Source organism: Plantactinospora sp. DSM 117369 (assembly GCF_053764795.1).
Genome location: NZ_CM132446.1, coordinates 169,546 through 267,500 on the forward strand (window position 1 = coordinate 169,546; position 97,955 = coordinate 267,500).

Sequence of the window (97,955 nt, forward strand, 5' to 3'; positions counted from 1 at the left end):
ATAGTGGCCGTCGGCGAATTTCGGGGCTTCCTACGCGCCGGTAGCCGGCCCACAATGCTGCGAGCGCCACTCGCGTGGAGGCCGCTCGTTCCGCCCCGGGACGGCAGGCTTCCGGCTGCGGCTGGCGCGCCCGGAACAGAACCCCCGCCCCCACGGTGCCGGGTGGGCCGTCCGCACCTTACCCCCCGACGTGGACGGTCCACCCGGCGCCACTTTTCCGGGCCGGCGCGGGCGAACACGTCCCACCAGCGGCGCCGCCAGGGGTGATCCGCGACATGTCCGGCGCCGAGTGCCGGCGGCGTACGCTGCAACCCGCGACCGAACGGGCCGAAAGGGGGCGGTGGCGATGCCGGATCAAACCGATTCCGATCGAGTGGCGGTCAGTGGGAACAGCCGGCCGAGACCCCGGGCCTGGACGGCACCGGTGCGGGCGGTGACCCGGATGCTCAGCACCGAGGTCGGTCAGCAGCGGACCCCGGAGAACTCCCGGCCGGACGGGCAGGGCGTGGTCGACTGCGGGCTCTACGTCGATGGCGTACGCCAGCCGGGACAGCTCGGTTACGCCGAGGCGCTGGACGCCGCGCGGCAGCAGCCCGGCGCCTTCGTGTGGCTGGGCGTGCACGAACCGAGCCAGGCGGAGATGGCCGGCATCGCGGCGGCGTACGGGTTGCACGAGCTGGCCGTCGAGGACGCCGTCAAGGCGGAGCAGCGCCCCAAGCTGGAGCGCTTCGGCGAGGTCAGCTTCCTGGTGCTGCGTACCGTCCGGTACGTCCGGCACGGCGAGCTGACCGAGAACTCCGAAGTGATCGAGACCGGCCAGGTGATGCTCTTCATCGGGCCGAACTTCGTGCTCACCGTCCGGCACGGGGACGCCTGCCGGCTGGCGCCGGTCCGCTCCGACCTGGAGGCCCGGCAGGAGATCCTCCGCCAGGGGCCGTGGGCGGTGGCGTACGCCGTGATGGACCGGGTGGTGGACATCTACCTGGAGGTGACCGACCGGGTCGGTGATGACCTGGACGTGCTGGAGGGCGAGGTCTTCGCCCGGCAGGCGCACGGCCGGATCCAGCGGATCTACCAGATGAAGCGGGAGCTGGTCGAGTTCAAGCGGGCGGTCGTCCCGCTGCAACGCCCGATGATGACGCTGACCGCGCAGGTCAACCGGGAGGTGCCGAAGGAGATCCGGCGGTACTTCCGGGACGTGCAGGACCACCTGACCCGCACGGTGGAGCAGGTCAACTCCTACGACGATCTGCTCAACTCGATCCTCCAGGCCCGGCTGGCCCAGGTCACGGTCGACCAGAACAACGACATGCGCAAGATCGCCGCCTGGGCCGCCATCGCCGCGGTCTGGACCGCGATCGCCGGCATCTACGGGATGAACTTCGACTTCATGCCGGAGACCGGCTGGAAGTACGGCTATCCGGTCGTACTCGCGCTGATGCTGCTGATCTCGCTCGGCCTCTACCGCTGGTTCCGGCGCAACCGCTGGCTCTGATCCGCACCGGCGGTGCGTACGGTCGCGGCGTGGGGCATGCCTGCCCCACGCCGCCGTGACCGTCCCCGGACGACGCCACCTGCCCGGAACCGCTCCGGGTGGTGCGTCCGTACCGCCGGGGCGCTCAGTTGCCGCTGTTGCGCGACGCGGCCGTACCGAGCAGCCCGTCGGACTTGTCGCCGCTCTTCGTCGCCACCTTCTTGGCCCCCTCGGTGATCGGCCCGGTCGAGATCTTCTCGCCGGCCGTCGCCGTACGGTCCTTCGCCTTCTCCATCGGCGCGGACTTCGGCCCGGTGGGTTCCCGGGTCATGCCGCCCGCCGAGTTGCCCATGATCGTGGCGGCGTCGTCGCGTACGGCGTCCAGCGTGGCCGCCGGGTCGTACTCGTCCCACGGGCGCTGCCCGCGCCGCCGCATCGCGACCGCGCCCATGGCGCCGGCCACCGCCCCCGCGACCAACAGCCCGGTCAGGACCGGCCAGCGTCGACGCATCATCGAGTTCTTCTTCCGCATCGCTCTCATCTTCTTCGACCTCGCCTTACGGGCGACCGAGCCGGCCTGGCGGGCGCCGTCCGTGGCGGCCGTGGCCAACGGTGCGAACCTGGTCATCGCCGACTCCCAGCCGTCCGACGCCGTCGCCCGCACCCTGGTCGCCGTCGGCGCGAGATAGGCCCGGGCGGCGTCCGCCCGCGGCCCCACCGTTGCCCCGACCCCGGACGCCGCGTGGGTGGCCGCGCGCATCAGGTGATCGAGGCTCTCGCCCAGTTCGGCCTTGACGAGCTTCCTGCGGGATCTGCGCCCCCCGAATCCAAACACCGGTCCCCACCTCCTTGGGTGTTGTTCCCCCGTCATCCTGCACCCTCGGATGCGCCCGCACTGCCAGAACGGGCACATGGGAGGATCCGCATAGAAACACCTACCAGCGCCGGCCTGCGCCTCCTGGCCGGCGGACCGTCCCGCCGGCCGGCACCTCGCGGCCGGCGGCATGTCGATCGAGGAGTACTCGTGGCCGAGGCCGCCTACGCAACCCTGCACACCAACGCCGGTCCGATCCGGCTGGAGCTGTTTCCGAACCACGCCCCGAAGACCGTGCGGAACTTCGTGGAACTCGCCGAGGGGACCCGGCAGTACACCGACCCGCGCACCGGCCAGCCGGGCAGCGGACCGTACTACGACGGCACCATCTCGCACCGAGTGATCAGCGGATTCATGATCCAGATGGGTGACCCGACCGGCACCGGCCGGGGTGGCCCGGGTTACAACTTCGCCGACGAGTTCCACCCGGACCTGCGGTTCGACCGGCCGTACCTGCTCGCGATGGCGAACGCCGGTCCGGGCACCAACGGCTCGCAGTTCTTCATCACCGTCGCGCCGACCCCGCACCTGAACAACCGGCACACCATCTTCGGCCAGGTCGCGGACGAGGAGTCGGCGAAGGTCGTCGACGCGATCGCCAACACCCCGACCGGCGCACAGGACCGGCCGCTCCAGGATGTGGTCATCGAGCGCGTCGAGATCGCGCGTAAGGACGGCTGACGTCGATCCCGGGTACCTTTGCCTGCATGAGTCGTAGCGGGCGGAGGTCGGGCATGAGCGGAGCAGCGGCATGAGCGAGTCGCCGCCGACCACACCGGTCTGCTACCGCCACCCGTCCCGGGAGACCTATGTCCGGTGCACCCGGTGCGACCGGCCGATCTGTCCCGACTGCATGCGGGAGGCATCGGTCGGGCACCAGTGCCCGGAGTGCGTGGCGGAGGGCCGCCGCGGCCAGCGGCCGGCGCGGACCGTCTTCGGTGGCGGTGCCGCCGGCCGCCGGGGCTACGTCACCAAGGTGCTGATCGGGATCAACATCGCGTTGATCCTGCTCTCCATCTACACCGCCCGGGGCGGCGACGCGGTGGCCGGGGCCGGCTTCGGTGGCCTGCTCGGCGGGGCGACCCCGCTGACTGACTGGGGCGCCGTGCTCGGCCTGGACCGGGTCGGGCCGTTCGGCGTCGAGGAGGGCATCGCGGCCGGTGAATACTACCGGCTCTTCACCGCGATGTTCCTGCACTACGGGCTGCTGCACCTGTTGATGAACATGTGGGCGCTCTGGGTGCTGGGCCGCTCGCTGGAGGCCACTCTCGGCCCGCTCCGGTTCCTGGCGCTCTACCTCGTCGCGGGGGTGGGCGGCAACGTCGCGGCCTACCTGTTCAGCCCGGCGAACGCCCGGACAGTCGGCGCGTCGACCGCGATCTTCGGGCTCTTCGCCGCGCTCTTTGTGATCATGCGTCGACTGGGTCGGGACACCTCGTCGGTGATCCCGATCCTCGTGGTCAACCTGGTCTTCACCTTCGCCGTACCCGGGATCTCCATCGCCGGTCACCTCGGCGGGCTGACCGCCGGCGCGGCGATGGCCCTGGTGCTGGCCTACGCGCCCCGGTCCCGCCGCACGCTCTTCCAGGTCGGTGGCGGTGCGGTGATCGGACTGGTACTGACCGGCCTGACCCTGATGCAGTCCGCCGCCCTGCTCGCCTGAAGCTCGGCGGGGCACCGGACGCGACGACCGACCGCCGGATCCGGCGGCCCGGCGGCTCAGTACGCCGGGCCGCCGCCGGCCGGGCCGCCGGCGCGTACGGCGTGCAGCACCTCGGCGACCTCGCGCGGCGCGACCCCGAGGTCGTACCGGCTGAACAGGTGCAGCGAGGCGCCCCGGTCGATCTCCAGCGTCTCGGTCGCCAGCCCGAGGCGGGGCCGGGTGTCCACGGTGATCCGTTCGATCTCCGACCACGGGATGTGCCGCCGTCCGGCGAAGCCCTGGATCACGGTGACCCCGTCGGGGTCCACCGCGAGCCGGACCGGCGCCACCAGGTCCCGTACGCCCCAGCCGAGCAGGACGGCTCCGACCAGCAGTCCGATGCCGAGTCGTACCGGGTCGCCGTCGGCGAAGAGGGCGCCGAGCGCGACGAAGAGGGCCGCGCCGCCGAGCTTGCACACCGGCAGCGCGGTCTCGACGCGCCAGCGCCGTGCGGGAGTGTCCGGTTCGGAGTGCACGGGTCCAGGATGCCATCACCATCCCGGGCGGCCGTCCGGGCGCGGTCACGGGTCGCCGCCGCCGGGCGGACCGGTGCGGCGGGACCTCTTCCGGTCACCACCCACCGACGGCGTAGGATCGGAGTAGCCAAGTTACTGGGGAGTAGACATGGCGGACGCGGTCATCGTCGGTGCGGTACGAACCCCGGTCGGGCGGCGCGGTGGAGCACTCGGCACCGTGCATCCGGTCGACCTCTCGGCGCGGGTGCTCACGGCGCTCGCCGAACGCGCCGGGCTTGACCCGGCCGAGGTGGACGACGTGATCTGGGGCTGCGTCTCCCAGGTCGGCGAGCAGGCCTGGAACGTCGGCCGCAACGCCGTACTCGCCGCGGGCTGGCCGGAGTCGGTGCCCGGCACCACGCTCGACCGGCAGTGCGGGTCGAGCCAGCAGGCGCTGCACTTCGCGGCGGCGGCGGTCGCCTCCGGCCAGGCCGACCTGGTGGTCGCCGGTGGCGTGGAGTCGATGACCCGGGTGCCGATGGGCAGCAGCATCTCGCCCGGACCGGCCGACACCGGCCTGCCCTACGGCGACCTGGTCCGGGACCGCTACCGGGGTACGCCCGGCTTCGCCGCCGACGAACCGGTGCCGTTCAACCAGGGCGTCGGCGCGGAGCTGATCGCCGCCCGCTGGGGGCTGACCCGGCGACAGCTCGACGAGTACGCGCTGGCCAGTCACCAGAAGGCCGCCGCCGCCCAGGATGCCGGTGCCTTCGAGGCGGAGATCGTCCCGGTGGTCGTACCGGACGGCGCGAAGGTGGTCGCCGACGAGGGAATCCGCCGGGAGACCAGCCTGGAGCGGCTGGCCGAGCTGAAGACCCCGTTCCGGGCCGACGGGGTGGTCACCGCCGGCTCCGCCTCGCAGATCTCCGACGGTGCCGCCGCGCTCGCGGTGACCACCTCCGAGTGGGCCCGGCAGCGCGGCCTGCGACCGCTGGCCCGGATCCACACCGCCGTGGTCACCGCCGACGATCCGGTGCTGATGCTCACCGCACCAATCCCGGCCACCGCCAGGGCGCTGCGCCGAGCCGGGCTCGGTATCGAGGAGATCGGGGTGTACGAGGTGAACGAGGCGTTCGCCCCGGTGCCGCTCGCCTGGCTGGCCGAGACCGAGGCCGATCCCGCGCGGCTCAACCCCCGGGGCGGGGCGATCGCCCTCGGCCATCCGCTCGGTGGCTCCGGCGCCCGGATCATGACCACGATGCTCCAGTACATGCGGGACCACGGCGTCCGGTACGGCCTCCAGACCATGTGCGAGGGCGGCGGGATGGCCAACGCCACCATCGTGGAACTTCTATAATTTCATTCTCATCCATGCCTCGGCCGCGTCATCCCTGGCCGGATCTCGTTGGGAAAGGCGTGGATGTGTTCTGTCGAACGTTCCTGCCGGCCGCCGCCGAGACCGGGGTGGCCAGCCCGACCGTGAGTCGGCACCTGCCGGTCCTGCGCAACTGCGTACCGGCCGGCGAGGTCACCGTGCTGGTGACCCGGTGCACCCGCCCGGAACAGCCCGTGCACGGCTGCCTGCTGCTGCTCACCACCCGCCGGCTGGTGGTCACTGAGCAGACCCGGCTGCTGCATCGGCTGCGGCTGCACCTCAACACCGAGCTGCGGCACCTCAACAACGTCGCGTGGAACCCCGACCCCCGAGCCTCGATGGTCGAGCTGGCCGCGACCGCCGTGGACGGCGTACGCGAGCGGTTTCTGATCCGGGCCGACCGGCCCAGCCAGATGTGGCAGCTCGACGCCCTGTTCAGCCAGGTCTTCCGGCCGAAGATGGCGGCCCGGTGCGGGGTGGCGAACTCCGCCGCGCCGGTCGACCGCCCGGCCGTGCTCGGCACCGGGCACCGCCCGCTGCCGACGGCGGCGGCTCCGCCGGCCCGACTGACCGCACCGGCCCGCGCACCGCGACTCAGCCCCGCCGTAGCCGTCTGAGCCGCCGGTCAGCAGCGGGGCCACCGGCCGAGCCGACGTCGGGCGGCCACGAGTATCCCCCCGGAAACCGGTGGTACGCCCCCGGAAGGTGGCGCGGGTTTCACCGTCTGGTTACTGGCCGGAGGGTAGAACGGTCACCTCCGAGGGGGTGGCCGCTCCTTACCCCGACCCCGCCGCCGGCCCGCTCCGACCCCGCCGCCGGCCCGCTCCGACCCTGCCGAACGGAGGTGATCCGGGAGGCCGGGTGCGGATGCCAGGCATGGCGGAGGCCGGTAATCAGGCTAGGCTAGGGCCGATTTGTTGTCGGCACCGTGGAGATCCCCGTGAAGCTCTCGATCCTCATGCCGGTCTACAACGAGGAAGAACGCATCGCGGACGCCCTCAAGCAAGCCCTCGCGGTCGACTATCCATGCGACATCGAACTCGTCGTGGTCGATGACGGCAGCCGTGATGGTACCGGAGAGATCCTCGGCCGGGCCGACGACACCCGGCTCCGGGTGATCACCCATCCCCGCAACGCCGGCAAGGGTGCGGCGATCCGGACCGCGGTGGACAACGCCGAGGGCGAATACATGGTGATCCTCGACGCAGACCTGGAGTACGACCCGCAGGACATCCCGAAGCTGCTCGCCCCGGTACTGGACGGCCGGGCCACGGTGGTCTACGGAAATCGGACATTTGGCAGCCACAGCGCCTACAGCTTCTGGTACGTGATGGGCAACAAGGCTGTCACCACCGCCGCCAACGTGCTGTTCAACTCGTACATCGGGGATCTGGAGACCTGCTTCAAGCTGATGCCGGTCGGGCTCTACCGTTCGCTGGACGTCCGCTCCCGGGGCTTCGGGATGGAGGCGGAGGTGACCGGCAAGCTGCTGCGCCGCCGGATCCGCCCGTACGAGGTGCCGATCAGCTACCGGGCCCGCAACCGGGAAGAGGGCAAGAAGATCACCTGGAAGGACGGCGTCGAGGCGCTGCTGATCCTCAGCCGGGAGCGTACCCGCCGTCGGGAGACCCCCGGCCAGCGCTGAGACGGCCGGCTGGCCACCCCCGACCCGGCTACGGGCCAGGGGTGCGGTCGCAGCGGTGGTCAGCCGAGAAATTCGGTGATCGACCGGCGCAGGCCCGCCGGGTCGAGGCCGTGCCACCGGGCGTGGTCGGCCGGCTCGCCGTACCGGCGCAGGTCGGTGCGGCCCACGCCGAGCGAGAGCGACCGGTGTGGTACCCCGCCCAGCGCCGTGCCGAGCAGCGCGCTGGACGTACCGGCCAGGTACGGCTCCACCAGCACCACCGCCGGGGCGGTACCGGCCGAGGTGGCCGCGCCGACCAGTTCCCGCAGTCCGACGACGTCGAACGGGCGCGGCGTGTGGGTGTACGCGACCGTCACGTCCAGCCCGGCGACCGCTGCCAGCACCGGGTGGAGCATCGGGCCGACCGCCACCACCAGGGCCGCGCCGGCCGAGCCCCGGCGCAGTACCGCCAGCCGCCCGGCGCCGGGCAGTGGCACCTCGTTGACCTGGGTGGAGAGCCGCAGGTAGACCCGGTCGTCGTGCCGGACGGCGGCCCGGAGCAGCCCGGGCACCTCGGCCGGATGCCCGGGCACGTGCACCGTCCAGTCGGTGAGGGTGTCCAGCAGGGCCACGTCGCCCGGGGACATGTGCGTGCGGCCCATGCTCGCCCCGTCGTACGACGCGCCGACGCTGACCACCACCGCACCCACCCCCTGGTGGTCGAGGTCGAGCTTGAGCTGCTCGTACGCCCGGTCGACGGCGAACGTGGCGTACGAGTGCACGATCGGGCGCAGCCCGGTCAGGGCGAGCCCGCCGGCCACCCCGACCATCAACTGCTCCCGGATCCCGACGTTGAGCACCCGGTCCGGGTGCTGCCGGGCGGCGGGCGCGAAACTCGACGCCGAGATGTCGGCGAGCACGACCGCGGTACGCGGATCGTCGGCCAGCAGTGCGGTGGCGGTGTTGACGAAGGTGTCGCGCATCGTCGGTCACTCCTTCGGTTCGACGACCGCGACGACCACGTGCGGCCGCTCCGGTCGGTAGGCGGCGAGTGCTGTCTCGATCGCGTCGTGGTCCCGGCCGTCGACCGTGCTGGCGGACCAGCCGTGCACGGTGAACCGGCTGGCTATCCCACCCGGCCACCCGTGGCTGGCGGACTGGTTGTCGATCACGATCGCGGTGAGCGTGCCCAGCCCGGTCGCGCCGGCGTACGCCATCGCCTCGTGGTTCGATCCCTCGTCGAGTTCGGCGTCGCCGAGTAGGACGTAGACCCGGGGCTGGTCCAAGCCCTGGGCGCGGAGCCCGAGCGCGGTGCCGACGCCCAGCCCGAGGCCGTGGCCGAGCGAGCCGGTGCCGATCTCGACCCCGGGGATCAGCACCCGGTCCGGGTGGTGACCGAGCCGGCTCTCCGGGCCGGCCAGGTCGTCGAGCCAGTGCTCCGGGATGAACCCCTTGGCGGCGAGCACCGCGTAGTAGGCGGCCGGTCCGTGCCCCTTGGAGAGCAGGAAGCGGTCCCGGTCGGGGTCGTCGGCGGTCGCCGGGGAGACCCGGAGGATACGGTCGTAGAGCACCCAGAGCACGTCGAGGGTCGAGTGTGCGCTGGGCGCGTGTTTCTCGTCACCGGTCAGCCGGCGTAGCAGCGGACCGAGTGCGGCCGGGAGGCCGGAGCGCCGGACGTGCGGTGCGGACGGGCGGGTACGCCCTGGCGTGGTGGCTGTCGTGGTCATGCCTCTACCCTGCAAGTTGAAGCTCGCTTCAACTCAAGGCTTTTCCGGGACAGCTATCGATCCGGTCCGACCGTCTGTGAGGGGGATCGCCGTGCGGCAGGAGACCCTGACCATCGGGGAGCTGGCCGCCCGCTCCGGCGTGGCGACCTCGGCACTGCGCTACTACGAGCGGCTCGGGCTGATCCGGGCCGGGCGTACCGGAGGCAACCAGCGGCGCTTCGACCGGGTCGAGCTGCGCCGGGTGGCGTTCATCCGGATCTCCCAGCAGCTCGGAGTGTCACTGGAGGAGATCCGGGGGGCGCTCGCCGAGCTGCCGGACGGGCGTACCCCGACCAAGGCCGACTGGGCGCGGCTCTCCGCGAGGTGGCGTCGCCGGCTGGACGAGAAGATCGACCTGATGACCCGGCTGCGCGACGACCTCACCAACTGCATCGGCTGCGGTTGCCTGTCGCTGCGCAGTTGCAACCTCTACAACCCGGACGACGAGCTGGCCGCGCAGGGCCCTGGCCCACGCCGGATGCTGCCCGCCCCGCCCGCCGGGTCGGAGCGGCCGGCCGATCCGGTGAAGAGCCGGGCTGATCCGGTCGATCAGTCCCGCTGATCCGGTTGACTAGTCGGTTGAGCCGGTGCTCGACCGGCTGATCGGCCGACGGGGCCGTCCCGGTCCTCGCTCGACGGTCCGGGCGGTTCACTCGACCGTGAGCAGCACCTTGCCGAGGTGGTCGCTGGAGTCCACGATCCGGTGCGCCTCGGCCGCCTCCGACATCGGCAGCCGACGGTAGATCACCGGGCGGATCGCGCCCGACTCGACCAGCGGCCACACCTCCTCGCGTACGCCCCGGACGATCGCGGCCTTCTCCACGGCGGGTCGGGAGCGCAGCGCGGTCGCGGCCACCGAGCCCCGCTTGGCCAGCAGCGCGGCCAGGTCCAGTTCGCCCTTGCGGCCACCCTGGAGGCCGATCACCACGATCCGACCGCCGGTGGCCAGCGCCTTGACGTTGCGACCCAGGTAGGACGCGCCCATGATGTCCAGGATCACGTCGGCGCCCCGGCCGTCGGTGAGCCGCTTCGTCGCCTCGACGAAGTCCTCCTCGGCGTAGTCGATGACCCCGCTGGCGCCCAACTCGCGAAGCCGGTCGTGCTTGTTGCCCCGGGCGGTGGCCAGTACGGTGGCGCCGAGGGCCGTGCCGAGCTGGATAGCGAAGGTGCCGATGCCGCTGCCGCCGCCGTGTACGAGCAGCGTCTCCCCGATGCCGAGCCGGGCCAGTTGGACCACGTTGGACCAGACCGTGCAGGCAACCTCGGGCAGCGCCGCCGCGTCGACCAGGTCGACCCCCTCCGGCACCGGCAGGAGCTGCCCGGCCGGCACTGCCACCCGTTCGGCGTAGCCGCCGCCGCTGAGCAGCGCGCAGGCCGGATCGCCGACACTCCAGCCGGTCACCTCCGCACCGACCGCGCTGACCACGCCCGCACACTCCAGGCCCGGGTACGGCGGAGCACCCGGCGGAGGCGGATAGTGCCCCTGGCGTTGCAGCAGGTCGGCCCGGTTGACCGCACTCGCCCGGACGTCGAGCGTCACCTCGTCCGGTCCGGGGGTCGGCTCGGGCACGTCGGCCCAGACCAACGCCTCGGGCCCGCCCGGCTCGGGAATCGTGATCGCCTTCATCGGTCCAGTCTTACCCCATCCTGTTTCCGCCCCACGCCTCGGCCCGGAGTCCGGTCCGGTTGGTCAAACCCGACGACGGTCGGCGGTGCCCGCCGGTACGCCCGTCACCCCCCCCGCGCCGTCGATCCTGCCGGGTACGCCTGTCGATCCGGCCGGTAGCCTCCCGGCCGGGTACGCCCGGCCGGCCGCCGGCCATGGCACACTAGGCACGGCCGTGGACCGCCGTTCCATCGACGACCACGGCCCCGGGAGGGCTCGCCTAGTGGCCGATGGCGCTGGTCTTGAAAACCGGTAGGGCGGCAACGTCCTCGTGGGTTCGAATCCCACGCCCTCCGCTCACCGAACAGCCAGAACGTCCCCTGAGCAGCGCGAACCCCGATCAGGGGGCGCGTGGTGTCGGACGTGAGTGGGCCTCACTTCGTCTCGGTCGAGGCCGCGCGTCGCACCGGTCGTGTCGTTTACACGTCGGCATTCCCCGGCTCTCCCTCGGTCGAGACGAGGGAGGCGTCGACAACCCGGCCCGCGCCGTTGGGTGGCGGTAGGGGTGATCGGCGCGGCATCCGGATGTACCCATCTGCGGATGTCTCGGGCGGGCCGGTCCGAGGCCAACTGCGCTGGTCGATCATGCGATAGCAGCGGGGCGCCAACGGGCCGGCGGCTGACGACACGGGCGCCGATCCAACCTGAAGCTGATCTGAAGCAGCGTCATGATTGCCTCCGTACCGGAGATCACGCCGGGCATACCCGCGCGGAAACTGGATTGGATCGAACACGAGAGGTTGGCTTGGCTGCATCAGTGCTCGACATGTCGGTGCCGCTCGACGGTTGCAGGTGATCGGCGCACACACAGCGCAGTGGGCGATCGAGGCCGGGGTTCTGGATGAGGCACAGCTTCATCTGATTCCGCCGGTCAAGCCCGACTGCATCTGGTGTGCCGCCACGCACCGTGGTGCCTTCTTTCCCCGCCGTGTCGCTGACCACGCTGACCCTTCGCCACCGTCTTGGCCGTGGCCAAGTCCTGGGGCCGCATCGGGGGCGGCCGGCTTCCAGGAGGCCAGCGGCGATGAATATTCGCCGTGGTCGACCGTCGGTATCCCCAACACCTGATCAACCGCTATTCGAGGAGAGCACCGTGACCGCCACGTACACCTTCGACGTCTTCTCCAGCCTCGACGGCTACGGCGCCGCCAGCGGCGACTGGACCGGCTACTGGGGCAAGCAGGGCCCCGAGCTGCTCGACCACCGCCTCGCCGTGTACAGCGAGGCGCAGCGGATGGTCTTCGGGGCCAACACGTACCGGGCGTTCGCGCGGATGCTGGCATCGAGCACCGAGGAGTCCGAGGTGCGTGACCCATGGGTCACCCGGATGAGGAACCTGCCGGCGACGGTGGTGTCGAGCACGCTGGACGGATCCCTCGACTGGCCGGACGCGACAGTGGTCCGCGGGGACGCCATCGACGTCGTCGCTCGGCTTAAGGAGGAGTCCGAGGTGCCGTTGCGCTCGCACGGCAGCCTGTCGTTGAACCGGGCGCTGATGGCCGCCGGTCTGGTCGACCGCGTCCAGGTGACGCTCTTCCCCGTGATCACCGGTCAGACCGGGCTGGGCCCGATCTTCCAGGGTGCGGCCGACTTCGACCTCGAACTGATCGAGAGCCGGACGCTCGACGGTCACATCCAAGAGCTCATCTACCGGCCCACCCTGCATGTCTGAGTCCATTCATGCCCGTCAACCAGCCGAATCTGACCCGGAAGTATCCTGTGCCCGACATACCGACCGGCCTCTCGGTCACCTTGGTCACTCGGCTTGCTGATCGTGCAACAGAAACCAGTGCTCGGCGGGGTGGTCGTAGGACGGCTGCAGCTCGCTCGCCCGGCCGGGTCTGCGCCGCCGGTAGCCCCGCACCCACGCCAGCCAACGTACCTGGAAGGGCTTGATGGATCTCTGCTCGTTCTGCGAGATCGTCGCTGGCCGGGCGCCGGCAACGGTTGTCCGTCGGTGGCCGGACGCTCTCGCGATCGTCCCCCGGAGCCCGGTGGTGGACGGCCACGTGATCGTCATCCCGACGAGCCATGTTCGGGATGCGTTAGAGGACACGGAGGTGACCGCCGCGACGATGCGGGCCGCGGCCGGGATAGCGCCGCATCCCTGCAACCTGATCACCTCTGCCGGCCGGGAGGCGACGCAGAGCGTCTTTCACCTGCACATCCACATCGTCCCCCGCCGGGAGAACGATGGCGTGGCACTGCCCTGGCACCCCGGCCGGCGCCGCCCCTGATCGCCGGACCCGGAGCCCTGGTCCCTCCCCAGGACCTCTGGGGAGGGATCCCATGTTCGTCCGTCGGCAGCGTGACGAGCGAGCGTCAGGACTGCGACTGTGGATAACGAGCCCATCTGTGGATAACGGCCTGATCATGTGTCGGATGTGGTACGGGGGTCTTCGATACGCGGGTCTGTTCCGGTACCTGGGAGATGTCCCACACTCGGTTGACGGCTACGCGGTGCGTTCCCCTACGCTCTACGCGTAGTAATCACGCGGTGATTCTGTGTGTAAATCTTCTGCGGAAATCGGCGGTACGGGGCCGCTGGCGACGGTCACGCCCGGGTGGGCGTACGGAGTGAAGCGAGGGCGCCATGGAGCTGCGGCTCACCCCGGTGCAGGTGCGGAACCGACTCATCCTGGTGGCCCGGCGGATCGTCGCCGACCACGCTCCGGACGCCGAGGGGATCTGCCGCACCTGCGGAGTCCTGCACTGCGAGGCGCTGGCGGCGGCCCGCGGCTATCTGGCCCGGGTCGAGGAGCCGCGCCGCCCGCTGGTGGTCGAGATCCACCGCCGCGCGGCCGTACCGCCGCCCGGCGTCACCGCCGCCGAGCTGCGGATCGCCGCCGACGCGGTACCGAAGGACGCCGAACCCTGACCCGCCGTCCGGAGGGACGGGTGGCGGCCGTACGGAGCAGACCGCGAGGTCCGCGCGGGTGGTTATCCGTCGAACGGGTAGAAAGGGCACAGCGCCGGTTCTCCGGCCCGAGCCACCCGCTGTGCGGAAAGGACTTCGCGATGACTCTCGACCGACCCGTTCCACCCGACCCGTACGAGCTGCTGCCGACCGTTCCGACATTCACGCTGACCAGCAACGACGTCCAGAACGGCGAGCCGATGGCCGCCGAGTTCGCCCACCCGAGTGTCGGTGGCGCGAACCTCTCGCCGCAGCTCGCCTGGACGGGCTTCCCGGCCGAGACCAAGAGCTTCACGGTCACCTGCTACGACCCCGACGCGCCCACCGGCAGCGGGTTCTGGCACTGGGTGCTGGTCAACGTACCCGTCGAGGTGACCGAGCTGCCCCAGGGGGCCGGGCAGACGTCATCGGCCGGTGTCCCGGGCGCGTTCAGCGTGCGCAACGACTACGGCGAGCAGACGTACGGCGGCTCCGCGCCGCCGGCCGGGGACCGCCCGCACCGGTACGTCTTCGCCGTGCACGCCCTCGACGTGGAGAAGCTCGACCTCGCGCCGGAGGCGAGCCCGGCGTACGTCGGGTTCAACCTGACCTTCCACACCCTGGCCCGGGCGGTGATCCGGCCGACGTACGAGGTCAAGGGCTGAGGCTGGCGGCGGGGCCGGCATCCGGCGGTAGATGGTGCAGCCGATGCCGGCCCGTGGCCCGTGGTGGCTTCAGGCGGGCACTCGGGCGACCGCGAAGACGGACTGACCGAACGGCGGGCGGACCACCCGCTCCGCGGCCTTGGTCACCGGCAGTACGAGGGTGTCGTACAGCTTGACCATCGGCCCTTCCTTGGGCATCAGCCGGAACACGCTGGTCGCCATGTAGTAGCCGAGCAGCCCCAGCGCGTTGGCGTAGTGCAGCGTCTCGACCTCCAGGCCCGCCTCTTCGAGCGCGGCCCGCATGGTCTTCTTCGTGTAGCGCCGGACGTGCCCGGTGGCGATGTCGGCCGGGCTCATCGCGAACTCGAAGGCCGGCACGATCAGCACGATCGCCCCGCCGGGCCGGACCAGGTTGCGCATGCTGCGCAGCGCCCCGACGTGGTCCTCGATGTGCTCCAACACGTTGTAGGAGACGGCGGCACTGTAGTCGCCCTGCTCCGTGTTGGGCAGCAGCATCTGCCGCACCTCGATGGTCGGCTCGCTGGCGAGGCGCTCCTTGAGCGCGACCAGCCGGTCCGGGTCAGCCTCGGTCGCGGTGAACCGCTCCAGGAACGGTGCCCACTCGATGGCGTAGTCCCCCAGGCCACTACCGATCTCGATCGGATTGTTGCCAAGGTAGGGGAGGGCCAGCTCGACGAACCAGCGTCGGTGGTTGACGGCTGTGGCCAGGCCCTCGAGCACCTCTTCCTGAATACGCTGATCTCCAGTTATTTCTGCCATGCGTAGATCCCTCACGCTCTGACTCGACCTGCACTGGACCGACAGAGTGAACCATCTACGACGACCGTAGGAAAATTGGGGCACTCGTGCGAGCCGAACTCGTGACTTCAGGCATCGGTTGTGACCAGTTCGGGGGCGTTTCGTTACAGACCTCTCGAACATAGCCCGAGGAGGTACGCCCGGCATGTCGGGGCGATAACAGTCCAGTGTCGATCCCTTGGTCGGCTCGCCACGCTCCGCCAGCCGACGGTGACGCCCCGGGGTCGCCGCGCTGGCGGAGCCGGTTCGACCGCGGACGGAGGCTCAGGAGGTGCGGATGCAGCAGCCGGCGCAGACCTTGGGTTGCGGCAGGGTGAAGGCCAGGCAACAGGTCTTGCGCTGGACGGTCAGTTCGCCGGTCGGGCCGGGCACCAGGTCGACCAGGTCCGCCACGCCCAGGGTGTCGAGCAGTGCACCGATCGCCTCGGCGGAGCCGCCGGGCAACGCGTCGGCGGCCCGCAGCACCCCGTGCGCGACGCCAGAGGCGACCGAGCCGAGCAGCGTACGGGCGCCGACCCGGACCTGCTGGTGCAGCGAGTCGAGCATCGGGGTCAGGTGCGCGTCGAGCAGCGACGCGCGCAGCGCGGCGAGCAGCTCGGCGTCGCCCAGTACGACCCGCACCTCGGGCAGGCCGGAGAGGGCCAGTGGGTCCGAGGGAAGTACGGCGATCTCGGTGGAGCGGCGCATGCCGAGCGTGAGCAGCGGCCGGTGGTCCTCGAACCTGACCAGTACGTCGTCCGGGCGCAGTAGCGGCACCCGGCGCGCGGAGGCCCAGCCGAGCACCACGGGCAGCAGCAGCCAGTAGGTGTAGGACTTCCAGGCCAGTGCGGCGGCGGCGTGTGAGGTGGCGCCCCAGCGGTGCCGGGTGACGGCCAGCAGTTCGGGCAGCCGGGTCCCGTCGACCAGCTCGGTGGCCGGGGCCCAGCCGGTCTCGTCCGAGACCAGCAGGCCGGTCGCGAGGCCGGGCAGCTCGTCGGTGCCGAAGGCGGCGCGCAGCGTGGCGGTCACCGGGGCCAGTGGTGCGGCGGCCCGGTCGCCGATCAGGATGGTCACGCTGGGTCGCCGTTTCGCGGCGCTCCGGTGGACGGGCAGACGCCCGGCACGACGGCCGCAGCCGGACTGGTCTGCCTCGATGCCACCTGGATCAACCCCCCACGTCTGACAACCGAACGTCACCCTAGCCTACTAAGGCAAGGCTAACCAGAGTTGGGGGTATCGGGGTGTCTTCCCGTGATGTTTCCCCCGACACGTCGCGGATCTGACTGGGGATGCGAGGTTGGGCGGTGGAGGATCATCCACGGAGGCCGAAATGTCAAGCCATTGTCGTTAACGCGCCAGTTCTGTCAGACTGGCCGGCTCGGCCAGCAAACTGAGATTCCCGGCCAGAGGAACCTGATGACCACGCCAATCGAGCGGGCTGCCGACTCGTTCGCGGCCGAGCTTTCCCGCCGGCGGGTCGAGCGGGGCATGACCAAGAAACAGCTCGCGGCCCGGATGGGGTTCGACCCTTCCTACGTCAGCCATGTCGAGGGCCGGCGGCACCGGCCGACCGAGGACTTCGCCCGGCGCGCGGAGGCCGTACTCGGCGCCGCCGGAGCGATCTGGCAGCGCTTCCAGGAGTACGACGAACTGCGGCAGGCCCGCTCCAGTGCCGTCGCGCACCGCGATCCACCCGTACCCGAGCAGTGGATGCCGCCCGGCACCGGACTGATCGTGGAGCAGGAGACCGCCACGCTCGCCTACCACGAGGGCGCGTACCGCTGCGTGATCCGGCGGGCGCTCTACAACGCCGGAACGGAGCCGGTCACCCGCTACCTGGTGCGGATCGCCGTCGACCGCTATCCCAACGATCCGGCCCGGTCCAACCGGCACCACCGGGAGAACCCGCTGACCTTCGCCGAGCTGGACCTCCAGGCGTTCTGCGACGACCAGGGCAACCGCGAGCCGATGGAGTGGCGCAAGAAGCACGACCGGGACGCCTTCAAGGAGGTGTGGCTGCTCTTCGAGAACGGCGACGGCCGGTTCCCGCTGTATCCGGGCGAGCGAATCACCACCGAATACTCCTACCGGGTCAACCAGGACAAGTGGGGCCAGTGGTTCCAGCGCGCCGTACGGCTGCCCACCCGCCGGCTCGCGCTCCGGCTCGACCTGCCGCTTGACCTCGAGCCGCAGGTCTGGGGCGTGGAGACGTCGCTGTCGGCCGAGGAGGGGCCGCTGCGTACGCCACTGGTCCGGCACGACGAGGGCGGCCGGGCGCTCTTCGAGTGGTCGACCGACGACCCGCCGCTGAACGCCCGGTACCGGCTGGAGTGGCGCTACCGGGCCCAGCCGGCCGCACCCGCCGCCGCCGCGCCGCCGGAATCGGCGGAGGGCCGGGCCAGTGACCGGATGCGGGCCGCCGGCATCGTGCAGCTCGGCGCGGACCTGCTCCGCCAGCCGGCCCGGCACTTCGACCTGCCCCGGGACGACGCCAACGCCCGGGACGTGGTGGCCCGGCTCCGGGCCGCACTGGAACGTCTCGACGAGCTGCACCCGTTCAGCAAGGGGGTCGGGCTCGCCGCGCCGCAGATCGGGCTGCCCTGGGCCGCCGCCGTGGTACGCCCGCCGGACCGGGACGCCGAACCGGTCGTACTGCTCAACCCCCGGGTGGTCGACGCCGCCCTGGAGACCGACGAGCAGTACGAGGGTTGCCTCTCCCTGTTCGACCTCCGTGGCCTGGTCGCCCGGCCGCTGCGGCTCGACGTCGAGCACGCGCGTTGGGACGGCAAGCGCATGATCACGTCGTTCGAACTCGCCATGGCCCGACTGGTCGCGCACGAGATCGACCACCTGGAGGGCCGGCTCTACGTCGACCGGATGGACCCGGAGGTCCCACTGGTGCCGATCGAGGAGTACCGGGACACCGGCAACCCCTGGCGCTACTGAGCGCGGGCGGCCGACCCCCGAGACGGGAGCCGGGTCTCCGTGCCCTACGGGTAGGACACGGAGACCCGGCTTTGGGGGAGAGGGAGGGTGTCTAGAGTTCGCCGAAGGCGTCGTACCGGATGTTCTCCGGGGGCACGTCGTCGGCGGCGAGCGTGCGGAGCGCGGAGCGGACCAGGGCGGCGGATCCGGAGACGTAGCAGTCGTGGGTGGTCCACGGGCCGTACCGGGCGAAGACGTCGGTGATCTCGCCACGCTCGCCGTCGAAGCCGGGATCCGCGCTGCACACCGGGATGACCGACAGCCACGGGTGCCGGCCGGCGAGGGCCTGGAGCTCGGTCAGCCCGTACAGGTCGTCGCGCCCGGACGCGCCGACGAAGACGTGCATCCAGCGGGTGCGGTTGTATCCGGCCAGTTCCTCGGCGAGCGCCTTGATCGGGGCGAGCCCGACGCCGCCGGCCACGCAGAGCACGTCCCGGGTGGAGGACCGGTCCAGCGTCATCGCGCCCATCGGGGCGGCCACCCGCAGCAGGTCACCGACCTTGACCCGGCGGACGAGGGCGCTGGAGACCCATCCGGCACCGACCGCCCGGACGTGGAAGTCGAGCGTGTTGTCCGCGCGCGGGGCGTTGGCGATCGAGTACGTCCGCCAGAGGCGGGGCTGGTAGCGCGGCACCTCGACGCTGACGTACTGGCCGGCCCGGTAGGGCAGGTGGTGCTGGAGGGGACGGCAGGTCAGTACGGCGATGTCGCTGCCCCGGCGTTCGTGGCCGATCACCTCCGCGTGCCAGAACGGCGGGTTCGGATCGTCGGCCGCGCCGGCCTGCATGCGCTCGGCGATTACCCGGTACGCGTCCCGCCACGCCTGGTCGTACTCGAGGGTCCAGTGCTCGCCCGCGACCTCGGGCAGCGCGGCCAGCAGCGCGGTGCCCATGAGGTCGTAGTGCTCCGGCCTGACGTGGTATTTGCGGTGGTCGCGGCCGAGCGAGCGGAGGTACTCGTCGAAGTTCTCGGGGTCGTCGATGGTCTGGACGGCGGTCACGATCGCCTCCAGCAGCCGGTCCCGCTGGCTGTCCATCTGCACCGGAAACAATGTGCGCAGTGCGGGATCGGACAGGAACATCCGGGCGTAGAAGTATCCCGCGACCTTGTCCCGCCGATCTTCGACGAGGGTCCAGCTCTCCTTCAACAGCTGTGCGAGGTTGTCCATGACACCTTCTCGGTCGGGGCCACTGCGCGGATAAGAATGAATACCGTGAGTCAGTCCTGGTCGCACAGAATGTGCGATTGAAGGTCAATCGCCCCTTGTCGGAGAACCGACTTCCGCCGGAGCCGGAACGGCTGCACACCAGCCCGAAGTGTGCTGCCGCCCGGACGTGTACGGCCGGGACGAGGGCGGTGGCGAGGTGCCGGCCGCCGCGACGCGGGCGGGGCGACACGGGCCGGGGCGCTCGACTCCGCCGGGCGGTCGGGTCAGGGACACCGTGCGGACGCCCCCGCCGGGCGGCGCGATCGGGCACAGTTGTCGGGTGACGGTTGATCTCGCCCGCCCGCTGTCCCGCCGTGTGTTGGGCACCGAGGTGCTCCTGGTACTCGGGTTGTCCCTGGGACAGTCCGCGGTCTACTCGGCGGTCACCATCATCGCCCGGCTCACCGCCGATCGGCCGCTGTCCCAGCAGACCGCCACGCTGAACGCCTCACAGTCGGCGCGGCCCTGGCTCGACCTCACGTACCAACTCCTCGGGATCTTCTTCGCCCTCGTGCCGGTGCTGCTCGCCGTACACCTGATGAACCGGGACCGGACCCTGGACCGCGACGGGCTGCTCGCCCGGGACGCCCTGCCCGACCAGGGTCGGGGCGGTGCCCGGGAGGTGCTCGGCCTGGACGGCCGGCGGCCCGGCCGGGACCTGGCCTGGGGCGCGGCGCTGGCCGCCGCGATCGGTCTGCCCGGGCTCGGCCTCTTCTGGATCGCCGCGCACCTCGGCATCAACGCCAACGTCGTCCCGGCGAGCCTGCCCGACCTGTGGTGGGCGGTCCCGGTGCTGGTCCTATCGGCCGCCCAGAACGCGATCCTCGAAGAGGTCGTCGTGGTCGGCTACCTGATGACCCGGCTGCGGGAGCTGGGGTGGCGGATTGGCGCCGTCATCGCCGCCAGTGCTCTGCTGCGCGGCTCGTACCACCTCTACCAGGGTTTTGGCGCGTTCGTCGGCAACGCGGTCATGGGCGTGGTGTTCGCGCTGTTCTTCCTGCGTACCAGGCGGGTGCTGCCGCTGGTGGTGGCGCACACCCTGCTGGACGTGGTCGCCTTCGTCGGCTACGCGCTGCTGCCCCCGGAATGGTTCGACTGGTTGTAGCCGGGTGACTCGCCGGCGACGGTCACCGCCGGACGTCCGGCAGTGTTCGGCCAGCCGGCTCCCGAGCGGTAGTACCCCACCGTCCGGGCGGCGAGCCGTTCGGTGTTGGCGGAACTCAGCATCGCGGCGGCCAGCGTCATCGCGCCAGGCAGTCGCCGTACGGCCAGCCGCAGGGCCAGCCAGTTCGCGGTCCGGGCGACGATCGGCGCACCCAGCCGCCAGCCCGCCTCGGCCAGCCGGCCCGGTTCCGCGTCGACGTCGTCGACGTCCTCCGTCGAACCGTCGTCGGCGGCCGGTCCCGGGTCTCCCCGCCGGCCGGCGATCGCCGCCTCGGCGGCGGCCAGCGCGGCCCGGGCACTTGCCACGTCCGGGTGGACCCGGGTCAGCACCAGCAGGTCGGCGGCCCGCTCCGGCCGGGTCGGATCATGGTCGTACGCGGCCGCCAGGTGCAGCACCAGGCCGGCCTGCGCCCAGGCGACGGCGGCGAACTCGGTGAGCGGGGCGAGCATCCCGGTCGCCGTGGCCAGGGCCCCACCGGCAGCGGCGAGCCGGACGTACCGCCGGGTGGCCAACCGGACCAGACCCTCGGCGCTGGCACCGGGGTAGGCGGCCCGGACCCAGGCCGCCCAGGCTCCAGCCTCCGGGCCGAGCCCGCGTACCGCAGCCAGGGCGAGCAGTTCGGGTGTGTAGCCGGGGTGGTCGAGAATCTGCCGGACCGTCGATAGTTGCGCCTGCGGTCCAGGAGTACGCCCCGAAGCCGCTCGATCCGCCGGGCCACCGCCGTTGGGCGTGCCGACCGGGTACGACGTACCGATGCCGGTGGGTCCGCTCGGCGTGCCGCTCGCCGCAGCATCGGCTCCGGCTTCCTGAGCGCCGGACTCGTCGGCGTGGGTCTCCTCCTGGGCTGGGCGGGTCGGCCCTGCCGGGGTGGTCGGTTCGGCGGTGCCGGTATCGGCGGGTGCCGTGATCTCACTCACGGCACTGTCGGTGAAGCCGGTGGCGCCGAGGCCGGTGCGGGGAGACGGTGTCGGTGCTTCCGGGGCAGCGGCGGACGGTACCGCCGTCTCTTCGCCGGAGTCCGTCCTGGCCGGCTCGGCCGCCGTAGCCCCAGCCACCTTCTTCGCGGTGCTCCTCTTGGCGGTGGCCTTCTTGGTGGCGGTGGTTTTCTTCGCGGTGGTGGTTTTCTTCGCGGTGGTCGCTTTCTTCGCGGTGGTCGCTTTCTTGGCGGTGGTCGCTTTCTTGGCGGCGGCTGTCTTCTTCGCCGGTCCGGCCTTCTTGGCGGTGACCTTGGACCCGGCCCCCTTCCCGGTCACGCTCTGCGTGGCGGTGTCGGCGCTCGGCTCCCCGCCAGTGGCGCTGGCCGGATCGACTGCCGGGACGGCCGTTCCATCTGTGGTCACCTCGTCGGATCCTCCTGCCGGAGCCGGAGCCGGAGCCGGAGCCGGAGCCGGAGCGTCGGCCGAGGGGGCGGTGTCGGCGGTCTGTGGGCGGGTCGGCGTCGCCATGGTCGGCGGAACCCGGTCGGCCCGCCCCGTGGCCGACGGTGGCGTGGCGGGATCCGGTCGGGTGACTGCTCCGGACGACTGCGCGGTGCGGGCGGGAGGCCGCCCGGGTGGCAGTGGCTCCGGTTCGGTCGGTGGCTGGAAGAGCACTGTCGGAGGGGTCTTACGGGCGCGCGGGCGGGGCGGAGCCGGGGACTGGTCGGCCGTCTCCGTCTCAGGGTCCGGGGCGGAGGCGAAGGCGGCCTTGGTCGGGCCGGAGCGGCGCGTCGACTTCGGCGCCGGGCGGCGGCGGGGCGGCTCGGTGGGCGACTGCTCCTCCATATCACGTGAGCCTAGTCTCGGTGGCGGATCGGCACCGAACAGGAATCGGCGGAGGTCGTGCCGCCGGCCGCGCGCGGCCTGGCGGGGCTGGCCCGGGCGGGTCAGGGTCTGCCCGGGAAGTCGCTTTGCCCCGTCGGGTCGCTGCCCTGTATCCTCGACCGACGTGGTCTGGTGGGACCACAGGGAGACTTCGCCTAGTCTGGTCTATGGCGCCGCACTGCTAATGCGGTTGGGGTCTTAAAGCCCCTCCCGGGTTCGAATCCCGGAGTCTCCGCGCTGAGGTTGGTGTGTAGACTGGCCCGGCAACTGCGCCCGTAGCTCAACGGATAGAGCATCTGACTACGGATCAGAAGGTTAGGGGTTCGAATCCCTTCGGGCGCGCAAGATCATAAGGCGTCTGGCCTGCGGAAACGCGGTCAGGCGTTTTTTGTTGATCGTCCCAAGTCGACGGTGGGTGTCGTCTGGGTGCCATGTGGGTGCCGTCACTCTCTGTAATAACCGTTTGGATGTATGTGGGCTGACCTGCTGTTTTGTAGTGGCGTTACCGCTTCTTGGCGGGGTGTCGCTTGTTGTTTGGGCGCTGTTGGGGGTGGTTGTGGCGGGCCCGCTTCCTGATCTTCTCGCGTGTGCGTCGGGCTGCGGCGAGGACGAGTCGGGCGGTGGCGTCAGCGCATCTACGCTGGGCGAACGGTAGGACGCTGACGTAGGTGTCGGCGGTGGTGATGATGCTGGCGTGACCGAGTAGATCTTGCACGGTCTTCAGATCGGCACCGGCTTCGTGGGCGAGCGAGGCGGCGCCGTGGCGGAGGTCGTGCAGCCGGATCGGCGGCAGGTCGGCTCGTTTGACCAGGCGGGGTGAAGTGCAGGGTGGCGTAGCCGGGGTGCAGCGGTCGGCAGTCGGGGCGGATGAACACGTAGCCGCTGTCGAACCAGGTTTTGCCCGCCGCCTGGCGGGCGGCCTGTTCCTGTCGCTGGCGGCGTTGGTGCTCGCGGAGCACGGCGACGGTGTGCTCGTCCAGTGCGACGGCGCGGATCCCGGCGGCGGTCTTCGGTTCTCCCTCGACGACCTGGTAGCCGACCGTGGTCCGGTTGCGGAATATGAACAGGACGCCGTGGTCGAGGTCGATGTCGGTCCAGCGGAGTCCGCATGCCTCGCCGCGGCGCAGGCCGCGTAGGGCGATGAGCCACCAGAGGGCGAAGAATCGGTCGAAGGTGACCGCGTCGAGGAACGCGGCGAGGTGCACCACGGTCCACACGGCCACCTTGGGGCGTTGGCCGGTGGCCCGCCACTCCGCCACTCGCGCGGGTGTCCAGACCTGGGCGTGGGGCTTGCGGTAGGACGGGAGTTCGAGGTGCCGGATCGGATTGGCGTCGAGGAGGCCTTCCCGGACGGCGAGGTTGAGCGCCGCGCGGAGGGTGGTCCGGAGGTGTTGCAGGCACGACGGTGTCTGTGGCTGGCCGCGACGGTTGGTGGTCTTGGCGATCTCGTCGAACTCGGCGCGGATGCGTCGGATGTCGAGGTCGGCCAGGGTGATCCGGCCCATGTGCGGGATGAGGAACTGCTCGACGTCGCGGGTGTAGGCGGCCTTGGTGGTGTCCCGGATCTTGGTGCGGGTGGACAGCCAGTACCGCAGCCACCGTTCGAGGGTCTACCCCTGCGCGGTGCGTTCCTCACCGGTCCGGTTCAGCCACTCGTCCCGCGCCTGCCTGGCGGCGGCCTTGGACGGGAAACCGCCTCGGCGTGCCCGGGCGGGCTTGCCGAACGCGTCGGTCGCGGAGCAGTCGAAGTACCAGCTGCCGTGCCCGCGTTCGGGCAGGCGGGGACAGTCCTTCTCCAGTCGCTTCTTGGTGCTGTTGTCACGGCAGCCGCACCGCTTGTGGACCTTTCCCGGACCGGCCATGACGTCCCCCTATCTTGCGTGCTATCCGAGGGAATGTGAGAGTTCGTCATATTCTCGACCGGGCTTTCGGGAGGTAGGCGGACTGCCGGTCCGTCGCGGAGCTGGGTCTCGCTGCTCGGTACGGCCTGTTTGTCGCTGACCTTGTTGTCGGGTACGACGGTTCGCGGGGGATCTTGTAGTTGGCCTGTCCGATCGGGTGGCAAGGAGGTAAGACCGCCACGACGGCACGACGGGTTCGGGTAGAACGGAATCCGGCGGTAAGGAGGCGCCGTGGTGACCCGTATCCTTGTTGTCGAGGGCGAACCACATCTCCTGCACGTCCTGCGTATCAACCTGCGGGCTCGCGGATATGCGGTCAACACGGCTGGCGACGCCCGTAGCGCGCTGCGAATCGCCCGAAGGGCTCGACCTGATCTCATCGTGATCGACCTCCCGCCGGGTCACATGGCTGGCGTCCGGGTAATTGGTGACTTGCGTCGCTGGTACGACGTACCGATCCTGGTGATCTCCACGATGACTGCTACCAGCACCAAGATCGACGCGCTTGACGCCGGTGCGGACGATTACGTGGTCAAGCCGTTCGATATGCGCGAGCTGCTGGCCAGGATCCGGGCCTTGGCGCGCCGTGGCGCCGGCGCGAGCGCCGATGCGGAAGTCCTGCGGTTCGGGCGTTGCACCGTCGAGCTAGATCAGCTCAGGGTCCTGGTCGATGGCGGGGGTCTCATCATGCTGCCCGCATGGAGTGGGGTGTTCTGCGGTCACTGGCCCGCCGTTCCGGGCAGCTTGTCCCTCAGTAGCAGGTGATCGCGCGACGGCAGCCGTCACGGTGAACGTCATGGTCCATTCGCTCGTGCTGCACTCGTCGACTTGTTCGAGTGCGGCGATGGTGTCGTGGGCGATCTTGTCGATGTCCGCCCGCGCGTTCACCCAGAGTTCCCGCTCCGCCTCCAGCGCCGACTTCAGCATGCTGGTGAGGATGAACTGGTTGGCCACCACCGACGGGAACGGATCGACGAAGTTCGTCTTGAACGCCGCCGCGGCCTCGCCCGTCCACCGGGCGAGCCAAGGGTCCGTGGCCGACAATTCGTCCAGGGTGGGGTTGGCGAAGCAGGGCGTGCCGTTGATCGGATCCTTGGGGCTGTCGCCCCTGGCGAGCCTGTTGAGGGCCACGGCCAGTTGCTCGATCATCGGGTCGAACGCCGAGGGATCCGGCATCTCGGCGAACGGCTGGTAGAGGCCTGGCACGTGGCCGTAGTAGGCCTCCTGATCCACGTACGGGGATTCCGTCCACGCCTTAAACTTGATCTCGTGAGCATGCTCCATTAGTTGCCCGAAGCTCATTCTTTGCCTCTCCCATGTCGAGTACAGTCCGCACGATTCTCCACTCTGGACCTATTGCAATCCGTCCACACCGGGTTCACCATTGTCCTGCCGCAGTCGATTGAACTCGGCACGGGCTGTCTCGTCGGACGCGGAATATTCGGTGGCGGCCAGGCAGAGCGCCTCGCCGGTGTCCCTCAGATTGTCAGCGGTTTCGTTCAGGATTGCTTCGAGATCGAATCGCAGGTTCTGCCAGGACTCGAACGTCGGCCCGTAGAACCCGCCGAATCGCGCCGGACGCGCGAAAGCTCGGGTCATCCCGGATGCCGCGTTCCCCACAGCGTCGGCGGCCGTGGCGTACTCGCCTGCCACCGAGGGCAGGTTGTCCTTGCCCGCCCTCCACAGGTCGTACAGATCCGCGCCGAGATCAGCTCCACTGTTCGGCATATCGTCCCTCCCAATACGGCCCCGATGCGGCCACCGCGAACAAAAGCCAGGTGCCAACCAGGCACAGCACGGTCTGTGGCCGGACATCTACCCGGTCATCTGGCGGACAGCCGCTGGGTCAGCCCCGAGCCACACGGTCCTCGTCACTCACCAGCAGCGGAGGCAAACGCATGAGGCCATCCAACTACGTCACTGTCACTTACGCGATGATCTACTAGTTGTCACCGATCGGGATCATCGACGTTGTTGTCACCGGCTCGGGGCGTCGCGACGTGAAAGACGGGACCTGTCGGCCCGGCTGAACCAGCCGGCGTAGGTGAGCACCAGGCCGGCGACGGCTAGGGCGCCGAAGAAAAGCCGGAAGAGCAACGTCGCGGTCGGCGACCGCAGAGTGGTGTCCGCACTGGACTGGACCGTCGAAGGAACAGCGATCAGCAGGAAGCCCCGGATGGCCGCATCCGGTTCGCCACGACGGCATGTCACTGCACTACGGCATCAATGGTGCCTGGATGGCCGAGTAGCGGGCTGTCTTCGTTTTTGTCCTCGCTTGACGGGCTGACGCCAGGTGTGCTCCGTCAATCGTGGGCATAATCATTGCGGGCTTGATTGTGGTATCACGCTGGATCGCTGAGGTCAGCCAGCCGTTCGTGGTCCTCGTCGCCACCGACACCGGCCTTCGTCAGGTCCGATTCCCATCCGACATGATCGTCCTCGCGGTCCGCTGGTATCAACGGTCTGGCTGGCTACGGTCGGACCGTGGTCGGCTTGCGGAACTGCTCGATCATGGCCGCGTAGCTGTCGCCGCCGCGGCCCTCGGCCACCGCCCGGTCAGTCAGCGTCTTCACGAACTTGGGTAGTTCCACATTGCTACCGAGGGACTCGCTCTCCTGGATGAGGTGCTCCATCCCGGCCAGGTGGGTGTCGAGGGTGGAATCGACGGCCGGGTATTTACCGGCGTCGATTTGGTCCGCATAGGCGGAAACCCATTCGGTCAAGGCCCCGATCCCCTGCTTCATGAACGAGGCGAGCGTCGCGGCCTCCACTCCTGCCGTCCCGAGCAGGGCGGCGCCGTGCAGGAACCCGTTCAGAACGCTCCACATCACGGTCAGCATCGCCATGTCGTACAGCGCGGGCAGACCATGATCGACGCCTAGGTAGGTGGTGCCTGCGCCGAGGCTCCGCAGGGTCGACTCGTGCATGTCGAAGGCCGGCCGCGCCCCACTGTAGAGGAGTACGGCGTCGGCGGTGCCGATGGTCTGGGGAAAGGCCAGGATCACGCCGTCGAGGTAGGTGGCACCCTGCAGTGTCGCCCATTCGGCGGTCTCGCGGGCCTGCTTCGAGGTGCCCGTGGTCAGGTTCACCCAGGACCCGGCCCGCGAGCACGTCCCCCAGCGGGTCGAGGAGCTCACGCGCAGCCTGGTAGTCGGCTACGCAGACGACCACCAGCGGGCTCGCCGCGACGGCGTCGCGGGCCGAGGCCGCGAGGGTCGCGCCGCGGGCGACGAGCTGTTCGGCCTTGGCTGCCGAGCGGTTCCACACGGTTGTGGGGTGTCCGTCTGCCAGGAACGCTCCGGCCAGCGTCTGGCCCATCAGTCCCAGGCCGATGACCGTCACCGGAGCGTGGCTGGCGTCGGAGTAGGTCATTAGTTGCTCCCGTTCAGTTCGCTCTGCGGTTCATGACCGAACGGCTCGGTCATGCGTATTCCTCGGCGTGCCAGGCCATGGCGGGCTTGGGGTGGGGCGTTGGCGCCCGCCTTCGGGTTCGCCGTGGCCCGTGAGCATGCGTTACCCCGGTGGTGGCGGGCGCCGGGGATGTGGTGGTTGGGGGTGTGGGGTCAGCTCCGGGCGCCGAGGTAGAGGCCGCCACTAGCGTCGAGGACCTGGCCGGTGATCCAGCGGCCGTCGTCGGAGGCGAGGAAGGCGACGGCGTCGGCGACGTCTTCGGCCCGGCCGAGGCGGTTGAGGGCGGTCTGGCCGGTGAGGAGTTCCTCGACGCCCGGGGCCTCGAAGACGGGCACGTTCACGTCGGTTTTGGTGGCGCCCGGGGCGACGGCGTTGACCGTGATCCCGCGGACACCTAGCGCGCTGGCCAGGGTCAGGGTCATCGTCTCGAGGGCGCCTTTGCCCATGGCGAAGGAGGTCTGACCAGGGAGCGCCAGCCGGGCGGCGACCGAGGTCAGGGTAATGATCCGGCCGCCGTCGCGCAGCAGCGGGAGCGCCCGCTGGATGATGAAGTACGGCGCCTTGACGTTCACCGCGAAGAGATGGTCGAACCGCTCCGGGGTGTCCGTCTCGATGGGGCCGCCCGGGAGGGCCGCGGCGTTGTTGACCAGGATGTCCAGCGGTCGCCCGGCCAGCCCGCGCTCCAGGCCGGTGAACAAGGTGTCGACATCCCCCGCCGTTCCCAGCTCGGCCTGGACGGCGAAGGCGCGCCCGCCGGCCTTCTCGATCATCTCGACCGTCTCGTACGCCGCGGACTCGCTGCCGCCGTAGTGCACGGCGACGTCCGCGCCGTCAGCGGCGAGACGCTGGGCGATGGCCCGTCCGATGCCGCGCGAGGCTCCGGTCACCAGTGCGGTCCTGCCAGCCAGTCGGCCCATTCCACTCACCTCGATGTGTTAGTGACTCTCGATCTGTTAGCAACTACCAGTAAGGTACGGTATCACTCATGAGTGGTGGAAGGCCAAATCTGCGTGAACGCCGGCGGACGGAGACCCAGCGCATGATTCAGTCGCACGCGATGCGGCTGTTCATCGAGCACGGCTACGACGCGACCACCGTCAACCACGTCGCACGGGCATCCGGGGTCTCGACGATGACCGTCTACCGACACTTCCCCACCAAGGAAGACCTGGTGCTCTACGACCGGTACGACCCCCTCATCGCGGCCCGGGTCGCCGCCCGCCCGGCCGACGAGCCCTTGGTGCGCCGGATCGGGCGGACCCTGGTCGAAACGACCCGTACCCTCGTCGGACCCGCCGACGACACACCTGGAGCGCTCTCGTCGTCCGAGAAGGACCTGCTGCTCGCCCGCCTTCGGTTGATGATCGATACGCCGGCCCTGCGCGCCCGCCACCTGGACAGGCAGTTCGCCACCCAGAAGGCCATCGTCGACGCCGTGCTCGGCGACGCACCGGACCCCGAGGCGGAGTTCCGTACCTGGGTCGTGGCCAGCACCTGCCTGGCCGCGATGCTCGTCGCCCTGATGCGTTGGGCCCAGGAGGACGGGCGTCCGGACCTGCCCGGCCTGATCGCCGCCGCTCTCGGCGCCGCCTTCGACGACGACTTCACCTGATTCCCTATCGAGGATCGGTTGTCAAGAGGCCGTGTCGCTTGACGGTCCGTGACGGTGTCGGCGAGGATTTGCGTGGGGAAGGTCGCCTCGTTGCTACGCCTTGAGCGTCTTTGTGATCATGTCCCGTGAGGACTTGGTGAGGGGCCTTGCCCGCCCTGCGTTTGCTGCTGCGCGGCCTGCGGCGGATCTCCTCGGTCACGGTCCGGCGTTCGGCGATGATCTGTTTCGCCTGCTCGGGGTGACCGGGGTGCCATCGGTGTCGCAGATGACGTATGGCATGCGGCGGCGCATCACGGTCCAGAGCCGTTCGGCGAGGCGGGCCGCGACGACGCAGTTGGCCTTGAGGTGTTCGGCGCCGCGTTCGACCATCTGCTGGTGGTAGACGCGGGCGGGTTGGGGGTCCTGTTTGCGGGCGGTGTCCGCGGCGCGGATCAGGGTGGCCCGGGCGAGGCGGGAGCCGGCCTTGGACATCGGTTGGCCCTTGCGGTCGGTGTCACCGGTCTCCAAGGCGCGCGGCGCCAGGCCGAGGTAGGACTTGAAGTGCGCCGCTGTCGGGAACCGGGCCGGGTCGCCGATGACCGTGGTCATCGCCGGCCCGCCGACGTCGGCCAGGCCGGGCAGGCTGCGGGCCAGCTGCATCGGGTCCACCCACCGGTAGCAGGACTCCCGCTCGGTGGCGTGCGTGGCGAGTTCGGCGTCGATGGCGCGCAGCAGCCGTACTTCGGTGGCGATCTCGGCGGCCAGGTCGGCGAACGCGACGGCCGGGTGCTCACCGTAGAGGTCGACCGCTGCCCGGGCGACGGTCAGCCACTGCTCGGCGCGTGCCCGGCCCTGGTCGTTGTTCGACGCCTTCACGATCAGCGCGATCAGCCGGGCCTGTCCGAGCCGCAGCAGGGCACGCCGGTTGGCGTAGCCTTCCAGCACCGCCAGGTCGGCCTTGCCCAGATCCCCGGTCAGCGGGGTGACGGCATCACCTGCCGGACCAGCTGTCCCTGACACACTCGCCCATTCGTACCGCGTCTTGGGCGGTCATCTCGGTGAAGCTCCACCGGCCTGCATAGCCAGGTACGGTGCCAGCCTCGTTCTGGCCAACCGGCAAAGGACGATCATCCGTCTATCACCGCCGTTTGGCCACCAGCGTTGTAGAGCGCTTCGGCCGGGTCGTTGGAGCTGTAGCGGATCGCTTGGCTGGCGTGTTCCAGGCGGTCGTCCGAGGGCGTCTTGTTGGCCTCTGCCGTTCGGCGCAGGAAGTCCGCGACGATCCAAACCTTGATCATCGATTCGGTGGAGTTGGTCAACGTGGCACTGTTGGCCGAACCGGCGATCCGCCCGCTCTCGGGTCCAGCAATGCCCACGCGACGAAGGCGTCCACCGGCACCGATACCGGTGCGGCGGCCAGGGTCGGCGGCGGTGGCGGGGTCAGCGCGGGGCGCTGGGTGGCGGGGGTGGCGGATGCGGAGTCGGTCGGTCCGGGGGTGGTGGCGAGTTTGGCGTACGTGGCGGGGACCAGCAGGACACCGCCGGAAATGATCGCCGCGACAGCGAGCACCATGATCAGGCGAGGGCGCATTGGGGGCGGATTCTCCAAGGGGAGGCGTTGCAGATGGGTACGGGGCAGGGCTTGTTCAAGTTCCCGATGGGTCCGGTAGGTGCTCGATTCCGGTTCGGTGAGTGCTGACATGTCCGCCGCCTGATCAGTCGTCGGAGGTGTTGTCCTCGGTGGTCGTTGCGGGTTTGGTGTGGAGGAGCTCGCGGACCTGTTCTGCGGCGAGGTCGATCATGGTTAGAAGGTGATCTTCGCGGCGCTGCTCGCCAGGCCGGCGGAGGAGCCGATGAAGAGGTGCTCGGCGTGCTCGGCCGGTAGGTGCATCGAGTGGGTCACCCGGCCGGTCAGGTCGACCACGAGCAGTCGGTCGTACTCGTCGTCGCCTGGTCCGCGGACTGGGGCGGGCTGGTCCGATGCCGGTATCCCGCCCTGGTCGTGGAAGACGCGGATCAACAGGTGTTGGTGGTCCCTCCAGCCGATCAGGTCGCCGGAAAGGGGCACCGTGAAGCTGTGCTTCATCGCCCCGGTGATCGGATCGATCACCGTGACGGAGGTCTGTCGGACCCCGTCGGGGTCCGACGCGAGCGCCAGTTGCCTGCCGTCGGGGAAGAAGCTGCCCTCATCCAGCGGGCCGCCGCCGGCGGGAACGGTACGCACGACCCTGCCGGCCAGGTCATAGAAGCGGATCCCGGTCACCGTGGGATCATCGACAGACGTGGAGAGGGTCAGCGCGAGCCCGTTACTGTCCGGGGTCCAGAGCAGGCCGGTGACCTGGTCGTTCTGCGCGGCCAGGTCGGGCAACGGGACGAACGTCGTCGTGAGCGTCTCCGAATCCACCAGCAGGAAGCCGGGCGTGCCCGTGCGCGGCATGTGGGTGAAGAGGATGCGCTGCCCGTCCGGGGACCAGCGCCCGTCGCTTGAATAGCCCGGGAAGCGGGCGTCGCTGGTGCCGCTGGAATCGGTGATCCACCGTACGTTTCCGGTAGCCCGGTCCAGTACGCCTACCCGGGTGGGATAGCGCAGACTGTTGTCACCCGTCGTGACCAACACCTGGCCGCCGTCCGGGGACGGCATGGCATACCGGTACGGCACCCGGTCGTACCGGCCGGTCTTCACGTTCAACAGGAGCGAGTACTGGAAGTTTCGGCTCGGATCATCGACTTTCGGATCGCGGATTCCGCTGTACGCGGTCACCACGAGTGGCCTCAGCCCGCTATCGGCGAACTGGTCGCCGGCCGTACCGGTGACCGGAGCGATGACGGCGACCACCCCGATCAGCGCGACGCAGATCGCGGCGGCGAAGCCCCCGCCGACGGCCAGCCGGGCGACCCGTTGCCGGCGGGCGGTGACCAGCGCGGCCTGGGCCAGCCCGACCGGCGCGGGCGCGGTCTCGGCCAGTTCTTCGAATGCGATCCGGAGCGCTCCGGCGAGGTGCGGGGTCATCGGTCAGCCGTCTCCTTCGTAGCGAGGATGTCGAGCCTCGGGCAGAGTTCACGCAGCCGGGCGAGAGCACGTGCGGCGGGGCTACGTACCGTGGATTGGGTGCAGTCCAGAATCTCGGCGATCTCGCTGTCCGGCCGGTCTTCGAAGTAGCGCAGCACAAGCACCGCCCGGTGTTTGGGCGCGAGCTGCGTCAACGCCTGTCTGAGCGCCAGATTGAGGTCAACGGTGGCGGTGGCGTCGGCCGTCGCCGCCTCCGGCAGGAGTTCAGCGCTCATCTCGCGCCCCCGCCGGAGGCTGCGCCACCAACTCGTCTGCTGGCGGTACAGCGCGGTGCGCAGGTACGCCTCGGGGTTTCCGGTCCGGATCCGCCCCCAGTGTCGAGCGCCCTTGGCCAGTACCGTCTGGAGTAGATCCTCGGCCTGCTGACGGTGTCCGGTCAGGGCGAGCGCGGTGCGGAACAGTGCGTGCGAGCGGGCCGCGATGAAATCGCTGAACTCCCGTTCGAGGTCAGCGTCCACGTGCGTACCTATCCTTCATACCTACAGACAACGCCAGGCCCGGGGTGACAGCTGCTTTGCCGGCCAACACAACTGCCGCCCAACCCCACCTCGCCTCGGACGAGCACCAACCCAGATCCGAACCCGCGGGTAGTTGACGCGACACGGTGGGGACAGCCGAGCGGATCCCTTGGTACACCTGGATGACCCTTCCTCGAGGCACACGCGCCTGCGGCAACTCCTTGCCGTGACACAGGGACGCGGTGGGCGGAGTACTCGGCCCCGCCCACCGCGTATCGGGATCGTCAGCGGGCCGGTGCGGCCTCCGATACCGGCGCGCTGGTCGAGGTCGGCTTCGCCGACGAGTCTGATCGGGTGGCGTCGCCGTGTCCCGGCCACCAGGCGGTGTGGCCGAGTAGCGCGGTGACTGCGGGGACGAGGAAGAGGGACATGACGAACGCCGAGAGCACGATTCCCACCGAGACCGCGAAGCCCATTTCGGTCAGGAACGACACCCCGGCGAAGAGCATCGACGTGAAGGTGCCGGCGAGGATCAGCCCGGCGGCGGCGACCGAGGGTCCGCCGTGTTGCACCGCGAGCGCAGCGGCGGTGCGGGGATTGTTGCCGGCCCGCGCCTCCTCGCGCAGCCGGGCGATCATGAGGATGTTGTAGTCGGTGCCGATCGCGACCACGAACAGGTACAGGATGATCGGCAGGGAGAACGACAGGCCGGATCGGTCACCGGCGCCCTGGAAGGCCAGGACCGTGGCGCCGAGCGTCGCCATGAAGCCGAGGCCGACTGCGATCATGAGGTAGACCGGGGCGACGAGGCTGCGCAGGAGCAGGCCCAGGATCACGGCGATCAGCACTCCGGCCACGGGGAAGATGACCCACAGGTCGCGGGTGTTCGCGTCGCGGATGTCGGCGAAGACCGAGCTGACTCCGCCGACCAGCGCGGTCGTCCCGGCCGGGGCCTGGTCGTGGGCTACCTGCCGCAGGTCGTCACCGGCCAGGTCGAGTGCCGCTGTCGAGTACGGACTGGTGTTCAGCAGCAGGTTGATCTGGGCGGTCGTGCCGTCCGCGCTCATGGTGGCTGGGCGGCCGTCGGGTCCGGGCATCAGGTTCCCGACCCCGGGCACCTGGGCCAATGATCGTGCGTAGTCGCTGAGTGTCGCCGGGTCGAGGCGTTGGCCGTTGTTCGCGCGGACGTAGACGGTGGTCGGGTTGAGGGCGCCAGCGGGGAACCCGGCTTGCAGGTCGTCCAGGCCGCGTGCCGACTCCGTGTCGGCCGGGAGCTGTCCGACCTGGTCGTAGTCGACCTTGAGGCCGAACACACCCAGCGCCAGTACCACCATGATTCCGCCCGAGGCGAGCGCGACCACGACCGGCCGACGACCGGTGAACCGGCCGAGGCGTTGGAAGATGCTGCCCTGAGGCGTGCGCTGCCAGGATTTCGACGGCCAGAACACCTTGGTGCCGATGAGCGAGACGATGGCGGGGACCAGCGTGACCGCGGCGATCGCCATGACGACCACTCCGATGGCAAGGCCGGGGCCGAGACTCCGGAAGCCGCCGAACACCGCGAGCAGGAGGGCCCCGAACGCGATCACGATCGCCGCGGCAGCCGATGCGATGACCTCACCGACCCGGCTGACCGCCATGGCGAGCGCGTCCTTCGAGGCATCACCGGCGCGTAGCCGTTCGCGGTAACGGAACAGCAGGAAGACGATGTAGTCGGTGCCGACGCCGTACAGCACCACGGTGAGAATGGTCAACAGTGACTGGTCCACCTGCATGTCGAACGCTTTGACGAACAACGTGATGACCGCGCTCGACACGGCCGACACCACGCCGACGACCACGACCGGCAGGAACGCCGCGACCGGACTGCGATAGATGATCAGGAGAAGGCCCACGACGAGGGCCAGCGTCACGATGCTGACGACGAGCAGCGCGGTGTCGAACGCGTCCTGGTTGTCGACAAGGAGGGCGACATCCCCGGTTACCGCGTACGACAATCCAGTGCCATCCAGATCGGACTGCGCCCGTTCGCGGATCGACACGACGGCGTCACCGAGCACCGGATCGGCGGGCGAACCGGTGAGCGAGATGCTGACCAGCTGCACCTGCTTGTTCGGAGAGACTGCCTGCGGCCCGGTGACAGCGCTACCGACCCGGTCGATGCCGGCACTCCGCAGTGTCTCGGCGAGTCGGCCGACCCGGTCGGTGTCGGCAGCGTCGAGGGGTCGGCCGTCGACGCGTTTCACGACGACGGTGGCACTCGCCCCGTCGCCCTGACCGAACGCGCGCTCTGCCAACTGCTGCGCCTGCGCGGACTCGTAGCTGGAGGGCAGGAAGCTGGCCTGATCGGTGCTGACCTGGTCAGCCAAGGAAGGTGCGAAGAACGAGCCGACGAGCAGCACGAGCCACACCGCGATGACCTTCCATGGATTGAGGACGATGGCTCGTCCGAATCTCGTGAACATGTGGAAAACTCCTGTCAATGATGTCTAACCGCCGCGACGTCTACCTGTCGCGGACAGCCAATAAAGTCGGCGCGTCACCGCGAAATGCGATCGAATTTCTACGCGTGCTACTGCAGGCACACGGACGTCAAGCACACTTCGCGCCACTCCCGTGGAGGTCCAGCCGACCAGGAAGGCTTAGTGCTTCGCCTTTTGGCCCTGCGCACGGGGTGTTACCGATCGGGTCGATGACGTTGTCGTCGTAGCGCGCTTCGTTGCGCTCTTCCCCGGCCGGCCGCCGCTCCGGCGATCGGAGCGGCGTTACCGGTGGTCTGTGCGAACGATGGTGCCGGGTTTCACGGCCCGCTGGCGGGCCTCCCAGGCCAGGAACCGCTCGGTCTCGGCCAGCACGGTGCCGGCCAGCCAGGCGATCATGAGTGCGTCGTCGGCGAGGCCGAACACGGCCAGGAACAGTTCCGGCATGAGGTCGACCGGTGAGGCGATGAATACGGTCGCTGCGGCCATCATCGCCAGACGCACCCCACCGTCGTACTGGCCCCGCGCCGTGGCCGTAATCATGCGAGGTAGCGCCACCAGGCGTTTGCCCAACCCCGGCCCGCCGCGTAGGCCGGCGGTGAGCCCTCGGCCGAGGGCGATGAACGCGCTGGTGCGCTTCATGGTCTTCGCCATCCGGTTTCCCTCTCTTGTTGAGTGCTGGTAGGGGCTCGTGTCATCAACTGCAAACGAGGAGTTCCAGTCGCCGGGGGATAGTGGCGATCGGACAGCGATGACGGCGGTCCGGTCCTGCCCTGACCTGATTAGTGCGGCGGCTTCGGGGAGCGACAGGATGGGTGTCCGAGCGGTTCGTCCCGACGGATTCGGCGGCGCGATGCCTCGACCTCGATCTGTCCGTCCTCGGTGCGCCCACCACGGCGCCGGGGACACCGTCTCGGTCTGCCCGTTCCCGCAGCGTCTCCTGGTGTTCCGTCACACGAGCTTCCCGTCATCCGAGGCAGGATCGGACGGCCTTGGCCAGGCTCGACGTCTGCGGGTCGTCGGACCGGAAGGACCAGAGGTTCGTGACGTAGCCGAAGCCGACGCCAGCGTCGGGGTCTGCGAAAGCGAGCGATTCACCGGAGCCCGGGTGGCCGAGTGGCCGGCGCCCGACCAGCGGCATCGGCGGACAGGCCGAACGTGGCAGTGGACGCGATCGAGGAGGTTCGTTTCTTGCCGGCCGTGCGTTCGTCCACCGATAGAAGAGCCCTTGCGCTGCGCGTTTCGGTCTGAGGATGTTGGCATCGTGACCTGCCCGGCTGGACAGGTCACGGTGGTGTCAGGAGGTTTTGCGGCGGTAGATGGCGGTGGCGCAGATGTAGGTGACGATGAGGATGCCGACGCACCAGGCGAGGGCGATCCAGATGTCGGTGCCGACGGGCTGCTGTGTGAACAGGTCGCGGATCGTGTTGACGATGGCGGTGACTGGTTGGTGTTCGGCGAAGGCGCGTACCGGGCCGGGCATGGTGTCGGTGGGTACGAAGGCCGAGCTGATGAACGGCAGGAAGATGAGCGGGTAGGAGAAGCCGCTCGCGCCGTCGACGGACTTCGCGGTGAGGCCGGGGATGACGGCGAGCCAGGTCAGCGCCAGGGTGAACAGGATGAGGATGCCGGCGACCGCGAGCCAGGCGAGTGGTCCCGCTCCGGAGCGGAAGCCCATGAGCAGGGCGACGCCCACGACGACCGTGAGTGAGACGAGGTTGGCGACCAGTGAGGTCAGTACGTGTGCCCAGAGTACGGATGACCGGGCGATCGGCATGGATTGGAATCGTTCGAAGATGCCGCCTTTCATGTCGAGGAAGAGTCTGAATGCGGTGTAGGCGATGCCGGAGGCGACTGTGATGAGCAGGATGCCGGGCAGTAGATAGTTCACGTATGAGCCTGTGCCGGTGTTGATCGCGCCGCCGAACACGTAGACGAACAGCAGCATGAAGGCGATCGGTGTGATCGCGGTGGTGATGATGGTGTCCACGCTGCGGGTGACGTGTGTCAGGGATCGTCCGAGGAGGACGGTGGTGTCGCCGAGGAAGTGCTTGGTCATCGTTGTTCCCTTTTACTTGTTCGCGCCGACGTTGCGATCGTTGGTGGTGTCGTCTTTGCCGGGGCTACCGACGAGCGTGAGGAAGACGTCTTCGAGGGTCGGCTGCTTCTCGACGTATTCGACCTTGGCGGGCGGGAGTAGCTGTTTGAGTTCGGTGAGGGTGCCGTTGACGATGATCCGGCCCTGGTGGAGGATCGCGATCCGGTCGGCGAGTTGTTCGGCCTCGTCCAGGTACTGCGTCGTGAGCAGTACCGTGGTGCCCTGGTCGGCGAGCTGTTTGACGGCCTGCCAGACCTCGATGCGCGCCTGGGGGTCGAGGCCGGTCGTCGGCTCGTCGAGGAAGATCACCGGCGGGTTGCCGATGAGGCTCATCGCGATGTCGAGGCGGCGGCGCATGCCTCCGGAGTACGTCGACACCTTCCGGGCGCCGGCGTCGGTCAGGGAGAACCGGGCGAGGAGGTCGTCGGCGATGATGCCGGGATTCTTGAGGTGCCGTAGTCGGGCGACCAGTACGAGGTTTTCCCGCCCGGTGAGGATCTCGTCGACGGCGGCGAACTGTCCGGTGAGGCTGATCGACTCCCGCACGTTCGCCGCCTGCGTGGCGACGTCGAAGCCGTTGACGGTGGCCGTCCCGGCGTCCGCCTTGAGCAGGGTGGCCAGGATCTTCACCATCGTGGTCTTGCCCGCTCCGTTCGAGCCGAGCAGGGCGAAGATGCTGCCCCGCGCCACCTCGAAATCCACGCCACGCAGCACATGCAGTTCCTTGTACGACTTCTCCAGGCCCCGCACCTGGATCGCAGGCGCCTTTCCCTGATTGGCTGTCATCTGGATATCCGTTCTCTCTGTCGGAGCGTGTTGCGCGAACCTCGGCACATTTCCACTGGGTTCCGAGGAGTTTCAGCCGGGTACGACCGCGGCGATCGCCGGCCGGTATTGCTTGATGGTCAGGTTCCCGTTCCTGGGCGCAGGAGTGGGTCAGGAGCGGTGGATGGTGATGTCGCCGTAGGAGGTGCGGCCGCGTACCTCGACGGTTTCGTCGGCCTTCTCGGGTGGGGTGGTGTTCTCCAGTTGGTTGCGTACGTGCCCGAATCCGGTGTTGACCTCGAGCCAGGCGGCGGTACCGTCGGCGATACCGATGTCCAGGTCGCCCATGGCGGTCCCGAGCGCGACCGAACCGCGGGCGACCTCGCCGAGGTGGATGTTGCCGTTGGACGTCTTCGCGTCGACGCCGGCGCCGGCTCGCTCGATGTGGATGTTGCCGTTGGCAGCGCGTACCCGCACCTCGCCGGTGACCGCGTCGATCGTGGTGTCGCCGTTGGAGTTCTTGACCACCGCGGTGCCGTCGATCTCGCCGATCTGGATCTTGCCGGAGCCGGTGGAAATCTCGGCATTGCCGCTGATACCGCCGGCGGTCACGTGACCGGCCGAGGTGTCCAGGCGCAGCGGGCCGGTTCGTTCGAGCCCGACGTTCCCGGCGGAGGTCTTGAGCCTGCACTGCCCGAGCCGGCCGGCGCAGCGGATGTCGCCCAGCTGTAGCTGGGCGGACACCTGGGAGTCGCTGGGCAGTCCGATGGTCACCTCGACCGACCTGGTCTTACGGGAGAAGTCGAAAACGCCTGCCTTCGGGCCGATGATCCGCAGCGTGCCGTTGGTGTAGTCGACCCGGACCTGCTGGGCGGCCTTCACGTCGGACTCGTCGGCCTCGTCGCTCGGGCGCACCTCGACGAGGGTGTCGGTCCGGTCGCTCGCGGTGATCCGCACCTCGCCGACGCCGAGTTCGAGCGTGACGGAGATCGGTTCGGGTGTCTCGAAATTTGGCATGGTTGTCCCCGCATCATGGGTAGGTGAGTCGTCCCCGCAGGTCGGGGACGTGAGGTGAGGGAGGCGTGCGGTGCGGTCAGCGCACCCAGCCGGTGAAGTGCTGCTTGGTGCGTTTCCCGCCGCGTGGCTCGGGTCGCTGTTGGTGGTCGGAGCGCTGCAAGGTGGTGGCGGCCGCCCGGACGAGCCAGGCGTTGACCGAGCGCCCTTCCTTGGCCGCGGCTTCCTCGATCGCGGCCTTGAGTTGCTCGGGCAGGCGTACGTTGATCCGTGCGGCGGGGCCGTCCTCGGCGGTCAGCAGGTCGCTGTCCGGCGCCCTGTCGAGCGTCGCAGCGTGCTCGGCCGTGAGTTCGATCGACTCGGTCGGTGGCGGCGTCACCACGAAGCTCGGGTCACGGCCGCGTAGGCGCAGCTCCACCGAACCCGGAGCCAGGTCCCGGGTGATCTCGTCGGCGGCGGCAGACAGCGCATCCAGCAGCGTCATCCGGATCGCCGACTCGAGCGACCCGGTCAGGCGCTCGACCAGCGCACGCGCCTCCTCACCGCCGGCTTCGGCGAGCGTGGCGAACTCCCGTCCCAGGTTGCCCACATACGAGGTCAGGTCCATGGTGCCATCATGGCACACATATGGCACACAGACAAGCCTCACTGGCCTAGATTGAGCCATGTTGGCGCAGGCGTTGGTGCCGCTATGACATTGCGACGGCGTCGTCGCCGAAGGCGGCGGCGAGTGCCTTCGCGATCAGGTCGGGTAGCTGCTGTAGTGGGGTGTCCCGGCCAGGTGAGGATGACGCCATGCCGGAGCGCTGAGCTGGTGTCCGTGATGTCGAGGTAGACGGCTCGCTCGCTGGTTGTCCAGCTTTAAGGCGGTGAGCTGGACCTGGACGCCCCGGTCGTCGAGTACTGGCCGGAGTTCGGCGCTGCCGGCAAGGACCGGATCCCGGTGCGCTGGCTGCTGTCCCACCAGGCCGGCCTGCCGGTCGTCGACGGACCGCTGACGTTCGCGCAGGCGTGCGCCTGGGACCCGGTCATCCGCGCACTCGAGGCGCAAAAGCCGCTGTGGCGGCCCGGCACCGAGCACGTCTACCACAGCATGACCTACGGATATCTGGTCGGGGAGGTCGTGCGTCGAGTCTCCGGCAAGTCCCTCGGCACGTTCTTCGCCGACGAGATTGCCGCCCCTCTCGGACTGAGCGCGTGGATCGGCCTGCCCGAGGAACACGAGGAACGGGTGGCCAGAATTGAGTACGCCGCTCCGTTCACCATGGAGGAGTTCGTCGCCGGGATGATCGAGACGACCGGGCTCGATCCGGACACGGTCACCGCATGGATGACCGCCGTATGGGGTCCGGACTCGGTGCAGGCCCGGGGCCGCCTCCCCGCTTCCCGCCGGTCCGGGAGCCGGGATCGCAGGGCTACTGCTGCTCGCAATATTTTCTGCCGTTGGTGGTCAGAACCCAGGTTGCGTTCGCGGACGCCGTCCGCCCGGGAAAGGCCAAGCGGACAATCCTCACCTCTGGGCACACAGATCACCGGAACGCGGCGGGGCCCCAGATCCCGGCATCGCCTTCGGCGAGCATGTGCCGCCCGACGACATCCCCGCCGACGATGTGCCGCCCGACGACGTGCCGGCCGACCACATCCCGGCCGCCGACACCTTCGCCGGCACCGCCACCGGGTGACCCCGACCCGCGCCGAATAATCGGCATCGGTTGGGTGGCGGCCTTGGCTCTCACAGCGCGCGACGAACGGGCGGAGCGGTCCCCGCCCGTTCGTCACGTCACCCTTACGACGGGGTGGCGCCGGTGATGGTGAGCTGATACGGGAACGGATCGCCGACCCCGACCTGCCACATCGTGTAGTTGCGGTGCTGCGACGGTGTGGCAGCGACGACGAGCATCAGGTGCGTCTCACCGCTCTGGAGGCTGAAGTTGGCAGTCTGCCCCGGAGCGAACAGACCGCTGTAGCGTACCGAGAAGTCGCTGCGGACGGCGACCAGCTGGAAGCGCCAGTCCGCGCCCGACAAGGTGGACTGGCCTTGCAACTGGACGCTCACCTGTCCGCCGGCCGGGTTGAGCCGGAAGATGTTGTGCCCGTACTGGTGCGGTGCGTCGCTGCTCGCGATCCGGTACAGGCCGCCACCCTGGCTCTGGAGGGGGTCGGTGTGCAGCGGTCGGTATGCTCCGCCACCGCGCCACAGGTCGCTGCGGATGGCCTGCCCGTCCGAGAAGTCGTACACGACCTGGCGCGACGCGTAGTCGCCGATGAGCTCCGCGAACTCCTGGTGGTCCAGGCCGAGGACGCGTTTGATGGTGTCGATCGGATGCTCGCCCCGCCGCGCCTCGTACCAGAACTGGTTGATGACCTGTGGCCCGTACGTGTCACGGATCGTGTTGAACAGCATCCAGTCGCCGTAGTACGTCTCCTGGGCGAGCCAGCGGAAATGTTGGCGGTCGACGTAGTAGCCCGAGCCGACGACGACCTCGGGGCGCTTCATACGGGCCATGTAGTTGGCGTGCGCCTCCCATACCGGCCCGGCCACCGGGTTGCCGTGACCCCAGCCACCGCCGTTACCGTTTGCGGCGTTGATGTCACTGGCGTAGGACTGGAGGATGTGGTTGAACTCGTGGGATTCGACCCAGTTGTCCCAGGTCTTGTCGTAGGGCAGGCACATGTGTCCGGCCCCGATCTCGTCCTGTCCGGCCCAGTTGGCCCTGGGTAGGAAATTGCCGGACCAGGACCCGCACAGGTACAGGTTGATGCGGTAGTTCGCACCCTGAGTGTGGTCGGCCGGGTCGACCCAGCCGATGTCGTTCACGTAGTAGTCCCAGATCTCCTCCATGTGGTTAGCGACCCACTGGGGGTAGTTGTCGTACCCGCGCTGCCGCCCCCAGGCGACGACGTCGACGGCGTTGCCCCAGCGGACCGTGAAGTTTTCGGACTCGACAGCGTTTCCGGTGTAGGCACCCGCGTCGGTGATGAACCGTGGGACGCGGGACTGCTTGGCCTGCTGGGGTGCACATTCGGCCGTGACTGCGTAGTCGACCGAGTTGCATGCGGCGGCGTGTGCCGGGGCCGCTGCGACGGCCGCCAGCGAGCCGGCGACGAGTGCTGCGCACGCGGCGCCGACGGCTCCGAGCCGGCGGACGCGTCTTCGCGCTTGCGTGGCTACCATGTCGTGAGGCTCCCTTCTCTAGGTGATCATTTTGGCTTCAACAGTTGGATAATCATCGACGCCGGGTGCGGCGTCATCGGCGGGCGCACCAGGGCTTTCGTCGGCACAGGCCCGGCCGCCGAGGAGGCTGACCGCAAGCACCAGGACGCAGACCCCGGCGGTCAGCGCCATCGGTCGGCCCGGCTGCGTGTGGGGAGATTGCGCGTCGCGGCTCCCTTCGGGACACCCCGCCTGACGGTGCCGGGGGCAGAGTCGACTGAGACGGCCCGATGCATGCAGTGCTCGCCCCACACGGCCCTGCGGCTGACCGAAAACCTTTTCGGAGGAATCGTACATCAGCGCATGTCGATGTCAAGGGGTGGCAGGCCTCGCTCCTCCCGTCGGACACGGAGCCGAATGGTATGGGCAGGGCCGACAGATCGAGATCGAAAGCTTTTCGGGGCGAAAAATCGATGCCCATCACCGTCAAGGGCGGGGCGGGTGCAGCTCAGCCCGACCACCCGGGTCAGTGGCCCGCAAGCACGTGTCCGGCGACGGGCTCGGCCCAGCGACAAGCGGTCGCTTGACCAGCCTGATCTTCGGCACAACCCTGACCGCAGCACGTCGCTTGACTCGCGGATCGTCGGAGCCGCTCATGGCCAGCGACCCCCAGGTTGCCGAAATCCTCCACGCCGGGTTCGGTGCCGAAATCGTTTTCTATAGTTGGGCGTCGATGTGGCTCGGCGCCCATCGAGCCTTGGCCAGGAGGAACTGATGCGCCGTAGCCTCAGTCTGTTGACGGTGACCGCCGCGCTCGTTGCGGGTACGGGCAGCTCGCTAGGTGCTGCCCATGCCGCCCCGTCACCTGCTCCCGCCGCCCCGCCGTACATCATTGAACCTTTTTCAACCTGAACCGCGCGACGCTCGTGCCCCGCGTTCGACCTCGCGGTCCACCGGAGCGCAAGGGGAGGTTGAAAAAGGTTCATTGGTGGGGAGGTGATCTCGTCCGCCCCGTGGATCGCGACGACCTTGCGCAACGGATATCCCTACTGCTCCGCTTCGTTCATCGCCCCTCGGTTGGTGATGACCGCGACGCATTGCGTGGGCGGCACCATGGGCGTCCGCGTCGGCGGTGTCCGTAACGCGAGCGGAGGCACGGTCGCCGGCCTGATCCGGACCCACACCCGGTTCGATATCGCCCTGATGGAGCTGGACCGGTCCATCTACGGTCCCACTGTCGTCCTCGCCAGCGCCAATCCGCCGGTCGGTCGACAACTTCCATCTTCGGATGGGGTTATACCCGCAACACCGGCTGCACCGGCTCGCCGCCTCCACTTCAGACGGCGTCAACATCCAGAACTACTCCAGCGTCGCCAGCAGCCAAACGTGGATTCGGTCGATAGCCCGCGTGTGACATCGAAGTCGGCTTGCTGCCCGTCAGACGGCCGGGACCTCGGCGGCCGGCGGCAGCACCCGCACCAGTTCCGCGACACCGGCCGGGTCGAACCCGGGCCGCCCGGCGGGGTCGCCGTCTCTCCAGGTGAGTCTCCAGAGCTCGGGGAGATGTACTCGATCAGTTGTCACACTCGGCCTTCCGCACGGGAACCGGGCAGTACAACGGGTCCGCCCCTCCCGCTCGCCGTCGGCGTCCTCGACCAGATGAGCGATCGCCGTACGGCTGGCCGGCAGTCCAACCCCGGCGACCGGTGCACGGCGCCTCGTCTCGGCCGAGGATCGCAGGGCCTCGTGCACAGCACCCTGTACGGCCCGGATGGCATCGAGCTGGCTCGGGTCCGAGCCAGCTGGATCGGCATCCGGGGCTGAGCCGGCTGTCATCGGGGTATCACCATGGGAGAGTCCGCGCACCTACAGCGGACGAGATCCAGGCGAACAGGGGTACCGCATGTTTCTGATCTTCGGTTTGCGCACCAAGTCGGAGCGGCTGGGGCTGGTCCCGATGGTCTGCCGGGTCTGCGGGCAGCCCGGCAGCATGCTGCTGGTGCGCGAGACCACTCGGTTCAGCCTCTTCTTCGTACCGCTGTTCCGAGTCCGGACGAAGCACGCGCTCCACTGCACCAACCCGCTCTGCGGCGCGCGCACCGACATCGGAGCGGGCGAGGCACGCCGACTGCTTGCCGCAGCGCCGCGCTGACCGGCTGCGCAGCGACCCCCCGGTCGGCGGCAGATGTGCGCCCTTTGATCTTGGCTGGGGTTGACGGGAAGTCCGATGCCTCGCGCGGTAGACGCCTTGCGGTCAAGTCCGGGCGTAGTGCGGCACGTACTCCTGGCAGGTGAGGGACTGGATGGTGGCCATCAGGGTGTCGGTGAGTCGGCGGATGTCCGCCGGCGCCTCGATGTGCACCGGGATGGCTGGTCCGAAGGTGATGCTGATCGGGTGGCGCCGGGGAAAGCGTGACCCGGGCGGGCGCACCTGGTCTGTGCCGCGGATGCCGACCGGGATAATGGGGACGCCGGCCTGGTGGGCGAGGCGAACCGCGCCGGTGCGGCCTCGATAGAGGCGGCCGTCGGGAGAACGGGTGCCCTCGGGGAAGACGGCTACCAGGCCGCCGGAGCGGAGTACGGGCAGGGCGGCGTCGAATGCCGCGAGGGCCGCCCGGCCATTGCCGCGCTCGACCGGGATGGCGCCCATGCCGGTGATGACCCGCCGGGTGAGGAGGCCGCAGGGCCCGGGAGAGCGGAAGTATTCGGCCTTGGCCCAGAAGGCGATGTGCCGGGGCGTCAGGATTCCGAGGAACAACTGGTCGGCGACCGACAGGTGGTTGGGGGCCAGGATCGCACCCCCGGTATCGGGGAGGTGACCGAGGCCGGTGACGGTGGGACGCCAGGAATGATTCAGGTATCGGCCGATGGTGTGCTGGGCCAGGCCGTACAGGGGTGGGGTGCGGGTCATGCAGCGGGTCCGAGGTGGGCGGTGAGGGCGGCGTCGAGCAGCGCAGCCGGATCGGTGGCGCCGGTCGCGAGGGTGAGGCTGCCCCAGTTCCAGAGTTGGGCGATGCCGTGCAGGTTGGCCCACAGTGCTCCGGCGACGACCTGGGCTGGCGGCTCGGGCTCGGGCCGGGCCTGCGCGACCAGGTCGGTGAGGAGTCGGAAGAGCGGGAGACTGGTATCGCGCAGTCCCAGGCGGCCGCTCTCCAGCAGGTCGTGGCGGAACATCAGTTCGTACCGGCCGCGGCGGGCGACGGCGAAGTCCAGGTAGACCCGGGCGAGCGTGGCGAGCCGGACGTGTGAGTCGCTGGGTGCCTCGGCCAAGGCCGCGGTCACCCGGGCGGCGAGGTCGGTGAACCCGTCGTGGGCGATAGCCGACAGCAACTCCAGGTGGGTGGGAAAGTAGCGGCGCGGCGCACCGTGCGAGACGCCGGCGCGTCGGGCGATTTCTCGCAGCGACACCGCGGACGGGCCCTCGGTGTCGAGTAGTTCGCCGCCGACACGGATAAGGCGATCGCGCAGGCCCTCGTCAGCTTCCATAGACACTGTCTACCAGCTACCAGTAGACAACGTCTACTCATCCTGCCTGCCGTGTCGGCCGCCGGACCCAACCTCCTCCTCCGACCACCTCCGTGCCGTGCCGACGGGTCACGGCTGTCTTGGAGTGAGGGCGTCGGCGCCGTCGGCGGTGCCATAGCTGCCCACCCGGTCGGCGGCGATCCGCTCGGCCAGTGCCCCGCATCGGCGCGACCCAGCCGTTCGCCTGGTCGAGGCCCACCATGACCACCGCCTGGATCGAACGGTCGACGCCGAGAGCAGTGTCGCGGCTTCCCGGATCGCCAGCTTCGCCCGTTCCGCCCCCGTACGCAGCTCGGCTCGTTGGGCGACCAGACCAGGCAGTCGATCAGGAGCCGACGCGGGGTCGATCCAGGGACGGACGGCCGTAAATGTCTCGGCGTCGGGTTCGACGACCTCGCAACGCCACCGGTCGACGAGGTCGCCATCGAGTCCCCGTGCCGCGAAGTCGTCGAACCTGCCGAACAGGTCCAAGACAGCCAGCCACCATGCCGTTCATGATGCAGCCTTAACTGGCCGCCGTCTTCTTGCTCAGCTACGACGCCGTCAGCCGCATGCCTCGGTCCCGCTTGCGCCGTCATCGTCATGGTTCTCGTTCTCGGGCGGCGCTACTCCAGCGACGTTATGCGCCGGGATACTCCGCGTAGAGGTCGCCGGCGAACAGCCGCCAACAGAAGTCGTTCATCCGGGCGGCGGCGGGGGCGTGTCTGGCGATGATCTCCGCTATGGGCGGTGGTACGTCCGGTGACCGCAGGGCAGTAGAGGTGACGGAAGCTTGCAGGTGCGATGGAACTCCCGAAGTGTGAATCAACGAAACTTCGGCGATCGAGCGGCGCCGATGGAGCATCGAGATGCGATCATGAATGCAATACGCACAGCCACCGGAATGGATGTGGTGGGCTAGATGGGCGATTCTTTAACCCACGTGGGCGGCCTTCCCCTGCCAGGCGCTTTGCTTCGCGCCATCGCCGAGGAGCGGTGGAGGCCGCCAGGGGAGACGGGGATCATCAAGGACGTATTCGGTGATGAACCGGATTGGCCGCAATTCTATGATGTTGCGACAATCGCCAGGCAAAATCGCTCCTTCCAATCGAAGTCACAGGCTGACCTCGAAGAGGAGGTTATCGGGAGCCGTGACGCGCTTGGCATTGATCCTGCACTTGCGGTCCTTGTGGGCTCCCTTGGGGCCGACATGCCAATAGCGCTCGACTATCGCTTGAGTTTCGCCAGCCCGCGGGTCATATATCTGGCGCCGGATGGCTGGCGTGAGGTGCCCCCTAACTTCGAGGCGTTGTGTCAACGGCTTGGCCTATAGCGACAACGTTTGTGGTGCTTGATGGGGCAGCTGGCTCGCGCGCGGATCCGATAGCGCTGCGTGACCGTTGGACGTCGAGGTGCCGCCCGTGTCCTCGGCGTCTGTGCGGGTTGCCGTCACGGTTGCCGTCGCACGTCTCATCGCTGATCATAAAGCCGCTACGGGTCTGAGCTGACGAGCTGCTGACGTCCGAGAGCGGAGTGAGTCGGCGGTGCGAAGAGGGTGGTGCCGATCTCTGTAAGCGTTACCCGTGGGATGAGCCGTTCGAGCTTGGGGTGGGCGTTCCTGCGGGCTTGGGTCCGCGGGCGCTCAGTCGCTCGGTTAGGAGGTCGAATGACGTGGCCTGCTCGTAAGCGTCGCCGTGGCGTAGCCGTTCAGCGAGGAGGTCTTCCAGCCGTTGGGCGGTGGCGTTCTGTTCCGCGATGAGGTCCCGTACGACGGCGGCGAGACTTTCGTTGGTCATCTTGGCCGCGCCGCTGGCGACGGGGTTGTCGACGAGTTTTTCGAGGATCGTCAGCCATTGCCGACTCATGCGATCTACGTGCTGTGCGCGCTTGACATCCACGTCGTATTCGCAGTCGAGTTTGATCAGCTGTTCCCAGTACGGCTTGATTGCTTGCTTTACGCCCTCATCAAGTTCGACCCATACGTATGGCTGGCAGGTCACTCGCGCCCCGTAGCGCTCGTACCGCCAGGGCCCGCTATCGGTGATGGCGCGCTGTAGTTCCACCTCGAGTTCTCTGGCCCAGTGTGCGACGACGTTGCGGGCTCGGGCGGCAGCGAGACGTGCCAGGGCTCGGATGGCGTATGGCATGAAGTATTGGGCGGATCCGCTGAGGATTTCCCTCGGTATCCCTTCAGATGACCAGATGAATGTGGCGTGGACGCGGAACGTGAAGACGTAGCCGCGTGCCGGCACGATGATCGGTGTCTGTGCGTCCCGGCGTTCGGTCAGTCGGCCTGGCGGCGGCGGTGGCGGGGGCGGGGGTGGCATGGGGATGGGTTCGGGCCCGCGCAGCGCTGCGACGAGACGGCGCCATAGCCTCAGCAGCCATGATCCGAACCGGCGCCAGGCACCGGGAGAGCCGGTCTTGTTGATGGTGTCTGTCATGTCGTCACTTCCTCATCGCGGCGTCGAGCCATCCCGGTAGCCCGTCCTCGAACTGCGCCATCCGGCCGAGGTGGAACGTCATGCGGCAACGTAGGGTCGGTAGGGCGGTGAGGTCGGTGATCAACGCGACGGTCGCCTTACGCAGGGTGTCGTCGGTGTCAGCCGCGGTCATCCAGTGTTCGAAGGTGGTCCATGCCCTCCGCGACAGGTCGGCTGTCAGCAGCGCCACCTGCCAGAGGCGTACGAGGTCGTGGCTGTCGACCTCATGTGCTGCGGCTCTGACCATGAGATCAGGACTGCCGCTCGGGGAGGTGTCGGCCGGTATGGTGGCCAGCTTGAGTAGCGCGCCGCCGGCGTGCAGTTGTAGCTGTCGGTCGTCCGACCACCTTGCTAGCTCGAATATGATTTGATCCGCTCTGTGTGGGGCGTAGAGCTGGTATACGCCCTCGGCGACCGTGTAGGTGTGCTGCTGCATCGGGTCCTGGGCGATGCGGCGAAGGTCGGCGAGGCTCCAACTGAGGTCGGGCTGTTGTAGTCCACTGGCGTACACGCGAGCGGCTGTGTCTCTTTGAAAGTTCCGATGTCCACCGGCCCAGTCCCGGACCTGCCGACGGACGAGATGGCCCACCTGGCCGCCCATGTCGGCCGCGACCATCGCCCAAGCCGCTGCTTGCCGGAGCCGATGTTTGGGTGAAGCCGCCCAGGCGTCGATGAGGTCGGCGCAGACCCGCGTGAAATCGTGGTGCGCGAGCAGGCCGGCTGCCTCGGCGGCCGCTCGCCGCATCGGCTCGTCATCCTTCGAGACCAGGGTGTCCAGCCACTTGAGCAGGGCTGGCCGGGTGCTGTCGAACTCGTGCCATGCTTCATCGATGATGGCGCCTCGTAGGGCGCCGTCGTGCAGCCAGGCTGAGCGCGACGATTCGCCCCGTGACCGCGTGGCTTCTCGTCCCTCCTGCCAGTCGACGTCGAGCGGTCCGAGTAACTCCGACACGGGGTACTGCAATGCCATACGGCCCCAGTCCACCCGCTTGGCCTGTCCGTCGATCTCCTCAAGCAGGAGGCCGGCCGCCTCGAAGGCGTAATGCAGTGGTTGCCAGGCGAAGACGGCGTACGCGATCCGGAAGGCCCGTTCGTGTTGGTCGGCCCGCCGGGGCCGCCGGCTAGCGCCGCCGACGTCGGAACGCAGAATTTCCGCGGCGCGGGCCCTGCGCCGCGGTTGGGATCTACGGAGGATCTCGGCCAAGGTACTTTCGTCGGCCGGGTGGCTCTGCCCGACTGCCTCGGCGATCGGCACCACCTCTCGAGGTCCGTAGGAGCCGCGCAGGGCATCGACAAGATCGCTGTGGTGGAGATACCCGCGAGTGAACGTGATGCTTTCCTCGTCGGTCAGCCTTAGCTTGTCTCGTAGATGACGGCCGAGGTGAGCGCGGAAGACGGTCAACGGTGCGGGGCGCTGGTGCTGCACCTCGGCGCTGGGCCGAACACCTGTACGCGAGTCGTCATGCCTGATCAGCAGCAGGCTCGCGGACCGTCGTCGGAAGAGATCTGCCAGCAGGCGCATCACTTGGCCGTGCCTGTTACCCGGCAGCCGGAGCACGTACCCGTGATCTTCCTTGATGCTGTCGCCCGCCCGGTGCAGCACTTCCGGCGCGACATCCCCCGGTAGCAGGATCTCGTGTACGCGATTCCGACCATGGCGCCGAGCCAGCGCCACGCATGCGGTGCTGAACCGCCCGGTGTGCGGCCGACCCGCCAGACAAGCCGTGGACCGCTGGCCGAGCTTCTCCCCGAGTTCCTCATCTGCGGCCGTCTCCGCGTAAACCGCGAGCAGGTCCGACACTCCCACCAGATCTCTGATGACGGGGTTCGCCGACGGTTGACCCGTGTTGTTCACGACGTGAATCGTGTTGTTGTTGCCGAGAGCGTTCACGCCGCGGGCGTTGATCCGCGAGTAGGCGGCTGAGAACTGGGTGCCATACAGCTCCTCACCCACCCGCGGGTCTATCCGCAAGGAATCCGGAACGATCTCCTCCTGCGGATCGGCTTCCGGCTCCGACGTAGCCTTCTCCTCTCGACGAACCGGCTCATCTGTTCGCATGGGCAGGGCCCCCTCGTCCTGCCCAACCTCGCCGGACGAAGTACTCGACGGCGACGCATCACCGCCAGGAGCCGCGTCACTCATCGAGGCGACCCCCACGAATCGAGGTTCTCCGGGCGACCTGACACGGAGATCGAATTACCGTTGCCGAACGCGCCAATTCCCCGCGATCGGATGTCCTGGAATACCTGCCCACCCTCAGCCGGCTGGGAACGGGGCCCGCGACCCTGACGATCGACGCCCCCACCACCGCCGTCTCCGTCGTTCGGCTGGCCCGAGGCGGAACCCAGAAGATCCGGACGAACATCGATTGCGAGAACACTCTCGCCTGGAACGTAGATCCAGGCTGTGGCCTCGAAGTTCTTCTCAGGCAGCCGGGCCGCCACCTGCTGGAAGTGCTCAGGCCGAAGATCCTGGTACTGCCGGACGATGTCGTGGTAGAGCCGATCCGACACAATTAACGCGACCGCAGCGCCCGGGAACTGCCGTAACGCGGCCTTGAGCTGGGGCGAGTCCACCAACCGGCAGACTGTCACGACAGCGTCGCCCGGGTAGCCGTTCGCCCCGTCGAGATGAACCGGCCCCTCGTGGACACCGACTCGCAAGCGGATGCGCGCCTCACTGCTGAGGCCACGGTTGTGTTCACGCAACAACCGATCCAGGACCGGTGTCAGCCGCGTCACGACCGCCCGCTCGCTGGTCTCCGGCGGGAGGATGGCCAGCTCACCATCGCCCCCCTGCTGGATCAACCAGTTGGCGCGATCGAAGCCCAGCTCCGCGCACGCCGCCGCCATGACCTCCCGGAAAGCCAGCTGCGCTCGATGCTGTAGGACGTTGTCTCGACCGCTGTAGGACTCCATGTCCACGGCGACCAGAACACGCCGGTCCGGATCCGTGACGTAAGCCATGCTCTCCATCCCTCACTGGGCGACGAGTCGTTCGAGACTTATCTATACAGACCGACTGTGCTGGGAATCCCATACAAATACGGAATCGGTCCCCACAGTCGAGTGGATGACAAGCAGTACTTCGATCCCCTGCCACCCGCTGACCTGGCATTGACTTCATGCATGGGAAGAAGCCGGACAGCGAACAGTCGCATCGGCGATGATGCGTGGCTCGATCTCCAGGTCGGCCTGGCCACGGCGGCCTCACTGCAAGCCTCCATCCGACACGCCGACGCGAAGGCGCTGGCGCTGCTGACGGCCGAAGGAGGCACGGCACTGACGGTTGTAGACCAAGTCCTGCCAACGACGCTGGACACCAACCTGACCGTCGCTACCCTCACGGTGCTCCTCGCGGCCACCATGGTGCTATCCATGGCGGCGACCGCCTATCAACTCGCGCTGTCGCTTCGGCCCCGTCTGACCGGCGCCGGCCGCGCCAACCGATTCGGATTTCCGGATCTCGTAGCCGATGGCAGGCGGCCATCGATCGCCACGGCCAGACAGCACAGGGACGAGGCATGGGACTTCGTGGTGACACTCGCCCGTATCGCGATGGCGAAGCATCTACGGATCCGCCGGTGTACGCCCTGGTTTCTAGCATCGCTGGGCTCCGCCGCCGTCTTGGTGATCTTCAAAGCCTTGGTCACCACAACCGCCTGACTGCCATCGCATGGTGTAGCGATCTTGAAGCAGAACGTGAAGGATGATCTCCGGAGCGTGGGGAGGTGCACATGAAGGAAGCGCCCTGGCCGCCCGGAACGCTGCTTGGCCGCCTCCGAGCATCGGCGCGGGAACGGCTCTTGTCGGTGGGAGTCCGACGCTCGGTGAAAGAGGCCCAGGTGCTTCTCCGTGAAGGAGCGCTGGAAACCCACGTGATCCTGCTCGATGACGCGCTCGTCAAGGTCACGGTCTCGCTGTCCGACGGCCGGCACGCCTTACTGGCGATCCGTGTGTCCGGCGACATCGTTGGAGAGATCTCCGCCCTGAACGGCACGCCGAGGACCGCAACCGTCACCGCATGCCGTCCGTCAATCATCCGGATCATCCACCGGAACGCGTTCAGAGCCGTCCTTCACGACAACCCTGAAGCCGCCTTGGAGGTGGCCGGGATCGTCGCCGACCGCCTTCGGTGGGCCAACCGGCGTCGGATCGACTTCACCTCCTACCCCGTACGAGTTCGCCTGGCCCGGGTTCTGTGGGAACTCGCAGTCGCCTACGGACGACGGAGTCCCCGTGGTTTGGTCATCGATATACGACTAACCCAGGACGAGCTGGCTACCCTCTGCGGCGCCGCAGAGATCAGCCTGCAGAAAGCGCTCGGAGGGCTGCGAGCGGACGGCATCGTCGCCACGGGCTATCGGGAAATCGTCGTACGAGACGGCAAGGCGCTGCGTTCGATCGCCGATCTTGACTAGCCTCGATGATTCGCGTGTAGCGGCGGTGCTGCCGGCCCAGCCGGTCTGATCGAGTGGTGTCGATTGTTTGGTGGGCTGGGTGTGGTGGTGGGCCGTCTGTCGCGGTGGTGGGCGTGGTCTCCTGGGTTCTCCGGCCGGTGGGTCGGGGGTTGGCCCGGGGTCAGCCGGGTGCGGGGATCGCCGTGATCCGGGTGAACGCGGCGGTGATCTGTTCTGCCCAAGGCCAGGTGGCCGGGTTGCGCACCCGGCGGCGGCGCTGTCCGTGGACGATGCGGGCGGCGGTGTGCAGCAGCCGGTAGCGCAGCCGTTTCGGCTCGGCGGTGGCGAGGTCACCGTCCAGGGCGTGCAGTTGCAGCCAGCAGATGAGGTCCGCGGCGATCGCGGCGGCAACACGCCAGGCCTGGTTGATGGCGAACTCGCGGGACGGTAGCCGGCGCAGGCCGGTGTCTTTGGCGCAGCGGATCCGGTCCTCGACGCGGGCGTGGGCGCGGTGTCGGGCTTCGAGCCACTGCAGGGCGCCGGCCTGGGTGTTCGTGACGATCGCGGTGTAGCGCCAGCCGTCACGTTCCTCGAACAGCGACAACTGCGCGCCGGGGTGCGGGCGTTCACGGCGGACGATGACCCGCGCACCTTGTGGCCAGCTGGTCAGGGTGAGCAGCCCGGTCAACTCCGCGACCTGGGCGCCCTCGCGGATGCCGCCGTCGGCGGCCAGCGCCGGTGTCCAGGCGGTCGCGGGTAGTGCGGTGATGGCGGCGCGTTCCGGCTCACCGATCGACCAGCCGATCGAGTACTCCACTCGCCGGCGCGTGGTGTTCAGGTTGGTGAGCCAGTCGAGGACCTTGTGGGTAGCCGCGGCGCTGTCACCTCGCACGAGCAGATGCCGCCGATGGGGCACCGGGATCTGTGCGATCGCGTCGGCGAGGACTTCGACGTGGTCGGTGGCGGTGTTCGCGCCGGCGTTTCCCGGCCGCAGCTTCACCGCGAGCATCTCGCCGGTGTTGTCGCAGGTCACGAGAATGGGGTGGAAGCCGTACGTGTGTTTGTAGGTCGCCGCGGCGCCGTCCTTGTCCGAGTGGGCGAGCACGATCGTGGAGTCCACGTCCAGCACGACCACGCCCGCGCCGATGTCGCGGCCCGCCGCCCGGGCTGCCGGCGCCCCGCCGAACAGCTGCCACATCCGAGCCCGGACCCTCGCCCTGGCCACCGCAATCCGCCGCAGCTGAGCGGTGCCGATCTCGTCGAGTGCCCGCCACACCGTGGTATCGGACGCGACCGACCCGAACACCTCGTGCTGGTGGCGCAGCACGTCGATGTCGCAGATCGCCTCGCCACCGTCGGCGATCATCACCGCGAGATCCACCAGCACCCGGCCGCGATCGTGGACCGGCCACCGCCCCCGGCGGGCCAGCCCGCCCGACAACGCCCCGGTCAGCCCGGACCGGTCGGCCAGCATCCGCAGCAGCGCCGCACCGACGTGCGACACCACACCCGTTCCGTCCGCGGTGACCCGCAGATCCTTCGACCACGCCGTAAACTTCACCGCGGAAGTGCCTCCCAGGTAGAGAACCTTGTAGATGTCGCAATCACAAGTTTCCCCTGCCAGAGAGGCACTTCCGTCTATCTACACGCCGGAAGACCCCACGAATTGATGATCACCATGAATCACCCGGGCTAGACCGATGCACGATGACCGTGGACGTTCTCGACCCGCCGCGCGATAGTGACCGCTGCGGCTGTGCCCGCTAGCTTCAGCGGTCCAGTTCCATCACAGTGAGTTCGCCGCCGCATCGCAGGCACGGCACGTTGATCGCCGAGTCGCCGTCGCCGAGCAGGCAGGGAACGCAGAGCACCTCGTCGCAGGCCGTGCACTGCATGCCGAATCTGGGCGAGATCACGTTGACGTCGAAGGTCCCCGGCTCCGTCCGGTGCACGAGCCGGTGGCACTCGCGGCAGTAGTCGATACCCCGCCGCCGCATGGTGGTTGCCGCCTGCGGGTGGCCGAGGCGCGCGGCGTGCACGATGTGCTCGTCGGCTTCCGCGAAGCGGCCGAGCTTGCCGAGGGCCATGCCGAGCGCGTTGTGCGCCTCGGAGTACTCCGGTCGCAGGTCGAGGCACGCGCGCAGCGGCTCGAGTGCCTCCTCCCACCGACCGGCGTTGGTTAGCGAGACCCCGAGGAACAGCTGGCAGCTCGACGAGCCCGGATCGGCGCCGGCTGCCTCGGCGAACCCATCGGCTGCCTCCGACCAGCGCTTCTGGTCGAACAGCGCCAGGGCGCGCTGGTACGTCGCCCGCGACTGCTCGACGTCGGAGCGGTTGTCTCTGCTCTTGCGCGAGAACAAACCCACCAGGGCCTCCTTCGACGACCCGACTCATCGTAGGTGTGGTACCTGCGACGCCGGTTGATCTCCGGAAGTCCCAGAGCTGAGCCAGCTCCTCTTCGGATAACCGGTCCGAACTGGTACGAACCTCTCGCCCGGGCATCGACCGTCACCATTCGGCCATCCACCCGAAGTGATCGCCGGCTTGGTCGGCGGGGATGGAGACCGCCGGTAGGTCGAGGCCGCGACTGATCGCGTCGGCGATGACCCGGGTGGGCACGGCCTCCTCGGCGGTGGCGTACAGCGCCGCGCCGGTCGGTGTCTCGTCCACCGCGAGGCGGACCTCGTCCACCGCGAGGCGGACCTCGTCCAAGGCGAGACGGACGCGGTTCGCGGCATCGAGCCGATGCCTTGCGGCCCACCGGTTGCTGCCGTGATGTTGCCTCCAGGAACTCCTGCGCCGCCACCAGAGCAGCGTGCCTAAGGCTCGCTGACACACGCGACAGGCTCCCGGAAACCAACAAGGCAGATGAGCTGCGCGCGACCTGATCGACGAACTGCGCGCGGCCGGCCTGGCCCCGACCGCGCAGCGTCGGCTGGTGCTCACCGCGCCGCGCGGGCGGGAGCACCCGGCGAGAGCGATCGAGATCCACCAGCGGCTGCGCGTGGTCGGGCAGGCGGTCGGTCGACCACGGTGTACCGCACCCTGTACGCGTTGGCCGACGCCGGTCGGGTGCATGTCTTCACCGCGACGAGAACTGACCTACCGGCATTGCCAGTGACGGGCCGCACCATCGCCTGGTGTGCGAGGTGTGCGGGCTGGTGGCGGAGCGATCTGCCGACACTGTGACCCGCTGGCTCCAGCAGCAATGCGCGGACGAGGACCTCGTGCCAAACCCTGAACACAGCGAGCCTGCATGCCGATCGCCGTCCGCCCGCCGCCGTCCAGTGAACCGACTGCTTTCAGTACGGCGGAGCGAAGGTGGCCAGTGGCGCCTCTGTCACCCTCCGTCAATGTGGCGGGCGTCGTGATGAAAACGAAAACCGATGTGCTTATAGTCTGTCTGTACAGGAGCCCGACCGGCATCACCTGTCCCCGAAGTTCGAGCAGGCCACGCGCCGGTCACATCCCTAGCCGAACGGACCCACCACCCCGCCATGCGTCTGTCCACCGCCATCGCCATCGCCACCGCCGTCGGCATCGTCGTCCTCGGCGCGAACCCGGCGGCTGCCGCGCCCGGGCCGGTCCCGGCGCCAACGCCGTCCAGCGGCGCGCCCGGCCAAACCGGCCCGGCGCCGGTGACCTGGGGCGTGGCCCCGTCGAGCCCGACGGGACCGAATGGGCGGGCGAGTTTCGGGTACAAGCTCGATCCCGGTGCCAAGGTGACGGACTACGTCGCGGTGACCAACCACTCCACGCGGCCGCTCACCCTGAGTCTCTACGCCAGCGACGCCGTCACCACCCCCCAGGGTGGCTTCGACCTGTTGCCCGGGGCGCAACGGCCGGTCGATGTCGGCTCCTGGGTGCGGCTCACCGCTTCGACGCTGACCATCCCGTCGACCTCCCGGGTCGACGTGCCGTTCACCCTGACGGTGCCCGACAATGCCACCCCGGGCGACCACACCGGCGGCATCGTGGCCACACTCGCCGCCACCAGCACCGACGGCCAGGGAAACGAGGTCGCGGTCGACCACCGGGTCGGCGCGCGGATCTACCTTCGGGTCACCGGCGAACTGCGCCCGGCGCTGGCCCTGGAGGACCTTCAGGTACGTCACCGTGGTTCCGCCAATCCGTTCGGCGGCGGCGAGATCGTCGCCACGGCCACGATCCGCAACACCGGGAACGTGCGGCTCGCCGGTCAGCCGGCGATCGACGCCGCCGGGCTCTTCGGCCTCGGCCGCCGCGGCGCGTCCGGCGCGGCGTTGCCGCAGATCCTTCCCGGCGGCGCGATCCAGGCCACCGTCCGGCTACCCGGGGTGCCTCCGTTGTTCCGGCTCACGGTCACCACCACCGTCGTCCCGGCGGCCGTCGACAGTCAGGTGCGCGACCCGGCGCCGGCGACGGCGTCGCAGGTGACCACCGTCTGGGCCGTGCCATGGTTCCACCTACTACTCGTCGCCCTTGTCGCCGGCGCGGTGTGGGCCCTCCTGACGGCCCGCCGCCGCAGGCGCCGCCGCGCGGCCCGGCACCTGGAGCAGGCCGTCGCCGCCGCCCGCGAGCAGGGCCGCGCCGAAGCCGTCGCGACGGTCGCCGCGACGCCGGCCGAACAGCCGAGCGGCACCGGCGGCAGGCCGCGACAGCCGGAGAGCCGTACGCCGGAAACCGCACCGGAGACGCCGACGGCGCCCCCGGGGAGCGAATCGTGACCCGGACGAGGAGTTCGGACGAGCCGGCCGCGACATCGACAACTTTCAGTGGAGCAAGGGCAGGGAGGATGATGAGAACAGCACATCTGCGCGTCGGCGCGGCCGGGTTCGCCCTGGCCGTACTGGCGCTGACCGGCGCTGCCGCACCGGTGCGCGCCGCGCCGGCGCCGGTCGACCCGGCGGGGGCGGACCTGGTGTCCCTCTCGGTCGCCGACGGTGACCTTTCGATGCGCGTCCGCGACGCGACCCAGATAGCCAGGCAAGCGGTCGGGCACGACCCGGCCGACGTGCTGCTGAGCCCGGAGGGCGGCGTCGCGGTACGGGTGCCGGACAATCCGGCGTTCTCGTTCCTCGGTGCGCCCGGTCAGGCGGTCTGGTCGCTGACCTCCGGAGACCAGGGTCTGCCCGCGTTCGACACCACGGGCGTGGGACGGGGCGTGGTCCGGGGCGACGCGGTGACCATCTCGCTGGCGGCGGTGCAGGGGCCCGGCCGGTTCACCGCCTATACGGTGTCCGGCCTGGGCACGGCCCGGCAGCTGCTCGGCGTGGGCGCCCGGGAGGCGTCGCTGCCGGTCGCGACCCGCACCGAGGTCATCTGGGCGTTCGACGCGGCCGGTGACTACCGGCTCACCCTCGGCTCGTCGGCGACGTTGGCGACGGGCGGGACGGTGACCGCCGAGGCGACGTACCAGGTCACCGTCCCGACCCTGCGGCCGGGACCGGCGCTGCCGCCGCCCGCCGCGGCGGCGGCGCCGGTCGAGACCGTCCGGCCGTCGCCGCAGACCCAGGCCAGGGCACTTCCGGGTGTGCCGCGGGCCGCGCCGGCGCCGCCCCCCGCGGCCTCGCCGCCGGTGGTGGCGAACGCCGCTCCGGCCGCCGGCGAGCGCAAGGTGATCTCCGACGGGCACGTGGACATGGGGCCGCAACTGGTGGGCGGGGACTGGACGATCCGGATCAAGGACGACACGGTCACTCCGGCGGTGTGGCGGGAACTGGCCGACGTGGTCCTGCAGGTCAGGGACAACGCGAAGACGACGGTCCCGGCCGGGGCGGACTTCCTGGGCGACGAGGGCGACGAGGTCTGGCTGCTGCCGCAGGCGCAGCGGTCCGGGATCGTCTGGCCGGGCTGGAACACCCAGCACGAGTCGGTGGTCTCCGGGACCCGGGGCGACGTGACCTGGACTCTCGCTGGAGTAGACGGTCCGGGCCGGTTCACGCTCTTCCTGACCGGATCGTTCGGCAACGCCGACGTGCTCTTCGACTCGGCCAAGTCCCTGCCCCAGCGGCTCGCGATCCCGCCGAACACACACGCGCACGGAAACTGGGCGTTCAGCGAGCCGGGCCTCTACCGGCTGAAGGTGCAGATGAGCGGCACCACCACGGACGGCAGGGCGGTCACCGACGCCAGGACCTTGGCGATAGCGGTGGGCGACGACACCGATCCGAACCCGGGCTTCGGTGGCGGCGGCTCCGGCGACGGATCGGGCGACGGTTCCGGTGGCGACGGCAGGCTGCCGCGTACCGGCACCTCGTGGGTTGTCACCGCGGTTGCCGGGGGCCTGCTTCTCGTACTGGCCGGGGCGCTGCTGCGGTTCGTCGCGCGACGTCGCGGCGGGCCCGGAACCCGGACGACAACCACCGGATAGTGGCTTCACAGAGTTGATAACCATTCCCATTTTCATGTTATCATGCGGCGCGACGCGGCGGAACGGTGGCGAGGACCGACCGGCGCCGCGTCGCGCCGAGACGTCAGGAGGGGGCCGGATGCCTGCTGCCGCTGTTACCCGGGCCCACTCGCACGCTCGCCGGACCGGCTCGCGGATCCGGCTGGTGTTGCTGGCGCCGCTGCTGGTCGGGGTGCTGACCGCCGGCTGCCGGTCGGAGGTGACGCTGAGCGCACACGACGAGCGGGTCCAGGTCGTCGCCACCACCGGCATCCTGCGCGACCTGGTCAGCCACGTCGGCGGTGACCGGGTACGGGTCAGTGCCCTCGTGCCGGACGGGGCCGACCCGCACAGCTACGAGCCGTCGCTGCGCGACGTCCGCAACGTCGTGTACGCCGACGTCGCGTTCAGCAACTACCTGCTCCTGGAGGAGCAGGCCATCATCAAGGCCCTGGACGCGAATCTGCGGGACGGCGTACCGAACATCTCGCTGGCCGAGGGCGCGGTGAAGTACGCGGCGGAGATCATCCCGCTGGTGGAGGACGTCTCGCTGGACACCATCTGGCTCGGCATGCGGGTCCGGGGCACCGGCACGGCGCACGGCGCCAACCGCTCCTCCGACGTGCTGCTGCGCGCCACCGCCGTGCAGGGGCCGGGCGGGGTCGTCGCCTACCTGACCGAGTCGTTCGGCACCCCGTCGTTCTATGTCGATTCCACCGACGGGTTCGACCCCGCCAACGGCTACCGGGACGACACCGCAGCCCTGCCACCGGACGCACACACCCACATGAGCTGGGCGTTCACCAAGCCGGGCGTCTACCGGCTGACCGTGCGGGCCCAGCTCGCGGTCACCCCGGACAGCGCGCCCATCCCGATGGGCGAGCAGGTCTTCACCTTCGCCGTCGGGGTGGATCCGCATTCGGTGCCGGGGATGGCGGGCGCGGCGGTACTGAATTCCGGGCACGCGGACATCAGCGTGGACCTCGACCAGGGGCGGCTGTACCTGTTCGCCGACCCGGAGGGCAGCGGCGAGGCAAACCAGCGGGTGTACGACCCAGCCCGCACGGTGATCGAGGTGCCGAACAAGGCGCTGCGGGAGGTGCCCGGCGACCGCAGGTTCCGTTTCCTCGGCCGACCCGGTACCCAGGTCTACCAGCTTCCCCAGGCGGTGCTCGGCAAGCACGTGCACGGCGAGATCGATCCGCACCTGTGGCAGAACGTCCGCAACGCCATCTCCTACGTCGAGCTGATTCGGGACACGCTGATCGGGGCCGACCCGCTGGGTGCGGCGTCGTACCGCGCCAACGCCACCGCTTACATCGCGCAGCTCGAACGACTCGACGGGTTCGTCCGGGACACGATCGCCCGGATCCCGTCGTCGCGGCGCCACCTGGTCACCACCCACGACGCGTTCGGCTACCTGGGCCAGGCGTACGGCATCGAGATCTCGGGCTTCGTCACCCCGAACCCCGCCACCGAGCCGAGCCTGGCCGACCGGCGCCGGCTCACCGAGACGATCCGCAACCTCGACATCCCCGCCGTCTTCCTCGAACCGAACCTGGCCGCCCGCTCCACCACCCTGACCGAGGTGGCCCGGGAAGAGGGGCTGCGGATCTGCCGGATCTACGGCGACACCTTCGACGACGGCGTCACCACCTACGCCCAGATGATGCGGTTCAACGCCGAATCGCTGCACGACTGCCTGACCACGGCACGATGAGGGAGGAACCAGTGACGGCAGGACGGACGCGGTCGCGCCGCTCATCCGGTCCAGAGCGCCGCGGTCCTGCGCGGAGGCCGAATAATGGACGGTGCCTTCCCGCCGCCAGGGCAATTCTGCGCTGCGCCGCGGTGACGATGGTGGCCCTGGCGGCCGCCCCGGCCCCCGCGCTCGCCGAGGAGCCGACCCCCGGCCTCGACCAGTCGATCGCGGCGGACCAGCCCCTCGCGAGCGGCCGGGCGACGCTCGCCACCGGGCACGTGGACATCGGCCCCCGCTACGTCGACAACCAGTGGACCCTCCTCATCCACGACGGCACCCAGGCACAGTCGGTGTGGCGCAGCCCCGACGAGACCGTGCTGCGGGTCTCCGACGCGGCGTTGCAGGCCGTGCCGGACGACCCGGCGTACGCCTTCCTCGGCGTCGACGCCGGGAAGCGGGTGTACGTGGTGCCGCAGGTCCAGAACCAGGAGGTGGTCTGGCTAGGCTGGAACACCCAGGATCCCCGGGTGATGCAGACGATCGACCGGGGCGTCACGCTGCACCTGTTGGGCGTGCGCGGGCCGGGCACGCTCACCACCTTCCTCCAGTCCGGCAACTTCGCCGCACCGCAGGTGCTGTGGCGCTCTGCGGAGCCGGCCGCCCAGCCGTTCTGGGTCGAGGTCAACACCCACACGCACGCCAACTGGGTCTTCAGTACGCCCGGCGTCTACCTGGTCACGATCCAGGTCTCCGCCGACCTGATCAGCGGCGAGAAGGTCTCCGCGAGTCGGACGTTGCGCTTCGCGGTCGGCGACGCGACCAGCACCGACGAGGCGTTCGCCGCCACGGCGGACGTCCCCGGACCCGTCGGCCAGGCGCCCGTCGGCCACGAGGGGACCGACAGCGGCGAGCCGTCCGGCGGCCCCAGCACCCTGCTGCTCACCGCACTGATCGGGATCGCCGCCCTGCTCGCGGTCGCGCTGGTCGTGGTCCTGACCCGGGGCGCCACCGCAAAGCGACGGGCCGAACGCGAACGCCCCGCGTCGCCACTGGATAGTCGGTCGTGAGAGCACTGGAGATCGAAGAGCTGGACGTGGACCTCGGCGGCCGGCCGGTACTGCGCAACGTACGGCTGCACCTCGACCCCGGGGAACTCGTCGGGTTGCTCGGCCCCAACGGTGCCGGCAAGACCACCCTGCTCCGGGCCGTCCTGGCGCTGATCCGCCCCAGAGCCGGCCGGGTGCTGGTGGACGGGAAGCCGTCCCGGCCCGGTCGCTCGCCGATCGGGTACGTCCCGCAGCGCCACGAGTTCACCTGGGACTTCCCCATCTCGGTCGAGCAGGCCGTGCTGACCGGCCGGACTGGCCGGATGGGCCTGCTCCGCCGCCCCGGCGTCGAAGACTGGCGGGCGGTGGGCGACGCGCTGGGCCGGGTACGACTCACCGGCCTGCGTCGGCGCCCGGTCGGCGAGCTCTCCGGCGGGCAACGTCAACGCGTCCTGGTCGCCCGGGCCCTCGCGCTGGCGCCGCGCATCCTGCTGCTCGACGAGCCGTTCACCGGGCTCGACATGCCCACCCAGGAACTGCTCGGCGACCTCTTCGCCGGCCTCGCCGCCGAGGGCCGGGCGGTGCTGATGACCACCCACGACCTGGTCGCCGCCCTGGAGTCCTGCACCCGGCTGGTCCTGCTCAACCGCACGGTCATCGCCGACGGCCACCCCGAGGAACTCCAGGACGTCGAGGTGTGGATGCGCACCTTCGGGGTCAGCGAGACCTCCCCGCTGCTGAAACTCGTGAGGGCGGCCTAGTGTCCATCACCGACTTCCTCGCCGACCTGCTCAACCCCGACCTCGCCTTCCTGCCCAAGGCCCTGGCCATCGCGGTCATGTCCAGCATCGTCTGCGGCGTCGTCGGCTGCCACGTCGTACTCCGGGGGATGGCCTTCATCGGCGACGCCGTCGCGCACGCGGTCTTCCCCGGCCTCGCGGTCGCCTTCGTCCTACAGGGCAGCCTGGTCCTCGGCGGCGCCGTCGCCGGCGTCGCGACCGCCCTGCTGATCGCGATCTTCGCGCAGAACCGGCGGCTCAAGGAGGACTCGCTGATCGGCGTCTTCCTGGTCGCCACCTTCGCCCTCGGCATCGTGATCATTTCGCAGGCACCCGGCTACGCCGGCTCGCTGCAACAGTTCCTCTTCGGTTCGATCACCGGCATCCCGAACCGGGACCTCTACCTGGTAGGTGGCACCGGACTGGTCATCCTCGGCCTGGTCTTCGCGCTGCACAAGGAGTTCGTCGCGATCTGCCTGGACCGGGAGATGGCCCGCTCGCTGGGGCTGCCGGTCTTCTGGCTGGACATCGTCCTCTACGTGCTGGTGACCCTTGCCGTGGTGATCTCGCTGCAGACGATCGGCAACATCCTCGTGCTGGCCCTGCTGATCACCCCCGCAGCGGCCGCCCGGCTGCTCACCGACCGGCTCGGCGTGATGATGCTGCTCGCCCCGGCGATCGGCGGCACCTCCGCGCTCGTCGGGCTCTATCTGTCGTGGAGTTACGACACCCCGGTCGGTGGCACGATCGTGCTGGTCGCCACCGCCGTCTTCCTCGCCGCCTGGCTGCTCGCCCCGAGGCACGGCCTGCTGATCCGACACTGGCGCCGTCCCGCAGCGGCTGAGCCCGCTGGCAGCGCCCTTCCGGATCATCGCGACGACCTCGCGGGCGCCGAGGAGGCGTCGCCGGCCGTCCCGTAACCGGACGACCGGGCGGACTCCATCGGCCACGCGCCGCGGCGCAGCAGCCGCAGCGGCCGGCGGGATCTGGTCGGCCGCTGCGGAGAGAACGACGGCGGGTTCGCCATCCACCGTCACCACCAGCACGGTGCACCCGCGCTCCCGCCAGCTCCTCGGCCAGGCCCGTCAGGAGCCCGGGTAGCCGTCCAGCCCAACGGTCCACCGGCCTCAGGCGCCGCCCCGCAGGACGTCGGTCCCTACCGGCTCAGGAGCGGGCGGCCACGCCGAAGGCGTACCGGACGGTGGTGGTCAGGACGAGGTCGCCGCCGGATCGGGTCAGTACGCGGGTCGACCCGGTCGTAGGCAGGGGCGCCCGGTCGAACACCCCGGCCATCTCCCGCTTCCGCCGGGCCGCCTCGGCTCCGCCAGGGTTGTCGCTCACGTCAGGTCTCCTCGACAGGGGCGTTTCGGTAGGCGTGCGGGCGCGGGCGACCAGTGTGTGGGTCAGCCCCGGGGCGTGGCAACGACGACGTCCAACTCTCCGACGGCGGCGGTGAAGCCGGCGCCGGCGAGTTCGTCGAGCAGCTCCGCCGGGGATACCACGTGCCACGGGTACGCCACCACGAGGTCACGCTCGACGCTGCCGTCCGGGGTGAGGGTGCGGTAGCGCATCGTCCACGTCACGATGCCGTCGCCGGCCGGCCGCGCTTCGCCGCCGCCCTGGTAGGTGCGCCCGCCGACGGTGATGCTCGCGAAGGTGGTCGGCGGGACGGTGGTCACCTCGGCGGGCGGTTGCAGGTTCACGATCAGCGGCGCGGAGGGTGCCAGCCGGGCACGCAGCTCGGCCCAGAGCCTCCGGCGCTGCTCCGGGTCGAGGTGTCCGAGCATGTTCATCGCCAGTACCCCGCCCAGCCGGGCCGGGGATTGCCAGTCCTGGATGCCGGCGGCGATCACGGTCACCCTCGGGCGCAGCGTCTCGCTGCCGGCGAGCCGGGACAGCAGGACCGCGCGGAGGATCGGCGACGGCTCCACCGCGACGATCTCGGCACTCGGCAGCGTCTCCGCCACGAGCAGAGTGCCCAGACCGGTCCCGGCGCCGATGTCGAGGAACGGTCCCTGGTCCGGGACGGCCCGGTGCAATGCCGCGACGACCGGGGGGTGGAACGCCTGCCAGGCGTCCCGGCTGAACACGTCGATGAATTCACCGGACTCCGCGTAGAGGTCGGCCGTCATCGGCTTCTCGCCTCCCTGTCGTCAGTGCTAGGTGGGCCACCCCGGCCTGTCTCATGGCCGACTGGTGGCAGGGCAGCGCCCACAGCCTCGGCAGCCGTGGCCTGTGCACCACGGCTGCCGAGACGGCGGTTTCTCAGATGGCGGTCAGGGTCAGTGTCGCGACGTACTGGCCTGCGGCGGTGTCGGTCGGCAGTTCCAGGTTCAGTCCGGCGCCGAGCCGGGCGGTGCCACGGCCGTCGCCGGCCGGTGCGGTGCCGAGCACGCTGCTCGCGGCCAGGCCGTTCCCGGCGGTGAAGCCGGGGGTGACGGTCGGGCCGGCGGCGACACCCTGGCCCTCGGCCTGGGCCAGCACGGTTGGTGTCCAGCCGAGGTACTTCCCGCCGACCCGGGTCTGCCCGGCGGTGAAGTCGCTCAGCTGTCCGGCCACGTTCCAGCCGGGTTCACCCGGCCGGGTGTCGGTCACCGTGACCGGACGCAGGGCGCCGCTGCTCTGCCACCGGTCGCCGGCCGGGGACAACGTGGCCGCGGGCAGGTTGACCGTACGGTCGCCGGGGTCAACGCTGACCACCAACGCGCCCTGCGCCCCGACGGTGACCTTGATGGTCTGCGACGCCGCCGGTGCGCCGGCGTCCTCGACGTTCAGGGTCACCGGGGCGCTCTCGGCCACCGGCACCTCCGCACCGTCCCGGTAGAGGCGGACCAGGTACCGGCAGTCGTCCAACTGCGCGGTGGCGGTGAACGAGTACGCCGCGGACGCCTCGCTCGGTATCTCGGCGAACTCCGCCGCCCCCGGGCACTTGCTGAACCAGCGGTACCGGTCCAGGTCAGTGACCGGGTCCTGCACGGCGGTCAGCGTCACCGCCGCGCCCGGGGCGTACGCCGGTCGCAGTCCCTGGATCGACAGCGCGACCTCCGGTTCCGGATCCGGTAGGTCGCCGACCACGAAGCGGTACGGCACCGGGCCGGTCGACACGGTGCTGCCGTCGACCAGCGTGGCGTCGGCCCGGAAGGTCAGCGTGTAGCTGCCCAGGGCGCTGAAGACCCAGTTGGCGTGGGCGTGGGTGCCGATCGGCACGTCGATCGCGTCCGGCAGCCCGTCGTCGCTGCGGAACTTGACCAGTGGCTGACCGACCGGGTCGGTCATGAAGACCGACACCCGGCCCGGCCCGGTCACGTCCACCAGGCTCAGGCTGACCTTGTTGCCCTGGAACACGCCGGATCGCAGGGTCGTCGTGTTCCAGCCCGGCCACAGCAGGTTCGGGTCCTGGGTCATCGGCAGCAGCCAGACCGTCGAGCCGGCCGGCCCGAGGAACGCGTACTCGGGCAGGTCCGGCACCTCGACGGCGGCCTCCGGCCGGACCTGGAAGGTCACGTCCTGCGGATCGCGGGTGACCGACGGATCCACTGTGTCGTCGTGCACCTTCAGCACGAGCCGGCCGTCCTCGTAGTGCACGTCAACGGCGTCGGTGTGGCCGGCGGACAGCACGACCTTCTCCTGCGCGAGCGCCGGTGTGGCACCCGGCAGCAGCAGGCCGCCGAGGCACACCACGGCGGCGCCGGCCGCCGTGGCACGGCGCTTGCGGTTCGGACTTCTCGTCGTCATCCCTCCCCCCACTTCTTTCACGAAATGAAAACGGATATCAGGTTCGCGGGGAAGCTAGCACGGGCTTCGGGATCATGTCGAGCAGGTGACCGGCCATGCCCCGGGAAGGCCGGATCGCCGGTCGTGCCGGCATGTTGACAGGCTATCGAAAATGGTTACCGTTTTCTCTAGCCGCGACACGGTGTCGGGGCGTGAGGAGGAGTTGCATGCGAGCCAGGATGTCCGCGCTGACCGGCGTCACCGCGGCGATGACCGCCGGGCTGCTGGCCTGGGCCGTACCCGCCCAGGCCGGCGCCGTCCGGCTGTCCCAGGGGCACGTCGACGCGGTGGACGTGGCCTTCGAGGACGGCGAGTTCGAGATCTCGGTCCACGACGAGACCGTGGACCCCGACGTGGAGCGCGACCCGGCCGACGTGATCTTCGTCGCCAAGCCGGAGGCGGCGGTGGCCGTACCGGACGACCCCGCGTACGCCTTCCTCGGCGTACCGGGCACGACCGTCCACATTCTCCCCGAGGTGCAGAACGAGAACCTGCTCTGGGCCGGCCTGGCCACCGAGGAAGTGGCGGCGGGGGTCTTCGTCGACGACAGCGTCCGGATCCGGTTCACCCGGGTGATCGGCCCGGACGGGTTCAGCCTCTTCGTCACCGACCCGGTCGGTGCGCCGGAGGTGCTGGTCGACAGCGAGGACGGCCTGCCCGACGCGGTCACCCGGCCGGTCGGCGGCCACATGCACGTCAACTGGGCGTTCGAGCGGGCCGGCACCTACCGGATCAAGGTTGACGTGACCGGCAGGCTCGCCGCGACCGGCGAGCGCGTCACCTCCGACCCGGTCTGGCTCACCTTCGAGGTCGAGCGCTGAGCCGCGAACCGAACAGCGGAACGGGAGAACCGATGAGACTCGTCCAGCGGACCCTCACCCTCGTGGCGGCCGCGACCGCCGCCGTCGTCGGCCTGACCGCCACCCCGGCGGCCGCGGCCACCATCGAGACCGGCCACCTCGACGTCCTCGACGTCGACTACACCGCCGGGGCCCTCACCCTCGACATCAAGACGTACAGCCCTGTCAACGACGACCTGTCTCCGGCGGGCACGACCCTGCGGCTGCCGTCGACCTCCGCCATCGCGGTGCCGAGCGGATCCGCCTGGAACTGCCTCGGCGCCGCCGGATCCACCGTCTACGTCGCCCCGCAGGCTGAGAACCCCGGCCTCATCTGGGCGGGTTGGAACACGGAGGACGTGCCGACGGCCCAGGGGCCGGTGCGGATGGAACTGGTCGGTGTGTCGTCCGTGCCGGCCGGCGGGCGGTTCGCCCTCTACACCACCGACGCCTTCGGCACGCCGACCTTCCGGCTCAACTCCACCACCGGCGCCGGCTGCCCGATCTCCGTCTGGCCCGGCAACATCGGCGCCGGCACCCACGCCCACGGTAACTGGGCGTTCTCGGCACCGGGTACCTACACCCTCTCGTTCCGGGCCACCGCCCAGGGCGGCAGCGGAGTCACCAGTCCCACCGTCAACTACCTGGTCCAGGTCGGCTGAGCACGCCGCCCCGGGCACCCGCGTCCCCCGACCGCCTGGCACGGACCGGTCGGGGGCGCGGTCCGACGCTCCACCTGAATACGACAACCACCACGGGGGGCTGGACGGACGTGCCGCGGTCAGGCAAGGTAGAACTCGCGATCAGTACAGGTATCAATACCCTAAGTGATGCCGCCGGTTCCGACCACAAAGGAGTCTCCGTGTCCCTCGACGTACCCACCGCCCTGCTGGAGCGGGCCGAGACCGGCCCGGTCGACGACGCCGAGTTCGTCACCTGTGTACGTGACTCACTGCCCTACGCCTGGGCCGTCATCAGCGAGGTCACCGGCGACCTCAGGCGCGACGGCGGCGACTTCGCCGACCACGCCGTACCGCCGCCGAGCGAGGCCGAACGGGGCCAGCTGCTGCGCGCCCTGGCCAGCGACGCGATCCGAGGAGCGCTGGAGCGGCACTTCGGGGTCAAGCTGGCGTTCCAGAACTGCCACCGGGTAGCCGCGTTCGACCTGTCCGCGGTGGACGGCGAGCGGTACCGCGCCTTCGTCTCCACCCGGGGACAACTGCTCAACCAGTCACCCGAGCTGCGTGACTGCTGATCTGCCCGGCGACGCGCGGCCGGACCGGCCGCGCGTCGACCTCTTCCTGCTCGCCGGCCAGTTCCCCGGCGCCGACCACGCGACCACCCTCGGGCACGCCGTGGACTACGCCGTCGCCGCCGAGGCCGCCGGGTTCGACGGGGTGTGGCTGGCCGAGCACCACTTCATCTCGTACGGCGTCTGCCCGTCGGCGGTCGCGCTCGCCGGCTTCCTGCTCGGCCGGACCCGCCGGCTGCGGGTCGGCACGGCGGCGGCGATCCTGCCCAACCGCCATCCGGTCGCCCTCGCCGAAGAGGCGGCGCTGCTCGACGCCGTCTCCGGTGGCCGGTTCGACCTGGGCGTGGCCCGCGGCGGCCCCTGGGTCGACCTGGAGGTCTTCGGCGCCGGGCTGGAGCGCTACACCACCGGTTTCCCGGAATCCCTCGACGTGCTCCTGGCCGCGCTCTCCGGCCGGCCGACCATCGCCGGGAACGGACCGGCGCACCGGTTCCGGCCGGTGCCGATGGTGCCCCGACCGGCCCGGCCGGCGCCGGTGTGGTTGGCCGCCACCTCACCGCCGACCGTCGACCTCGCCGCCAACCGCGGGCTCCCGCTGCTGCTCGGCATGCACGTCGACGACACCGCCAAAGCCGCCACCCTCGACCGGTACGCGGAGACGGCCACGGCCGCCGGGCAGGACGCGACAGCGCCGGAGCACGTCAGCGCCCACCTGGCGTACGTCGCCGACACCGTCGCCGAGGCCGAGAAGGAACTGCGGGACACCCTGCCCGGCTGGCTCGCCCGCACTCACGAGTACGTCCGTGTCGACGGCAGCCCGCCCGCGCACCGCGACCTGGACGCCTACCTCGACCACCTGCTCGCCATCCATCCGGTCGGCCCGGCCGACCGGTGCGTGTCCCGGTTGACCGGCACCGTCGCCACCACCGGTGCCCGGCGGCTCATGCTCATGGTCGAGGCCGCAGGCGAACCCGACCGCACGCTGGCGAACATCCGTCGACTCGGCACCGAGGTCCTGCCGCACCTTGCCGTGCCGGGGTGAGTGTCCGGGTCGGCCGGAGCCGGGCGCGCTGCCGGCTCTCCGGGCACCCCGATGGGCGTACCGCTTCCGGGGGACACCGTCCCACGTCCCGGCAGCTTTGTGGAAACGACTACCAAGTCCGCTAAGGTGTGGCCGGAACCGTAGGAAACGTACCCATTCCCGGAGGACCGGCCGTGAAGATCGCTTTTGTCGGTAAGGGTGGCAGCGGAAAGACCACGCTCGCCGCCCTGTTCGCCCGCCACCTCGCGGCGTCGGCGCCGGCCGGCACCCCGCTGCTCGCCGTCGACGCGGACATCAACCAGCACCTGGCGGTGGCGCTCGGCGCCGACGAGGACGAGGCGGTCCAGTTACCCGCGCTGGGCGACCACCTGACCGAGATCAAGGAGTACCTGCGCGGGACGAACCCCCGGATCTCCTCGGCCGCGGCGATGGTGAAGACCACGCCGCCCGGTCGCGGCTCCCGGCTGCTGCGCGTCGTGGAGGCCAACCCGATCTACGACAACCTGGTACGCGAGATCGGCGGCATCCGGCTCGCGGTGACCGGCCCGTTCGCCACCGAGGACCTCGGGGTGGCCTGCTACCACTCCAAGGTCGGCGCGGTGGAGCTGATCCTGAACCACCTGGCCGACGGCCCCGGCGAGTACGTCGTCGTGGACATGACCGCTGGCGCCGACTCGTTCGCCTCCGGCCTGTTCACCCGCTTCGACGCGACGTTCCTGGTCTGCGAGCCGACCCAGCGCAGCGTCGGTGTCTACCGGCAGTACGTCGGCTACGCCGCCGACTTCGGGGTCCGGGTGCACGTGGTCGGCAACAAGGTCGAGGACGACTCCGACGTCGAGTTCCTGCGTGAGCACGTCGGCGACGACCTGCTCGCCTGGCTCGGCCGCTCCGGGTACGTCAAGGAGGCGGAACGGGGCAGGCCGCGCCCGATCGACACGCTCGAACCGGCGAACCGGGCGGCGCTGGAGACGATGCGCGGTGCCGTGGACGCGGCGGAGCAGGACTGGGTGACGTACACCCGGCAGGCGGTGCACTTCCACCTCCGCAACGCCAACGCCTGGGCCAACGACCGGACCGGCGAGGACCTTGCGGCACAGGTCGACCCGGACTTCGTGCTCGGCCCCGAGGCACTGCGCTCCGGGCTGCTCCAGCAGGCCTGACGGCCGCCGGGACGGGCGGCCGGGCGAGGCTCGACTACCGCCGACCATCACCCGACATAGGGGCCTGCGGCAGGTGTACGGCGATGTCCAGGCCGCCGGTCGGCCGGGCGGTGCTGGAGATCTCTCCGTCGTGCGCGTCGACGATCGCCCGGACGATGGACAGGCCGAGCCCGGCCCCGCGGGTGCCGTTGCCGGCGCCCCGGACAAACGGCTCGAACAGCCGCCGCTCCTCGTCCGGCGTGACCGGCCGGCCGGTGTTGACGACCCGTAGGAACCCCCGCCCGTTCGCGGTGCCGGAGGTCACCGTGACGTGTCCGCCGGCGTGGTTGTAGCGCAGCGCGTTCTCCAGCAGGTTGCCGGCCATCCGTTCCAGCAGCACCGGCTCACCGCTGGCTGGCGCCGACCGCAGGTCGGCCTCCAGGGTGACGGCCCCGTTCGCCGCCCGGTCGGCGGCGCCGGCGACCGCCGCGGCGGCGACCTCGGCCAGGTCCACGGGCGTCCGGCGGGGCGGGCCGGCCTGGCTGCGGGCCAGGATCAGGAGCCCGTCGAGGGTACGCTGGCTGGCTTCGATGGCGGTGGCGATGTCGCCGGCCATCGCGACGAGTTCGGCCCGGTCGGGTTCGCCGTCGAGGGTGACGTCGATGGCGGTGCGGATGGTGGTGAGCGGGGTACGCAGTTCGTGCGCGGCGTTGGCGACGAACAGGCGCTGGCTGTTCAGCACCCGGTCGCGTTCGGCGATGCCGTGCTGGATGCGGTCCAGCATGCCGTTGATGGTGGCGGCCAGCGTGGCGAGTTCGTCGGCGGGCTGGCCGACGGGTACCCGTTCGGCCAGGTTCTCCGCTGACAGCCGGTTCGCGGTACCGGCGATCGTGCGGATCGGCCGCAGTATCCGCCCGGCTACCAGCCAGCCGGTCAGCCCGGCCAGCGCGGTCACCACCAGCAGCGCCGGCGCGGCCTGGGTCAGCAGCTTGGACATCGCCTCGTCGATATGCAGCCGCAGGCTGCGGAACAGCAGCAGGTACGTCAGCACCGTCAGGAGCGATCCGGCGGCCAGCACCAGGCCGGTGTACAGCAGCGCGAGCCGACTGCGGGCGGTCAGTCGCCAGGTCATGGGACGATCCGGTACCCGGAGCCGGTCAGGGTCTCGACCAGCGGTGGATCACCGAGCTTGCGGCGCAGGGTGCTGACGGTGATGCGTACGGCGTTGGTGAACGGGTCGGCGTGCTCGTCCCACACCTTGTCCAGCAGTGTCTCCGCGCTCACCACGGCACCGTCGGCGGCGAGCAGCCGTTCCAGCACCCCGAATTCCTTCGGGGTCAGCGACAGCAGCCGACCGTCCCGTTCGGCGGTGCGCCGCGACGGATCGAGTTCGACATCGCGCGCGCGTAGCACCGGAGGGCGGGCCGGCGTGCTGCGTCGGCCCAGCGCACGCACCCGGGCGACCAGCTCGGAGAACGCGAACGGCTTGCCCAGGTAGTCGTCGGCGCCCAGGGCCAGCCCGTCCACCCGGTCGGACACCGCACCGGACGCGGTGAGCATCAGCACCCGGGCGGTGCCGCGCTGCGCCAACAGCCGGCACACGGTGTCGCCGTGCACCACCGGAAGGTCCCGGTCCAGCACCACCACGTCGTACGGGACGATGTCGCATTTGTCCAGCGCCTGCTGACCGTCGTGTGCCACGTCGACGGCGCAGCCGTGCTTGCGCAGCCCGGCCGCGATGTACGTGGCCAGCGGCTGTTCGTCCTCGACCAGCAGCACCCGCATCCGGCCAGTATCCCCAGCACCGCATATGGGCGGCGTATCGGTCGGCGATCCGTTGCCGGTAGGTGGTCGCCGGTAGACCTGCGACAGTCCGTTTGTCGAGCGGGGAAGGACGTGCTCATGGATTCGGATTCGGTACGTGGTGTCGACCGGCGACGGCTGGTCGCATGGGGCGGGTTGGCGGCCGCCAGCGTGGCGGCCGGCGCACCGCTGGTGGGCGCCGAGCCCGGCAACGCTGCCCCGGCCCCCACCCACCCCGACGCACTCGTCGCGCCCGAACCGTCCGGGCACGACCGGATCCCGCCGGACACCCGGCCCGGCGGAGCCTACGACCGGTACGTGGCGAAGCTGGCCGCCGAGGACAAGTTCTCCGGCGTGGTGCTGCTGTCGCACCGGGGCCGGACCGTGCTGTCCCGCAGCTACGGCATGGCAGACAAGGAGAAGGGGATCCGCAACCACGAGGGCGTCGCGGTCAACCTCGGCTCGGCGGTCAAGCCGTTCTCTGCGGTGGCCATCCTGCAGTTGGCGCAGCGGGGCGAGGTGAGGCTGTCGGACACGGTGGGCAACTACCTGACGGGCTTCGCCAAGGAGATCGCCGAGCAGGTGACCATCCACCACCTGCTCACCAGCACCGCCGGGCTGACCCACCCGGGGACGGACCCGCAGCGCGTCTTCCACAGCCGGGAGGAGGTGCACGAGTTCTACCAGCAGTGGTCCCGGCAGGCGAGGCTGGCGTCCGCCCCCGGCACGGGCTTCGACAACAGCGGCGCCGCATTCGCCATCGCCGCGCAGATTGTGGAGGCGGTGACCGGCATGACGTACTGGGACTACGTGCACGAGCAGATCTTCGGGCGCTCCGGCATGACGGGCTCGGCGTTCTACACAAGGCCGCAGTGGCTCACCGACGAGCACATCGCGCACTCGTACATGACGCTGGAGGACGGCAGCCGGGTGGACGCCGTCCGCAACCTGGACAAGGGCAGCCCGAGCCCGTACGAGCCGGGCAAGAACCCGGGCCGCAACTTCATCGACTACGCCGGGGACGGTGGCTTCGCCACCGCGCCGGATCTGGTCCGGTTCGCGCACGCGCTGCGCAACGGCACGGTGCTGGACCGGCCGTACGCCGAGCTGTTGACCGGGGCCAAGATCCCTCAGGGGAAGGGCAAGGACGGCGGCCCCGCACCCGCCCACCCGTCGTTCATGGCGTACACGATGCCGGCCAAGCTCATCAAGGGCCAGTGGGTGTACGGGCGCGGCGGCGCCAATCCCGGCAGCGTCGCCAACTGGCACATCTACCCGGATGCCGGCTGGGTCAGCGTCATCCTCAGCAACTACGACAACCTGCCGGTGCAGGACATCATCAAACAGGAGATGCAGGCCATCCTCGGCCAGGATTGACGCGGCCACGGCCGGCCGCCGGGCAGGGGCGGCCCGGGTAGGTGTCATGGTCGGACGAAGCGGAGGTAGCGTGATCAAGGGGTGGCACGGCTGGGTCGGTACCTTCACCGGCGTGGTACTCATCACGGTGGCCGTACTGCCGTTGGCCGCGCTGGCGGTGTGGGCGCTGGCCCGCCGCCGGAGTGTCTCCGGCACCACGCCGGCGTGGGCGTGGCGGGTGTCGCTGGCCGAGGTCGGCATCGTCTACGGGACGGTGCCGTGGGTATGGATGATCATGTTGCCAGGCGGCCGGGCCGGGGCCGCCCCCGGTCGGGTGAGCCTGGTACCGCTGCGGGATCTGCTCACGATCCTCGCCGACGGGGGGCCGCTGACGGCGACGGGCCAGATCGTCGGCAACCTGCTGGTGTTCGCGGCGCTGGGGTTCCTCGCCCCGCTGCGGTTCGCGGCGCTGGCGTCGGTACCGCGGATCATGGCGCTCGCGGCGGGCTGCTCGGTCCTGGTCGAAGCCGCGCAGTACCTCCTACGGCTGGACCGGGTGTCCTCGGTGGACGACGTACTGCTCAACACCGCCGGCGCCGGGCTGGCCGCGCTGGCGTCGGGTCGCTGGTGGCGCGCCACGGCCAGGGCGTCAGATCGACCACGACCGGCCACGGCACCGGGACGCTGAGCCGCCCACGGTACGCCGGTCAGCGGCCCAGCACTGCATTTCAGCGAAGGATGTGGCAACGAGGTGCAGGCGCCCAAGGCCGTCCTGCGGCTGTCGTGCCGTACCCCGGATTACGGGGGGCGGGTGTGGTGGGTTTATACCGCAGTTGTACGACGATTGTACGGGCCCCGCCGTACCGTTCTACCGTCCGTACTGCTCCATCGGAAAGCACCCCATGCCCTGCACACCCGACGACGGCGAAGCCCAGGCGGGACCGTTTACCCACGCCGGCCAGCGGATCTCCGACGTCCAGGTCGCCGGAGTGGAGTACCCGGCGACCGCCGGGACCCGCTGCCAGCTCACCGGACGACTGGTCGTACGCCGCGTGCTGGATGCCAGGAACACCCAGTACCCGCCGTTTCCGGGCCGGGGCATTCCGTGCCGGCAACACCGAGCCGGCCGACCATGCCGGCGTCATCCACACGCATCACCCACCGGCATCACGCCATCTGCGCGCCCATCCGATCCGACCTGGTCGGCGGCCCCTGGGCCCAGCAAATGGAAGATCGCCTAGTCTCACGAGAGATCCCGTCATGATCTACGGCTCTCGGCGGACGAGACGCCCGACGTCTCGAATCTGGCCATCCCGAACTCGCCCTACCTGGAGGATCCTCCCTCATGCGTAAATCCATCGTGGCCGCCGCGACGGTCGTCGCGACCGGTCTCGTCGTGGCCGGGGTCATCGTGCCCGCCGGGCCGGCGAGCGCGGCGCTCAGCGACGTTCCCGCGGACTGCAGCGTCTCCACGGCGGCGTACCGCTCCGATGGCCAGCGTCTCAGCTACGTGTACTCCGACAGGACGACCAGCACCAAGGCCTACACCAACGACAATCTTGGTTGGGTGCCGTCGGCCCATCAGCAGATCGGCGGCTCCGGTGACGACACCATCTTCCGCAGCACCGAGTACGCCGCCCATCCGACCGACGGCTGGCTCTACAAGGTGAGCCGTACGGGGGAGTTGGTCGACGGCACCTGGAGAATCACGGCGATGAGCGCCAGCCGCCTCAAGAGCGGCTTCGCCGGTACCCGCATCCTCGCATCGGCGTCGCCGTACCTCTACCGCGTGGCGGGCACTTCGCTCTACCGCTACACCGAGACCTACGTGGACGGCGTGTTCACGCTTTCGTCGCCGGTGAGGCTGGCCAGCTCCGGCTGGGACGCGGTCAACACACTGACCTACGAGCGCAGCGGCGGAACGGGCAGCGCCGCCGTGGACGTGCTGATCGGTACCAAGGCCAACGGGGAGCTCAAGGAGTGGCGAATCAACCGAGCCACTCCGACCACGATCACCTCGAAGGTCTTGCGGGCGAGCGGCTGGGCACCCTTCACCAGCCTCAGCACGGGCTACTGCGACGCGCACCCCAACGGCCGACCGCTGCTCGGGATCACCGCCGCCGGCTCGGCCTCCGTGCACTTCGACGCCAAGGAGACGGACGGGGTCGGCACGGACATCAAGGGCGGCTCCCTCGGCTCGCTCGGCTGGACCGCGAAGGCATACGGTCAGTAGCGGGAAGACTTCGATGAGTCCGTCCGGGGTAGCTGTACTCGGACGGACTCGTCCCCTGCCCGGGTCGTGGACCTGTGGTTGCCGTGGGCCGTCGTCGCCGTGACGGAGGTCCACGGAGTCCATGGCCCGGGCAGGTCGGGAGGCCGGCTCACCCAGCAAGAACGCCAGCAGATCGCGCTGGGGCTGGCCGACGGGCTCGCCTACGCGGAGATCGCCAGGCGTCTCGACCGCCCCACCTCGACGATCACCCGAGCCGATCCAGGTCCTGCTATAGCGGTCCCTGTGGTGACCCCGGCTCAGCGGGTCGGTGGCCGAACGCGCGGAGGGTGATCTCCACGAGCGCGTCCGCGTACTCCTGGGTGAGTGGCCCGGAGCGGAGCAGCCAGCGCTGGTAGAGGGGGGCGTACAGCACCTCGAGCAGCAGGTCGAGGTCGGCGTCCGCGGCAAGCTGGCCCGCCTGCTGGGCGTTGCGGAGCCGTTCCTTCTTGGCTTCGTCGACGGGGCCGGCCACCTTCTCGTGATACAGGGCGGCGAGGGTGGAATCGCCGAGGATCTCCATGTTGAGCGCCCTGACGGGTGCTTCGAACGCCGGATCGGCGAACTCGGCGACGGTTGCCCGCATGACGGTCTTGAGGTCGGCCTCGAGGTCGCCGGTGTCGGGCAGTCGTACGCCCTCCCCGCCCTCGCTGAGCGCCAGGAACGAGTCGAAGATCACCGCGCCCTTGGACGGCCACCAGCGGTAGATGGTCTGCTTGCCGACTCCCGCGCGGGCGGCAATGGCCTCGATCGTCACCTTGGCGTAGCCGAGCTCGGAGACCAGATCGCGCGCGGCGTCGAGGACGGCCCGCCGGGATCGTTCGCTGCGCCGGGCGGGGTTGGGCTTTCGGGGGTTGGGCACGTCCCGGAGTGTAGCACCGTACGAGACGAGACGTTGCGTCTTGACAAGGCGGGCGACGTACCTGCAGACTCTCCAATCGCGAGGCGGACCGTCTCGTCTCACCTAAGCGAGGAGATCGCATGACAACTGCCCGAGTATGGTTCATCACCGGCGCGTCGAGGGGCTTGGGCAGGGCCTTTGCCGAGGCGGCGCTCGCTACCGGAGACCGGGTCGTCGCCGCCGCGCGTGACCTCGGCCCGCTCGACGACCTGGCCGCCGCTCATCCGGACGGCCTCGTACGGCTGACTCTGGATGTCTGCGACCGCGCGGCCGTGCGGGAGGTGGTGGACCGGGCGGCAGCGGCGTTCGGCCGACTCGACATCGTGGTCAACAACGCCGGCGGGATGCTGCTCGGCATGGTGGAGGAGGCCACCGAGGAGCAGATCCGCGCCCAGTTCGACGTCAACTTCTTCGGCGCGGTCTGGGTGGCCCAGGCCGTCGTGCCGTACCTGCGGGCGCAACGGTCCGGCCACATCCTGCAGGTCACCTCGATGGGATCCGGCGGCGGGTTCGCGTCCGTCGGGTTCTACGCGGCGAGCAAGGCTGCGCTCGACTCGGTGAGCCAGGCGCTGGCGATGGAGGTGGCGCCGTTCGGGATCAAGGTGACGATCGTGCAGCCCGGCGGGTACGGCACGGACCTGTTCACCCGGGGCACCACGAGGACGGAGCCGCGTCCGGAGTACGAGCCGCTGCGCGCCATGCTGGCCGAGATGTGGGGCGAGGACGCCGGTCCGGACCCGAGCACCGCAGCGCCGGTGATCATGGAGTTGGTCGGCCTGGCGGAGCCGCCGCTGCGGCTGATCGTCGGCGGCGCCTCCTACGACATGGTCCAGCAGATGGATCAGGCCCGCACGGCGGAGTACCGGGCCTGGGAGCATCTCAGCCGGCAGGCTCCGGGCTGAGCCCGGCACCGGTCCCACGCCGAGAACGAGCTGAGTCGTGGGCTCCACGCTCGCCTTCCTGTGCACTGGCGGCGGGCGGGATGAGCCGTTCGCCGAGAGCCAGTAGCAGAGCGACGATGCTGAGTAGGGCGCCGATCAGCACAGTGCTGCGTACGCCCTGGCTCGGCAGCGCGAGGCTGCCGACCAGGGCCCCAGCGGTGATGCCGACGTTGACAGCGGCGGAGACCGTTGCGGCGGCGAGGTCGGAGCGCCCGGGCGCCACCTGCAGCACCAGACCACCGAGCGCCGCGGTGAACGCGGCGAACGCCAGTCCGGCCAGAGCGAGCAGGACGACGGCCGGTGCCGGCCGGTGGCCGAGCGGGTACAGCCCGAGTAGTGCCGCCGCCTGCACTGCGACGGTCGCGACCAGGGTGAGCCACGGGCTGCGGTCCACCACCGCTCCGACGGCGAGGATCCCGAGCACACTGGCGACGCCGCGCGCCAGCAGGATGGCCCCGACCGACGCGGCGGGGAACCGGCTGACCTCGGTGACGAAGAGGGCGACATAGGTGTAGGCGGCGATGGCACCGGCGGTCGCCAGGACGGCCACGGCGACCAGCAGCCAGAAGCGGCGGACGTCGGGTGTCGCGCCCCGGGCGGCATGTCCCTGGTCGGGCCGCGACGAGGGCAGTAGCGAGGCCACCGCGGCGAACACGATCGCGCCGAGCCCGGCCACCGCCAGGTACGACACCCGCCAGCCGGCGCGCTCGCCCAGCCAGGTGCCCGCGGGCACGCCGAGGACCAGAGCGACATTGCCGCCGGCGAAGACGATCGCGACCACCCGCCCGCGTAGCCCGGGTCGGAACAGTTCGGCCGCGGCCGGCACCACCACCGCCCAGAACAGCGCGTGGGTGGCTGCGGTCGCCATCCTGGCCGCCAGCACCAGCGCGAACGTGCTTGCGAAGACCGTGATCGCGGTGCTGACCACGAAGCCGGCCAGCAGTGCGGAGAGCAGCCGCCGGCGAGGGACTCTGCGGACCAGCGCCGTCAGCGGGACCGAGGCGACGAGGACCACCGCGCCGTACGCGGTGACGAGCATGCCCACTTGGGACGGTGAGACGGCCAGGTCGGCCGCCATCGGGAGCAGCAGCCCGATCGGCAGCGCCTCGGCAGTGGTGTAGAGGAACGTTCCGCCGGACAGGCCGACCAGCGCTGCCACTGCCCGCTTGTGCCCCATCCGGCCCTCCCCCGTGTTACTCCCTAAACCAGCTATGCCGGCAACACATTATCGGACGTGCTCGATGCGATGCAACTGGTAAAATTCGTTTCGATGGAAACAGTCGGGGACGTCACGCGGATGCGCCTGGTGGGCGGCAACCTCGCCCTGGACTTCATCAACACCCGCACCGGTCCACCCGGCGGGCCTCCGGACGACGACGTGCTCACGGGCTACCCGGAGTTGGTCGCCTGGGGCGGGTACGCGGGCGCCCTCACCGAGACCGAGGCGGCCGCGTTGCGCCGGCTGTCCCGCGCGGACCCAGCCGGTGCGCACGCCGCCTTCGCCCGAGCGCTGCGCACCCGCGACTACCTCGACGAGGTGTTCCGGCCGCTGACCGCCGGCCAGGATCCGAGCGCGGCTGTGCTGGCCCGGCTGCGGGACGACGAGGCGGACGCGCTCGGCCACGCACACCTCGAACCCGGGAGCACGTTCGGGTGGGCCTGGCGGGACGACCACACCCTTGTCCGGCCGCTACGGCCGGTGGTGCACGCGGCGGTCCAGCTTCTCACCACCGGCGCGCTGGACCGGATCAAGAGATGCGGCGGCTGTCGGTTCATCTTCAACGACGAGAGCAAGAACCGCAGCCGTCGCTGGTGCAGCATGGACGACTGCGGGACCGCCGAGAAGATCCGCCGCTACGTCGCCGCGCGACGCACGCGTGCGACCCGGTGAGCGGGCGAGCCCCGATCACCGGCGAGACCTGGCCGCCCACATCCTCGGCGACCCGGCGCACCGGTCAGCAGCCTGACCAACCTCTCCCGGCTGCCCGGCGGCCGGCTGGCACCAGGTCACGGCGGACGAAGATCCCAGCTCCGCCCGCCGCGACCCGCGCGGTCGAGCCGGCCCGGTCAGCCGGTCGGTGCCCCGTCCGGTACGGGCACAGCCGCCGGTACGAAGACCAGCCGGGAACGCAACTGCCGGAATCCGGTCCGCTCCAGTTCGGCCAGTACGCGTACCCGGTGCGCGTCCACGTCGGCGAGCACCTCGCGGGCGCCGCCCTCGGCCAGTACCCGGACCGCCTCGGCCAGCAGTTCACCCCGGACGGCCTCGTCGAGCAGGCCGAGGTAGGCGATGAGCGGATAGCAGGCGTCCCCGGCCGTTCCGACCAGCCCGACCGGCCGCCCGGCGCCGAACGCGATCCGCCAGTTCCCCACCGGACGGTCCAGCCAGGCCAGCGGGTCGGTGGCCAGGTCGACGCCGGCGACCGCCCGGGCGACCTCCTTGCCGGTCAGCACGTCCGGCTCGGCGATCCGGGCGACCAGGGCGTTGATCTCCGCCGCGTCGGTAGCCGGCCGGAAGGTGTACCGGCCGGAGGGCGTCGGCAACGGTGTGCCCGTCCACGAGCAGCGCAGCCGCTCGCCCCGCTCGACCAGCCCGGCGAGCCGGGCCGCCGCCATCGGCGCCTCGGCCACGGCCAGCACCTCCGGCCGGCGCCGCCAGTGTGCCGGCAGGGACGCGTAGTAGATCCGCGGACCGCCGAGCGCCCGGTGGGCGGCGCGCAGCAGCACGGCACCCACCTCGGGCTCGGCATCCAGGTCGAACCGCTCCAGCCACGGGGCACCGACGGCGCCGGGTGGCAGTACCCAGGCCGCCCGGCCGACCACCCGGCCGGCCCGGAGGGCGACCCAGGTGCGCTCGGGGCGGTAGCCGCCGCCGGCCAGCCCTTCGGCGTAGCCGACCTGACGCAGTTGCGGGAGCGGATCGGGCATGGAGTCGAACAGACTTTCCTCGCCCGCGACGAGCGGGCGTACGACCAGATCGGTCATGGCGGGATCCTCCGGGAAGCGAGCGCCCCGGGTCAGATCCGCGTGGACGCCGGGGCGCGGAGGGGGCGCAGAACATCGGGCATCGTTCTGACCTCCTTTCCGGCTCGTCGGCGTACCGGGAACGTACGCGGTGCACTCCGCCGGCCGCAACGCGATTAGCTCCACCGCTCCGGCGCGGTCGGCACGTCGTCGGTAAGGAACCGGCCGCCCGGCGCACTACCTGCGACGGCGTACCGTCCTAGACAAGGAGCGGGAGCCCGTGGCAGATGCCGAAGCAGGCCGGCGCCGCTGCGCTGGCGGTCGGCGCATTGGTGCTCACCAGCGGCGGCGGCACCGTCCCCGATCCCGCCGTACCGGGCGTGGACAGCCCGCCCACCGCGACGCCGGCCACCGGGCCGCTACTGGGTACGCCGGCCGTCGGTGCTACGACTACTTCTTCCTTCGGAACCTCAGCACCTCCCGCAGCAGCAGCACCCCTACGAAGGTGGGCAGGAGAGCGAGCAGTCCGATCCCGTAACCGATCCACAACAGCCATGGGCGAGCTTCGACGTCGGCTCGGGCCAGCAATCGGGTGGTCCGATCCCTGCCCAGATCTCCGACGCGAACTGTGGTGCCCGTGTCGGAGGAGTCGAATATGGCTCCGGCAGTCATCTCCTCGAGTTGGCCGTCGTCCCAGGTGATGTCGACTTCGCAGGCTTCCCAGTAACCGAAGCCGCGATTGCTGATCGGGCCGTGCTCGACGCACCGACCGACAGTGGCCTGACCCTCGCGCCGGGCGTCGGCCATGTCCTTGCCGGCCAACCTGCTCAGCGTCACCGCCGTGCCGAGCATGCCGGCCGCAAGGGCAAGTATTCCGGTGAGGAACAGGAACGACCGGAAGCCGTTGCCCTTGCGGCGCTGCACCACCGCAGCGCCGAGGTCCGCCTCCTCGGCGGCCCGCGCGGCATCCTTGCGGTCGAGTTCGCGCTGCTGCTCTTTGATCTCAGCAAGGCGCCTGGCGATCCGGTCGTCCAACGGTTCCATGGAACTCCTCCGTCAGAGCGGAAGTTCGATAGGCGTGGGGCTTGGATTGTTGCCCCGTAGCGTATCGCCGGCCTGTCCACCGTTCTGCGAGCCGTTCGTCTGGCTTGCGCTGCGCGCGGTGTTCTGGATCACCTGGTCGACCGGGCCGTAGACCGAGGTATGGCCCCGACCGATGGTGTTGAACGCTCCCCTGAACCCGGTCAGGCCGCTTCCGCCGGCCTCGCCGATCGCTTGGATGCGGAACGCCTCGAGCAGCAGGGTGCCGTTGTTGGCCTGGCGGATCTGCGCCAGGATGGTGTCGCACTTGCTGGTCAGCATGCCAATCTGCTTGATCGACTGGAACAGGCGCTCCAGCAGGCTGAGGATCTTGCTGCTGGTCTTGCCCACCAGGATTGCGACCTCGGCGGCGACCTTGGGGATCAGCACCACGGTGAGAGCCTGGACCGCCTTGGAGATGCATGCGCCGACGACCTCGGCCACGATGTCGCGGATCGTGTTCCGGATGACGCCGACCATCGCGCCGACGATCGTGGTCGCCTTGCTCATGGCATCGGCGATCTTGCCCAGCGCCTGTACCGCCTCGGCATGGCTCCGGGCGCGCTGCCGGTACGCCGCCGCTGCCTGCGAGGTCCACTCGGCGGTGCTGCGGTTGACCTCGTCAACGAAGAAGTCGGTGGCCTCGTAGATGCGTCGTTCGATGTTGTACCAGGTCTGGGCGTGGCCCTCGATTGCCTTCGGGTCGCCAGCGAGCTTGTCCAAGGGTTCCCGCAGGAAGCTGACGTGCTCCATGAGCCAACCGACACCGGCAGCGAAGACGGCCTGTAGCGGGTCCATGATCGCGCCGATGGCGGAGAGACCAGTGGCCACGCCGTTGCCGGCGACACCGAGCCAGTTCTGGGTCGCGATGCCGTCTACCACGCCACAGGCCGACTCGAAGATGCCGCCCCCCTCCCACGCCTTCGTCTCGCCCTCAGCCGCGATGAGGGACACCCGGGTGAAAGCCGCGTCGGTGCTCATCGGCCGCCCGCCTCCCTGATTCGGGTCGCCGCAGCGCCGTCCGTGATGTCGACGTTGTCGGCCAGCGCCCGGAGCAACTCCGCCAGGTGTGTAGTGGCGTCAGCCCCGTTTCGGATCTCCGTCAGAGCGAAGCTCTGCATCGGATTGATGATCGGCAGGAACAGCGGGCTGCAGAGGATGCCGTACACCTCGTCGTGCAGGTCGACGTACTCGGCACCGGCGGCGGCCTCGCCGCACATCCGCCCGGCCTCGTCCACCATCTGGGCATGTTTGCGGACCTCGGCCGTCGGCAGCCTGATGTCGCTCATCGATGATCACGCTCCTCGTCCTCAGGTGGTTCCGGGAACTGTTTGGTGTATGCGCCACCGATGAAGGAGGCCGTCTCGGAGCCCGCGCCGTAGAGGCTGCTCACCACGGCGACCATCTGCTGCGCCATCTTCGCCTGGGCGCGCCGGCTGGTGTCGAGAATGATCGAGGCGAGTTCGTCTGCGGGCAGGCGCATCGCCTGGTCGCTGAGGCGTAGCTCGGCCATGCCTCCTGACGAGTCGACGGTGACGACGGCCTCGCCGCCCCGTGATTCGACCGTCGCCCTGTTCTGTTCCATCCGCTGGCTGAGCTCGGTGGTGAGCGCTGTCTGCTGCTCCACACGCCGCTGCCAGTCGACGAGCATGCCTTCCGGGTCCCCCGGCACAAGTCCTCCCTCGGTGGCTGTCGCGGGTAGTCTAGACAATTCCCGCGAGCCGGAGATCCCATCGACTCACCTGGATCGCCAGCTCGGGAAGCGGACCTACTCTCGGCTTTCCGGCCACCGTCCACTGTGCTGACGGTGGTGACGGGTCCGTGACGTGTCGGTTAACCAAGATCTTCCTGAGCCTCCGGGAACTACCATGTGTGTCGTGTCCGGCGACGCGGTGCCCCGGTTCGTGGTGTGGGGCGCGAACGCGCTCGCCCAGCGGCTGGTCGGCGAGCTGATGAACACCTACAGCGCGCACGTCACGGTGATCGTGCCGTCAGCCTCGGCAGACCAGGCGCCGGAGATCGCCGAGCTGGTGCCGGAGGACGGCGAACCGGCCCTGCGACCCGCGATGATCGTCGCGCCCCGGCTCAACCAGGAGGTCTTCCGGCAAGCCGGGATCGAGACCGCCGCGGCGGTGGCGCTGGTCGACCGCGACGACGTCGCCAACGTGGACGCCGCGCTGATCGCCCGCGAGGTGAGCCCCACCGTCCGGCTCGTGGTCCGGCTCTTCAATCCGGTACTCGGGGACGGCATCGCCAGCATGCTCGGCGACTGCGGCGTACTCTCCGGTTCCGAGTTCGCCGCCCCCGCGTTCGTGGCCGCGGCACTCGGCAACGACACGCCCACCTACGTACGGCTCCCCGACGAACTGCTGATGGCCGCGCCGCGGGCCGATGTCGCCGACCGTCCCGACGACGTGCTCTGCGGGCTGGCGATCACCGAGGGCCTCGCCGAGCCGGTCCGGTTGCCGGCCGACGAGGACGCCGCCGACCTGGTCCTCGTCCGGGCGCCGAGCAGCCAGCCCCGGCCCGTCCGGCGGCGACGACCACATCCGATGCGCGCCACCCGGCTGCTGTTCGGTCGCAACCTCCGGCTGGCCCTGCTGGCGCTGGCCGGCGTGCTGACGACCGGTACGGTCACGCTCGCGCTCACCCGCGAGGACACCGGCCTGCTCCAGGCCGGGTACCTGGCCGTGCTGACCGCCCTCGGCGGCGCCGACGCCGACACCGGCGCCTCGGTGGTCGAGAAGGCGGTCGCGGTGCTGCTCGTGGTCACCGGCGTGGCGCTGATCCCCACCGTCACCGCGTTGATCGTGGACGTCGTCGTCAACGCCCGGCTCGCGCTGGCCGCCGGAGGTCTCACCGAGCCGGTCTCCGGCCATGTGATCGTGGTCGGGCTCGGCAACATCGGCGCCCGGGTGGTCCGGGAGCTGCACGACTTCGGCCTGGACGTGGTGGCCATCGACCGGATGGAACACGCCCGGGGGGTGTCGGTCGCCCGTGAGCTGCGCATCCCGGTCCTGATCCGGGACGCCAACAATGCCGAGGCGTTGCGGGCCGCGTCGGTGGAGACCTGCCGCGCCCTCCTGGTGCTCACCACCGACGACGTGACCAACCTGGAGACCGCCCTGATCGGCCGGGCGGTGCACGGGCAGGCGCAGCGCGGGACCGGCGGTGCCGGCGGGGCCAAGCTGCGGGTGGTGCTCCGGCTCTTCGACGAGGGTTTCGCGCGGCGGGTCAAGCGGGCCTTCGGGATCGACCACTCGCGCAGCGTCTCCTACCTGGCCGCACCCGCCTTCGCGGCGGCGATGATGGGCCGGGAGGTGGTGGGTGCGATCTCCGTCGGCCGCCGGGTGCTGCTCGTCGCGGAGTTGCCGGTCGGCGCCGGGTCCGAACTGGAGGGACAGCTCTGCCCCGACGTCAGCCGGCCGGGCGAGGTACGGCTGATCGCCGTCCGGACCGGCCGGGTCGGGCAGACGCTCTGGTCCCTACCGGACCGCCGTCCGCTGGTACGGACCGACCGGCTGCTGGTGGTCGCCACCCGGGCCGGGCTGGCCGGGCTGCTCTCGCGTACCGCCGCCAGTGCGGATCCGCCACCGCTGGTGGAGCCGAAACCGCTGCGCCTGCTGAGCGCCGCGGTCCGGCACCGACCCCGGCCGGCGCCGGACTCCGTACCCGAGCCGCCCGCTGGGCCGGCGGACCGGCCACCCTCCCCGGCGGAGTGAGCGGCGGGGCAGTGGCGCCGACGTTCGCCGCCTTCACCGCCGTCCGTCCCGGCCGAGCACCGCGCGTCAACCGGGCGGCATCACGAACCCGCCGTCGGCGGTTCGTTCCAGGGGCGTCACGTCCACCACCGCGTCGAGGTTGATCGGGCCGTAGATGTGCGGGAAGAAGATCCCCGGCGCGACCTCGTCGTCGCGTACCGGGGAGGAGAGCCGGTCCGGGTCGATGCGCAGCAGCAGCAGCGGGCCGGCGTCCGCGTAGGCCGCCTCGGCCACGCTGAGCACCTGGCCCCGGCGGGAGGCGTGGATGAAGCCCTCGTCGGCGAGGCTGCGGCCCCGGGTCGAGACCCGGTAGTCGCCGGAGACCTGCGCCGCCGCCCAGTCCGACTCCTCGGCGATGTGGAAGATCACCCTCGTGACTGTACCGGCCCCGGAAGCTGCCCGGATAGGCCGTACCAGGGGGCGGGCCGCCGGACGGTGGCCCAGCCCCTGGCCCCCGCCGGACCCGGTTTAGTCGCGGTTCGCCGGGGCATGAAACACAAATGCCTCCGCGTCCCGGTCTGCTCATCGACAACACGCTGCGGCTGGCCGTCGAGGGCTACGGCTGGCTGCCCAACCTCCGCCGTCGGGAACGGACGGAGACCGTCCAGACCAGGCTGCTCGGGCAGCGGGCGGTGGGACTGTGCGGCCCGGACGCGGCCCGGTTCTTCTACGACGAGGCGCACATCCGGCGGCACGGAGCGATCCCCGGCCCGGTCCAGGACACCCTCTTCGGCCGGCGTGCGGTGCACACCCTCGACGGTGCCGACCACCGGCACCGCAAGGCGATCTTCACGTCGCTGCTCACCCCCGACGCGATCACCACCCTCCAGCGGTACGCCGGCACGGCCTGGGACGAGACTGTCGACCGCTGGCCCCCCTGGCAGCCGGTCGTACTCTTCGACGAGGTCAGCCGGGTCCTCGCCCGAGCCGTCTGCCAGTGGGTGGGAGTGCCGCTGGCCGAGCCGGACGTCGCCACGGTGGCCGCCGACATGGTGGCGCTGGTGGACGGCTTCGGCACCCTCGGGCCCCGGCACTGGCGTGCCCGGCAGGCACGGGGCCGACGGGAACGCTGGCTGGCCGAGCTGGTCGAGCAGGTCCGGCAGGGACGGCGGGTCGTCGACGCCGGATCGGCTTTCGACGTGATCGCCCACTACCGGGACGCCGAGGGCGAGCAGCTCGATCCCCGGCTCGCGGCGGTGGAGATCCTCAACCTGGTCCGGCCGACGGTCGCGGTCTGCTGGTTCGTCAGCTTCGCGGCACACGCTCTGCACCGCTGGCCGGAACTCCGGGCCCGGCTCCGTTCCGGCAGCGCCGACTACGTCACGGCGTTCGGGCACGAGGTGCGCCGCTTCTATCCGTTCGCGCCGTTCCTCGCCGGCCACGCGGTACGGGACCTCGCCTGGCGGGACCTGCCCATTCCGGCCGGCTCGATGGTCCTGCTCGACCTGTACGGCCAGAACCACCTCCCGGAGCTGTGGCCGGACCCGTACGTCTTCGACCCGGAGCGGTTCCTCGGTCGGGAGATCGGCGCGTTCGAGCTGGTGCCGCAGGGTGGCGGTGATCCGCGTACCGGCCATCGCTGTCCAGGCGAGACGACGACCGTGGCGCTGCTGGCCACGCTCAGCGGGCGGCTGGCCGACCTGGACTACCAGGTTCCGGAGCAGGATCTCGGGATCTCGCTGCGCCGGGTACCGACCCGGCCGCGCAGCGGCTTCGTCCTCGTCCGGGGGTGACCGCCACGTTCGGCCGGCCGGGAAGGCGCGGGCCGGATAGGCGTCGGGGTTGCCGGCGGTCGGAGGTCGCCCTGACGGCGGCGCCTGGGGCGCCCCGTTTGGCGGCCACTGTCGGGGGAAGCCAGCCGTCCGGGACGGCGCCGGCTGCGGCGCCTCGTCGGCGGAACTGGGAGGTTTGAGATGGCTGATCGGGACGAACTTCATGACCTGCGCCAACGCGCTCACGAGGCAGGTATCCAGGGCAGCTCGAAGATGAGCGAGCAGCAGCTTCGGGAGGCGTTGAAGAAGATGGGCAAGGGGGCCGAACCGATGGTCGCCAAGCGGGAGGCCAAGGGCTACCTGTAGTCGAGACCCGAGGTACGGCCCGAGCGGGTTCCGCTGCGGGCCGTACCCGGATGTGTGCGGGCTCAGGGGCGGGCCCGGCCGGTCGGCCAGCTGGCCCGGACCAGGGCGGGCAGTTCCCGGCGGTGCCGGGCCAGCAGGATTCCGGCCAGCACCGCGTACGCGAACGCGACGCCGTACCGGACCGCCTGGGTGGGCACGGCGAACTGCACCGCGAAGAGCAGGAACAGCAGCGCCGCCTCGATCCGGGAGATCCGCAGGTCGGCCAGGACGGCGACACCGAGCAGGGTCTGCGCGGTGGTCAGGTAGAGCTCTTCGGTCTGCCGCGCGTCGAGGGGGAGCCCGGCGAACTCACCGCCGCCGAGGTAGAAGGCGATCGGCAGGCAGGCGATCAGCAGGGTCCACTGGTTGAGTTTCGCCGCCAGCAGCGCGCCGAGCCCGTCGTCGGCCCGACCGCGCAGCGCGAAGGCGATCGCCACGATCACTTCGGGTGCCTCGGAGGCGACCGGGGCGAGCCACTGTACGAGCAGGAACTCGTCGATGCCGAGCGCCGTACCGGCCTCGACGAGGGACTTGCCGAACGGCTCGGCCGCGCTGAGGATCACCACCGCCGCCGTACCGAAGAGCGCGGCGACGGTCAGCCGGCGGCGCCTCTTCGGTGCTCTGGCGAGGGTGGCGGCCACCCCGACCAGCGCCTCCTCGGCGTGCTCGGTACGCCCGATCCGGGAGAGGTAGAGCGCGAACAGGGCGCCCAGGACGATGCTGTCGTACCAGGCCAGCCGGCCGGTCAACGGGATCACCAGGGCGTAGACGGTGGCCATCAGCAGATAGATCGTCTCGGTCCGGCGGTGCGCGGAGAGGCTCACGCCGTTGCGGTCGCCGGATTGCCCGCGTCGGCGTACCGCCCAGATGGCGGCGAAGACCAGCAGCGGCCAGGCGACCCCGATCAGCAGCCGGTTGGCCCCGGTCATGTTCGCCAGGGCGAACGCCGCGAATTCGGGATCGGAGCCGGCGGCGAAGGCGAAGTAGATGTCGATCGCGTACTCCGGAAGTACCGCCACCAGGGCGAGCAGGGCGAGCGCCAGGCTCCCGGGCAGGTCGACCCGGGCCACCTCGGAGGCCCACATCAGCAGGGCGACCGCCGACAGCACCGCCACCCCGAAGACCGCCATTCCGGCGATCGCCGGCAGGTGGACGCCGGCCAGCCGCATCACCACGGCCGGGAGGGCCGCCAGCACGGCGAGGCCGACCCGGGTCGCCACGCCCCGGGCGGACACCGTGACATCGAGTCCCACCCGCACGTCGCCACCCCCGCCTGGCATCGAGCCTGCCGGACCGGGGCGGACGGTAGGGGCGGAATCGCCGAGATGGCTCGGCCCGGCGCCGCCGGCGAGCAGCCCTCCCGACCGGCGAGGCGGCCGGAGGAGGTGATCTCCGGACCGATACGGTCAGGGACCGGCCCTGCTCGGGGCCGGTCCCTGACGGGCGTACCGGTTTCAGGAGGCCGTCACCACTGGAGTTGGGACACGTCCTCCACGGTGGCGCCGGCCGGCGGTGCGAACGCCGTCCTGTCGACCTTCTCGGAGTACTTCACCAGCTCGATCGCGGCCTGCTCACCGCTGTCCGTCCGGCCGACGAACGAGGCCAGTACGCCGGACTCGGTGACACAGACCGTGAGCTTGTCGAGGGTCCCCTCGGTGCCGCCCTGCGGGTCGCTGACCCCGGTGACGTCGGCGCAGAGCGTGTCCTGCCCGGCGATCTTCCGCTCCGTCGTCCGCACGTCGGTGTTCGGCACGATCGCGGCGGCGGCGACCAGGCCGAGCGCCAGCTCCGGGGTGACGAAGCCGGGGCCGGCGACCGCAGCGACCATCCCGGCTTCCGGGGTCGTCGCGGCGGTGGTGTTCGCGCTCTTCTGGCACTCGTCGCCGGAGCAGATGATCATGTGCTCCGGTGTGAAGATGAGCCGGCCGTCCGGGGTGCTCAGCGCCGAGTCGGGCGGCTGCTGGGTGAGGGTGACGGTCTCGGTCTCCCGCTGGCCGGCCTCCTCCCCGACGATCTTGTATTCGGCGGTGAAGGTGAGCTGGGCGGACTTCCCCAGCCGGTCGGCGAAGTTTCCCAGCGTGTTGGCCGTGTCGACCGCGTTCTGGACCGTGTTGATGACGCCACAGCCGGCGCCGAACAGGACGAGGGCCGAGAGGGCGACGAGGCGCCCGGCGAGGTGGCTACGAGGCGAGGTCATGCCAAGAACTGTGTGGCCGCCGGTGACCGCCGGCCACGGTCCGCGACCGCAACGGCACGAATTCGGGAGATCGCCGCCCGCCGCCGCCCGGCCCGCCCGCGCCGTGCTGCCCGTGGGGTACGTTGAGAGCCTCAGTCGCCGCGACCGGAGGAGGTGGGACCGATTTCCGTGTCGATCGGCCGGGTGCTCCCATCCCGCGGCTCGGCGGCCTCGTCGGGGCACGTCGGGTCGCGATAGCCGGGAGAACGCCGGCAGGCGTTCCGAAAGGCTGTACGTGTTAACACCCACCTCCACTCCCGCCTCCACACCGGACCGCGCGGAGGTCGTCCGTCGGCTCCGGGCGGCCGGCTGTGTCTTCGCCGAGGACGAGGCCGAACTCCTGAGTACCGCCGCGCGGAGCCGGGCCGAACTGCTGGCCATGGTCGAGCGGCGGGTCTCCGGCCTGCCGCTGGAACACATCGTCGGCTGGGTCGACTTCTGCGGCTTGCGGGTCGCCGTCGACCCGGGAGTCTTCGTGCCGCGCCGCCGTACCGAACTGCTGGTCCGCCGGGCCGCCGCGCTGGCCCGGCCGGGCGCGACGGTGCTGGACCTGGCGTGCGGCTCCGGCGCGATCGGGCTGGCGGTCGCGGCGCTGGTCGACGACGTCGTGCTGTACGCGGTGGACATCGAACCGGCCGCCGTCCGGTGCGCCCGGCGCAACCTCGCCCCGCTCGGCGGCCGGGTGTACGCCGGGGACCTGTACCAGCCGCTTCCGCCCCGGCTGCGCGGCCGGATCGACGTACTGGTGGCGAATGTGCCGTACGTGCCCAGCGAGGCGGTCGAACTGCTGCCGCCGGAGGCACGGCTGCACGAGCCGCTGGTGGCGCTGGACGGCGGCCTCGACGGCCTCGACGTGCTGCGCCGGGTGGCCGCCGGAGCCCGGGACTGGCTCGTCCCCGGCGGCCATCTGCTGCTGGAGACCAGCCTGGAGCAGGCGGAGATCGCCATGGCCGTGTTCGACCGGGCCGACCTCGCCCCGGCGGTGGTCACCGACGACGAGCTGCCGGCGACCGTGGTGGTCGGCCGCCGCTGACCGCCCCGATCAGCCGACCGAGGCTGCCGGCTCCGGCTCGGCCTTCGGCTCGGCCTTCGGCTCTGGCTCGGCCTTCGGCTCTGGCTCGGCCTCCGCCTCGGCCAGGATGTCGGCGATCGTCGTCGCGTCCCCGGTGGTGTGTGCGGCGAGCAACTCGGCGAAGCGTTCCGCCGGCATCACCCGGACGCCGAGGCTGGTGGCCTTCTCCGCCTTGCTGCCCGCGCCCTCACCGACCACCACCAGATCGGTCCGCTTGGAGACCGAGCCGGACGACTTGCCGCCGAGCCGTTCGACCGCCTCGTTGCCCTCGTTGCGGGTCAGTCCCGGCACGGAACCGGTGACCACGACCGTCATCGGGGTGCCGTCCGGCCGGCGCAGCGGTAGCGCGGTCGCGGTCGGAACAGCCACGTCGCCGTCGCCGTCGGTGGTCGCGGCCTGGCCGGGAACGCCCGGCTCGGTCATGTTGACCCCGCGGGCGGCGAGCTTCTCGACGACCGGGGCCAGCTCGACCAGCTCCGCCGCGATGGTGACGGCCCGCTCCGGTCCCACCCCCTCGACCTCCTGCAGGTCGGTGACGGAGGCGGCGAGCAGCGCCTCCATGGTGCCGAAGTGCCGGGCGAGCCGGCGGGACATCGACCGGCCGGTCATCCGTACGCCGAGGCCGGTGAGCACCCGGGAGAGCGGCTGGCGCTTCGACGCCTCGATGTTGGCCACGAGCTTGCGGGCCGAGGTCTCGCCCAGCCGCTCCAGGGTGGCCAGCGTGCCGGGGTCGAGGTCGTAGAGGTCGGCCGGGTCGGTGACCATGCCGGCGCTGACCAGCAAGTCGATGATCTTGCTGCCCAGCCCCTCGATGTCCATCGAGTCCCGGGCGGCGTAGTAGGAGAGCGACTCGCGGGCACCACAGGCCCGGCCCTGGGTACAGCGCCAGCGCTTCTGCGAGCGGTCGATCTCGCCGTCGCAGCGCGGGCACCGGGTCGGCGGCTCGTACGCCGTGGAGTCCGCCGGCCGCTCGTCGAGCTTGGCGCCGGTGATCTCGGGGATCACGTCACCGGCCCGCCGGACGAAGACGGTGTCGCCGGCCCGGACGTTGCGCCGGACCAGGTCGTCGAAGTTGTGCAGGGTGGCCGAGGTGACCGTCACCCCACCCACCTGCACCGGTGCCAGTACGGCGACCGGGGTGATCACGCCGGTCCGGCCGACCTGCACCTCGATCGAGAGCAGTGTGGTGGTGCGGGTGTCGGCGGGGAACTTGTAGGCGATGCCCCAGCGGGGTGCCCGGGTGCCCGACCCGGCCAGCTCGCGGTCGGCCGGGTGGTCGGCCTTGATCACCGCACCGTCGATGCCGAAGCCCAGCTCGCCCCGGCGGGCGTAGAGCGACTCCACCACGGCGAGCACCTCCTCGATGGTGGTGCAGAGCGGCATCCCGGCCGGCGAACCGGCGGTGGTGGCGACGCCGAGGCTCTCGACGTACGCCATGGTGGCCGAGTGCGGGCGGGGTTCGGGCGCCCCGTCGGCCTCGTCGAGGCCGTGCACCGCGTAGGCGAGGAAGGAGAGCGGCGCATCGTACGCCCGGTCCTGGGCCCGCAGCGTGCCCGCGGCGGCGCTGCGCGGATGCGCGAAGGCCGGCTCGCCGTGCCCGGTGCGCATCTCCTGGGCCTTGGCGAAGTCCTCGTCGGTCATGTAGACCTCGCCGCGGATCTCCACGGTCAGCGGCTCGCCGAGCTGCTCCGGCAGGCCGGCCGCCCGCCGGGCCTGCGGCGTCACGTCCTCGCCGGCCAGCCCGTCGCCCCGGGTGGCGACCTGGGTGAGCCGGCCGTCCACGTAGCGGGCTGCGATGGCCAGGCCGTCGATCTTGGGCTCCACGGTGTAGCCGGCGGCGGGACGGCCGAGCAGCTTGTCGAGCCGGGCCGCCCAGCGGGCCAGTTCCTCCTCGCCGAAGACGTTGTCGAGGCTGAGCATCGGGACGCTGTGCACGACGTCGCCGACCAGCCCGGCGCCGGCCGCCACCAGTTCGCTGGGCGAGTCGTCGGTCTTCCAGCCCGGCTGGGCGGCCTCGGTCGCGACGACCCGGGCCATCAGCGCGTCGTAGGTCGCGTCGTCCATCGCCAGGTCCGCGCCGTTGTAGTAGGCGGCCGCGGCCGAGCGGATCTCGGCGATCGCCGCCTCGTAGGCCGGGCGGTCCGGGAACGGCTCGGCGAGCGCGGCGTCCACCACCGGGTCCACCGGATCGACGACCGGCTCGACCGGATCGGCCCCGCCCGGCTGCTCAGGCCGATCGTCGGTCGCCGTCCCCACTGCCTCGTATGCCACGAAGTCCCCCTCCCGTCAGGCCCGCACGCTCGGCGTTCAGCCTAGAGACCGGGTACGACGAAGCGCCGCCCCAGTCCCGCCGGACTCCAGACAACCGCCGGATGGGCCCGGCGCCGGCACCTAGGCTGACCTCATGGCCGAGCCGACGCGCAGTCGGGGGGACGAGCCGGGCGTACCCGGGCCGGACGGCGCCCGGAGTAGGCAGTACAAGGAGGGCCGGGCCGCTGGCGAGACGCCCTGGTCGCAGGGGGGCCCGCTCAGCTCGTCGCGTTCGCAGCGCAGCCAGAGCGTCGGCACAGTGATCATCGCGGGTCTGGCCAACCTGGCGGTGGCGGTGGCGAAGGCGATCGCCGGGGTGGTCTCCGGCTCGGCGGCGGTGCTCGCCGAGGCGGCCCACTCGGTCGCCGACACCACGACAGAGCTGCTGCTCTTCATCGCGCTGCGCCGGGGCGCCCGGCCACCGACCACGCAGTACCCGTTCGGGTACGGCCGGGAGAGCTATCTCTGGGCGTTCGTCGCCGCCGTGGTCACCTTCGTCATCGGTGCCGGGTTCTCCATCTTCCAGGGAGTGGAGGCGATCCAGGAGCGGCACGAGGATCTGGACCCCACGGTCGCGTACGCGGTGCTGGTGGTCTCGTTCGTGGCCGAGGGCATCTCGCTGACCCGGTCGGTCCGGCAGTTGCGCCGCCGGGCGGCCCGCTGGCGCCTCCCCTGGCTGCGGGTGGCCCGGCGTACCCCGAACACCACGATCAAGGCGGTGCTGCTGGAGGACAGCGCGGCGCTGATCGGGCTGCTCCTGGCGGGGATCGGGGTGGGGCTGTCGGAGTTGACCGGCAGCCCGGTGTGGGACGGCATCGCCTCGATCGCGATCGGCGTGCTGTTGCTGGTGGTGGCGATCACCCTGGCGCACAACAACATCGCGCTGCTGGTCGGCCGGGCGGCCCAGGAGGCGGTACGCGCGGAGATCGCGCAGGAGTTGGCGGCGGTGCCGGACCTGCGTGGCGTGGACCGGTTGATGACGCTGCAACTCGGCCCGGAGGACATCCTGGTGGCGGTGAAGGTCAACTTCGCCGACGACGCCAGCCGGGCGGAGATCGAGGTCGCCGCCGACGAGGCGGAACGGCGGCTGATCGCGCGTAACCCGGCGATCCGGTACGTCTTCCTCGACCCGACCCGCCGCGCGAAGTGACCGGCCGGTCCGGGCCCGGCCCTCCGGGCGGAAGCGGTCCGGGGCGGAGTCGGTCCGGGATGGACCGGATGGAGTGGTTCGGGGCGGAAGTATTGACAGCTTTCGACGGCGGGCTCAAGCTGGTGGAGGAGAGAGAGCGCTCTCTCGCACCTCGAACGAGGGCAGACCACCACCAGTCTGGCCAGCGACCTCCGACGCCTTCGGCGGCGGCGCCGGAACCCTCGCTGGCCGCTCACCAGCTAGGAGTGCCCACATGGAAAGGGCCGCACCCCTGCACGCGCTGCGCCGCCGGCTGAGAATCGTGACGCTGTTCGGCGCCCTGCTCGCCCTGCTCGGCGGCTACGCCGTGATCGAGCGGGCGGAGCCGGCCGAGGCCCGGGTCGTCCGGGTCGCCGAGTTCCTGGCCGACTGTCCGTACAGCCACCGGCTGCCGGACGACCCGATCATCTTCCCGGGCCTGCCCGGCGCCTCGCACATGCACAGCTTCTTCGGCGCGACCACCACCAACGCCCACACCAACCTGGCCGACCTGCTGAACTCCGACACCACCTGCAACCCCCGGGTCGACGTCTCGTCCTACTGGGTGCCCACCTTCTACGCCGACAACGTCCCGGTGGAACCGGCCATCGTCACGTTCTACTACCTCGGCGAGGGCGTCCGCAGCGACATCGTCGCCAACACCCAGCCCCTGCCGCTGGGCCTGCGGATCGTGGCCGGCAACGCCCGGGCCACCGCTCCGGACTCGACCACCATCTCCCGGTGGTCCTGCCTGCACGCCGGGCACGTCGGCGCGTCCAAGGACTTCGTCAACTGTCCTGCCGGGACGATGATCGAGTCGTACCTCGACTTCCCGCAGTGCTGGAACGGCCGCGACCTCGACTCGCCGGACCACAAGAGCCACATGGCGTACCCGGTCAACCAGGCCTGCCCGGCCAGCCACCCGGTGGCGGTGCCGAAGCTGCGCCAGGTGCTGCGCTATCCGGTCAACGGCGACCCGGCCCGGTTCCGGCTCGCCTCCGGCGGCGGTTTCACCATGCACGGTGACTTCTTCAACGCCTGGCCCGAGGCCGAGATGCTCCGCCGGGTCCGGGACTGCATCCGTCCCGTCATCAAGTGCGGTGCGGACGGCCGCCCGAGCTGATCGTGGGGCTCCGTGGGTGGATCCGGCTCCGGCCGGGTCCACCCGCCCACAGGCGACCGGAGAAGGAGACCCGGAGATGAGGCCCACCGCCGTCGTACCGGCCGCCGCGCTGCTCGTCGCGGTGCTGCTGGCCGGCGGCTGCGCCGGCTCCGCCGCCGCACCACCGCCGGTTTCGGGTACGTCCACCGGCGCGGCGCCGGTCACCACCGGTCGACCGACCGGCCCGGCGGGTACGCCCGGCCCGTCCGGCCGGTTCAACGGCACCGACATCGCCTGGCTGCAACTCGCCGTCGCCATGCACGAACGGGTGCTGCCCCTGCTGGACCTGGTGCCGGCGCGCACCACCGACCCGGCCGTGCGCCAGCTCGCCGCCCGGGTCCGGGAGACCCACCGTGCCGACCTGGAACGGTCCCGGCGGCTACTCGACCGCTCCGGTGCGCCGAAGACCAACCCGCACGAGGGGCACGACATGCCCGGAATGGTCACCGCCGCCGAGTTGACCGCGCTCGGCGCGGTCCCGGAAGCCGAGTTCCGGCGCCTCTTCGGCCAGTACCTCCGGGCGCACCTGGAGCAGTCCGTCCGGGTCGCCGGCGCCGAGCAGCGCTCCGGCGCCGACCCCGACACCACCAGCCTGGCCGGGGCGATCGCCCGGACCGGCGCCGCCTACCTGACCCAGCTCGGCCAACTGCGGGGCTGAGGTCCCGGATCTCCGCCGGCCCGGGTACTCCGCGCGGAGGTGTTCGGGCCGGTCGCGGTGGTCATCCCGTTCGACGACGAGACCGAGGCGCTGCGGCTGGCCGACGACACCCCGTACGGGCTCTCCGCCGTGCTCTTCACCCGGGACCTGGGCCGGGCACACCGGGTCGCCGCGCGGCTGCGGGCCGGCGCCCCCTCCGGCCCCTCCGGCGCGGACCCGGTCAGCCGGTCCGGCGCCGGAACAGCACGACCGAGAGCGCGACCGACCCGGCGAGCAGGCCGGCGCACCAGGCCAGGGCGATCCACGGGCTGGCCCCGACCGGCGTACCCAGCAGCAGGCCGCGCAGCGACTCGATCACCGGGTTGAGCGGCTGGTGCTCGGCGATGCCCCGGGTCCAACTCGGCATGGAGTTGATCGGCACGAACGCGCTGCTCGGATAGGGCAGGAACATCACGAAGAAGGTGAAGCCGTTCGCCGCCTCCACCGACCGCACCAGCAGCCCGACGGCGGCGGAGAACCAGGACATGGCGACGACGAACGCCAGCAGGATGCCGGCGGCGGCCAGCCACTCGACCAGCCCGGCCTGCGGCCGGAACCCGATGCCGAACCCGACCCCGAAGACCAGGACGGTCGCCAGGACGTTCCGGGCGACGCTCGCCGCCACCTGCCCGCCGAGTACGGCGGCGCCGCTCACGTCCATCGCCCGGAACCGGTCGGTGATCCCGCCCGCCATGTCCTGGGTGACGCTGACCGCCGTGGTGGCCGCGCCGAATCCGGTGCAGAGCAGGATCACCCCCGGCACCACCCAGCTCACGTACTCCATGCCGGTGCTGACGGCGCCGCCGAACAGCACCCGTGGGTGCAGCAGACCATGTCGCTGACCCGGCCGATGCTCTCACCGAGGGGGATGGCGCACACCGACTGGACGATGAGCGCGGTGGACGGACTCGGGCTCGACCCGCCCACGATGTTCTATCTCTCGGTCGCGGTCGCCAGTTACGTGCACGGGATGGCGGCCAGCCTGGTCTGGGAGTCGGAGGCGGAGCACGAGACCGGGTTGACCGACGAGGAGTGGATGGCGAGCCAGGGGTCGGCGTTGGCCGCCATCTTCGCCTCCGGGGCCGTTCCGACGCTGGCCCGGATCGCCGAGGCAGAGTTCGAGTTCGACATCGACAAGCTCTTCGAGTTCGGGCTGAGCCGGATGCTGGACGGGATTGCCGTCTTCATCGGTGCCCCGCCCGGCGGCGTACCTCCGGCACCGGGGTGCCGATAGCGGCACCGGGTCGGCTGGGTTCCGGCAGCGCCACCGGGTCGGCGCGTGACGGGTCCCGGCCGGACCGGGACCGGCCGGCGCGACGGCAGAGTCGCCGGAATCGAGAGTCCGATATTTCAGATTTGACCAGCAATTCTCCCCGAGGCCGGCCCCGATTT

Annotated in this window: 95 protein-coding genes, 3 tRNA genes and 4 pseudogenes; 48 read left to right on the plus strand and 54 right to left on the minus strand. The window is 70.3% G+C overall.

Going from position 1 to position 97,955, the window contains the following annotated elements:
* The first annotated feature begins 346 nt into the window (after window positions 1-346).
* Complete coding sequence (gene corA, locus ACSMXO_RS00785) at window positions 347-1,495, plus strand: magnesium/cobalt transporter CorA (RefSeq protein WP_346263171.1); 1,149 nt, start codon at window positions 347-349, stop codon at window positions 1,493-1,495.
* Between the two features lie 124 nt (window positions 1,496-1,619).
* Here corA and ACSMXO_RS00790 read toward each other — a convergent pair whose 3' ends face one another.
* A complete protein-coding gene (locus ACSMXO_RS00790) occupies window positions 1,620-2,309 on the minus strand; it encodes a hypothetical protein (protein WP_346263170.1) in 690 nt (229 codons plus the stop codon).
* Window positions 2,310-2,498: 189 nt separating this feature from the next.
* On the opposite strand from ACSMXO_RS00790, the gene ACSMXO_RS00795 reads away from it, so the two are divergent.
* On the plus strand, window positions 2,499-3,029 hold the full coding sequence (locus ACSMXO_RS00795) for a peptidylprolyl isomerase (protein ID WP_346263169.1): 531 nt from the start codon (window positions 2,499-2,501) through the stop codon (window positions 3,027-3,029).
* Window positions 3,030-3,099: 70 nt separating this feature from the next.
* Window positions 3,100-4,011: a rhomboid family intramembrane serine protease gene (locus tag ACSMXO_RS00800; RefSeq protein ID WP_346263168.1), complete on the plus strand. Its 912-nt coding sequence runs from the start codon at window positions 3,100-3,102 to the stop codon at window positions 4,009-4,011.
* A gap of 56 nt (window positions 4,012-4,067) precedes the next feature.
* On the opposite strand, the gene ACSMXO_RS00805 is transcribed toward ACSMXO_RS00800, so the two are convergent.
* Complete coding sequence (locus tag ACSMXO_RS00805) at window positions 4,068-4,526, minus strand: PH domain-containing protein (RefSeq protein WP_346263167.1); 459 nt, start codon at window positions 4,524-4,526, stop codon at window positions 4,068-4,070.
* Between the two features lie 148 nt (window positions 4,527-4,674).
* On the opposite strand from ACSMXO_RS00805, the gene ACSMXO_RS00810 reads away from it, so the two are divergent.
* The 3 genes from ACSMXO_RS00810 to ACSMXO_RS00820 all read left to right on the plus strand — a co-directional run bounded on the left by ACSMXO_RS00810 (window position 4,675) and on the right by ACSMXO_RS00820 (window position 7,525).
* A complete protein-coding gene (locus ACSMXO_RS00810) occupies window positions 4,675-5,862 on the plus strand; it encodes a thiolase family protein (protein WP_455416357.1) in 1,188 nt (395 codons plus the stop codon).
* A 59-nt stretch (window positions 5,863-5,921) separates the two neighbouring features.
* Complete coding sequence (locus ACSMXO_RS00815; RefSeq protein WP_455416358.1) at window positions 5,922-6,497, plus strand: hypothetical protein; 576 nt, start codon at window positions 5,922-5,924, stop codon at window positions 6,495-6,497.
* Window positions 6,498-6,820: 323 nt separating this feature from the next.
* Window positions 6,821-7,525 carry a glycosyltransferase family 2 protein gene (locus tag ACSMXO_RS00820; RefSeq protein WP_455416359.1) on the plus strand — a complete coding sequence of 235 codons (705 nt, stop codon included), beginning with the start codon at window positions 6,821-6,823 and terminating at the stop codon, window positions 7,523-7,525.
* A gap of 59 nt (window positions 7,526-7,584) precedes the next feature.
* On the opposite strand, the gene ACSMXO_RS00825 is transcribed toward ACSMXO_RS00820, so the two are convergent.
* Both ACSMXO_RS00825 and ACSMXO_RS00830 read right to left on the minus strand, forming a co-directional pair.
* The gene (locus tag ACSMXO_RS00825; RefSeq protein ID WP_455416360.1) at window positions 7,585-8,487 is read right to left on the minus strand and encodes a transketolase family protein; all 903 of its coding nucleotides are present in this window, start codon (window positions 8,485-8,487) and stop codon (window positions 7,585-7,587) included.
* 6 nt (window positions 8,488-8,493) lie between these two features.
* A complete protein-coding gene (locus tag ACSMXO_RS00830; RefSeq protein WP_455416361.1) occupies window positions 8,494-9,231 on the minus strand; it encodes a transketolase in 738 nt (245 codons plus the stop codon).
* 91 nt (window positions 9,232-9,322) lie between these two features.
* Between ACSMXO_RS00830 and soxR the strand changes: the two genes are divergently transcribed.
* Window positions 9,323-9,832: a redox-sensitive transcriptional activator SoxR gene (gene soxR / locus ACSMXO_RS00835; RefSeq protein WP_455416362.1), complete on the plus strand. Its 510-nt coding sequence runs from the start codon at window positions 9,323-9,325 to the stop codon at window positions 9,830-9,832.
* 87 nt (window positions 9,833-9,919) lie between these two features.
* On the opposite strand, the gene ACSMXO_RS00840 is transcribed toward soxR, so the two are convergent.
* A complete protein-coding gene (locus ACSMXO_RS00840; RefSeq protein ID WP_346263160.1) occupies window positions 9,920-10,897 on the minus strand; it encodes an NAD(P)H-quinone oxidoreductase in 978 nt (325 codons plus the stop codon).
* Between the two features lie 248 nt (window positions 10,898-11,145).
* Between ACSMXO_RS00840 and ACSMXO_RS00845 the strand changes: the two genes are divergently transcribed.
* The 5 genes from ACSMXO_RS00845 (at window position 11,146) to ACSMXO_RS00865 (ending at window position 14,497) form a co-directional block, all read left to right on the plus strand.
* Window positions 11,146-11,232 (plus strand) — tRNA-Ser (locus ACSMXO_RS00845).
* A 797-nt stretch (window positions 11,233-12,029) separates the two neighbouring features.
* Window positions 12,030-12,608: a dihydrofolate reductase family protein gene (locus ACSMXO_RS00850; RefSeq protein WP_455416363.1), complete on the plus strand. Its 579-nt coding sequence runs from the start codon at window positions 12,030-12,032 to the stop codon at window positions 12,606-12,608.
* A gap of 223 nt (window positions 12,609-12,831) precedes the next feature.
* Window positions 12,832-13,173 (plus strand): HIT family protein, encoded by a 342-nt coding sequence (locus ACSMXO_RS00855; RefSeq protein ID WP_455416364.1) that lies wholly within the window; start codon window positions 12,832-12,834, stop codon window positions 13,171-13,173.
* 356 nt (window positions 13,174-13,529) lie between these two features.
* Window positions 13,530-13,814: a hypothetical protein gene (locus ACSMXO_RS00860; protein ID WP_346263369.1), complete on the plus strand. Its 285-nt coding sequence runs from the start codon at window positions 13,530-13,532 to the stop codon at window positions 13,812-13,814.
* A gap of 140 nt (window positions 13,815-13,954) precedes the next feature.
* Entirely contained in the window at window positions 13,955-14,497 is a 543-nt protein-coding gene (locus tag ACSMXO_RS00865) for a YbhB/YbcL family Raf kinase inhibitor-like protein (RefSeq protein ID WP_346263370.1), read from the plus strand.
* Window positions 14,498-14,566: 69 nt separating this feature from the next.
* On the opposite strand, the gene ACSMXO_RS00870 is transcribed toward ACSMXO_RS00865, so the two are convergent.
* Entirely contained in the window at window positions 14,567-15,277 is a 711-nt protein-coding gene (locus ACSMXO_RS00870) for a class I SAM-dependent methyltransferase (RefSeq protein WP_346263371.1), read from the minus strand.
* 303 nt (window positions 15,278-15,580) lie between these two features.
* Window positions 15,581-16,360: an IucA/IucC family C-terminal-domain containing protein gene (locus ACSMXO_RS00875; RefSeq protein ID WP_455419122.1), complete on the minus strand. Its 780-nt coding sequence runs from the start codon at window positions 16,358-16,360 to the stop codon at window positions 15,581-15,583.
* Window positions 16,361-16,711: 351 nt separating this feature from the next.
* Here ACSMXO_RS00875 and ACSMXO_RS00880 point away from each other — a divergent pair, with 351 nt between their 5' ends.
* Entirely contained in the window at window positions 16,712-18,241 is a 1,530-nt protein-coding gene (locus ACSMXO_RS00880; protein ID WP_455416365.1) for a peptide deformylase, read from the plus strand.
* Window positions 18,242-18,332: 91 nt separating this feature from the next.
* Here the strand turns inward: ACSMXO_RS00880 and ACSMXO_RS00885 are convergent, their stop codons facing one another.
* Window positions 18,333-19,448, minus strand: coding sequence for a globin domain-containing protein (locus tag ACSMXO_RS00885; protein ID WP_455416366.1), 1,116 nt, complete (start codon window positions 19,446-19,448; stop codon window positions 18,333-18,335).
* A 319-nt stretch (window positions 19,449-19,767) separates the two neighbouring features.
* Between ACSMXO_RS00885 and ACSMXO_RS00890 the strand changes: the two genes are divergently transcribed.
* Window positions 19,768-20,592 carry a CPBP family intramembrane glutamic endopeptidase gene (locus tag ACSMXO_RS00890; protein ID WP_346263373.1) on the plus strand — a complete coding sequence of 275 codons (825 nt, stop codon included), beginning with the start codon at window positions 19,768-19,770 and terminating at the stop codon, window positions 20,590-20,592.
* Here the strand turns inward: ACSMXO_RS00890 and ACSMXO_RS00895 are convergent.
* Entirely contained in the window at window positions 20,553-21,992 is a 1,440-nt protein-coding gene (locus ACSMXO_RS00895) for a hypothetical protein (RefSeq protein WP_455416367.1), read from the minus strand. The two genes, ACSMXO_RS00890 and ACSMXO_RS00895, sit on opposite strands and share 40 nt — an antisense overlap.
* Window positions 21,993-22,598: 606 nt before the next feature.
* Here ACSMXO_RS00895 and ACSMXO_RS00900 point away from each other — a divergent pair.
* Window positions 22,599-22,689, plus strand: a tRNA-Ser gene (locus ACSMXO_RS00900).
* Between the two features lie 34 nt (window positions 22,690-22,723).
* Window positions 22,724-22,796, plus strand: a tRNA-Arg gene (locus ACSMXO_RS00905).
* A gap of 160 nt (window positions 22,797-22,956) precedes the next feature.
* On the opposite strand, the gene ACSMXO_RS00910 is transcribed toward ACSMXO_RS00905, so the two are convergent.
* Window positions 22,957-24,090, minus strand: coding sequence for a tyrosine-type recombinase/integrase (locus ACSMXO_RS00910; protein ID WP_455419123.1), 1,134 nt, complete (start codon window positions 24,088-24,090; stop codon window positions 22,957-22,959).
* Entirely contained in the window at window positions 24,065-24,316 is a 252-nt protein-coding gene (locus ACSMXO_RS00915) for a hypothetical protein (RefSeq protein WP_455416368.1), read from the minus strand. Before ACSMXO_RS00915 ends, ACSMXO_RS00910 begins: the two co-directional genes overlap by 26 nt.
* Window positions 24,317-24,589: 273 nt before the next feature.
* Here ACSMXO_RS00915 and ACSMXO_RS00920 point away from each other — a divergent pair, with 273 nt between their 5' ends.
* Window positions 24,590-25,120, plus strand: coding sequence for a response regulator transcription factor (locus ACSMXO_RS00920; RefSeq protein WP_455419124.1), 531 nt, complete (start codon window positions 24,590-24,592; stop codon window positions 25,118-25,120).
* Here ACSMXO_RS00920 and ACSMXO_RS00925 read toward each other — a convergent pair.
* The 5 genes and pseudogenes from ACSMXO_RS00925 to ACSMXO_RS00945 all read right to left on the minus strand — a co-directional run bounded on the left by ACSMXO_RS00925 (window position 25,001) and on the right by ACSMXO_RS00945 (window position 28,683).
* Window positions 25,001-25,657: a hypothetical protein gene (locus ACSMXO_RS00925; protein WP_455416369.1), complete on the minus strand. Its 657-nt coding sequence runs from the start codon at window positions 25,655-25,657 to the stop codon at window positions 25,001-25,003. The two genes, ACSMXO_RS00920 and ACSMXO_RS00925, sit on opposite strands and share 120 nt — an antisense overlap.
* A 51-nt stretch (window positions 25,658-25,708) precedes the next feature.
* The gene (locus ACSMXO_RS00930; RefSeq protein ID WP_455416370.1) at window positions 25,709-26,083 is read right to left on the minus strand and encodes a hypothetical protein; all 375 of its coding nucleotides are present in this window, start codon (window positions 26,081-26,083) and stop codon (window positions 25,709-25,711) included.
* Between the two features lie 743 nt (window positions 26,084-26,826).
* Window positions 26,827-27,444, minus strand: coding sequence for an imine reductase family protein (locus tag ACSMXO_RS00935; protein WP_455416371.1), 618 nt, complete (start codon window positions 27,442-27,444; stop codon window positions 26,827-26,829).
* Between the two features lie 19 nt (window positions 27,445-27,463).
* Window positions 27,464-27,727 (minus strand): annotated as a pseudogene (locus ACSMXO_RS00940) (NAD(P)-binding domain-containing protein); the annotation flags it as partial.
* Window positions 27,728-27,918: 191 nt separating this feature from the next.
* Window positions 27,919-28,683: an SDR family oxidoreductase gene (locus tag ACSMXO_RS00945; RefSeq protein ID WP_455416372.1), complete on the minus strand. Its 765-nt coding sequence runs from the start codon at window positions 28,681-28,683 to the stop codon at window positions 27,919-27,921.
* A gap of 122 nt (window positions 28,684-28,805) precedes the next feature.
* Between ACSMXO_RS00945 and ACSMXO_RS00950 the strand changes: the two genes are divergently transcribed.
* Window positions 28,806-29,378 carry a helix-turn-helix domain-containing protein gene (locus tag ACSMXO_RS00950; RefSeq protein WP_455416373.1) on the plus strand — a complete coding sequence of 191 codons (573 nt, stop codon included), beginning with the start codon at window positions 28,806-28,808 and terminating at the stop codon, window positions 29,376-29,378.
* A gap of 195 nt (window positions 29,379-29,573) precedes the next feature.
* Here ACSMXO_RS00950 and ACSMXO_RS00955 read toward each other — a convergent pair whose 3' ends face one another.
* The 11 genes from ACSMXO_RS00955 to ACSMXO_RS01005 all read right to left on the minus strand — a co-directional run bounded on the left by ACSMXO_RS00955 (window position 29,574) and on the right by ACSMXO_RS01005 (window position 39,849).
* On the minus strand, window positions 29,574-30,377 hold the full coding sequence (locus tag ACSMXO_RS00955; RefSeq protein WP_455416374.1) for a transposase: 804 nt from the start codon (window positions 30,375-30,377) through the stop codon (window positions 29,574-29,576).
* A gap of 107 nt (window positions 30,378-30,484) precedes the next feature.
* The gene (locus tag ACSMXO_RS00960; RefSeq protein WP_455416375.1) at window positions 30,485-30,676 is read right to left on the minus strand and encodes a hypothetical protein; all 192 of its coding nucleotides are present in this window, start codon (window positions 30,674-30,676) and stop codon (window positions 30,485-30,487) included.
* Window positions 30,673-30,948, minus strand: coding sequence for a hypothetical protein (locus ACSMXO_RS00965; protein ID WP_455416376.1), 276 nt, complete (start codon window positions 30,946-30,948; stop codon window positions 30,673-30,675). The genes ACSMXO_RS00960 and ACSMXO_RS00965 overlap by 4 nt, the downstream gene beginning before the upstream one ends.
* 213 nt (window positions 30,949-31,161) lie before the next feature.
* Window positions 31,162-32,367: a TolB family protein gene (locus ACSMXO_RS00970; RefSeq protein WP_455416377.1), complete on the minus strand. Its 1,206-nt coding sequence runs from the start codon at window positions 32,365-32,367 to the stop codon at window positions 31,162-31,164.
* A complete protein-coding gene (locus ACSMXO_RS00975; RefSeq protein WP_455416378.1) occupies window positions 32,364-32,885 on the minus strand; it encodes a SigE family RNA polymerase sigma factor in 522 nt (173 codons plus the stop codon). The genes ACSMXO_RS00970 and ACSMXO_RS00975 overlap by 4 nt, the downstream gene beginning before the upstream one ends.
* Before the next feature lie 284 nt (window positions 32,886-33,169).
* Window positions 33,170-35,350 carry an MMPL family transporter gene (locus tag ACSMXO_RS00980; RefSeq protein WP_455416379.1) on the minus strand — a complete coding sequence of 727 codons (2,181 nt, stop codon included), beginning with the start codon at window positions 35,348-35,350 and terminating at the stop codon, window positions 33,170-33,172.
* A gap of 300 nt (window positions 35,351-35,650) precedes the next feature.
* On the minus strand, window positions 35,651-36,019 hold the full coding sequence (locus tag ACSMXO_RS00985) for a DUF1232 domain-containing protein (protein ID WP_455416380.1): 369 nt from the start codon (window positions 36,017-36,019) through the stop codon (window positions 35,651-35,653).
* Between the two features lie 643 nt (window positions 36,020-36,662).
* The gene (locus ACSMXO_RS00990; RefSeq protein WP_455416381.1) at window positions 36,663-37,424 is read right to left on the minus strand and encodes an ABC transporter permease; all 762 of its coding nucleotides are present in this window, start codon (window positions 37,422-37,424) and stop codon (window positions 36,663-36,665) included.
* A 12-nt stretch (window positions 37,425-37,436) separates the two neighbouring features.
* A complete protein-coding gene (locus tag ACSMXO_RS00995; RefSeq protein WP_455416382.1) occupies window positions 37,437-38,249 on the minus strand; it encodes an ABC transporter ATP-binding protein in 813 nt (270 codons plus the stop codon).
* A 150-nt stretch (window positions 38,250-38,399) separates the two neighbouring features.
* The gene (locus ACSMXO_RS01000) at window positions 38,400-39,245 is read right to left on the minus strand and encodes a DUF4097 family beta strand repeat-containing protein (protein ID WP_455416383.1); all 846 of its coding nucleotides are present in this window, start codon (window positions 39,243-39,245) and stop codon (window positions 38,400-38,402) included.
* Between the two features lie 76 nt (window positions 39,246-39,321).
* Window positions 39,322-39,849 (minus strand): YlcI/YnfO family protein, encoded by a 528-nt coding sequence (locus ACSMXO_RS01005; protein WP_455416384.1) that lies wholly within the window; start codon window positions 39,847-39,849, stop codon window positions 39,322-39,324.
* A 261-nt stretch (window positions 39,850-40,110) separates the two neighbouring features.
* Between ACSMXO_RS01005 and ACSMXO_RS01010 the strand changes: the two are divergent.
* Window positions 40,111-40,593: pseudogene (locus ACSMXO_RS01010) on the plus strand (serine hydrolase domain-containing protein); the annotation flags it as partial.
* Window positions 40,594-41,028: 435 nt separating this feature from the next.
* Here the strand turns inward: ACSMXO_RS01010 and ACSMXO_RS01015 are convergent.
* Both ACSMXO_RS01015 and ACSMXO_RS01020 read right to left on the minus strand, forming a co-directional pair.
* Complete coding sequence (locus ACSMXO_RS01015; RefSeq protein WP_455416385.1) at window positions 41,029-42,417, minus strand: DUF6055 domain-containing protein; 1,389 nt, start codon at window positions 42,415-42,417, stop codon at window positions 41,029-41,031.
* An 18-nt stretch (window positions 42,418-42,435) separates the two neighbouring features.
* Window positions 42,436-42,588, minus strand: a complete 153-nt coding sequence (locus ACSMXO_RS01020) for a hypothetical protein (RefSeq protein ID WP_455416386.1) — start codon at window positions 42,586-42,588, stop codon at window positions 42,436-42,438.
* 804 nt (window positions 42,589-43,392) lie between these two features.
* On the opposite strand from ACSMXO_RS01020, the gene ACSMXO_RS01025 reads away from it, so the two are divergent.
* Together ACSMXO_RS01025 and ACSMXO_RS01030 are read left to right on the plus strand one after the other, a co-directional pair.
* Entirely contained in the window at window positions 43,393-44,220 is an 828-nt protein-coding gene (locus tag ACSMXO_RS01025; protein ID WP_455416387.1) for a trypsin-like serine protease, read from the plus strand.
* 79 nt (window positions 44,221-44,299) lie between these two features.
* Window positions 44,300-44,548 carry a zinc-ribbon domain-containing protein gene (locus tag ACSMXO_RS01030; protein ID WP_346262541.1) on the plus strand — a complete coding sequence of 83 codons (249 nt, stop codon included), beginning with the start codon at window positions 44,300-44,302 and terminating at the stop codon, window positions 44,546-44,548.
* Window positions 44,549-44,650: 102 nt separating this feature from the next.
* On the opposite strand, the gene ACSMXO_RS01035 is transcribed toward ACSMXO_RS01030, so the two are convergent.
* The 5 genes from ACSMXO_RS01035 to ACSMXO_RS01055 all read right to left on the minus strand — a co-directional run bounded on the left by ACSMXO_RS01035 (window position 44,651) and on the right by ACSMXO_RS01055 (window position 51,350).
* Entirely contained in the window at window positions 44,651-45,307 is a 657-nt protein-coding gene (locus tag ACSMXO_RS01035; protein ID WP_455416388.1) for a lysophospholipid acyltransferase family protein, read from the minus strand.
* The gene (locus tag ACSMXO_RS01040; RefSeq protein WP_346262542.1) at window positions 45,304-45,882 is read right to left on the minus strand and encodes a TetR/AcrR family transcriptional regulator; all 579 of its coding nucleotides are present in this window, start codon (window positions 45,880-45,882) and stop codon (window positions 45,304-45,306) included. Before ACSMXO_RS01040 ends, ACSMXO_RS01035 begins: the two co-directional genes overlap by 4 nt.
* Window positions 45,883-47,477: 1,595 nt before the next feature.
* Window positions 47,478-48,344, minus strand: a complete 867-nt coding sequence (locus ACSMXO_RS01045; RefSeq protein WP_455416389.1) for a hypothetical protein — start codon at window positions 48,342-48,344, stop codon at window positions 47,478-47,480.
* 4 nt (window positions 48,345-48,348) lie between these two features.
* Window positions 48,349-50,526, minus strand: a complete 2,178-nt coding sequence (locus ACSMXO_RS01050; RefSeq protein ID WP_455416390.1) for a hypothetical protein — start codon at window positions 50,524-50,526, stop codon at window positions 48,349-48,351.
* Window positions 50,523-51,350, minus strand: coding sequence for a hypothetical protein (locus ACSMXO_RS01055; RefSeq protein WP_455416391.1), 828 nt, complete (start codon window positions 51,348-51,350; stop codon window positions 50,523-50,525). The genes ACSMXO_RS01050 and ACSMXO_RS01055 overlap by 4 nt, the downstream gene beginning before the upstream one ends.
* Before the next feature lie 102 nt (window positions 51,351-51,452).
* Here ACSMXO_RS01055 and ACSMXO_RS01060 point away from each other — a divergent pair, with 102 nt between their 5' ends.
* Window positions 51,453-52,049 carry a hypothetical protein gene (locus tag ACSMXO_RS01060; protein ID WP_455416392.1) on the plus strand — a complete coding sequence of 199 codons (597 nt, stop codon included), beginning with the start codon at window positions 51,453-51,455 and terminating at the stop codon, window positions 52,047-52,049.
* Between the two features lie 71 nt (window positions 52,050-52,120).
* Entirely contained in the window at window positions 52,121-52,804 is a 684-nt protein-coding gene (locus ACSMXO_RS01065) for a Crp/Fnr family transcriptional regulator (RefSeq protein WP_455416393.1), read from the plus strand.
* Between the two features lie 160 nt (window positions 52,805-52,964).
* Here the strand turns inward: ACSMXO_RS01065 and ACSMXO_RS01070 are convergent, their stop codons facing one another.
* The 3 genes from ACSMXO_RS01070 to ACSMXO_RS01080 all read right to left on the minus strand — a co-directional run bounded on the left by ACSMXO_RS01070 (window position 52,965) and on the right by ACSMXO_RS01080 (window position 55,495).
* Window positions 52,965-54,344 carry an IS1380 family transposase gene (locus ACSMXO_RS01070; RefSeq protein ID WP_455416394.1) on the minus strand — a complete coding sequence of 460 codons (1,380 nt, stop codon included), beginning with the start codon at window positions 54,342-54,344 and terminating at the stop codon, window positions 52,965-52,967.
* A 208-nt stretch (window positions 54,345-54,552) separates the two neighbouring features.
* Entirely contained in the window at window positions 54,553-55,149 is a 597-nt protein-coding gene (locus tag ACSMXO_RS01075; RefSeq protein WP_455416395.1) for a tetratricopeptide repeat protein, read from the minus strand.
* 142 nt (window positions 55,150-55,291) lie between these two features.
* Window positions 55,292-55,495, minus strand: coding sequence for a hypothetical protein (locus ACSMXO_RS01080; RefSeq protein ID WP_455416396.1), 204 nt, complete (start codon window positions 55,493-55,495; stop codon window positions 55,292-55,294).
* A gap of 785 nt (window positions 55,496-56,280) precedes the next feature.
* Between ACSMXO_RS01080 and ACSMXO_RS01085 the strand changes: the two genes are divergently transcribed.
* The 6 genes from ACSMXO_RS01085 (at window position 56,281) to ACSMXO_RS01110 (ending at window position 63,600) form a co-directional block, all read left to right on the plus strand.
* Window positions 56,281-57,489, plus strand: coding sequence for a WxL protein peptidoglycan domain-containing protein (locus ACSMXO_RS01085; RefSeq protein ID WP_455416397.1), 1,209 nt, complete (start codon window positions 56,281-56,283; stop codon window positions 57,487-57,489).
* A gap of 71 nt (window positions 57,490-57,560) precedes the next feature.
* A complete protein-coding gene (locus tag ACSMXO_RS01090; protein ID WP_455419125.1) occupies window positions 57,561-59,135 on the plus strand; it encodes a TIGR03773 family transporter-associated surface protein in 1,575 nt (524 codons plus the stop codon).
* Between the two features lie 118 nt (window positions 59,136-59,253).
* A complete protein-coding gene (locus ACSMXO_RS01095) occupies window positions 59,254-60,873 on the plus strand; it encodes an anchored repeat ABC transporter, substrate-binding protein (protein ID WP_455416398.1) in 1,620 nt (539 codons plus the stop codon).
* 137 nt (window positions 60,874-61,010) lie between these two features.
* A complete protein-coding gene (locus tag ACSMXO_RS01100) occupies window positions 61,011-61,922 on the plus strand; it encodes a choice-of-anchor M domain-containing protein (protein WP_455419126.1) in 912 nt (303 codons plus the stop codon).
* Between the two features lie 26 nt (window positions 61,923-61,948).
* Window positions 61,949-62,662, plus strand: coding sequence for an anchored repeat-type ABC transporter ATP-binding subunit (locus ACSMXO_RS01105; protein ID WP_455419127.1), 714 nt, complete (start codon window positions 61,949-61,951; stop codon window positions 62,660-62,662).
* Window positions 62,662-63,600, plus strand: coding sequence for an anchored repeat-type ABC transporter permease subunit (locus ACSMXO_RS01110; RefSeq protein WP_455416399.1), 939 nt, complete (start codon window positions 62,662-62,664; stop codon window positions 63,598-63,600). Before ACSMXO_RS01105 ends, ACSMXO_RS01110 begins: the two co-directional genes overlap by 1 nt.
* A gap of 244 nt (window positions 63,601-63,844) precedes the next feature.
* On the opposite strand, the gene ACSMXO_RS01115 is transcribed toward ACSMXO_RS01110, so the two are convergent.
* The 3 genes from ACSMXO_RS01115 to ACSMXO_RS01125 form a co-directional block, all read right to left on the minus strand.
* Window positions 63,845-64,021, minus strand: coding sequence for a hypothetical protein (locus tag ACSMXO_RS01115; RefSeq protein ID WP_346262554.1), 177 nt, complete (start codon window positions 64,019-64,021; stop codon window positions 63,845-63,847).
* Window positions 64,022-64,083: 62 nt separating this feature from the next.
* Window positions 64,084-64,812, minus strand: coding sequence for a class I SAM-dependent methyltransferase (locus tag ACSMXO_RS01120; protein ID WP_455416400.1), 729 nt, complete (start codon window positions 64,810-64,812; stop codon window positions 64,084-64,086).
* 133 nt (window positions 64,813-64,945) lie between these two features.
* Entirely contained in the window at window positions 64,946-66,415 is a 1,470-nt protein-coding gene (locus ACSMXO_RS01125) for a choice-of-anchor M domain-containing protein (protein WP_455416401.1), read from the minus strand.
* A 206-nt stretch (window positions 66,416-66,621) separates the two neighbouring features.
* On the opposite strand from ACSMXO_RS01125, the gene ACSMXO_RS01130 reads away from it, so the two are divergent.
* The 5 genes from ACSMXO_RS01130 (at window position 66,622) to ACSMXO_RS01150 (ending at window position 70,747) form a co-directional block, all read left to right on the plus strand.
* On the plus strand, window positions 66,622-67,275 hold the full coding sequence (locus ACSMXO_RS01130) for a choice-of-anchor M domain-containing protein (protein ID WP_346262557.1): 654 nt from the start codon (window positions 66,622-66,624) through the stop codon (window positions 67,273-67,275).
* Window positions 67,276-67,307: 32 nt separating this feature from the next.
* Window positions 67,308-67,955, plus strand: a complete 648-nt coding sequence (locus ACSMXO_RS01135) for a choice-of-anchor M domain-containing protein (RefSeq protein WP_455416402.1) — start codon at window positions 67,308-67,310, stop codon at window positions 67,953-67,955.
* A 200-nt stretch (window positions 67,956-68,155) separates the two neighbouring features.
* Complete coding sequence (locus ACSMXO_RS01140; protein WP_346262559.1) at window positions 68,156-68,548, plus strand: SCO5389 family protein; 393 nt, start codon at window positions 68,156-68,158, stop codon at window positions 68,546-68,548.
* A complete protein-coding gene (locus ACSMXO_RS01145) occupies window positions 68,538-69,587 on the plus strand; it encodes an LLM class flavin-dependent oxidoreductase (RefSeq protein WP_455416403.1) in 1,050 nt (349 codons plus the stop codon). Before ACSMXO_RS01140 ends, ACSMXO_RS01145 begins: the two co-directional genes overlap by 11 nt.
* A 173-nt stretch (window positions 69,588-69,760) precedes the next feature.
* Complete coding sequence (locus tag ACSMXO_RS01150; RefSeq protein WP_455416404.1) at window positions 69,761-70,747, plus strand: ATP-binding protein; 987 nt, start codon at window positions 69,761-69,763, stop codon at window positions 70,745-70,747.
* Between the two features lie 34 nt (window positions 70,748-70,781).
* Here the strand turns inward: ACSMXO_RS01150 and ACSMXO_RS01155 are convergent, their stop codons facing one another.
* On the minus strand, window positions 70,782-71,858 hold the full coding sequence (locus ACSMXO_RS01155) for a sensor histidine kinase (protein WP_455416405.1): 1,077 nt from the start codon (window positions 71,856-71,858) through the stop codon (window positions 70,782-70,784).
* Window positions 71,855-72,511 carry a response regulator transcription factor gene (locus ACSMXO_RS01160; RefSeq protein ID WP_455416406.1) on the minus strand — a complete coding sequence of 219 codons (657 nt, stop codon included), beginning with the start codon at window positions 72,509-72,511 and terminating at the stop codon, window positions 71,855-71,857. The genes ACSMXO_RS01155 and ACSMXO_RS01160 overlap by 4 nt, the downstream gene beginning before the upstream one ends.
* A 117-nt stretch (window positions 72,512-72,628) precedes the next feature.
* Here ACSMXO_RS01160 and ACSMXO_RS01165 point away from each other — a divergent pair, with 117 nt between their 5' ends.
* From ACSMXO_RS01165 to ACSMXO_RS01180, 4 genes and pseudogenes are all read left to right on the plus strand, one after another.
* Complete coding sequence (locus tag ACSMXO_RS01165; protein WP_455416407.1) at window positions 72,629-73,906, plus strand: serine hydrolase domain-containing protein; 1,278 nt, start codon at window positions 72,629-72,631, stop codon at window positions 73,904-73,906.
* A 70-nt stretch (window positions 73,907-73,976) separates the two neighbouring features.
* Complete coding sequence (locus ACSMXO_RS01170) at window positions 73,977-74,573, plus strand: VanZ family protein (RefSeq protein ID WP_455416408.1); 597 nt, start codon at window positions 73,977-73,979, stop codon at window positions 74,571-74,573.
* Between the two features lie 657 nt (window positions 74,574-75,230).
* A complete protein-coding gene (locus ACSMXO_RS01175) occupies window positions 75,231-76,118 on the plus strand; it encodes a hypothetical protein (RefSeq protein WP_455416409.1) in 888 nt (295 codons plus the stop codon).
* 99 nt (window positions 76,119-76,217) lie between these two features.
* Window positions 76,218-76,370 (plus strand): annotated as a pseudogene (locus ACSMXO_RS01180) (helix-turn-helix domain-containing protein); the annotation flags it as partial.
* Window positions 76,371-76,386: 16 nt separating this feature from the next.
* Here the strand turns inward: ACSMXO_RS01180 and ACSMXO_RS01185 are convergent.
* Complete coding sequence (locus ACSMXO_RS01185) at window positions 76,387-77,016, minus strand: TetR/AcrR family transcriptional regulator (protein ID WP_346262567.1); 630 nt, start codon at window positions 77,014-77,016, stop codon at window positions 76,387-76,389.
* A gap of 119 nt (window positions 77,017-77,135) precedes the next feature.
* Here ACSMXO_RS01185 and ACSMXO_RS01190 point away from each other — a divergent pair, with 119 nt between their 5' ends.
* Window positions 77,136-77,957: an SDR family NAD(P)-dependent oxidoreductase gene (locus ACSMXO_RS01190; RefSeq protein WP_346262568.1), complete on the plus strand. Its 822-nt coding sequence runs from the start codon at window positions 77,136-77,138 to the stop codon at window positions 77,955-77,957.
* Here ACSMXO_RS01190 and ACSMXO_RS01195 read toward each other — a convergent pair.
* Complete coding sequence (locus tag ACSMXO_RS01195; protein ID WP_455416410.1) at window positions 77,935-79,173, minus strand: MFS transporter; 1,239 nt, start codon at window positions 79,171-79,173, stop codon at window positions 77,935-77,937. The two genes, ACSMXO_RS01190 and ACSMXO_RS01195, sit on opposite strands and share 23 nt — an antisense overlap.
* A 93-nt stretch (window positions 79,174-79,266) precedes the next feature.
* Here ACSMXO_RS01195 and ACSMXO_RS01200 point away from each other — a divergent pair, with 93 nt between their 5' ends.
* Window positions 79,267-79,887, plus strand: coding sequence for a CGNR zinc finger domain-containing protein (locus ACSMXO_RS01200; RefSeq protein ID WP_455416411.1), 621 nt, complete (start codon window positions 79,267-79,269; stop codon window positions 79,885-79,887).
* Window positions 79,888-80,063: 176 nt separating this feature from the next.
* Here the strand turns inward: ACSMXO_RS01200 and ACSMXO_RS01205 are convergent, their stop codons facing one another.
* The 5 genes from ACSMXO_RS01205 to ACSMXO_RS01225 form a co-directional block, all read right to left on the minus strand.
* Entirely contained in the window at window positions 80,064-80,981 is a 918-nt protein-coding gene (locus ACSMXO_RS01205) for an acetyltransferase (protein ID WP_455416412.1), read from the minus strand.
* 429 nt (window positions 80,982-81,410) lie between these two features.
* Window positions 81,411-82,004: a DUF6346 domain-containing protein gene (locus ACSMXO_RS01210; RefSeq protein ID WP_455416413.1), complete on the minus strand. Its 594-nt coding sequence runs from the start codon at window positions 82,002-82,004 to the stop codon at window positions 81,411-81,413.
* Window positions 82,005-82,016: 12 nt separating this feature from the next.
* Window positions 82,017-83,021 carry a hypothetical protein gene (locus ACSMXO_RS01215; RefSeq protein WP_455416414.1) on the minus strand — a complete coding sequence of 335 codons (1,005 nt, stop codon included), beginning with the start codon at window positions 83,019-83,021 and terminating at the stop codon, window positions 82,017-82,019.
* Window positions 83,018-83,329: a type VII secretion target gene (locus tag ACSMXO_RS01220; RefSeq protein WP_455416415.1), complete on the minus strand. Its 312-nt coding sequence runs from the start codon at window positions 83,327-83,329 to the stop codon at window positions 83,018-83,020. Before ACSMXO_RS01220 ends, ACSMXO_RS01215 begins: the two co-directional genes overlap by 4 nt.
* Window positions 83,326-83,712: a YbaB/EbfC family nucleoid-associated protein gene (locus tag ACSMXO_RS01225; RefSeq protein ID WP_318403340.1), complete on the minus strand. Its 387-nt coding sequence runs from the start codon at window positions 83,710-83,712 to the stop codon at window positions 83,326-83,328. Before ACSMXO_RS01225 ends, ACSMXO_RS01220 begins: the two co-directional genes overlap by 4 nt.
* A gap of 205 nt (window positions 83,713-83,917) precedes the next feature.
* On the opposite strand from ACSMXO_RS01225, the gene ACSMXO_RS01230 reads away from it, so the two are divergent.
* A complete protein-coding gene (locus ACSMXO_RS01230; RefSeq protein WP_455416416.1) occupies window positions 83,918-85,762 on the plus strand; it encodes an NAD-binding protein in 1,845 nt (614 codons plus the stop codon).
* 66 nt (window positions 85,763-85,828) lie between these two features.
* Here ACSMXO_RS01230 and ACSMXO_RS01235 read toward each other — a convergent pair whose 3' ends face one another.
* Window positions 85,829-86,170 (minus strand): DUF952 domain-containing protein, encoded by a 342-nt coding sequence (locus ACSMXO_RS01235; protein WP_455416417.1) that lies wholly within the window; start codon window positions 86,168-86,170, stop codon window positions 85,829-85,831.
* 131 nt (window positions 86,171-86,301) lie between these two features.
* Here ACSMXO_RS01235 and ACSMXO_RS01240 point away from each other — a divergent pair, with 131 nt between their 5' ends.
* Window positions 86,302-87,534, plus strand: coding sequence for a cytochrome P450 (locus ACSMXO_RS01240; protein ID WP_455416418.1), 1,233 nt, complete (start codon window positions 86,302-86,304; stop codon window positions 87,532-87,534).
* 407 nt (window positions 87,535-87,941) lie between these two features.
* On the opposite strand, the gene ACSMXO_RS01245 is transcribed toward ACSMXO_RS01240, so the two are convergent.
* Both ACSMXO_RS01245 and ACSMXO_RS01250 read right to left on the minus strand, forming a co-directional pair.
* Window positions 87,942-89,177: a sodium:proton exchanger gene (locus ACSMXO_RS01245; protein ID WP_455416419.1), complete on the minus strand. Its 1,236-nt coding sequence runs from the start codon at window positions 89,175-89,177 to the stop codon at window positions 87,942-87,944.
* Window positions 89,178-89,383: 206 nt separating this feature from the next.
* On the minus strand, window positions 89,384-90,115 hold the full coding sequence (locus ACSMXO_RS01250; protein WP_455416420.1) for a hypothetical protein: 732 nt from the start codon (window positions 90,113-90,115) through the stop codon (window positions 89,384-89,386).
* A 274-nt stretch (window positions 90,116-90,389) separates the two neighbouring features.
* Between ACSMXO_RS01250 and ACSMXO_RS01255 the strand changes: the two genes are divergently transcribed.
* Complete coding sequence (locus tag ACSMXO_RS01255) at window positions 90,390-91,187, plus strand: putative protein N(5)-glutamine methyltransferase (protein ID WP_455416421.1); 798 nt, start codon at window positions 90,390-90,392, stop codon at window positions 91,185-91,187.
* Window positions 91,188-91,196: 9 nt separating this feature from the next.
* Here the strand turns inward: ACSMXO_RS01255 and ligA are convergent, their stop codons facing one another.
* The gene (gene ligA / locus ACSMXO_RS01260) at window positions 91,197-93,497 is read right to left on the minus strand and encodes an NAD-dependent DNA ligase LigA (RefSeq protein WP_455416422.1); all 2,301 of its coding nucleotides are present in this window, start codon (window positions 93,495-93,497) and stop codon (window positions 91,197-91,199) included.
* Between the two features lie 133 nt (window positions 93,498-93,630).
* Between ligA and ACSMXO_RS01265 the strand changes: the two genes are divergently transcribed.
* From ACSMXO_RS01265 to ACSMXO_RS01280, 4 genes and pseudogenes are all read left to right on the plus strand, one after another.
* The gene (locus tag ACSMXO_RS01265) at window positions 93,631-94,686 is read left to right on the plus strand and encodes a cation diffusion facilitator family transporter (protein WP_455416423.1); all 1,056 of its coding nucleotides are present in this window, start codon (window positions 93,631-93,633) and stop codon (window positions 94,684-94,686) included.
* 253 nt (window positions 94,687-94,939) lie between these two features.
* Entirely contained in the window at window positions 94,940-95,827 is an 888-nt protein-coding gene (locus ACSMXO_RS01270; protein ID WP_346262583.1) for a DUF1996 domain-containing protein, read from the plus strand.
* A gap of 76 nt (window positions 95,828-95,903) precedes the next feature.
* Window positions 95,904-96,524: a DUF305 domain-containing protein gene (locus ACSMXO_RS01275; RefSeq protein ID WP_346262584.1), complete on the plus strand. Its 621-nt coding sequence runs from the start codon at window positions 95,904-95,906 to the stop codon at window positions 96,522-96,524.
* 30 nt (window positions 96,525-96,554) lie between these two features.
* Window positions 96,555-96,701 (plus strand): annotated as a pseudogene (locus tag ACSMXO_RS01280) (aldehyde dehydrogenase family protein); the annotation flags it as partial.
* Between the two features lie 43 nt (window positions 96,702-96,744).
* Here the strand turns inward: ACSMXO_RS01280 and ACSMXO_RS01285 are convergent.
* Window positions 96,745-97,377 carry an ABC transporter permease gene (locus ACSMXO_RS01285; RefSeq protein WP_455416424.1) on the minus strand — a complete coding sequence of 211 codons (633 nt, stop codon included), beginning with the start codon at window positions 97,375-97,377 and terminating at the stop codon, window positions 96,745-96,747.
* Between the two features lie 6 nt (window positions 97,378-97,383).
* Between ACSMXO_RS01285 and ACSMXO_RS01290 the strand changes: the two genes are divergently transcribed.
* A complete protein-coding gene (locus tag ACSMXO_RS01290; RefSeq protein WP_455416425.1) occupies window positions 97,384-97,797 on the plus strand; it encodes a TetR/AcrR family transcriptional regulator C-terminal domain-containing protein in 414 nt (137 codons plus the stop codon).
* Window positions 97,798-97,955: the final 158 nt, after the last annotated feature.

Bases quoted from the DNA above. Each gene is read 5' to 3' on its own strand.
- ACSMXO_RS01175 (WP_455416409.1), top strand. From the start codon at position 75,231: ATGCGTAAATCCATCGTGGCCGCCGCGACGGTCGTCGCGACCGGTCTC.
- ACSMXO_RS01035 (WP_455416388.1), bottom strand. From the start codon at position 45,307: ATGACCCGCACCCCACCCCTGTACGGCCTGGCCCAGCACACCATCGGC.
- ACSMXO_RS00865 (WP_346263370.1), top strand. From the start codon at position 13,955: ATGACTCTCGACCGACCCGTTCCACCCGACCCGTACGAGCTGCTGCCG.
- ACSMXO_RS01125 (WP_455416401.1), bottom strand. From the start codon at position 66,415: ATGACGACGAGAAGTCCGAACCGCAAGCGCCGTGCCACGGCGGCCGGC.
- ACSMXO_RS00885 (WP_455416366.1), bottom strand. From the start codon at position 19,448: ATGGACAACCTCGCACAGCTGTTGAAGGAGAGCTGGACCCTCGTCGAA.
- ACSMXO_RS00990 (WP_455416381.1), bottom strand. From the start codon at position 37,424: ATGACCAAGCACTTCCTCGGCGACACCACCGTCCTCCTCGGACGATCC.
- ACSMXO_RS00840 (WP_346263160.1), bottom strand. From the start codon at position 10,897: ATGAAGGCGATCACGATTCCCGAGCCGGGCGGGCCCGAGGCGTTGGTC.
- ACSMXO_RS01020 (WP_455416386.1), bottom strand. From the start codon at position 42,588: ATGGCGCTGACCGCCGGGGTCTGCGTCCTGGTGCTTGCGGTCAGCCTC.
- ACSMXO_RS00925 (WP_455416369.1), bottom strand. From the start codon at position 25,657: ATGAGCTTCGGGCAACTAATGGAGCATGCTCACGAGATCAAGTTTAAG.
- ACSMXO_RS01195 (WP_455416410.1), bottom strand. From the start codon at position 79,173: ATGGGGCACAAGCGGGCAGTGGCAGCGCTGGTCGGCCTGTCCGGCGGA.
- ACSMXO_RS00980 (WP_455416379.1), bottom strand. From the start codon at position 35,350: ATGTTCACGAGATTCGGACGAGCCATCGTCCTCAATCCATGGAAGGTC.
- ACSMXO_RS00810 (WP_455416357.1), top strand. From the start codon at position 4,675: ATGGCGGACGCGGTCATCGTCGGTGCGGTACGAACCCCGGTCGGGCGG.
- ACSMXO_RS01155 (WP_455416405.1), bottom strand. From the start codon at position 71,858: ATGACCTGGCGACTGACCGCCCGCAGTCGGCTCGCGCTGCTGTACACC.
- ACSMXO_RS00950 (WP_455416373.1), top strand. From the start codon at position 28,806: ATGATTCAGTCGCACGCGATGCGGCTGTTCATCGAGCACGGCTACGAC.
- ACSMXO_RS01050 (WP_455416390.1), bottom strand. From the start codon at position 50,526: ATGAGTGACGCGGCTCCTGGCGGTGATGCGTCGCCGTCGAGTACTTCG.
- ACSMXO_RS01220 (WP_455416415.1), bottom strand. From the start codon at position 83,329: ATGAGCGACATCAGGCTGCCGACGGCCGAGGTCCGCAAACATGCCCAG.
- ACSMXO_RS01275 (WP_346262584.1), top strand. From the start codon at position 95,904: ATGAGGCCCACCGCCGTCGTACCGGCCGCCGCGCTGCTCGTCGCGGTG.
- ACSMXO_RS01190 (WP_346262568.1), top strand. From the start codon at position 77,136: ATGACAACTGCCCGAGTATGGTTCATCACCGGCGCGTCGAGGGGCTTG.
- ACSMXO_RS00915 (WP_455416368.1), bottom strand. From the start codon at position 24,316: ATGGCCGGTCCGGGAAAGGTCCACAAGCGGTGCGGCTGCCGTGACAAC.
- ACSMXO_RS01210 (WP_455416413.1), bottom strand. From the start codon at position 82,004: ATGGAACCGTTGGACGACCGGATCGCCAGGCGCCTTGCTGAGATCAAA.
- ACSMXO_RS00985 (WP_455416380.1), bottom strand. From the start codon at position 36,019: ATGGCGAAGACCATGAAGCGCACCAGCGCGTTCATCGCCCTCGGCCGA.
- ACSMXO_RS00995 (WP_455416382.1), bottom strand. From the start codon at position 38,249: ATGACAGCCAATCAGGGAAAGGCGCCTGCGATCCAGGTGCGGGGCCTG.
- ACSMXO_RS01215 (WP_455416414.1), bottom strand. From the start codon at position 83,021: ATGAGCACCGACGCGGCTTTCACCCGGGTGTCCCTCATCGCGGCTGAG.
- ACSMXO_RS01130 (WP_346262557.1), top strand. From the start codon at position 66,622: ATGCGAGCCAGGATGTCCGCGCTGACCGGCGTCACCGCGGCGATGACC.
- ACSMXO_RS00880 (WP_455416365.1), top strand. From the start codon at position 16,712: ATGACCACGCCAATCGAGCGGGCTGCCGACTCGTTCGCGGCCGAGCTT.
- ACSMXO_RS01000 (WP_455416383.1), bottom strand. From the start codon at position 39,245: ATGCCAAATTTCGAGACACCCGAACCGATCTCCGTCACGCTCGAACTC.
- ACSMXO_RS01250 (WP_455416420.1), bottom strand. From the start codon at position 90,115: ATGACCTCGCCTCGTAGCCACCTCGCCGGGCGCCTCGTCGCCCTCTCG.
- ACSMXO_RS00825 (WP_455416360.1), bottom strand. From the start codon at position 8,487: ATGCGCGACACCTTCGTCAACACCGCCACCGCACTGCTGGCCGACGAT.
- ACSMXO_RS00970 (WP_455416377.1), bottom strand. From the start codon at position 32,367: ATGACCCCGCACCTCGCCGGAGCGCTCCGGATCGCATTCGAAGAACTG.
- ACSMXO_RS01265 (WP_455416423.1), top strand. From the start codon at position 93,631: ATGGCCGAGCCGACGCGCAGTCGGGGGGACGAGCCGGGCGTACCCGGG.
- ACSMXO_RS01045 (WP_455416389.1), bottom strand. From the start codon at position 48,344: ATGACAGACACCATCAACAAGACCGGCTCTCCCGGTGCCTGGCGCCGG.
- ACSMXO_RS01065 (WP_455416393.1), top strand. From the start codon at position 52,121: ATGAAGGAAGCGCCCTGGCCGCCCGGAACGCTGCTTGGCCGCCTCCGA.
- ACSMXO_RS00855 (WP_455416364.1), top strand. From the start codon at position 12,832: ATGGATCTCTGCTCGTTCTGCGAGATCGTCGCTGGCCGGGCGCCGGCA.
- ACSMXO_RS01165 (WP_455416407.1), top strand. From the start codon at position 72,629: ATGGATTCGGATTCGGTACGTGGTGTCGACCGGCGACGGCTGGTCGCA.
- ACSMXO_RS01200 (WP_455416411.1), top strand. From the start codon at position 79,267: ATGGAAACAGTCGGGGACGTCACGCGGATGCGCCTGGTGGGCGGCAAC.
- ACSMXO_RS01100 (WP_455419126.1), top strand. From the start codon at position 61,011: ATGGTGGCCCTGGCGGCCGCCCCGGCCCCCGCGCTCGCCGAGGAGCCG.
- ACSMXO_RS00830 (WP_455416361.1), bottom strand. From the start codon at position 9,231: ATGACCACGACAGCCACCACGCCAGGGCGTACCCGCCCGTCCGCACCG.
- ACSMXO_RS00870 (WP_346263371.1), bottom strand. From the start codon at position 15,277: ATGGCAGAAATAACTGGAGATCAGCGTATTCAGGAAGAGGTGCTCGAG.
- ACSMXO_RS01055 (WP_455416391.1), bottom strand. From the start codon at position 51,350: ATGGCTTACGTCACGGATCCGGACCGGCGTGTTCTGGTCGCCGTGGAC.
- ACSMXO_RS00965 (WP_455416376.1), bottom strand. From the start codon at position 30,948: ATGCGCCCTCGCCTGATCATGGTGCTCGCTGTCGCGGCGATCATTTCC.
- ACSMXO_RS00860 (WP_346263369.1), top strand. From the start codon at position 13,530: ATGGAGCTGCGGCTCACCCCGGTGCAGGTGCGGAACCGACTCATCCTG.
- ACSMXO_RS01090 (WP_455419125.1), top strand. From the start codon at position 57,561: ATGAGAACAGCACATCTGCGCGTCGGCGCGGCCGGGTTCGCCCTGGCC.
- ACSMXO_RS00800 (WP_346263168.1), top strand. From the start codon at position 3,100: ATGAGCGAGTCGCCGCCGACCACACCGGTCTGCTACCGCCACCCGTCC.
- ACSMXO_RS01015 (WP_455416385.1), bottom strand. From the start codon at position 42,417: ATGGTAGCCACGCAAGCGCGAAGACGCGTCCGCCGGCTCGGAGCCGTC.
- ACSMXO_RS01120 (WP_455416400.1), bottom strand. From the start codon at position 64,812: ATGACGGCCGACCTCTACGCGGAGTCCGGTGAATTCATCGACGTGTTC.
- ACSMXO_RS01040 (WP_346262542.1), bottom strand. From the start codon at position 45,882: ATGGAAGCTGACGAGGGCCTGCGCGATCGCCTTATCCGTGTCGGCGGC.
- ACSMXO_RS01135 (WP_455416402.1), top strand. From the start codon at position 67,308: ATGAGACTCGTCCAGCGGACCCTCACCCTCGTGGCGGCCGCGACCGCC.
- ACSMXO_RS01005 (WP_455416384.1), bottom strand. From the start codon at position 39,849: ATGGACCTGACCTCGTATGTGGGCAACCTGGGACGGGAGTTCGCCACG.
- ACSMXO_RS01205 (WP_455416412.1), bottom strand. From the start codon at position 80,981: ATGACCGATCTGGTCGTACGCCCGCTCGTCGCGGGCGAGGAAAGTCTG.
- ACSMXO_RS01240 (WP_455416418.1), top strand. From the start codon at position 86,302: ATGCCTCCGCGTCCCGGTCTGCTCATCGACAACACGCTGCGGCTGGCC.
- ACSMXO_RS01160 (WP_455416406.1), bottom strand. From the start codon at position 72,511: ATGCGGGTGCTGCTGGTCGAGGACGAACAGCCGCTGGCCACGTACATC.
- ACSMXO_RS01085 (WP_455416397.1), top strand. From the start codon at position 56,281: ATGCGTCTGTCCACCGCCATCGCCATCGCCACCGCCGTCGGCATCGTC.
- ACSMXO_RS01030 (WP_346262541.1), top strand. From the start codon at position 44,300: ATGTTTCTGATCTTCGGTTTGCGCACCAAGTCGGAGCGGCTGGGGCTG.
- ACSMXO_RS01270 (WP_346262583.1), top strand. From the start codon at position 94,940: ATGGAAAGGGCCGCACCCCTGCACGCGCTGCGCCGCCGGCTGAGAATC.
- ACSMXO_RS00930 (WP_455416370.1), bottom strand. From the start codon at position 26,083: ATGCCGAACAGTGGAGCTGATCTCGGCGCGGATCTGTACGACCTGTGG.
- ACSMXO_RS01095 (WP_455416398.1), top strand. From the start codon at position 59,254: ATGCCTGCTGCCGCTGTTACCCGGGCCCACTCGCACGCTCGCCGGACC.
- ACSMXO_RS00945 (WP_455416372.1), bottom strand. From the start codon at position 28,683: ATGGGCCGACTGGCTGGCAGGACCGCACTGGTGACCGGAGCCTCGCGC.
- corA (WP_346263171.1), top strand. From the start codon at position 347: ATGCCGGATCAAACCGATTCCGATCGAGTGGCGGTCAGTGGGAACAGC.